This window comes from Geobacillus thermocatenulatus, assembly GCF_002217655.1.
Lineage (GTDB): Bacteria > Bacillota > Bacilli > Bacillales > Anoxybacillaceae > Geobacillus > Geobacillus thermocatenulatus.
Genome location: NZ_NEWK01000001.1, coordinates 987794 through 1102621 on the forward strand (window position 1 = coordinate 987794; position 114828 = coordinate 1102621).

Consider the following 114828-nt stretch of genomic DNA (forward strand, 5'->3'; position numbering starts at 1 on the left):
GCTTGCGAAGCAGTTTGCCGGCGAAGCGAAGCCGCTCGGCGAATTATCATGCGCTTTGCTGGAAGCGGATATCGTCATCAGCTCGACGGGAGCCAAAGGCTATATTTTGACGAAGGAAATGGTGGCGCCGCTTGAGAAAATGCGCAAAGGCCGCCCGCTCTTGATGGTTGACATCGCGGTGCCGCGCGATTTGGATCCGGCGTTGGCTGATTTGGAAACGGTGTTTTTGTACGACATTGACGATTTGCAAGATGTGGTGGCGGCCAACTTGGCGGAACGGCAAAAGGCAGCAGCTCGCATTGAAATGATGATCGAAGCGGAATTGATGGCGTTCAGCCAATGGATGCAGACGCTCGGCGTCGTGCCAGTCATTGCTGCATTGCGCGAAAAAGCGCTGGCCATCCAAGCGGAAACGATGAAAAGTTTGGAGCGGAAACTGCCGCATTTGTCGGAGCGCGATTGGAAAGTGTTGAATAAGCATACGAAAAGCATTATTAACCAGCTGCTCCGCGATCCGATTTTGCAGGCGAAGGAACTCGCTGCCGGCCCGAATGCCGAGGAGGCGCTTTTGCTGTTTATGAAAATTTTCAATATCGAAGATGCGGTGAAATCCGAGCGGCATATAGAGCAGGCGAAATCCGTGCAATGCGATGAACAAGACGCGGAAGCGGTCCGTGCCGCCCGCCCATCATGGCAGCTGTAAGGTGGGATGGATGGTGGCGCTGTTGTATGAGTTGTCCATTTTGCTTTACATCGCTTCGATCCTATTTTATTTCATCGATTTTTTGCAACAAAACCGGAAGGCGAACGACATCGCCTTCTGGTTGCTTTCTATTGTGTGGCTTTTGCAGACCGTGACGTTTGTTTCCCGCATCATGGAGACGAAGCGCTTTCCGATTTTAACGATGTCGGAAGGGCTTTATTTTTACGCTTGGCTGCTCATTACGCTGTCGCTTGTCATCAATCGGCTGCTGCGCGTCGATTTCATCGTCTTTTTTACGAACGTGCTTGCTTTTTTTATTTTGGCCATTCATACGTTCGCACCGTCTTCGCAGTCGCCGGCTGTTGCGGAGCGGCTCGTTTCGGAGCTGCTTATCATCCACATTACCCTTTCGCTCGGAGCGTATGCGGCGTTTACGCTGTCGTTTCTGTTTTCGGTGCTTTACATGTTGCAGTACAGTTTGCTGAAAAAGAAAAAGTGGGGGGCGCGCCTTTGGCGCATGGCGGATTTGTCGCGGCTTGATTTTTTGTCGTATGTTTTAAATGCGCTCGGCTTGCCTATGTTGTTATTAGGGCTCATTCTTGGCGTGATTTGGGCGTATATTCAAATCGACCATTTCCATTGGTATGATGCGAAAGTGCTCGGGTCGTTTGTCGTTCTTCTCGTCTATGGCGTCTATTTTTACAAGCGAGCCGTCCGGCAGATGCAAGGGAAGGCGATCGCGCTATGGAATATCGGTTCGTTTTTATTTTTGCTTGTCAACTTTTTCTTGTTTGGCAGTTTGTCAAAATTTCATTTTTGGTATTCGTAATTGAGGTGGAACGAGATGCGGAACATTGTCGTTGGCTCGCGGCGCAGCAAGCTTGCCTTGACTCAGACGAAGTGGGTGATCAACGAATTGAAACAGCTTGGGGCGCCGTTTACGTTTGAAGTGAAAGAAATCATCACGAAAGGAGATCGGGTGCTTGATGTTACGCTCTCGAAAGTCGGAGGCAAAGGGTTGTTTGTGAAAGAGATTGAGCATGAATTGCTCGCCGGCGGCATCGATATGGCGGTCCATAGCATGAAAGATATGCCGGCTGTGCTGCCCGAAGGTTTAGTGATCGGTGCGGTTCCGCGCCGCGAAGATGCACGCGATGTGCTTGTCAGCAAAGGAAACCGGATGCTCTCCGACTTGCCGCCTGGGTCGGTCATTGGCACGAGCAGCTTGCGCCGTTCGGCGCAGCTGCTTGCCTATCGCCCGGATTTGACGATCAAATGGATTCGCGGCAATATTGACACAAGGTTGGCGAAGCTCGAAAGCGAAGAGTACGATGCGATCGTGCTGGCGGCGGCGGGTCTTGCACGCATGGGTTGGGGCGATGACGTCATCAGCGACTACCTTCCTTTTGATGTCTGTGTTCCGGCGGTCGGCCAAGGGGCGCTGGCGGTCGAATGCCGGGAGGATGATGACGAATTGCGCCAATGGCTCAGCCGCTTAAACGACGAGCAAACCGAGCGGGCTGTTCGGGCGGAGCGCGCCTTTTTGCAGCAAATGGAAGGCGGCTGTCAAGTGCCGATTGCCGGTTATGCGGAAGTCGAGGGGGGGGCGGTGCGCCTTACTGCGCTTGTGGCCTCCCCGGATGGCAAAGAAAAGTATAAAGAAATGGTCACGGGCGCCGACCCGGAGGCTGTCGGCCGGCAGGCGGCCGCTGTCTTGATCGAACAAGGGGCGAAAGCGCTCATCGAGCGGGTGAAGCGGGAGTTGAGCCAATCATGATACACAACGCGCTCGCTGGCAAAACGGTGCTCGTGACGCGCGGCAAAGAGCAGGCGGCATCGTTTTCTGCCAAGCTGCGCGCTGTCGGCGCCGTTCCGGTCGAGATCCCGCTCATTGCCATCCGACCGGCGGCTGCGCCGGAAGCTGTCGCCGCATTCGTCGAGCGGCTTGGCGAATACCGTTGGCTCATTTTCACAAGCGCGAACGCCGTCCGCTTCTTTTTTCCACATGTTTCGTTGCCGCGTCCGCTTCCGGAAATCGCTGTCGTCGGCCGGAAAACAGCGGCGGCGCTCGCCGAGCATGGTCTTTCCCCGGCGCTCGTGCCGGATGATTACACCGCTAGGCGGCTGGCTGACTTGCTCATGCCGCGCGTCAAACAAGGCGATCGGGTGCTGTTTGTCAAAGGCAATTTGGCGCGTCCGACCTTGCCTGAGGCGTTGCGAAACGCCGGCGCCGCGGTCGACGAGTTCACGGTGTATGAGACCGATCTTGATGAAAGCGGCCGGGAGCGGTTGCTGTCGCTGCTGCGGCGGCGGGAGCTTGATGCGGTCACCTTGATGAGCCCGTCGGCGGTTGACAGCCTTGTCCGCCTTCTCGACAAAGAAGCGGATGCCCTTCTTTCCGGTGTTGCGGTCGCCTGCATCGGACCGGTGACGAAAGAAGCGGCCGAGCGGGCGGGCATTCCGGTCCATATTTGTCCGACGGATTACACGACGGATGGTATAATCAAAGCGATGGAACAATATTTTTCCATGGAGGGACGATGAATGGCACTGTCATTTGACCGCCATCGCCGTCTGCGGCAAACGGCTGCGATTCGGGCGATGGTGCGTGAGACGCATCTTCGCGTCGAGGATCTCATTTATCCGCTGTTTGTGGTCGAGGGAAGCGGCATTAAGCGGGAAGTGCCGTCGATGCCAGGGGTTTACCATTTATCGCTTGACCGCTTATCCGAGGAAGTGGACGACATCGCCAAGCTTGGCATTCCCGCCGTCATGGTGTTTGGCGTGCCGAATGAAAAAGATGAAGTCGGTTCGCAGGCGTATTGCGAAACAGGGATTGTTCAGCGGGCGATCCGCCAAATCAAAGCCGAACACAAAGATCTAGTCGTCATTGCGGATACGTGTTTATGTGAATATACGAGCCACGGCCATTGCGGCGTCGTTGAAAACGAGCGTGTGCTGAACGACCCGTCGCTCGAGCTCCTCGCCAAAACGGCGGTGAGCCAAGCGCAAGCCGGCGCCGACATCATCGCGCCGTCGAACATGATGGACGGCTTTGTCGCCGCCATTCGCCGTGGGCTTGATGAAGCAGGGTTTGAGTATGTGCCGATCATGTCGTATGCCATCAAATACGCTTCGGCGTTTTACGGCCCGTTCCGTGATGCCGCCGACAGCGCGCCGCAGTTTGGCGACCGGAAGACGTACCAAATGGATCCGTCCAACCGCCTTGAGGCGTTTCGCGAGGCGGAGTCGGATGTCAAAGAAGGCGCTGATTTCTTGATGGTGAAGCCAGCGCTTGCCTACATGGATATCATCCGCGACGTCAAAAACCGTTTTCCGCTTCCGCTTGTCGCGTATAACGTGAGCGGCGAGTATGCGATGGTCAAAGCGGCGGCGCAAAACGGTTGGATCGATGAGAAGCCGGTCGTCATGGAAATGTTGACAGGGATGAAACGGGCCGGCGCGGATTTGATCATTACGTATTTTGCGAAAGATGTCGCCCGGTGGCTGACTGAATGAGGGGGAGAGCGGAATCATGCGAAGCTATGAAGGATCGAAAGCGGCCTATGAAGAAGCGGTGAAGTTGATGCCGGGCGGGGTGAACAGCCCGGTGCGCGCCTTCAAGTCGGTCGGGATGACACCGATTTTCATGGCGCGCGGCCAAGGATCGAAAATTTACGATATTGACGGAAATGAGTACATTGATTACGTGCTGTCATGGGGTCCGCTCATTTTAGGGCATGCCCATCCCCAAGTCGTGGAAGCATTGAAGCGTGTGGCGGAACAAGGGACAAGCTTTGGCGCTCCGACATTGCTTGAAAATGAGCTCGCTAAGCTCGTCATCGAGCGGGTGCCGTCGGTGGAAATCGTGCGGATGGTCAACTCCGGCACCGAGGCGACGATGAGCGCCCTCCGCTTAGCGCGCGGCTACACGAAGCGCAACAAAATTATCAAATTTGAAGGCAGCTACCATGGCCATGGCGATTCGCTGCTCATTAAAGCCGGCTCTGGCGTGGCGACGCTCGGCCTGCCGGACAGCCCGGGCGTGCCGGAATCGGTCGCCCAACATACCATCACGGTGCCGTACAATGATTTGGACAGCGTCCGCTATGCGTTTGAGCGGTTTGGCGAAGACATCGCCGCGGTGATCGTCGAACCGGTCGCCGGCAACATGGGCGTCGTTCCGCCAGTGCCTGGCTTTTTGGAAGGGCTGCGCGAGGTGACAAAGCAATACGGAGCCTTATTGATTTTCGACGAGGTCATGACCGGGTTCCGCGTCGATTACCGCTGCGCCCAAGGGTATTATGGCATTGAGCCGGATTTGACGTGCCTTGGCAAAGTGATCGGCGGCGGCTTGCCGGTCGGGGCGTACGGGGGCAAAGCCGAGATCATGGAGCTTGTCGCGCCGAGCGGGCCGGTGTACCAAGCCGGCACGCTCTCCGGCAATCCGCTCGCCATGACGGCCGGGTACGAGACGCTCCGCCAGCTGACGCCGGAAACGTACGAAGAGCTTGGCCGCAAAGCGGCGCGCCTTGCGGACGGGCTTCATCAGGCAGCAGAGAAATATGACATCCCGCATACGATCAACCGCGCGGGGTCGATGATCGGCTTTTTCTTCACGAACGAGCCGGTGGTCAACTACGAGACCGCAAAAACGTCCGACTTGGAGCTGTTTGCCGCCTATTATCGGGAAATGGCGAATGAAGGCATTTTCCTGCCGCCGTCGCAATTTGAAGGGCTGTTTTTGTCGACGGCGCACAGTGATGATGATATTGAATATACGATTGCCGCTGCTGAGCGGGTGTTTGCCCGTCTGCGCGGATAAGGAAAGGGGCTGCCGACCGTCGGCAGCCCAATTTTTTTATCATACCGCCTCGTTTCCGTTCATACAATGGATAATGTCATAGAAACCATTTGCCGAAGGGACGGAAGGAGGAGGCCCGGTTGGAGCAATCGTATTTGCGTTTTTCATTGGAAGAATCGGTCTGGTTTAAAAGGGGACAGGAAGTCGCCGAGTTTTTATCCATTTCTCTTGATCCGGTCATTTCCGTCGATGAGTACGACCAATACATTACGATCCGCGGCGCGCTTGAGTTAAGCGGCGAATTCCGCCAAGCGGGCAAAGGGCAGGCTGAAGCGGATGACGACGTGTTTGAGCTGGCTGGTTATCGGTTCATTCAGCACATTTCGGTGCGCGAAGACGGGATCAGCGAACTGTCACACCGTTTTCCAATCGATATTACGATTCCAAAAAACCGCATTCGTTCCCTTGAGGATGTGTACGTGACAGTTGAATCGTTTGATTATGATTTGGATGAAAACGGAAGATTGCTGATCACGGCCGACATTTCGATCAGCGGCATCAGTGAAGCGCCGCTTGGCGATGATTTGCCGGACGATGAGGAGGACGATGAGCCGCTGTTTGCCCCGTTTGAATCAATCGCCCGCAAGGAAGCGGCCGGTGAGGAAGCGTTTGCTTCCGTGGATGATCTCGCCGATGAGGCGGATGAACAGCCGGCTTTTGCCGCCGACGAAACGACGGTTTCCGTCATGGAGCCGGCCGTCATGCGTCATGAAGAAACGGAGGCTGAGGAAGAAGAGGAGGCCAAAGAGCCGTTTTTGCCGCTTGAGACGGAAACGAAGGCGGTCAGCGCACAGACAGAGGAAGACATCGCTTCACTGCTGCCGCCAACGGAGGCGAAGGTATCGATCGGGGCGGCGAAAAAGGCGGTTGAGGAAGAAGAGAAAGAAGAAACGAAAACAAAAAGCGAAAATGCGCTTTACTTGACGAAACTGTTTGCGAAAAGCGAGGCGGAAGAGTTTACGAAACTGAAAATTTGCATCGTCCAGCAAGGAGATTCATTGGACAAGATTGCCGAACGGTATGATGTGACCGTCTCACAGCTTTTGCGCGCCAATGATTTGGAAAGCCCAGATGACGTGCACGAGGGGCAGCTTTTGTATATTCCGGCCATGGCGGGAAGCCGTCCTTTCTCATAAAAGGGACGCTTTCCGTTTCTTTTGCCGATAAGGGGGGCGTAACGATGGCCGCACAGTCTGACCGATACGATGCTGTGCTCGTCCAGTATGGGCTTCGTCCAGTGCGCATGGAGCAGCGAGGCAAAGCCGTCAAGGTATACACGAACCGCGGCGTTTTCGCTTTAAAGCCGCTTGAAAGCGAGCAAGAAGCCGCCGCCGTTTGGCAGTCTCTTCAGCATGGCGGCCCCCGCTGTCTCCCCCTTTGCCTGACGCGGCGGCGGTCGCTGTTTGCCCTAGAAGGCGGCCGTCTTTATTATTTGCAAGCATGGCATGACGGCGAATCAAAGGTGGAGAAGGATGCGGTGGCCGCCTTTTTTCGCGAGCTCGCCCGCCTCCATCGCGCCACCGTCCACACGATCGAGGTGAGTGAAGAAGAGGCGGCGGCGTACCGAAAGCAAAAAAAGGACGAATGGCAACGGGCGAGGACGGTGTGGGAAGAACGAATTGAGCGGTACGAGGCGGCGTGGTACATGTCTCCGTTTCAGCTCCAATGCTGCACCTATTTCTATGAGGTGATGCGCGCATACTCGTTCGCTGAAGAACGGCTCGAGGTGTGGGAAGAGACGCTCAAAGAGACGAAGCAATGGCGCATCGCTTGGGTGCACGGCAAAGCGCGCCTCTCCCACTATATTCCGCCGTATTGGATCAGTTGGGAGCGGGCGCATTGGAATTCGCCGCTCTTTGATGTGATCGCCGCGCTCCGTTTTCACGTACGGACAATGCCGCCGCTTGGGCGCGAGTGGCTTGAAGGGATGGGGGAGTACGAGAAGGAGCTGCCGCTGTCCGACGGGGAGCGGGCGTTTTTATACAGCCATTTGGCGGAGCCGCGTGGGTTTGTCCGCTGTCTGGAGCGGTATGAGGCCGCTTCGCGGAACGAGCGGAACGAACGGGAATATGTGGCCGCGTTGCAGCGTCGTTATTTGGCGTTCAAAAATATGGAGGCGCTCGTGATGCACCTTGTCCAACGCGACGCCGCGCGGCAGCAGGAAGAAGCGGCGGACAACGAACCGCCGGCGGATGAAAGCAACAATGGTTAAATGGATGTTGAATGCAGCCCAAACAAAATGGCGTCCCACTAAATCCATTCCAAATGGAGCGCCACGGCAATGAAAACGAAGATGGCCAATAAAATGACATCAAACGTCGTTGGCAGAAAAATGGTGCGGATCGCTTGAAAAATGGTGAGCGGGATAATCACTTGGGCGCAGACGGCCCGCACTTGCCTCAGCCACGGGGGCCACGAATACGGGTTGAATCGCCGCATCGGCATTCCCTCCTTCCCCGGTTTACTATACAATATGAAACGTGCGATCGTTTGTCACCAAATGCACACGGATGGAATAAATAAATAAAAACTTGGCAAAGATGATGGACAATGGTAGTATAATAATCGAACCATGATGACAAAAGCGAAGACGGGGAGGAGTACAGCGGCCCGCGCCTGCAGAGAGGGAAATCAGAAGCTGCGAGATTTCCTAGGATGGCGGCTGCTGGAAGGTCGCCCTTGAGCTGCTTCGTTGAAAGGCGCTGCTGCCGAGTAGGGGAAGCCGGCGTGATGCCGTTATGCCAATGAAGCGCTTAAGCCTTTGGGCTTAAGAAAAAAGGTGGTACCGCGAAAGCAGCTCCTTTCGTCCTTTTTGGATGAAAGGGGCTTTTTTGCTTGCCGGCTGCGCGGCATTGCTCAGTGGGAAGCCGCCGTCGGCCGCATTGTCCATCATGTCGAGGGAGGGAAATGAAACATGGCACAGCATGAAGTATCGATGCCGCCGAAATACGACCATCGCGCCGTCGAAGCGGGGCGCTACGAGTGGTGGCTGAAAGGAAAATTTTTTGAAGCGACCGGCGACCCGAACAAACAACCGTTTACGATCGTCATTCCGCCGCCCAACGTCACTGGCAAGCTGCATTTAGGACATGCATGGGATACGACGTTGCAAGACATCATTACGCGCATGAAACGGATGCAAGGGTATGACGTTTTGTGGCTTCCGGGAATGGATCACGCCGGCATCGCCACCCAGGCGAAAGTGGAAGAGAAGCTGCGCCAGCAAGGGCTGTCGCGCTACGACCTAGGCCGTGAAAAGTTTTTAGAAGAAACGTGGAAGTGGAAGGAAGAATACGCCGGCCATATTCGCAGCCAATGGGCGAAGTTAGGGCTTGGGCTTGATTACACGCGCGAGCGATTCACGCTCGATGAGGGACTGTCCAAAGCGGTGCGCGAAGTGTTCGTCTCACTCTACCGAAAAGGGCTTATTTACCGCGGCGAGTACATCATCAACTGGGACCCGGTGACGAAAACCGCGTTGTCGGACATTGAGGTCGTATATAAAGAAGTGAAAGGCGCGCTCTACCATATGCGCTATCCGCTCGCCGACGGCTCCGGCTTCATCGAGGTGGCGACGACCCGTCCGGAGACGATGCTCGGCGATACGGCCGTTGCGGTGCATCCGGATGACGAGCGGTACAAGCACTTGATCGGCAAAATGGTGAAATTGCCGATCATTGGCCGCGAAATACCGATCATTGCCGACGAATATGTCGATATGGAGTTCGGCTCCGGGGCGGTCAAAATTACGCCGGCGCACGACCCGAACGACTTTGAAATTGGCAACCGCCACAACTTGCCGCGCATTCTCGTCATGAACGAAGACGGCACGATGAATGAAAACGCCATGCAATACCAGGGGCTTGACCGGTTTGAATGCCGGAAGCAGATCGTCCGCGATTTGCAAGAACAAGGCATCCTTTTCAAAATCGAGGAGCACGTGCACTCCGTCGGCCATAGCGAACGAAGTGGCGCAGTGGTGGAACCGTATTTGTCGACGCAATGGTTCGTGAAAATGAAGCCGCTCGCCGAAGCCGCCATCAAGCTGCAGCAAACCGACGGCAAAGTGGAGTTCGTGCCGGAACGGTTTGAAAAAACGTATTTGCATTGGCTTGAAAACATCCGTGACTGGTGCATTTCGCGCCAGCTTTGGTGGGGGCATCGCATCCCGGCATGGTACCATAAAGAAACGGGTGAAATTTACGTCGACCATGAGCCGCCGAAAGACATCGAAAACTGGGAACAAGACCCCGATGTGCTCGACACATGGTTCAGCTCGGCGCTTTGGCCGTTCTCGACAATGGGATGGCCGGATGTGGAATCGCCGGATTACAAGCGCTACTACCCGACCGATGTGCTGGTCACCGGCTATGACATCATTTTCTTCTGGGTGTCGCGCATGATTTTTCAAGGGCTCGAATTCACCGGGAAGCGCCCGTTCAAAGACGTGCTGATCCACGGCCTCGTCCGCGACGCCCAAGGGCGGAAAATGAGCAAGTCGCTCGGCAACGGCGTCGATCCGATGGATGTGATCGACCAGTACGGCGCCGATGCGCTCCGTTACTTCTTGGCGACCGGAAGCTCGCCAGGGCAAGACTTGCGCTTCAGCACCGAAAAAGTCGAAGCGACGTGGAATTTTGCCAACAAAATTTGGAACGCCTCGCGCTTTGCCTTGATGAACATGGGAGGCATGACGTACGAAGAGCTTGATTTGAGCGGCGAAAAAACGGTCGCCGACCATTGGATTTTAACGCGTCTCAACGAGACGATCGATACGGTGACGAAGCTCGCGGAGAAATACGAATTCGGCGAAGCGGGGCGTACGCTGTACAACTTTATTTGGGACGACTTGTGCGACTGGTACATTGAAATGGCGAAATTGCCGCTTTACGGTGACGACGAAGAGGCGAAAAAGACGACGCGCTCCGTGTTGGCGTACGTGCTCGACAATACGATGCGCCTGCTTCACCCGTTCATGCCGTTCATTACCGAGGAAATTTGGCAAAACTTGCCGCATGAAGGCGAATCGATCACCGTCGCTCCGTGGCCGCAAGTGCGCCCTGAGCTGTCGAACGAAGAAGCCGCGGAAGAAATGCGGCTGTTGGTTGACATCATCCGCACCGTCCGCACCGTCCGCGCCGAAGTGAACACGCCGCCGAGCAAGCCGATTGCGCTCTATATTAAGGTGAAAGATGAACAAGTGCGGGCGGCGCTCATGAAAAGCCGCGCCTATTTGGAGCGGTTCTGCAACCCGAGCGAGCTCTTGATCGATCCGAACGTTCCCGCGCCGGACAAAGCGATGACGGCGGTCGTCACCGGTGCCGAGCTCATCATGCCGCTTGAAGGGTTGATCAACATCGAAGAAGAAATCAAGCGGCTCGAAAAAGAGCTTGACAAATGGAACAAAGAAGTCGAGCGCGTCGAAAAGAAACTGGCGAACGAAGGATTTTTGGCGAAAGCGCCGGCCCATGTCGTCGAAGAAGAGCGGCGCAAACGGCAAGATTACATCGAAAAACGCGAAGCCGTCAAGGCGCGCCTCGCCGAGCTCAAACGGTAGACAAACGATCTGGCGGTTGATTATGATGAAGACGAATCCGCTTTCCTGTGGATTCGTCTTTTTCGATGAATTATGATGGAAGGTTGGCATATTCTGAGAAGAGGTTTGTTGTCAACATATACTCCCTTTCGCCATGCTTCTCGATGTGTGGCGCAGCTGCCGCATGAAGCCGGCAGGGGGCGGCAAGACACCAATGGAAAAAGGAGGACGATGGACATGGTTCGAACGTATGAAGAAGCGGTCGCTTGGATTCACGGGCGGCTGCGGCTCGGCATGAAACCGGGATTGAAACGGATGGAATGGATGATGGAACAACTCGGCCACCCGGAACGCCGCGTCCGCGCCGTCCATATCGGGGGGACGAACGGCAAAGGGTCAACGGTCGCCTATTTGCGCTCCATTTTGCAGGCGGCGGGCTATTCGGTCGGCACGTTCACCTCGCCGTATGTCGAGCAGTTTAACGAGCGGATCAGCATCAACGGCGAACCGATTTCCGATCAAGAGATCGTCGAGCTCGTGCGAGTCATTCAGCCGCTCGCGGATGAATTGGAACAAACAGAGCTTGGCGGGCCGACCGAATTTGAAGTGATCACGGCCATGATGCTGTATTATTTCGGCAAACAAAACATTCAAGACATCGTGCTCGTCGAAGTCGGGCTCGGCGGCCGCCTGGACTCAACCAACATCATTTATCCGCTCCTTTCCGTCATTACGAACGTCAGCTACGATCATATGAACATCTTAGGCGATACGCTCGATCAGATCGCCGTGGAAAAAGCGGGGATCATTAAATCAGGGGTTCCGCTTGTGACAGCGGTCAACGAGCCCGAAGCGTGGGAGGTGATCGCCAAGACGGCGGTGGAGCGGAAGGCGAAAACATATCGTCTCGGCGTCGATTTCACCGTTTCCGAGCGGCAGGCGACGGTGGAAGGGGAGCAGTTTTCGCTTGTCACACCGTTTGCCGAATATCGTGATTTGCGCATTCAAATGCCCGGCGCCCATCAAGTCGAAAACGCGGCGGTAGCGGTGATGGCGGCAGAATTGTTGCGCCTTGGCTATTCGTTTTTGATCGATCCGGAGCATATCGCCGATGGGCTGGCCACAGCCGCTTGGCCCGGCCGGTTTGAGCGGGTGAGCGGCAAACCGCTCATCATCCTCGACGGCGCCCATAACGAAGCCGGCATTCGCGCCCTTGTCGAGACGGTGCGCGCTCATTATCCCGACAAGCGCGTTCATGTCTTGTTCGCCGCGCTGACAGACAAGCCGCTGGAGCGGATGATTCGGCACCTGGACGAGCTGGCGACAACGATGACGTTTACAACGTTCGATTTTCCGCGCGCGGCGGCGGCGGAACAGCTGGCGGCGCTTTCAACTCATCAACAAAAGGCAGCTGTTCATCAGTGGGAAGAGTGGATTGGCGAACAGGCATCGCGGTTGACTGATCAAGACATGCTGTTGATTACTGGATCTTTGTACTTTATTTCTGACGTAAAAAAAAGAATCGGATAAGAAAATTTTGCTATCAACTGCAATAGTAGAATGATATAATAAAGAAAATAGGAATTTTGTCTTGAAATGGGGAGAGGGCCATGAAAAAAAAGGGGCTTTTTCAAACGCTTATAGCTGCGATATGGGCATTTGTGCTTATGTTTGGCTTAGTAGGGAAAGGGGAGACGGTGCAAGCAGCCTCTTCCTCTCTGCCGTCGCTCCAATTTCAATTGTCTTCCTCGCAGCCAGAGTATGTTAAACCTCCGAATGCCGATGCACAAGGGAGGCTTGATGTGACGCTCAATCCGCAAGGAGCGGTGTCCACCATCATCCGCCCTCCGATCGATGTTGTGTTTGTCATGGATGTGTCGGGATCGATGACGATGCCGATGACGAAGCTGCAAAGCGCGAAATCGGCTTTGGAGACGGCTGTTAATTACTTTAAGTCGAATTACAATGGAAATGACCGTTTCGCGCTCATCCCGTTTTCCGACGGAATCCGGCAGGCAAGCGTCGTTCCGTTCGGAAAATATTCGGATGTAGCAAGCCAGCTCGACGCCATTCTCAATACAGGGAACAGCTTGACCGCCAGCGGCGGGACGAATTACTCGGCGGCATTGTCTCTTGCCCGGTCCTATTTCACTGATCCGACGCGCAAAAAATACATTATTTTCTTAACCGATGGCATGCCGACTGTGTTGAATACAACCGATTCCATTACGTATCGGGAAGTCAAGCCAAAATTTGTGGGCGGATACCAGTATACAGGAACTAAAATCACCGCTTCTCTTCCCGTAACGTATGAATTGTACAGCGATGGACGGACGGCGGGCGCCCGCTTTACAGACAACAAAGGATACACCCGCCAATTTTACAGTGATGGCCGTGACTATGTGAATGGCTCTTTCGTATCTTGGGATAATGGCTATCCATTCACGTACAGCAACTTGGAAGAGAAAATCCGAAGCGATGCCACAGCGGTGGCGAAAACGCTCGGGATGAACAACATCACTCTTCTCTCAATCGGCTTTGGTGAAAGCGACGATGTGGACATGGACTATTTGGGCGCGTTGTCCACGACAGCGGGAGGCGAGGCGCGGCAAGGAACGGCGCAAAATCTGGCCGCTCTGTTCCAACGCTTCTCCCAGCTCGCCACAACGCCGGCGCTTACAGGCACGGTGCGCATCCCGCTTTCGTCGTTCGGCGGCAATGTCACCATTGCGGAAAACGGCCAAGTATGGCTCGATGAAAACAAGCAAAACGCCTATATTTCCTTTTCCATTCCGTATCAAGTCGGACAAAGCGCTCCTCCGCCCGTCACGTTTTCCATTCCGGTTTCGTTTAAGGCGAAAGGGACGTATACGTTCAACGCTGAATTGACCTATCGGGATGTATACGGCCAGCTGCAGCCGTCGGTGACGAAATCGGTGACGGTCACGGTCAAGGATGAAGCGCCGCCGTCCTTTACAGGCACAGTGAAATTGCAAGGATTGGTCAATAAGGTTGATAGCTTGATCAAGCGGGGAGCGGCTGATGGGGAAGACAATCGTTTCCGGGCCACGTATTCGTTGTCGCTTGTCGGGTATGTCGGCAATGCGACCGGGACGATCAGCAACGTAAAAATCGTTCAGGAGCTTCCTGACGGGATCTCTGTCGTCCCCGATGGCAAAGTGGTGATGTACGAGGAAAATGGGAAGCGTTATGCACAATGGTCGTTTGCCAACCAGACGTTCGACTACAGCCAATTGAATAAGTTGACGCTCTCAGCGCAGTGGGTGATGCAGGCTGATTTTGCCATGAGCAATGTCCAATTGCCCCCTGCGGTCGTGACGTTCACCGACAGCCGCTATGGGGCGAGGACGTCGCCGCTTTCGCCGTCGTCGGAGCGGATCGGTATGAGGGTTCGTTTAGATGATTTTCCAAACTTTTACTATGAAGGCGATGAAAGCGGGCTAATCAGCAAATGGCAAACGTTCACCGCTTCTTCATCCTTGGTCGGAACGAGCAAACATCCTAACTCGTATGGATTGCTGCAGCTCCCTGTCAAGGCGCTTCAATATGACCGAACTGATGACGGCGTGCTGCTTGTCACCTACAGCAATGGCCAAACGGTGCCCGTGTATATTAAGCCTCATCTCTCGGTGACAACATCAAAAGGCACAGTGGCGAATGGAGCAATGACGTACGAGGCGCCTACCGTCAAATTGATGGGACCTGTGGCCGGTGAAGGCGTGTCTTATCAGTATCAAATTGTGCGCAATGGCGTGGCGTCCGCTTGGATGGCGCTCAGTTCTCCGTATGAAATTCCGATCTCAAACGATGGATCGTACGCCGTGAACGTGCAGTCATCCGGGGGATTGACGAGAGGAACAGGATTGGCGAGTGCAGCGTTTACGTATACAAAGTTGATCACCGAGTTGAAGCTCGGCGCGTATCAGGCGGCGATGAACGTCGGGGATGTGCAGACGATCCCGGTGACGATTGTCCCGAACGATGCGACGAACAAAACACTAGTATGGTCGTCAAGCGATAATGCCGTGGCTGTTGTGCAAAACGGAGTTGTCACAGCGCTGAAACCAGGGACGGTTGCCATTACAGTGCGTTCTACAGACGGCGGGAATGCCTCTGCGACGGCGTCTATCCGTGTGATTGATCCGTACGTAGCGCTCACAGGCATAGCTTTCCGCAACCCGGTGATCTATATGAATCCGGGCGATCGGCTCGAAGTGGCGGAACAGCTCCGCTTTATCCCGGAAAATGCGACGGATAAAACGCTCCGCTCAGTGACGTCATCCGATTCGAGATTTGTCAACATTGTTCAGCAAAATGGCAGGTGGTATTTGCAGGCTGTGGATGTCGGATACGCGACCGTTGCGGCGACAGCAAACGTGAAGGCTCCAGATGGGCGTGACATTCAAGCAGAGGCGATGGTCATCGTGCGCCCGCCGTCCACGAACAATAATGGCGGTGGAAACAGCGGAGGTAGATGGTAAAGAAAAAGCGGCTCCAAACGGGAGCCGCTTTTTCATTTCACTTCTAGACGATCGACGACAAGCGAAAGGCGGTTGACAAACGGGAGCCCTGTTCCTTGTTCAATGAGCACTTCAGGGCGATAACGGACAATCAGGCGTGAGGCGAGCGGATCGGTGACCGGCGTAAATTGTTTTGGCTCCTCATTGTCTCCGTTCACTTGGCCGCGGAACGCGTTGATAACCAGCCCTTCGACATCGGCATCCGGCGCTGCCGTCCCGTTTCCGCGCGCGAACAGCCCCCCTTCGATATATAAGTAAGATCCGACGGCGTAAATGGTGGCGCTGCTGTCCGTATAGAAGTAGCCTTTTAAGTTCGGCGTTCGAATGGACGGATTATCAAACTCATTGATGCGGGAAAGATCGAGCGTTCCTTTCGACAACAACACAACTCCCTTGCCGCTTTCAGCACGCTCAATTCGGCTTTGGTAAATTTTCGTTTTGCCCATGACGTAAATGCTGGCATCGAGTTTCACATTTCCGGTGATCGTCATATTGCCGAAAACGATGAAATTTCCGTACACATTGATAAAATGGTTCGAGTTTGTCGGGCCATTGAGCGTTAGATCGCCGTTGACGATGAGCCACTGGTTGATCTTGTTGGCAGCGTCCTTTCGAATGTCCACATCCCCCGTAAGCGCGCCGTTTCCATCTAAATAGAGCGGTTTTTCCTTTGAAATTTGCTTGAGCACTTTTTCCAGCGGGGTTGTTTGGTCGGCAGTGATCCGCGTCCACTGGTTGGATAATGCCACCGCTAAACGCTGCAACGCCCCTGTTTTGTCGGCTGCTTCTTGAACACGTTGTATGTTGGCAAGATACGAATCGCTAGTTTGTGAAATCGCTGTTGCCAGCAACAGCTTATCGGCAACCGTCAAATCGAAATCCACATCGATGAAGTCTTCGTTTTCCTGTTTGGCAGAAGGCGCCGGTTCGACAACATCTGTCGGCCAAACAGGCGTCCAATTGCCTGACATGGAAAAACGGGTTTGATTCGCTGTCCAACAACTGGTTGTTTGACCGCATGCCATCAGCTGGCCATCGCTTGTATACCAGACGGACGAAGGAGAAAGGCGAGGCATGCCGGCGTTGGGCGAAGCGACGGTTAATTGGCCGTTCTGTTTGACATAGTTGGTCGCGTTGCTGGCATAAGCGTGTCCCCCGGCGTAGACGTTCCCTTTCTCGACATAGACGCCTCCGTTTAACACGACATCGTTGTTCGACCCGAGCGCATACTTGAGAAAACTTGGCGTATTGGTGACAAATACAAGGCGTTCAACAGTCCGCTCCCGGTGGCCATCGGTGAATCGCTTTGATAAACGGAGGGCGCGGAGGAACACTTCGTTCTTCGGAATAGCATACTGCCCGCTTTCGTCCACTATGTTTACGCCGTAGCGGGCAGTCAAACGGCCAGCGATCGTGTTTTCCGCAGGTGATGAGCTGTCTGTCCCGAGAAACTGATCCCACTGATTAGGGGTGAAAATGCGATGATCGACAAAAAAATTGGGGGCGGATAACTGCGCTTTGAAATCCGCCAATGCCTCGTTAAGCTCTGTTTTTGCTTCATGCAGCGACTGCACGTCATCGACGCGCGCTGTTGTAAATTGAGCGTGTTGAACAGCGGCGGTGACAATGGTCAACCCGAGCAATAAAAAGATGGTGACGACAAGCAAAGTGGTGATTAAGCTGTATCCTTGCTCTTTTTGAAGCATATTGCTTCCCCCTAAAAACCAAATTCCGTTCGCAATGTGAACGGTTGGATCGAGATGACTCCATGGTTTTCCCCGTCTTTGATCGTTAAGGTCATTGTGAGGACACCGCTTCGGCAAATCGTTCCTTCCCTGCGCGCACAGCGGAAGGAAAGTGATGAAGAATCATCAAGCAAAAGGCGGGTGGACGTGATCGTCTCTCCATCAACCATCAACTTTCCGTTTCCAATGGAAATGGTCCGAACGCTCGGTTCCGCCGCTTGTTCACGGGAAACGAGGCCGACTTGACCGTTTGTCTGAAACTGCTCATTTTTAATGAATGACAGTTGCCGCAACGGCTTATTTTCTTGATTTTGCCCCGCGTCAAGGCCATCCGGAGAGAATGAATACAGCGTGTTCATCAGGCGGGCCGCTGCATAATCCGCTTCGCTGCGCAGCTCATTTTCAATGCCGATTCGCTCATACACGCGAATGCCGGCGACAAACACAGTGTAGATGATTCCAATGATCAGCATCGAAATCGTGATAGCGGCCAACAGTTCTACAAGCGACATGCCTGCTTGATTGTCAACGGATCGTTTCATCGGTGATCACTCCTTCGACCCATGTCATCTCACGAGTTTTTTCCCCATAGCGGACGATGGCGTATATTTTCATCATGTAGCGTCCAGCATCTGAAGACACGACGCGGGTTCGTTCTGTTCGAATGGCGTCTTTCAGTTGATCCGGAAAGGATTGGAATTCGCTCGAACGAAGAAATGAGTCCCACCCTTGTTGGTCAGAGCGGATGACATAGATCGTTGTTGCATATGGAACGTCGTTTACTTTTGGAGAGAGCTGGGCGGCGCATGCCTCCTGTACAGAGATCGTTCCGCTTTCATTTCCCCGCGAAAACAGGAGGTTCAGCAGTTCCGTTTGACTGCAACTCGTTTCGTCCACCTTTAGAAAAGAAGTGCCGCTGTTCGCCATGTAATTGGCCAATGAAGCAAAGCGCACATTTTTCTCAAAATATGACGCCGTCCCTCTTGCGAGATGAATGGCCACTGTCCTCTGTTCGTTGTCGGCCGTGTAGTTCATGGCGTTCGTAAAGAAGGAAAACAAGCCGATTGCCACTGCGGACAGCAATGCGACGGACAGCAAGGTTTCGATGAGCGTAAATCCTCCTTTAGGATGGGAAGAAGCAAAATTCTTTTCCGCCATTTGCCACAACCTTCTTTCAAAATATGTAACTTTATTATACAATATGTAAGAGTCGAATGTTGCAGATTTTTATCATAAAAGAGGTCTTTTGTCATAGAAATGGGGGGGCGTGATGAAAGAAGCTCTCATCTATGCTGGAGCTTTTGTCGTGGCGTTGTTTCTCGTTTGGCTGTTGCCGCTTGGCCTCAGCCGAATCGGGGGGATGGCGGCTGTTGCCATGGCGCTTGCGGCCGCGCTGTTAACGGAAATTTCTGAACCGCTTCTTCCGCTCTGGCAAACAGGGCTTGCTGTACTCCTGCTGTTGGCGGCCGCATCGTATTTGCTTGACCGCCGATTCGGCGCTGCTCTTTATCGCCGGACTGACTCACAGTCTACTGGGTTCATGGACGACGCGAAAGAGGGGTTCACAGGGAGAGAGCTGTCTTCCGCAGCTATCGTCCCGCCCCAGCATCCACCGCTCGTTGAGGCTGTTCCGTCGCTTCCTCTTTCCGAATCGTTTGAAACGCTTGAAGAAGGACGAGAGGCAGCCGAACAATCGACGGAAGCGGACCATCATGGCCGCACCGATCTTCTGGTTGAGGAGGCAGAAGAGATGCTGCGATGGGAGCAGGCGGAGGAGGCGGCTGGGGTTTCAGAACCGCTCCGCCGCGATTCCGATTGGCTTGATCAATGGCCGGGCGCCGTGACGCCCGATCTTGAAGCCGTGGTGCATCGCGATGAAGCGGGCGGCGAAGGGGAAACAGAACCACTTCTAGATGCTGCACAACCGGAGCATGCTCCAACATTGTCCGTGGCTGTTGATGACATGGACGACGAATGGCGGCGGTGGATGAACGAAGATGAGTACTTCCGCGTCCAAGCGGAGCAGGATGGTCTCCTGTCCATGAAAGGTCTTGATGAAGAACGAGACGAATCATGGTCCGAAACAGCCGTTTCCGAAGAAAGAGCGTTGGCTGAGATGTCGGAACTTGGGCATAATCAAGATGAACAGCAGATGGAGAGCGGGTCGCGCTCAGCGCTGGCTGACGAGTTGGCGGCATGGTCCGATGAAGAAGGGGATGCCCTCGGTTCAGACGGGGAGTCTGCTGATGTTGAGCGGTCAGAGTGGTTGAGGGACGATGCTGCAGAGCAGCCTGTTTCCATGCAAGAGGAAACGGCTCCCCTTGGTTGGGCGATCGCGGCGGGAGAAAGAGGGCATGCGCCTGCTTCGGCAAAAGTGCAAATGGCGGCGGCGGAGCTCGTGCTAAACCGCGACCGTTTCACCGCGGAGGCGTATGAACAATGTTTACGGCAATGTTTGCAGGCTCCGCTTTCCGACCGCGACTATTATGTATTTTCCCGGCTGCTGCTGGAACACTACGCACGAGAAAGAAAGGTGCAGCAGCTCATCGCGTGGATCGATGAGCTTGAGCCGCGTTTTTCCTCATATCCTGCCATCATTGCCGAACTGGCGCTTTGGCGGGATGCAGCTGCTACATTAGCAAATGATCGAGGTGAAGAACGATGAAAACGAGCGCACAAATTATGGGATTGCCGATCATCAGCATTGCCGATGGGGCGCAGATCGGCGCGGTGAAAAGTTTTGTTATCAATCCTGATAAAGGCTCCATCGATTTTTTCACGATTGAGCAAGAAGACGTGCAGCTGAGTTTAAAAGCGATTCCGTTTAAAAAAGTCATCGGTATCGGCGAGTTTGCGGTGACGGTAGCCAATGTCCATGACGTCATCGATTTGGCGGAAATCCCGATTGCCAACCAGCTTGTCAACAAGCAAATCCGCATTAAAAACACAAAAGCGATCACCCGCAAAGGCCAACTCCTTGGGGAAGTCTATGAGTTTTTCTTAAACGAGGAGACGGGCGACATTGTCGGCATTGCCCTCCGTCTTGAAAACGGTGAAGCGGTGTTGCCGGCTGATCAGGTGCTGACATATGGGAAGGATATAGTGATCGTCAGCGATGACGCGAAAGATGCGCTTGTTGCCGACGCATCGATGTTGACTCAACAGCAAAAAATCGAAACAGAAAGCGACGGCATTTCCGATCACATCCACCATGCGGCAGAGACGGCTGAAAACATCGAAGCGCTTGAATCGCTCCGCGAAAAACAAGTGGCTCTTCTTGCGGGAAAACGGGTGGTAAAGGACATTTATGATTTGAAGGGTGAACTTCTCTTTCCAGCGGGCACAACGCTTCGCGAAGAAGATGTAAGAAGAGCGCAGGAAGCGGGTCCTAGTGTGATTGTCGACGTATCGATGAACGTTGAGGCTGAGTGAAAAGGGGGCGCTTGGGGTGAGAGCGGCTTCCGCAGGCAAATTATTTGTTGTCATGGTCGTCTGCACGGTTTATTTCCTTTCCTTTGTTCGCTTGGGCGTTTTGGCGTATGAATCGTTTGGACCTGATCAAGGGCGCTATCGCTCTGGGACGTATGTCGGACCGGTGTCACTTTCTGGGATGACGAGAGGGGAAGCGGGACAAGCGGTGGCCGATCAGGTGAACGACTGGCGCGCAACGGCTTCGCTTGCCGTCCGCTATCAAGAAAAAAAAGCGGAACTGCCCATTGACATCTTTACGTTTCGTTTGTCGGAAAGCATGAAACATATCGTCAATGGCCGCTCTTCGCCGCTTCTTGTCTTGGTTGACATGAGCGCCTGCATGGAAACGGTGGAACGCCTTCTTCCGCGGACGGCCGCTGATGCGCTCGATCTCAAAGCATTGGAAGCGGATTTGGAAGCAGCGGCATCCCAGCTTTCCGTCCCTGATCAGCCATTCGATTTGGCCCGCTACTTGCCTTCTTCCGGAAGAGGGCAGACGGTTGTGAGCGAAGCGGCTGTCTCTGTTCGCGATGAAAGTCTTGCCCGTTTTCTTGCTTCCGAGCGCCGCCTTGCCTTGCCTGCCAATCAACTTGTTTCGCTGCGGACTGTCACTCAGAAGGCAGGGGACGGCTTGTCGGATCGAGCAATTTCCGCATTGGCATCAGCCGTGTACCGCGCCGTGCTGTCGACGAATTTTTTGGTGATGGAAAGGTATGCGGGGAGCAAACTGCCTGAAGGCATTCCGCCTGGATTCGAGGCCAAGGTCGATGACAAGCGTGATTTGCAGTGGCTGAACCCCAACTCGACCGACTATACGCTGATTCTTCGCTATGATGGCCGTCAACTAAAGGCGTTGGTGTACGGGTGGCCGTTTGCCTATCAATATATCGTTCGTGCGAGCAAAGCGGAGCCGATTGAACCGCGCAAAATCATTCAATATAACCCCCGTCTGGCGCCGGATGAAACGGTGACGAAGCAGACGGGGCGCCCAGGGTTGCTTGTGAAAGTGGAACGTGACGTGCGCGATGGATCTCGCTTGATCCGCAAAGAGACCGTGAGTGAGGACTTTTATCCGCCGACCTACACCATTGTGGTGAAAGGCCTCGAAGTTCCTGAATCTTCGCTGCCCAATTCGTCGCAAGAAAGCGGAGCGCAATCGCCGTCGTCTGACACAGCCAATGGCGGTCAGACGGGAGAAAGCAACGGACAGTCAGAGGCTCAAAACAGCGAGGGGCAAAACAGCAGCGCCTCAACGAACATGGCTCCTCCAACGGAAACGAAGGAAAACGGGGAAAGCGGGGGAAGTCAATGAACCAAAAACGCGAGCGGAAACGCCTCGGCGATTTGTTGGTTGAAGCGGGGCTGATTACAGAGGAGCAACTGGCGGAAGCGCTGCGCGAGAAAACGCCTGGCCAGAAGCTTGGCGATGCGTTGCTGCAGCGCGGCTATATCACAGAACAGCAGCTCATTGAGGCGCTCGAGTTTCAGCTTGGCATTCCGCATGTGAGCTTGTATCGCTATCCGATTGATCCGAAAGCGACAAGCCTTGTGCCCAAAGAGTTTGCCCGTCGCCATTTGATCATGCCTCTAAAGGTGGAGGACGATCGATTGCTCGTGGCGATGGCTGATCCGATGGATTTTTTTGCGATTGATGATTTGCGCTTGTCGACAGGGTTTCAGATCGAAACGGCCATTGCATCGAAAGACGATATTTTGCGGGCGATCAACAAGTATTACGACATAGATGAATCGTTTGATGATTTGCTTCCCACGCCGCCTGCGGAAATGCGCGATGACGGACGGACGAGTGAAGACGATTCCCCCATTGTTCGCTTAGTAAACCAAATTTTGCAGTTTGCTGTGGAGCAACGGGCAAGCGACATTCATATCGATCCGCAAGAGACGAAAGTGCTCATCCGCTACCGAATTGACGGGTTATTGCGGACCGAGCGGGCGCTGCCGAAACATATGCAAAGCATGTTGACGGCCAGAATCAAAATTTTGGCCAACATGGACATCACCGAGCACCGTGTGCCGCAGGACGGGCGGATCAAGATGAATATCGACTTCCACCCAGTTGATTTGCGTGTATCAACGCTTCCGACGGTGTACGGGGAGAAAATCGTCATGCGCGTGCTTGATTTGGGGGCGGCGTTGAATGACATCCACAAGCTCGGTTTCAATCCGGTCAATTTGGATCGGTTCATTCGCTTGATTGAGCGCCCAAACGGCATTATTTTGATCACCGGACCGACCGGATCGGGGAAATCGTCGACACTATACGCCGCGCTCAATCATTTAAACAGCGAGCAAGTCAACATCATTACGATTGAGGACCCGGTTGAATACCAAATTGAAGGGGTCAACCAAATCCAAGTCAACCCGAACGTCGGACTTACGTTCGCGCAAGGGTTGCGTTCAATTTTGCGACAAGACCCGAACATTATCATGGTCGGGGAGATTCGCGACCGCGAAACGGCGGAAGTGGCGATTCGCGCTTCGCTCACGGGGCATTTAGTGTTGAGCACGCTGCATACGAACGATGCGTTAAGCACGATCACCCGACTGATTGATATGGGCATTGAGCCGTTTTTAGTGGCGACGTCGCTCGCGGGTGTTGTCGCCCAGCGGCTTGTGCGCCGCGTCTGCCGCGACTGCCAAGAGCGGTACGAGCCGACGAAGCGGGAGCGGGACATTTTTGCGCGCCGCGGCCTTGAGGTTTCCCAACTCGTCCGCGGCCGCGGATGCCCGACATGCAACATGACTGGCTACCGGGGGCGCCTCGCGATTCATGAGCTGCTCGTCATGACGGACGAAATGCGCCGCGTCATTTTAAACAATGAATCTTTCTCAAGATTACGGGAGCTGGCTGTTCAAAACAAAATGATTTTTTTGCTCGATGATGGGCTGTTGAAAGTGAAGCAAGGGTTGACGACGCTTGAAGAAGTGCTGAAAGTGGCGATTTTGCATTGATGGGTGAGATGGATGAAGGAAAAGCTGGATGGGTTGCTGCGAGCGGCATTTGAATATCGGGCGTCTGACGTCCATTTGACGGTCGGAGCGCCGCCCATCTTTCGGATTCATGGAGAACTGAAGGCGTATGGGCAAGAACGGCTCAGGCCGGCGGATACGGAGCAAATGGCGAACGCTGTCATTCCCGCTCCGCTTTGGGAGCAGTTTCAAGAAACGGGGGAGCTCGACTTCTCATACGGATTGGCCGGCGTCTCGCGCTTCCGGATCAACGTATTTAAGCAGCGGTCTTGCGTGTCTCTTGCCGTCCGCCTCATCCCGCCGCGCGTTCCGACATTGGAAGAGCTTGGCCTTCCGAATGTGTTGAAACGCATCGCGGAAAAACCTCACGGTCTTGTGCTTGTCACGGGACCGACGGGCAGCGGCAAATCGACGACGCTGGCGGCGATGATCGACTACATAAACAAAACGATGTCGAGGCATATCATCACGCTCGAAGACCCAATTGAATATTTGCATCAACATGGGAAATCGATCATTGACCAGCGTGAAGTCGGATTTGATACGAACAGCTTCGCCGCTGGGTTGCGGGCGGCGCTCCGCCAAGATCCAGACGTCATTTTAGTCGGGGAAATGCGCGATTTGGAAACGATCCAAACGGCTATCACGGCAGCCGAGACGGGCCATTTAGTGCTCGGCACGCTTCATACCGCGAGCGCGCCGGCGGCGATTGAGCGGATGATTGATGTTTTTCCGTCTGCCCAGCAGGCGCAAATTCGGCTTCAGCTCGCTTCCGTTCTTGTCGCGGTCATGGCCCAGCGCTTGTTTCCGAATGCTCAAAAGAAAGGGAGGACGGCGGCGATCGAAATTTTGCTTAACAACGCCGCGGTGGCGAATTTGATCCGCAATGAAAAAGAGCATCAAATCGTCAACATCATGCAGACGAGCAAAAGCATGGGCATGCAGACGATGGAGATGAGCGTCAAAGAGCTTGTCGCCGCCGGGCGCATTGATCCAGCGGCGGCGGAAGCGTATATGGCAAGGGAGCGTGGGACGGATGACGCAATTTAAGTATGAGGGGCGCAATCAAAGCGGACGGAAGCAAACCGGCGTCATCGCGGCCAATTCCCGGCGCGAAGCGGTCATGAAATTGCGGGATAAAGGCATTCGTCCTGTTGTCATCACAGAGGTGCCTCCGTCTGTTTGGAACAAAGAGATTACCATCGGGCGGGCCGTCAAGCTGCAACACTTCGTCGTCTTTTTGCGCCAGTTCGCGACTCTTGTGCGCGCCGGAGTGACGATCGTCGATTCGATTCGCATTTTGGCCGAGCAGACGGAAAGCAAAGCGTTGGCCCGCTCGCTCGCGGATATGGAGCTGCTTCTCCGCGAAGGAAATGCGCTCTCTGTTGCAGCAGCCAAGCATCCGCGCGTGTTTCCGCCGCTGTTTGTCAATATGGTGCGGGCGGGGGAAGCGAGCGGCACGCTGGATGAAACGCTTGATCGCCTCGCTGACCATTTTGAAAAGGTGCACCGCACGAGGCAAAAAATCGTCTCTGCTCTCGCCTATCCCGTGGCGGTCGCCGTCATCGCCGTGGCGGTTGTCATTTTTCTTCTCGTCTCCGTTGTTCCAACGTTTGTAGACATGTTCGCGGATTTTCACGCCGAACTGCCGGGAATCACGAAGTTTGTCCTAAAGGCGAGCGCGTTTATGCAACATTACTGGTGGCTGGTCGTTCTTTTAATGATGGGGGCGTTCGTGCTGTTTAGCGCGCTCCGGAGGCAGAAGCGCACGAAGTATTACTTGGATTATGCGGCGATGCGGCTCCCCATTTTCGGAACGCTCGTGCAAAAAGCGGCGCTCGCGCGCGCCACAAGAACATTGAGTTCGCTTGTGTCGAGCTCAGTCCCGATTTTAGAGGCGCTCGCAATTTCACGGCGCGTCGTGGAAAACGAAGTGATCGCGACTGTCTTGGATGAAGCGCGGACCGCCCTTGAGCGCGGCCAGCCGCTCGCTGAACCGCTCCGCCGCCATTGGGCGTTTCCGCCGCTTGTTGCACAAATGATCGCGATCGGCGAGCAAACCGGTTCGCTTGATGCCATGCTCGGCAAAGTCGCCGATTTTTATGAGGCGGAAGTCGACGCCGGCACCGACCGGCTGAAGTCGCTCATCGAACCGCTCATGATCGTGCTGCTCGCCGGCGTCGTCGGGACGATCGTCACTTCGATCATCGTGCCGATGTATGATATCTTTAATCACATTCAACAATAATTTGCATAAGAAGATCTTCCTATTTTTTCGACTATGTTGTAGAATAATAGGGAAATGATGCTAAAAAAATCCCAAGAAAAGGAGAGGAAAGTCATGTTCAAGCGCATCTTGAAAAACGAGCGCGGTTTGACGCTCATCGAACTGCTTGCCGTCATCGTCATTTTAGGGATTATCGCAGCCATTGCCATCCCGGCGATCGGTGCCATCATGGACAATTCGAAAAAAGACGCCCACATCGCCAATGCGAAGCAGGCTGCGAGCGCGGCGCGGCTAGCCATTGCGGCGGATAAGAACACAAAGACGCAATACACACTGAAAGAACTGTATGAAGGCGGTTATTTGGAAAATATTCCAAAATCGCCTGGGAAAGTGTCCACCGATAAATACGATGCTGAAAAAAGCATTGTGAAAATTATCAAGGACAATAACGGGATCACGTATAAAGTGACGCTTGTGGATGGGAACGGTACCTTCAAATATATCGATGATAAAGATGTCAGTGAACTCAAGAGAGATGACGTGAAACTAGAATAGGATGCAGATATAAATGGTATTGATGGCCTATTGGCTAGTATTGCTTTGCTCTTTCATTTTGGCATCATTTTTCAACGTCGTTGGGTTGCGGGTCCCTGCCGGGGAGTCGATCATCAGGCCACGGTCGCATTGTCCGGCGTGCGGACGCACGCTGTCGGCGAGGGAGTTGATCCCAGTCGTGTCGTATGTCGTGCAGCGTGGGAGGTGCAAAGGGTGCGGGGAGCGCATCCCCCCCCTTTACCCGGCGATGGAATTGGCCACCGCTGCCTTCCTTACGGCCGCGCCGATATGGGTCGGCTGGAGCGGGCGGCTCGTTGTGGCGTGGACGTTGATCAGCTTGTTGGCGATCATCGTCGTCTCCGATCTTCGCTATATGCTCATCCCGGACCAGGTGCTTTTCGTGTTTGCCGCTTTGTTTTTGGTTGAGCGGCTGTGGATCCCGTTTTTGCCGTGGACCGATATGGTGATCGGTTCGGCGGTCGGATTCGGTTTGCTTCTTTTGATCGCTGTGCTGTCCAAAGGCGGGATGGGCGGCGGCGATGTGAAGCTGTTTGCCGTGCTTGGGATGGTGCTCGGATGGAAATTGGTGTTGCTCGCGTTTTTCTTGGCGACGTTGTACGGAACGGTGATCGGGCTTGTCGGCATGGCGTTGGGCTACGTGCGGCGCGGCAAGCCGATGCCGTTTGCGCCGGCGATCGCGCTTGGAGCGCTGACGGCGCTGTTTTTCGGCGATCGGATGATGGAATGGTACATCGCGTTGTGTCTGCGATGATGGGAAGGAAGGGAGCGAACAGCGATGGCGTTATGGCGGAGGAATCCCAAATATGTCAATATTGTGCTCAAAGACCATGCCATTCGTTATGTGGAAGCAAAAATTGGGAATTCGCCTGAAGTGAAGCGATGGGGTGAGCGTCCGTTGCCGGCCGGGATTGTGCGAGATGGTCGGATCATCGATCGGGAGACGTTGGCGTTCGTTTTAGAGGAATGTGTGGAGGAATGGAAAATCGGTGGGCAGTGCGTGCGCTTTGTCGTCCCTGATCCATTCGTCATGATCCGCAGTTTGCCCCTTCCTTCCCATTTATCGGATGAAGAGATTCGCGGTTACTTGTTTATGGAGCTTGGCGAATCGATTCCACTTCCCTTTGCCGATCCGGTGTTTGACTATGTTGTAATGGAGAGGACGAACGAGTCGCTTTCTATTTTGCTGTTTGCGGCGCCGGAAGAAGCGGTGTCGGAATACGCAGTGTTGTTGGAGGAAGCGGACTTGCGCCCGGTCGCCGCGGATGTATCGCCGATTTGCGCCTATCGGCCGTTTTATGTCGCTGGACAAGCAGGCCCGGATGACCATGTTTTGCTTGTGCAGTTTGATGAATCAGCTGTAAATTTGAGCGCATTTCACCGCCATTTGCCTTTGTTTATGCGCCATTTGCCGCTTGAGGAGCGGGAACGGGCGACAGCGCTCGTCGATCCGTTCATCGATGTGTACAAAGAAATCGAACGGATGATGAGTTTTTATTCATTTTCTCTCCAGCAAGGCAAACAATCGATTACACGCCTGTTTGTTTCGGGCGACCATCCGGAGCTGGAACATGTATTCACCGCTTTGAACGAGCGGCTCGATGTGTCTGTCGAACGGCTCAGCGCACCCTTTGATCCGTTGCCGGACCGCTTTCATCTTGCTTGGGGATTGGCGCTGAAAGAAGGAAGGGCTGACGATGATCGCTGAAATCAACTTGTTGCCGAAAAAAGAAACGAGGCAGCCAATCCGTCTCATCCTGTTGCTCGGTGCGGCGCTTCTTCTTCTCGTTGCCTTCGGGCTGTATTGGATGATAGAACGAGCGGACCACCGCCAAGCTGTGTTGGAGGCGGAGTTAAAGAAGGTGCGTGCGGAACAAAGCATGCTCGCGGCGAAAGCGAAGCAGGCGGACGAGGGGAAAGAATGGGAAGAGTTGGCGAAAGCAGTGGAATGGGCGCAACGCTACCCGCTGAAATCGGTTCCGTTGCTGCGTGCGCTGACGAAGCAGCTGCCTGAACGCGGATTCGTGATGAATGTCGAGTACTCGAGCCAAACGAAAATGACACTTATGGTGCAATTTGATGCGCCGGAAGAGGCGGCTTATTATTTGGACCGATTAGGCAGAGTGAAAGCAGTCAAAAGCGCAAAGCTCGTCAATGTGACAGCCAATGTGAAAGCAGAAGACGGGCAGACGGGCGATCAAGTCGTGCCTAGGTACATCGCTCAGTATGAGTTAGAAATGCGTCAAACTGGCGGGGAGGAGAAACCATCATGAGCCGCTTTGGCAAATGGCCGCTTCTTGCGGCGGTGCTGGCCCTGATCATCATCCTTTTGTTTGCGGCCGCCTATGCATGGCTCGTCATGCCTCGCTACAGTGCGCTTAAACAGATGGAACAAACCGTGCAGAGTGAGAAAAAGGTGTTGGCTGCTTTGAAGCAAAAACAGGCTCTTTCCACAGAAAAGACGGCGGAAACAGTTGCGGCTTTGCAGAAGAAAGTTCCTGTCTACCCGCTTACGGATCAGTTGCTGCTTTTGTTTCAGAAGGCGGAATACGTTGCCGACAGCCAATTGGTGAGCGTCCAATTTTCCAATGAAGGGGTTGAGTCTTCGCCACAGAACGGCAATGGCGCGAGCAGCGGAGGAGAAGGAGCGCAAGCCGCATCGCCTCCGAGCAGCATTCAGTCCGTCACCGCCCAATTGACTGTGCAGTCGCCCTCCTACTATCAGCTTGAACGGTTTTTAGAGGTGCTGGAGCAGTCGGAACGCGTTGTAGCCATTGAGGGGCTGACGGTGACGGGCCCTCCCGAGCTGACATCAACGAACGATGATGTTCAGCCATTGACATATTCGGTGACGGTGCGGGCGTTTTACGCGCCAAAGCTTGAAAAATGGAAACAACTCGCACCAACGCTCGATGTTCCTCCGCCAAGCGGCAAGGACAACCCCTTTGCTGCGACAGCACCGGCGTCCTAGTTGGCAGAGGGGGGCGATGAGATGATCATTCGCATGAAGCGGGGGATGACCCTCATTGAGCTTTTGGCTGTGTTGGTGATCATCGGCATTGTGGCGATGATCGTCGGTCTTGCCATGTGGACGGTGATCGACCGGGCGCGCGAGCGGGCGTTTGTTTCCGATGCGTATGGACTATATGAAGCGGCGCGGCTGTATGTCGGCGCCGAGAAAGTGGAATTTTTGCCAGCCCGTTCTTCTGCCATATTGTCGTATGGAGAATTGGTGGGCAACGGTTTGCTGGATCCAATCGAAGATCCGTTTACCGGAAATGTATTGCCGCCGGAAACGAATCCATCGTACGTGCTTGCCACGAAGCGGGAAGATGGCGGGATCGATTACGCCGTTTGCTTGAAAGGGGAGACAAAGCAGCTTTGCACCTATGAGGGGCGCGAGCAGCCGATTCCTGTCGAAGCGCTGGGGACCGAGGCGATTCGCAACCGTTGATGTCGGAAAATGAAGAACAGAAGCAGGGACAAGACGACAAATGTCTTGTTCTTTTTTTTTTCGTTTGTGGTAAGATAGGCGAAAGAAATCGAAGCATGAAGAAGGACGGTGGCCAAATGGACAAGCAGCGCATGCGCATTATGGTGAATATCAATGGCAAGCCCCGCCCATTCACCGTGGAGCGTTCGTCGGAAGGACGGCCGTCCGAGGAGTCGGGTGGATATCCGGTGGACAGCCATCTAGGGAAAGGACAGCGAGCCAAAAACGAGGCGGATGACAGCCGCCAAGTGAGCGCGTTTCAAGAAGGCGGGATCTCAACAGGTCTGTGGGTTGCGGAGGATGAGCAAGTTCGAGAAGATATTGAAACGACGGGTTGGGAAGAGGCGGCCGCCCTTGAGGCGGATGAAAGGGTCATTTCCGTTTCCGAGGCGATGCAACAAAAGAAAAGCGCCAGACGTCGGACATGGCGGCTGCCGGCTCAAGCCAAGCCGCTTTTCGCCGCCGCGTTGGTTGCTGCGTTGGTCGGCATGGCGTTTGGCATGACGGTGCTGCGCATCATTCCGAAGGAAAAATTAGCTTCGTCGCCGGCATCTGAAGCGATGACGGAATGGACAAAGCCTGAAACAGCGGCGGGCGAAGAAGGAAGAGAAAGCGTCATACGAGCGCCGTTTTCCATTGCGGTCATTCAAGCTGGCGTCTATTCGAATGCGGCGGCGGCCAAGCAGGCGTTCGAGTCGATCAAAACAGCAGGCGTGCCGGTCGTCGTCGCGGGGCAAAAACCGGCAGCGCTCTATATCGCCGTCGGCGCGGATAAGGAAACGCTGCGTGCGGTCAACGACAAATATCGCGAAGCAGTGTCGAGCACGTACGTCAAAGAACTGCTGTTTTCTGCGGATGCAAACGCGCGCCGTTTAGAGGTTGTCCGAAAGGGAGAAGCTCTGTACAAACAGATGGCGTCAGTCTCCGCTGCCTTGCTTAGCGGCCGGAATGTTGGCGAAGATGACTGGCGGACGCTGCAAACCGCGTATCATGCATTGGAAAAAAGCAAAATGGACGACGGCAAAACAGCGGGAGGCTATATCGAGGCGCTGAAGCAGGCGTATGTCGCCCTTGCCGCATACAAAGAGCAACGGGATGAAGCGCTGTTGGCCAAAGCCCAGCAACAGCTGCTCGAGGCGCTCGCCGCTTATATCAAATTGGTGCCGTTAGGGAGCTAGAAGCCCCGTTTTTTTTTCTATTGCATATAAGTTGCAATAAAGAATTTCCGATTTTTTCGTTTCTACATTTATCTCCATACAAGTCGACTATGATATAACGTGGCGAGTGACCGGCTGGATGTAAAACAAATTATTATAGATGGCAACGAAAACGTTTCACATATCCTTGACGGAAAAGCGTTTGCCATTTTTCGGCTGTCAAAGGCAAGCCTGTGGCTTGGACGACCGAACAACCTCCCGCTTCACAGACCCATACATGAACCTGAAAGCGGCGTTGTTCGGCCGCCCCACAGTCGCTCAAATGACTTGGAAAAGCTGCAACGGTTCATGCTTCAAATGGCATCTATACAGAAAATTGCCTTTCACCGCAAAATTTGCTACGATACAAATGAATCTTCCGAGCCGAAACGAGTGAAAGGAGAAGGAATGATGCCTCCACGGTTCGTGCTTGCTTCCCGCTCCCCGCGCCGCAGGCAGATCCTCGAGCTGGCCGGTTGGCCGTTTGACGTTCAAGAAAGTCAAGCCGATGAGACGATCGCCCCCGGAACGCCCCCTGATGAAGCGGTCCAACTGCTTGCCCGCCGGAAAGTTGAGGCAGTGCTTCCCTCTTTCCCTGATGCGTACGTTCTTGGCGCTGATACGATCGTGGTGTGCGACGGCCGCTTGTTAGGGAAGCCGCGCACGGAAGAAGAAGCTTTCGCCATGTTGCGGCTCTTGTCCGGGCGAACGCATGACGTATGGACCGGCGTCGCCATCGCACTCCCTCATGGTGTCATCACATCGTTTGCGGAAAAAACAGCCGTTACGTTTTGGGAGCTCGATGACGAGGAAATCGCCGCCTATATTGCGACCGGGGAGCCGATGGACAAGGCGGGGGCGTATGGCATCCAAGGCCGCGCCGCCCTGTTTGTCAAACGGATCGAAGGCGACTATTTGACGGTCGTCGGCCTGCCGCTGTCGCGGACGGTAAGGGAATTGCGCCGGCTCGGGTGGCCGCCGGCATAGATGAAAGCACAGGCGGCCGCCGTCTGGCGCTTTTTGGCAAAAGAACGCCCCCGCAAACGGATTCTGCTGTCGTACCGAGGGGCGGTTCAAGCCTCTCCATCTTTCGATGAAGCAAAACAAAAAAGGGGGAGTATGATGGCGTGGATGATCCGCGATGTTCCGAAAGACAGCCGGCCGCGTGAACGGCTGCTGTCATCAGGGCCGGAAAGTTTATCCGACCATGAACTGATCGCCATTTTGTTGCGCACGGGCACGAAGGAGGAGTCGGTCGTGCAGCTCGCCCAGCGTCTCCTTCGTCATTTTGAGGGGCTGAGGTCGCTCAAAGACGCAACGGTCGAAGAAATGACGAACATCAAAGGGATCGGGCCGACGAAAGCCGTGCAAATTTTGGCGGCGCTCGAGCTCGGCCGACGCATCCACCAGTCCGGCTGCGCCGACCGCTATGTGATTCGTTGCCCGGAAGACGGAGCGAAATACGTCATGGAAGATATGCGCTTTTTATCGCAAGAACATTTTGTCGCCATTTATTTAAATACGAAAAATCAAGTCATCTACCGCAAAACGGTGTTCATCGGCAGTTTAAACGCCTCGATTGTCCATCCGCGCGAAGTGTTTAAAGAGGCGATCAAACGTTCCGCCGCCTCAGTCATTTGTGTGCATAACCACCCTTCTGGCGATCCGACGCCAAGCCGCGAAGACATCGATGTGACGAAACGGCTCGCGGAATGCGGCCGCATCATTGGCATCGAGCTCTTGGATCACCTCATCATCGGCGATCAAAAATTCGTCAGTTTGAAAGAAAAAGGCTATGTCTGACGGTTCTCATTTTTTGTCGAATCAGTTATAATATCAACTATGGGTTTTTCCGAATCCGTTCGGGCGGTGTTGTACAATTTATAAATGACTTGACATCCGATCCATGTTGTCAATAGAAAATCATATGCATTTCGTTTCGGAAAGGAAGATCAATCATATGTTTGGAATTGGGACGAAAGATCTCGGGATTGATTTAGGAACAGCGAATACGCTCGTTTATGTGAAGGGAAAAGGGATCGTTTTGCGCGAGCCGTCGGTTGTCGCCATTCAGCGCGACACGAAGCAAATCGTCGCCGTCGGCAATGAAGCGAAAAACATGATCGGGCGCACGCCGGGCAACATCGTGGCGCTTCGTCCGATGAAAGACGGCGTCATCGCCGATTATGAAACGACGGCGACGATGATGAAATATTTCATTCGCAAGGCTGTCAAAACGAAAGGGTTGTTTGCCAGCAAGCCGTATGTGATGGTATGCGTGCCGTACGGCATCACGGCCGTGGAGGAGCGCGCGGTCATCGATGCGACGCGCCAGGCTGGAGCACGCGATGCCTATACGATTGAAGAACCATTTGCGGCCGCGATCGGCGCCAATTTGCCGGTGTGGGAGCCGACCGGGAGCATGGTCGTCGACATCGGCGGCGGTACGACTGAAGTGGCCGTGATTTCGCTCGGCGGCATCGTGACGAGCCAGTCGATTCGCATCGCCGGCGATGAAATGGATGAGGCGATCATTCAATACATCCGAAAAACGTACAATTTGATGATCGGAGAACGGACGGCGGAGGCGATTAAAGTCGAGATCGGCTTAGCCGGAAATCCGGAAGGAATCGGAAACATGGAAATTCGCGGCCGCGACTTGCTCACTGGGCTGCCAAAAACGATCGAAATCAGCGCCGAAGAAGTGGCTGAGGCGCTGCACGATACGGTCTATGCGATCGTCGAGTCGGTGAAAAACACGCTCGAAAAAACACCGCCGGAGCTGGCGGCTGACATTATGGACCGCGGCATCGTGCTGACAGGCGGCGGCGCTTTGTTGCGCAATTTGGACAAGGTCATCAGCAAAGAGACGGACATGCCGGTCATCGTCGCGGAAAATCCGCTTGATTGCGTGGCCATTGGCACCGGGAAAGCGCTCGACCACATCGACTTGTTTAAAAACAAGGCGAGAGACCATCGCTGACGGTAAGAAGGTGTGAGGCATGCCACAGCTTTTTGGGAATAAGCGTCTCATTTTTTTGCTCGTCAGCATCGTCATCCTTGTCATGTTGATCGGCTTTTCCCTGCGCAGCCGCGAAGAGTTGACGTGGCCGGAGCAGTTTGTCAAAGATACGGTCGGCTTTGTTCAGCTTTTGTTTGGGAAGCCCGCCCAGCAAGTCGCGGGCTTCTTTGAAAATGTGAGCGATCTTCGCCGCACCTATAAGGAAAACGAACTGCTGAAGGCAAGACTTGAGGAATATGCGGCGCTTGAGACCGAGGTCGAGGCGCTGCGGCAAGAAAACGAACGGCTGCGCGCGTTGCTCGATAAAAAAGAGAGCTTGCGTGATTTTGTTTCGATTCAGGCGACGGTGATCGGGCGGAACCCGGATCGTTGGCGGGAAACGATCATCATCAACAAAGGCGAGCAACACGGCGTGAAAAAAGATATGGCCGTCATCACCCCAGCGGGGCTTGTCGGCAAGGTGCAGCACGCTTCCCAATTTACGTCCACTGTGCAGCTGTTAAGCGCGCTTGACCAAAACAACCGCATTTCCGCTTATATCCAAGGAAAGGAAAACGTGTTTGGGTTGATCGAAGGCTACGATGAGAAGCGGCGCGAGTTGCTGCTCGGAGAAATTCCGATTGACGCCAAAGTGGAAAAAAGGCAAAAAGTGTTGACTTCCGGCCTTGGCGGCGTGTTTCCGAAAGGGCTGCCGATCGGTGAGGTGACCGAGATCAAGCCGGACCAATACGGATTGACGAAAGTCGTCTATGTCAAGCCGTTTGCCAACTTGTATGATATTGACGACGTCATGATTGTGAAACGAACCATCGATGCAGCACTGCAGGAAAAGGAGGAGGCAAAGTGAACAAGTGGCGTCTCCCTTTCCTTGCGGTGTTATGTTTTGTGAGTGAGAGCCTTTTTGTTGATGTATGGCCAAAAGGCGACTTGTATGTCCACTATTTTTTTGTTCCCCGGTTTTTTCTTGTTTTTCTCGTGTTCACAGCGATGCATTTCGGCGGGACGCGGGCGATGGGGTACGGGTTCATCTTCGGGTTTCTGTATGACTGCGTCTACACAGAGCTGCTCGGTGTTTATGCGTTTGCCTATACGCTTATCGCCTACTTAGCGGGCAAAGCGATGAAATGGTTCCACCAAAACTGGTTCGTTGCATCGCTCTTGTCGCTGCTTTCCATTGTGCTGCTTGACAGTTATATCTACGGCATCCAGCTGTTGATCGGGCGGACTGATTGGCCGTTTTCTGTTTTTTGGGACCGCCGTCTATGGCCGACGCTGCTTCTGAACGTCGCGTTTTTGCTCGTCTTTTCGTACCCGCTCGAACGGCGATTGGCCAAAATTCACCGGTTTGAGCAGGAAGAATAAAAGAGGAAAAACGGCCCGTTTTGTAGAATTATTCGTTGGGGTGAACGTTGTGGCGAAACAAAAGCAGCAGTACGTGACGATTAAAGGGACGAAAGATGGGCTGACGCTGCATCTCGACGACCGCTGCTCGTATGACGATTTATTGAAAGAAATCGAGGAGCGGCTTGTCAAACAAGCTGGCGTCGCGCCAGACAGCCCCCTTGTCTCTGTTCATCTGAAAATGGGAAACCGCTATTTGACGCCTGCCCAAGAGGAAGAGGTGCGTGCGCTCATCCGCCGTTCAAAAAATTTGGTCGTCGATTCGATCGAAAGCAATGTCATGTCGAAAGCAGAAGCGATAGAATGGATGAGAAAAACGGAAATTGTGCCCGTTTCGCGCATTGTCCGTTCGGGACAAGTGCTTCATGTCGAAGGGGATTTGCTGCTGATCGGCGACGTGAACCCTGGCGGAACGGTCATTGCCGGAGGCAACATTTTCATTCTCGGCGCCTTGCGCGGCATCGCCCATGCCGGGTATGCCGGCAATAAACAGGCGATCATCGCTGCATCGGTCATGAAACCGATGCAGCTGCGCATCGGCGACATTATGAGCCGAGCGCCCGATTCGAAAACGGATGAAGGAAATGAAATGGAATGCGCCTATATTGATGAGCATAACCAAATTGTTGTCGACCGCCTTCAGCTGCTGATGCATTTGCGGCCGAATTTGACGCGCTTAGAAAGGAGAATGTGACCGTGGGAGAAGCGATCGTCATCACTTCCGGAAAAGGCGGCGTCGGCAAAACGACGACGACCGCGAACCTTGGGACGGCCCTCGCCATTCTAGGGAAGCGGGTGTGCCTTGTCGACACCGACATCGGGCTGCGCAACCTCGATGTCGTGCTTGGGCTTGAGAACCGAATTATTTATGATTTGGTCGATGTCGTGGAAGGGCGTTGCACAGTGCAAAAAGCGCTTGTGAAAGACAAGCGGTTCGATCACTATTTGTATTTGTTGCCGGCCGCGCAAACGAGCGATAAGTCGGCGGTCAACCCCGCGCAAATGAAACAGCTCATTGAGGAGCTGAAACAGGAATACGATTATGTGCTCATCGACTGTCCGGCCGGAATCGAACAAGGCTATCGCAACGCTGTCGCCGGCGCGGACGAAGCGATCGTCGTCACGACGCCGGAAGTGTCGGCGGTCCGCGACGCCGACCGCATCATCGGCTTGCTTGAAGCGGAGGAGCACGTCAAGCCGCCGCGCCTCATCATCAACCGCATTCGCAGCCATATGGTGAAAAACGGCGATATGTTGGATGTCGACGAAATCATCTCGCATTTATCGATCGAGTTGCTCGGCATTATCGCCGACGATGAAAACGTGATCAAAGCGTCGAATCGCGGCGAGCCGATTGTGCTGGACCCAAACAGCAAAGCGTCGATCGCCTTCCGCAACATTGCCCGCCGCATCCTCGGCGAGTCGGTGCCGCTCCCGCCGCTTGAGGAAGAGGAGAAGGGGCTGTTTTCAAAGATTCGGAAAATCTTTAGTTTGAAATAATGGAATGGGCGCAAGAAGGCCGCAGAATGGGCCTTCTTTTTTTATTCCTATTGTTGTGCTGTTTGCAACCCCTGACCTGCAACAATGGAAGCAGGATGGTATCGATCGGTTGCGGACACGTTTGGTGTGAAACTGTTTGAGGGGGGGCGCAGACACGTTCGGCGAATGGCACTGAAAAACGCTCGTTCATATTCCATGAGGTTGTCTCATAAATTAGTACAAACGTTGTTGGAAAGGTGGAGGGGGGACGTATGGATCGACGCGTCCGTGAGATGAAAAAACGCATTGAAAAACGAAGAAGGGAACGTCAATATAAGGGGCAGGATCCAAAAGAATCTAGATGGAGCGCTGCTGATGAGGAGCGGTACGGGCTGCCGGTCGTCACGTATGACCGCTATTCGTTTGAATCCGCTCCCCATCCGTTGTTCCGCAAAGAATGGTTTTTATTCAAAACACTCATCGCTGCCTGTCTCGTGCTCGTGACGGCTATTTTGTTCCAGCATCCGTCCGCTTCCCTCGAGCCGGCGCGGCAGTTTATTGCCCGGACGATGGAAACCGAGTTTCAGTTTGCGGCCGTCTCAGCCTGGTATGAAAAAACGTTCGGTGAGCCGCTCGCTTTTTTTGCCCCGAAAAAGGAAGAAAAGGTGAAAACGGCTTCATCCTACGCAGTGCCGGCTTCTGGACGGATTCTCGAAAGTTTTGAAAAAAACGGGGAGGGCGTGACGATCGAAACCGAGAATGGAGCCAAAGTGGAAGCGATGAAAGAAGGGATTGTCACCTTTGCCGGTACGAAAGACCGTCTCGGCAAAACGGTCATCATCCAACATGCGGACGGCACGGAGACGTGGTATGGACGTTTGGGGGCCATTTCGGTGAAATTGTATGATTTTGTCGAAATGGGGCAGGAAGTTGGCACGGCCGAGGCGAGCGAGGAAAATAAACAGAAAGGGCTGTTTTATTTTGCGATTAAACAAGGAGATGAATTTATCGATCCGATTCAGGTGATTTCCTTTGAATAAGTATATGGCGCTGCTCGGGAAGCTGCACGTCCACCCGCTGTTATGGCTGATCGGCGGCATCGCGGTGCTTACCGCCCATTTCAAGCAGCTTTGCCTGCTGTTTTTCATCGTCCTCGTTCATGAGCTCGGCCATGCGGCGGCAGCCGCGTTTTTCTCTTGGCGGGTGAAGCGGATTTTGCTGTTGCCGTTCGGCGGAGTGGCGGAAGTCGAAGAGCACGGCAACCGGCCGTTTGGCGAGGAGTGGATCGTGACGCTCGCCGGGCCGGCCCAGCATCTGTGGCTCACAGCGGCGGCGTTTTTTTTGTGGAAGGCCGGCATGATGGATGGCGGGAGCTGGGAGCTCTTTTTTCGCTACAATGCGGCCATTTTCGCTTTGAACTTGCTGCCGATCTGGCCGCTGGATGGAGGCAAGCTATTGTTTTTGCTGCTGTCCTACCGCCGCCCGTTCAGCGAAGCGCACCGGAACACGGTCGCCATATCGGCCGCCATGCTTGCTGTCGGCGTCGTTCTTTTGTTTGTGTTGGCGCCGCGCCAGCTTGATTTATGGGCGATCGCCGCCTTTTTGGCGCATGCTCTTTGGCAGGAGCAAAAGCAGCATCCGTATGTCGTTATGCGCTTTTTGCTTGAGCGGTATTATGGAAACAAAGGCGGCTATACAAAGCTGCGGACGATTACGGCGCCGGCGGACGAACGCATCTCGGCCGTGCTGCAGCGATTTTACCGCGGACAAAAGCATGCGATCATCGTCGTTCGCGGCGGGCGCGAACGGGCGACGCTCGATGAAAACGAGCTGCTGCATGCGTTTTTTGCCGAAAAGCAAGCCGATGCGCCGCTTGGCGCTCTCATCTATTGATCGTGGCTATATATAGATGCAACGAAAACGTTTCACATATCCTTCACGGAAAAGTTGCTTATCTATTTTTTGACTGTCGGAGGCAAGCCTGTGGCTTGCCCCCGTCACGCCAAGGCGTGACGGGAGGCCGAACAACTGCTCACTTCACAGACCCATACATGGGTCTGAAAGCGGCGTTGTTCGGTCGCTCGACAGTCGATCCAATGCTCGGTAAAAGCGACAAATGTGAAAGCTTCAAATGGCATCTATATAGTCGTTTGCACCGTTTCATCATCGCTCGCCGGGGGGACGAAGATCACGGTTGACGGCCGGCCGTTTCTATGTTACGATAGATGACGTTGTAGACTTTTTGTCCTGCCAACAAGGGCAAAAGAGGGCGGCTGTCGCAAAAAGACGCACCCGCACTACAACCGCTCAGCGCGGGCGATGAAGCGCTCTGTCTTGGGCCGCCTTGGCGCTGGCGAGTCTGAGTCCATGAAGGAGGTGCGATGCATGTACGCAATTATCGAAACTGGCGGCAAACAATTGAAAGTCGAAGAAGGCCAAGAAATTTACATCGAAAAATTGGATGCGAATGAAGGCGATACGGTCACGTTTGACAAAGTGCTGTTCGTCGGCGGGGAAACGGTGAAAATCGGCAACCCGACGGTCGAAGGCGCAACCGTGACGGCGAGAGTGCAAAAACACGGCCGACAAAAGAAAATTATCGTCTTCAAATATAAAGCGAAAAAGAACTATCGCCGCAAACAAGGCCACCGTCAGCCGTACACGAAAGTCGTCATCGAAAAAATCAACGCGTAACGATGATCCGCGTCACGATTGAACGGGAAGCGGACGGCCGCATCCGCGCGTTTACGATGGAAGGGCACGCCCATTTTGCGAAACGCGGGCAGGACATTGTATGCGCCGGCGCTTCGGCGGTCTCGTTCGGCACGATCAACGCCATCGAGACACTGATTGGCGTAAGCCCGCATGTTTCGCTCGGCAAAGACGGCGGCTACCTCCGCTGCGAGCTTCCGAAGCTGGAAGAAGCGGCGGCAGAGAAAGTACAGTTGTTGTTGGAAGCGATGGTCGTTTCGCTAAAGACGATCGAACGCGATTACGGAACATTTATCCGCGTGACATCCATCTAGCGGGAGGTGACTGCCATGCTGAGACTTGACCTGCAATTTTTTGCTTCGAAAAAAGGGGTCGGTTCGACGAAAAACGGCCGCGACTCGATCGCGAAACGTCTTGGCGCAAAACGGGCTGACGGCCAATTCGTCACCAGCGGTTCGATTTTGTACCGTCAACGCGGAACGAAAGTCCATCCGGGCTTGAACGTCGGCCGCGGCGGCGACGATACGCTGTATGCGAAAATCGACGGCATCGTCCGCTTCGAGCGGCTCGGCCGCGACCGCAAACGCGTCAGCGTCTACCCGGTCAGCCAAGAAGCGTAATCGATGTGGAAAAAACTCTAACCCGTTCGGTTAGAGTTTTTTCTTTTTGGCGTCGAAAAATCGTTCCCGTTCAATGTCAAAAAATGTTATAGTAAAAGTACATGCCTCCCCCATGGAGGCGGAAGTTCAAGCGAGGCAGGGAGCCTGCGCTTATGTGGATAGGGGAGCGTCGGATGGAGAAACGATGGACTGTCGTTGAGGTGATGCGCCATGCCCGTCATGACTGGCTGAACAAAATCCAGCTCATCAAAGGGCACTTGGCGCTCAATAAAATCGAACGGGTGCAGGAAATCATTGAAGACATGATCGCCGAGATGCATCAGGAAACACGGTTGACGAACTTGAAAGCCGAGCAGTTCGCTGAGCTTATCATGACCTATAACTGGGAGCCGCGCCCGTTTGTTCTTGAGTATGACATCACGGACGGCGAAGCCGATTGGTCACGGTGCGATGAGCAGCTGACTGAATGGTGCCGCCAATTTTTTCGCCTGCTTGAAGCGCAATCCGATGAGCGGACAGAAAACCATTTATGTTTATCCATTGAGCTGTCCGATCGACGGGCGGCGCTGTTTTTGGATTACCGCGGCGCGTTTCGGGACGGCGAAGCCATTCGTACTTGGCTTGAGCGCTGCGAACCATCGCCGCCGCTTCGGCTCGTGTCGTTTGCCGTTGGCGAGGGCGAATTGACGGTGGAGCTTGAGCTTTTGGCCGGGGAATCTTGATGGTTGATTGGGAGACGGAGAATAGGGCGTGGACCGATCGCTCCAATCAGACCGAAAAGCGGCGGCTGGGCTTGAACCGCCCGCCAGCCTGCAGACGGCCGGTGCTTGCGTACATATTGACATCATGGAATCGACTCTGTATACAATAATAAGTATTAGTCATACTCATTTTACCATGATGGAAGCGAATCGGAGGAACAGCCATGTTTGTTGATCAGGTGAAAATTTATGTGAAAGGCGGGGACGGCGGCAACGGCATGGTCGCATTCCGCCGGGAAAAATACGTCCCAAAAGGCGGGCCGGCCGGCGGAGACGGGGGCAAAGGCGGTGATGTCGTCTTTGTCGTTGATGAAGGGCTGCGCACGTTGATGGATTTCCGCTACCAGCGCCATTTTAAAGCGCCGCGCGGCGAAAACGGCATGTCGAAAAACCAGCACGGGAAAAATGCGGAAGACTTGGTTGTCAAAGTGCCGCCTGGGACGGTCGTTATCGATGCCGATACAAATGAGGTGCTCGCCGATTTGACGGAAGCCGGACAGCGGTTTGTCGTCGCCAGAGGCGGGCGCGGCGGGCGCGGTAACACTCGATTTGCGACGGCGTCCAACCCAGCGCCGGAAATCGCGGAAAACGGCGAGCCGGGCGAAGAGCGCAACATCATTTTAGAGCTGAAGCTTCTCGCTGACGTCGGGCTGGTTGGGTTTCCAAGCGTCGGCAAATCGACGCTGCTGTCGGTCGTCTCCGCAGCCCGTCCGAAAATCGCCGAGTACCATTTTACGACGCTCGTTCCGAACTTGGGCGTTGTCGAAACAGAAGACGGCCGCAGCTTTGTCATGGCCGACTTGCCGGGGCTGATTGAAGGCGCCCATCAAGGGGTGGGGCTTGGGCATCAGTTTTTGCGCCATATTGAACGGACACGCGTCATCGTCCATGTCATCGACATGGCGGCGGTGGAAGGACGCGACCCGTATGACGATTACGTCGTCATCAACGAGGAGCTGAAGCAATACAACTTGCGTTTGACGGAACGGCCGCAAATTGTCGCCGCCAATAAAATGGACATGCCAGGTGCCGAAGAAAACTTGCGCCGCTTTAAAGAGAAAGTCGGCGAGGCGGTGCCGGTCTTTCCAATTTCAGCCGCGACAAGGCAAGGAGTGCGCGAGCTGTTGTTTGCCATCGCCGACCTGTTGGAGACGACGCCGGAATTCCCGCTTCATGAACGGGAAGATCCGGCCGTGCAGCGCGTCGTGTACAAATATGAAAAAGAGGAGCCGCCGTTTACGATCACCCGCGCCAGCGACGGAGCATTCATTTTGGCGGGCGACAAAATTGAAAAGTTGTTTAAGATGACGGATTTCTCGCGCGAAGAATCGGTGCGCCGCTTCGCCCGCCAGCTGAAGGCGATGGGGGTGGATGATGCGCTGCGCGAGCGCGGTGCGAAAGACGGAGACACGATCCGGTTGCTTGATTACGAGTTCGAGTTTGTCGACGACTGGGATGAATAGAGCGGGGGAAGGTGCGGTGGAGAAAAAATTTTATTTGGTGCGCGAAGACGTCCTGCCGGAAGCGATGAAGAAAGTCGTGCTCGCGAAACAGCTGCTTGAACGGAAAAAAGCCGCCTCGGTCGCTGAGGCGGCGCAGCTCGCCAACATCAGCCGCGGCGTTTTTTACAAATACCGCGATGCCATTTTTCCGTTCCAAGCGGTGACGAAAGAAAACATCGTCACGCTCTTTTTCCATTTAGAGGACCGCTCCGGAACGTTGTCACAGCTGCTTGGCGTTGTAGCGGCGGCCGGCTGCAACGTGCTGACCATCCATCAAACGATTCCGCTTCAAGGGAGGGCGAACGTGACGCTGTCGGTCAGCACAAACGATATGAACGAGGAGATTGATGAGCTCCTCGCGAAGCTCAAACAGCTCGAATTTGTCGAAAAAGTGGAAATTGTCGGTTCGGGAGTGTATTAAAGCAAGGGAGAGGCAAACGAGATGAAAATCGGTTATTTAGGACCGAAGGCGACGTTCACCGAAGCGGCAGCTGCTCTTCTTTTTCCGTCGCAGCCGCGGGAGCCGTATGACACGATTCCCGATTGCATCGACGCCGCAGCGGCCGGAGAGATTGAAGCGGCCGTGGTGCCGCTCGAGAACGCCTTGGAAGGATCGGTCAATTTGACACTCGACTATTTAATTCACGAACAGCCGTTGCCGATCATCGGCGAAATTGTTGTGCCGATCGAGCAACATTTGATGGTGCACCCCTATTTCACCCCGCATTGGCGCGAAGTGAAAGAAGTGTATTCCCACTCGCACGCCATTGCCCAATGCCGGAAGTTTTTGCATACGGTGCTGAAAGGGGCGAAGCAAGTGCCGATGACGTCCACGAGCGCCGCCGCGAAATTTGTGAGCGAGCATCCGCACTTGCCGGCGGCGGCGATCGCCAACCGGCTGGCGGCGAAACAATACGGACTGGTGATCGTGCAGGAAAACGTCCACGATTACGATTACAACCATACGCGCTTTATTGTCGTCAGCCGGCGCAAAGAGCCGCTTTCGCCTGTTTCGCCTCTTTATGCCGGTGACAAGACGACTGTGGTCGTCATGTTGCCGCAAGATCGTCCGGGCGCACTCCATCAAGTGTTATCAGCGTTTGCCTGGCGGCGGCTCAATTTAACGAAAATCGAATCGCGCCCAGCGAAAACGGGACTTGGAAATTATTTCTTTATTATTGACATTGACGCGCCGATGGATGACGTCCTCATCCCAGGGGCAATCGCGGAAATTGAGGCGCTTGGCTGCACCGTGCTGCTGTTGGGCAGCTATCCATATTATTTTGCTTGACGAAGACAAAAAATGCGGATGGGGCATAGCCGTCCGCATTTTCTCTTTTCCAGCGTCCTGGCGCACGGGATTCGCGAAGAGGGAATGACGGACGAGCGCAAGGCGATCCGTTCACGATTCGATCAGAAATCCGGCCTGTTTCAAGGCGCGGCAGGCGGCGTCAAGCTTCACTGGTGAATCGGCTTCCAGCGTATGCAAATGGGTTCCGTCCGTCAGTTGCAACAAATACGACGATTTTGTCGCCTCGATTTTGGCGATGAATTGGTCGACTTCTAGGCGGTTGCTCACCATGATCGAGGCGGTTAAATCGCCGTAGACCGGATGCTCGATTTTGACGTCCTTGACCGTCACGCCGCGATCCACGAGCAAATACAACTCTTCTTTCGTCTGTTCTGGCGTATGGAAGCAGGCGACCGTCCTCGTGTACGTTTTGGCCGGCTCAGCCGGCTTTAAATACAAATACCCTTGGCTTGTGGCGATGATCGGTTCGTTGCGCGCCTTTAACAGTGAAATGTCTTGGACGATCACTTGGCGGCTGACGTTCGTTTTCGCTGCCAGCTCAGCCCCCGTGAGCGGCGCTTCGCTTTCTTTCAACCATTGCAAAATGAGCTGGCGCCGCCTTTCTCCGAAAATTTTCTTTTCCTCTTTCACCTGCCATTCCTCCTTTCATGCTGATGTTAGTCGCGCCAATGTGGAAACGAACTGGTCAATCTCTGCTTCGGTCGTGGCCGCGCCCAATGAGACGCGGATGAATTGCTTCGCTTCTTCAGGCGTTTTCCCGACGGCGAGCATCGTCTGCGATGGCGCCTGCAGCCCGACTTGGCAGGCGCTGCCGGTGGAAATGGCGATGCCGGCGCGGTTGCATTCAAGCATGATAAGCTGCCCTTCGTATCCAGCGACGGACAAACCGATAATATGAGCAAGACGGAAATCGGGATGGCCTTCCACCGCCACCGGCAGCTGTTTGGCGGCGATGGCGTGAAGCAATCGATTCCGCAGTCGTTCCAAACGCGACTGTTCGTCCGCCATTCGTCGATGGAGCTGCTGCGCGGCCGTAATGAAGGCGGCAATACCCGGTACGTTGACCGTTCCCGGCCGAAAACCAGATTCGTGCGTCGCTCCCGGGAATACCGGCTTCCAATGCCGGCGCGGGTTGATGTACACAGCGCCGACCCCTTTTGGACCGTACACTTTATGGGCGGAAACGGATAGGCTGTCCAGTCCTATCTTTTGAACATCTAGCTGTATTTTAGCAAAAGTTTGCACGCAGTCGCTATGAAAAAGGACGCGGTGCGCCCGCAGGAGGCGGCTGATATCGGCAAGCGGCTGAATCGTGCCGATTTCCGAGTTGGCGTGCTGGATGGAAGCAAGGATCGTCTTCGGCGTGATCGCCCGCTCCAAATCGGCAAGCCGAATGCGCCCGAAACGGTCGACGGGTAAATACGTGACCGTATATCCTTCTGTTTCCAGCTGTTTGAACAGGTGATGGAGCGAGGCATGCTCAATTTCGGTCGTGATCAAGTGGTTTCCCTTATGCCGGTAGGCGGCAGCGAGCGAACGGATTGCAAGCACGTTCGCTTCCGTTCCGCCGCTTGTGAAATAGATCCCTTCCGCTTCTCCGTTGATCATGGCGGCAAGTTCGCGCCGGCATAAGGCAAGCAGTTGTTTCGCTTTCGTTCCGATGTCATGCAAGCTGCTTTCGTTGCCAAAGTAAACGGACGCCGCTTCAGCGTAAGCGGCAATCGCCTCTTGGCACATTGGCGTCGTTGCCGCGTAATCCAAATAAATCATATTCCCCCGCCTTTGCATCATTTTTTCACCAAACCTCTTGCCATTAGTTTAAATATGTGTAAATATAGATGTCAAGACAGGTGGAAAGAAAGGGGTGTCCGCGAGTGAAGGAAGGTGGCGTGATTATCGTCGGAAGCGGGCTGGCGGCGTTAACGGTCGCGTATCATTTATCTGAGCTCGACCATGTGATGATATTCACGAAAAAGCGTTGCACCGACAGCAATTCATGGCGGGCGCAAGGAGGGGTGGCCGCGGCGCTGGCAGAGAGCGATGATTGGCGCGCTCATTTCCACGATACGATGGTCGCCGGCTGCTTTCATAACGATGAACGAATGGTCGAACGGCTCGTACGCGAAGGGCCGAGGCGGCTGCAAGAATGGATCAACGCCGGCTTGGCGTTTGATCGGGATGAACGCGGCCGGTTTTGTTTCGGCCTTGAAGGCGGGCATAGCCATCGCCGAGTTTTGCACGCCGGCGGCGATCAAACGGGCAAAGCACTCGTTTCATTTTTGCTTGAGCGGCTCGAGGGGCGCGTATGGATGGAAGAAGGCGAGCAGGTGATGGAGTTGCTTGTGGAAGAAGGGCGTTGCGTCGGGGTGAAAACGAAGCGGGAAGACGGTTCGGTGTCCATTTGGCCGGCGTCGGCCGTCGTGTTGGCGACCGGTGGATGCGCCGGATTGTATACGTTCACTTCCAATGCGCCGACGGCGACTGGCGACGGCATTGCCATGGCGTACCGCGCCGGTGCGGCGGTGGCGGATATGGAGTTTATCCAATTTCATCCGACGATGCTCATTGCCGGCGGAAAAGCGGTCGGACTCGTCTCGGAGGCAGTGCGCGGCGAAGGGGCGGTGCTTGAGGCGGAAGATGGAAGAGCGCTGATGGACGGCGTCCATCCGCTTCGCGATCTCGCCCCGCGCGACATCGTCGCCCGAGCGATCGCGGCGGAACTCGATCGCGGCGGCCGCGTCTATTTGAATATTTCCCGCGTGTCCCACTTCCGCCGCCGCTTTCCGACGATCGCCGCGCTATGTGAGGCCTATGGCGTTGACCTTGAAGCCGGCCGCCTTCCTGTCGCGCCGGGCGCCCATTTTTTAATGGGCGGCGTTGTTGTCAACGAGTGGGGGCAGACGACGGTGCCGGGCTTGTATGCCGTCGGGGAAGCAGCGTGCACCGGGGTGCACGGCGCCAACCGGCTTGCGAGCAACTCGTTGCTTGAAGCGATCGTCTTTGGGTTTCGTGCGGCCTGCGCCATCCGCCGTCAAGCGGCGTGGCCGGAAACGGCGCACCGGGCGGAGTCATCCAGCCCGCGTCGTTTGATTGCACCACGGCTGCCAGAGCGGGCGCTCATTCGCGAACAGCTGTCAACGTTTGTCGGCATCGTCCGCGACGGCGATCGGCTTCGCAAAGCGGTCGACTGGCTGGAACAGTTTTCGTTGCCGGATTGGCTGGATGGCGACCTTGAACGATTGTCGGCAGAGGAGATTGAAACAGGGTATATGCTGCTAGTGGGCTGGCTTGTCGCTTCATCAGCGCTTGGGCGTACGGAAAGCCGCGGCGGCCATTACCGGATCGATTTTCCGTGTGAACGCCCAAAGTGGCGAGGGCGGCGCCTCGTGCGGACGAAAGAAGAGTGGGCCCGCCTTGGGGCTGGGAGGTAAAGCGGCAAAGAAAACGGAGGGATGAAAGATGAACCGGTTGAAGCTCGAACAACTGTTGCGACAGTTTTTTCTTGAAGATATTGGCGATGGCGATGTGACGAGCGAGACGATTTTTTCGGCTCATGAACGGGCATCAGGCATGTTTATGGCCAAAGCGGACGGGGTGGTGGCCGGCGTCGGCATCATTGCGGCGGGCTATCAGCTGCTGGATCCGCGCATCGAGGTCACCATCATGAAACAGGACGGCGAACGGGTCCAAGCCGGCGAAACGATCGCCGTTGCATCCGGACCGGTCGGGCCGCTGTTGTCCGGTGAGCGCGTGATTTTAAACTTGCTGCAGCGGTTAAGCGGCATTGCCACCGTGACGCGAAAGGCCGTTGACTTGCTTGGCCATAGCTCCACACGCATTTGCGACACGCGGAAAACGACGCCGGGGCTGCGCATGCTTGAAAAATATGCCGTCACATGCGGCGGCGGCTACAATCATCGCTTCGGCCTGTACGACGGCGTCATGATTAAAGACAACCATATCGCCTTTTGCGGATCGATCGCCCGCGCTGTCAAAACGGTGCGAGAGCGGCTTGGGCATATGGTGAAAATCGAAGTGGAGACCGAGACGGAAGACGAAGTGCTCGAGGCGGTCGAGGCCGGGGCGGATGTCATTATGTTTGACAACCGGACGCCGGATGAGGTGCGGGCGTTCGTCCGGCTTGTGCCAAAGCCGATCATCACGGAAGCGTCGGGGGGAATTACGCTCGCCAATGTGGCGGCGTACGGCGCGACCGGAGTCGATTACATTTCGCTCGGATGTTTAACCCATTCCGCCCCGGCGCTCGATATCAGTTTCAATTTGCGATAATGGAGGGGAGAACCGTGAACGTCCTTGAACAGTTGAAACGGCTGGATGAGATGCCGGAATGGTATAAAACGATGGAACGAAGCGAGCTCGAAGCACGCGCCCGCGCGGTGAAAGAACGGTTCGGACGGCGCCTTTTCATCCCGGGCCATCACTACCAAAAGGATGAGGTCATTCAGTTCGCCGATGCGACCGGCGATTCGCTTCAGCTTGCCCAGCTCGCGGCAAAAAACAACGAAGCCGAATATATTGTGTTTTGCGGCGTCCATTTTATGGCGGAAACCGCCGATATTTTAACGAGCGACGACCAAACGGTCATGTTGCCGGACTTGCGCGCTGGCTGTTCAATGGCCGATATGGCCGATATTTTTCAAGTCGAGCGGGCATGGGCGGCGCTTATGGAGCGGTTTGGCGAGACGATCGTGCCGCTTGTGTACGTCAATTCGACCGCGGCGATTAAAGCGTTTGTCGGCCGCCATGGCGGAGCGACCGTCACCTCGTCGAATGCGAAAAAGATGATGGCTTGGGCGTTTTCACAGAAGGAACGGATTTTCTTTTTGCCGGACCAGCATTTAGGGAGAAATACAGCCTATGCGCTCGGCATCCGTCTTGACGAGATGGCGGTGTGGGATCCGCATGAGGAGGCGCTCCAAGGGGCGGACGATCTCGACAAGGTGAAAGTCATTCTTTGGAAAGGACATTGCTCCGTGCATGAAAACTTCACCGTGCGACAAATCGAGCATATTCGACGGATGAAGCCGGGAATCCATGTCATCGTCCATCCGGAATGCAGCTGGGAGGTCGTCCAGCAAGCCGACTACGCCGGTTCGACAAAATACATTATTGAAACGATCCGCAATGCTCCACCCGGCACCCAGTGGGCGATTGGAACGGAAATGAATTTGGTGAACCGGCTGAAGCATGAACATCCAGACAAAGAAATTGTTTCTCTCAATCCATATATGTGCCCGTGTTTAACAATGAATCGAATTGATTTGCCGCATTTCGTCTGGGCGCTCGAATCGCTTGAGCGAGGAGCGATCGTCAATCGCATCACCGTTCCGAAAGACATCGCCGCAGAGGCAAAAGAGGCGCTCGATCGCATGCTTTCGCTTGCCTAGCTTGTTCCCTGGCTTGACGAGGAGGGATCCTCGTTCGGTCAGGGATTTTTTTATCATAAATCAACGATCATCGTCATACATTGTGTTGAAAGACGATAACGGGAAACAAGCATCGGTTCGATCGAGCGTAAACAGTCTCGGTTTAGGAGGGGAACGGAGTGAAAATCCATATTGTCCAAAAGGGCGACACTCTTTGGAAAATCGCCCAAAAATATGGAGTGGATTTTGAACAATTGAAAAAAATAAATGGGCATTTGAGCGACCCCAATATGATTATGCCTGGAATGAAAATCAAAGTGCCGACAGCAGGGGTGCCGGTCAAAAAAGAGACGAAGGCGCCTGCGCCACCCAAAAAAATGCACGTAAAAGAGCACCCATACGCGGAGGCGAAACCGTTCGTCTCATTCCACATTGATGCCGAGCTTGACAATGCCCCGGAGGGAGAGGCAGCGGTAAACGAACTGGCGGGTAAGGCGCCGAAAGCAGTGGTAAAGAAAACACCCAAAGCAGTCGTAAAGGAAACACCGAAAGCGCCGGAGAAGAAGGCGGAGAGTGTGACAGTGAATGAAGCGCCGAACGTGTCGGTGAACGAAACGCCAAATGTACCCGTGAATGAAACGCCGAATGTGCCCATCAATGAAGCGCCAAAGGCACCGGCGGGTGAGGCGCCGAAAGCGGCGATGAACGAAGCGCCAAAGGCTGTCGAGAAAAAAGCACCAAAAGCACCGGCACAAGAAGCACCAAAAACGCCGAAAGCGGAGGCAAAAGAAGGGGCAAACGCGAAAGGCGCCTCTGTGCCACCGCTTGTGCATACGATTCCGCCGGTGGTCCCGCCTCCTCAGCTTTCGTTCGCTCAATCGCTGGCCTCTGTGCCGCCGATTCCGCCGAAGCCGAGCAATATTTTGCCCAACATGATGAAAGAGGAGGATCATGAAAGCCCAGCTGAATGGAAAGGGGAATCAGCGGCTGAGAGCGAAGACGCGCCGCCGCTGCCGAACATTCCATATGTTCCTGTCGCTCCGCCGACGGCCCCAACATTTGGAACTGACCAAGGATGTACGCCAGTGCCGCCAGTTTGGTCGGGATTTTACGCGCCGCCGCTTCCGGTCATGCCGCCGTCTTATCCGCCATCGGCTGCGCCGCCGGCCATTGAAAAAAGCGGCGAAAGTCCGGAAAACGGTTCAGCGCCGTTTTCCGGCATTCACGAAAGCAGCAGCGAATCATTAGAACCGCCGTTTTCTGGGCCCGGGGATGCCGCTCCGTTTGTCCCGCCGGCGGGGGGCGTTTTCCCACCGCCTGGCGCTGCAACGCCAGTTTATGCGCCGCCTGCGGCGTACACTTCGCCTGCCGGCTATCCGCCTTTTGGGTATGCGCCGGCCTATGCACCGCCCCCGTACTATGGAGGGTACGCCCTGCCGGCTCCATACGGATATGCGCCGCAGTCAGCGCCGCCGCTTCCGTGGCCAGGCGTCGTGTATCCGACAAGTCCAGCGGGATATTCGCCGCCATCCTACCCGCCGGTTGCCGGCCCCCGTTGGTTTAGCGAACCGCCGGATGAGGAGAGCGGGCATGGCGAGGAACAATAACCAAGTGAAAAGAGACGCCGCCGGCCGTCTCTTTTTTCTTCTTGACCGCCAATATCGGTTTGTGATTCAACAAGTTGTGGCATTGAAACCGCATGTCTTCGCCATTGCCGCCCGGCAAGGAATGTTTGTCGCCAAAGCGTATCGCGTTCCTGTTGCGGCCGCGCGGCACGCCTGGCTTCTTGCCGCATTAAGGAAGAACGGTTTTTCCGCCGCGCCGGCCCCGATGCCGATCGGGCGCGGAGGAGTGGTGGAAGCTGGCGGATGCTATTGGCTGCTGACGGAATATGTGGCCGGAGCGCGTCCAATCTCGTTTGCCGCTTGGGCTGACGCCGTTGACGGACTTCATTTGCTCGAACGTTACCATACCATAACGGCAAACATCGCCAGCAGCAAGCAGGAGGCGATGGGGCTGCCGCGTGCGCAGCTGTATGACAAATGGCGGCGCCGCTATGAGGAGTTTTGCCGACATTTGCCTGTTGTTGAAACGATCATGGACAAAGAAGACATTTTCTTTACGCTGAGCTGGGCGGATTACTGTCTATCAACGTGTCGCGAGCATGCTCCAGAGCTGGGGGCGGATTCTGCTGCCATCATTCATGGTGATGTCGCCTCCCATAATTTTTTGCGCACCGCAACCGGCCAGATGTATCTCATCGACTATGACGCGGCCGCTCTTGCCTCGCCCGGGCTTGACTATTGCCAATACGCCAATCGCCTCTTGCCGTATATCGGTTGGTCCTATTCAGCACTCGCCCGTTTCGCTCCGCTTCGCCGTTGGTTGGAAAAACGCTGGTTTTTGCATGCGCTCTTATTTCCGGCTGATGTGTTTCGCGAATGGCGGTCAGCCGCCGCGCGCCGCCGCCCCCTTGTGTTTGACCGCAAGCGGAGAGAACGGTTTGTCCGCCGCCTTTATGCTATGCTACAATGAAAAATGGAATCTTTGGAAAAGGAGTCGAGGACGGATGCAAGAAAAAATTGACAAACTCGTGCAATGGCTGCGTGACCAAGTCTCATCAGCCGGTTTAAACGGGGCGGTCGTCGGCATCAGCGGAGGCATCGACTCGGCGGTTGTCGCCCATTTGATTAAGCGTGCCTTTCCGGACGATTCGCTGGGGCTGATCATGCCTTGCAAAAGCAATCCGAAAGATATGGAAGATGCGCTGAAAGTGGTGAAAAGCTGCGGCATCCGGCATTTGGTCATCGATTTGACCGAGGCGCACCGGACGTTGTTTGGCGCGGTCGAGGCCGAGCTGAAAGCCATCGGGGAATGGAGCGAAGAGCGCGCGCGCCTCGGCGATGCGAATACAAGAGCGCGTTTGCGCATGACGACGTTGTATGCGGTCGCCAACAATTACGGCTATCTCGTCGTCGGTACGGACAACGCCGCCGAATGGCATACGGGCTACTTTACGAAATACGGTGACGGCGGAGTCGATGTAGTGCCGCTCCTTCACTTTACAAAAGGTGAAGTGCGCGAAATGGGCCGTCTGCTCGGCGTCCCGGAAGAAATTATCAAGAAAGCGCCAAGCGCCGGACTGTGGGAAGGGCAGACGGATGAAAGCGAAATGGGCACGACGTATGAAATGATCGATAAATATTTAAAAGGGGAAGAGATTCCAGAACGCGATCGAAACATTATTGAACGGCTTCATGAACGTTCGCATCATAAACGGCAGTTGGCGATTGCGCCGCCGAAGTTTTAGCTGTCACCTCGTTGGGTTGAACTGACAGCGATAAACCCCCCGCGTTTGCCGCAAGCTAAACGTAAGGCTGGCTTCATGCCAGCCTTGGGCGAAGGAAACCAAGGGGGGTTTTCCATTGAGATACGCGGTCAGATGGATCGGCGTGTTGTCGGTCGCCGGATTGCTTGCCTCATGCACCAACTACCGTGCGAATGAGGAAGGGGCGCAGCGTTATCATGATGCGGCGAGACCGATCGGTTTTTACTCGACGGAGCGAGGCGACGATTTCCGCTATGGCCGATACGGGACGAATGCGCTTAATTATGACAACCGTTATATATGGGAGCGCCGCGGTCCGGTCACCGATTATTTGACGGACGGCGGCCGCCTCGGAGGACCAGCAGCGACCCGGTTTGACACGGACGTTCCGGCTCTTCCGCCCGACGTCGATTTCGGTGACAGCGATTACAACTACCATGGGCATTTGCACTCGTTAAACGTCGATCCGCACCCGTCGTACTACCGAAGCTATGCCGGCGGTTTGGCTGAGAAGCTCTCCCGCCGCGCCGCAGCGGTGAACGGAGTCGACGATGCCCGCGCGGTTGTGTATGGCGATCAGGCGCTCATCGCGATTGCCACAGACGACCGTCATCCCAAGCTGCTTGAGAAGCGTGTCGAGCAAGCGGTCGCTCCGCACGCGGACGGCAAGCGGGTGCGCGTCACCTCGAATCCGAGCATGTACCACCGTATCCGCACGATTGACAACGCGCTTCGACGCGGGACTCCCATCAATATGGAAGAAATCCGCCGTGATTTGCGCACCATTTTTATCGATGGCACGATTCAAGAACGGCCGGAAAACACTCGGTGACAAACGAAAAAGGCGTCCCAAAAAAGCGGGGCGCCTTTTTTCATGGCTGCTCCTTCGCTGGAGTTTGGCTGACAATTTCCGCGTTTTTTGCTATAGTAATAGTCGGAACATTCCGTTGCGATGAGAGGAGAACTATCGATGGCTGGACATTCGAAGTGGAAAAATATCCAACGGCGGAAAAATGCTCAAGATGCCAAACGCGGCAAACTGTTCATGAAACTGGCGAAGGAAATTTATGTGGCCGCCAAAAGCGGCGGAGGCGATCCAGCGTCCAATCCGAGCCTGCGCCTTGTCATTGAGAAGGCGAAAGCGGCCAACATGCCGAGCGAAAACATTGAACGGGCGATTAAAAAAGCAACTGGAACCCAAGAACATACCAACTATGAGGAAATTCGCTACGAAGGGTATGGACCAGGCGGCGTTGCCGTCATGGTCGTTTGCCTGACGGATAATAAAAACCGCACCGCCGCCAACGTGCGTGCAGCGTTTTCGAAAAACGGCGGCAATTTAGGGGAAACGGGCTGCGTCTCCTATTTGTTCGAGCGCAAAGGGCTGCTTGTGATTGACCGCGAACAGCACAACGTTGATGAGGATGAATTGCTGCTGTTGGCCATTGAAGCGGGCGCCGAGGAGATGGAAACAACGGACGAATCGTTCGAAATTTATACAGCGCCCGAATCGTTTGAAATGGTGAAAGACGAGCTGGAACAGCAAGGATTCACGTTTGCGAGCGCGGAAATTACGATGATTCCCCAAACGTATACGACGCTTGAGGGCGACGATTTGAAAAAAATGCTGAAGTTGATCGATACGCTTGAAGATGATGATGACGTCCAAGAAGTGTACTACAATTTAGACGAATCGGTGCTTGAGGAGTAGCGACGTCCGCCGGCGGATTTTTTTGTACAAACGTTCGAAGGTCGTGGAACATAATGGAATATGATGATCGAGCGCCGTTGGCTCGAATCCCCGCCCCACTTTTTGGATCGGCGGCAGCTTGCTTGGCAAAAAAGCTGATGGATCAAGGAATAAAATGGCGTCCGCTGGTGAAACTAGTGGCGTAAAGGAACCATCATCCAAGAAGAGAGGAACAAACGATGCGAATTCTTTCCCTCATACTGTGGATCGCCGCCATCGTGTTGCCGGTTCATTCGGCCTCCGCCGCACCGGTCAAAATGACGATTGTGCTCGAGCGGCAATACTTGGACGGAGAGATGAGCGAAGAGAAAGTCACCGAAACCGTCGATTCGATGACAGAAATATGGAAAAAATATCGCGGTTGGCAACTCGTGACGCTCGATGATCAGACGATCGTGTTTCGCAAAACCATCAACGACATTTCGCCGTTGTTAAAAACAAACGGCTACTTCGGAATGACGGACGATGGCACGTTGTCTATCTTCAACGGCAAACCGGGCCGGTCGAGCGAAATCATTCAGTCGTTTTTTCAAATCGACGTGCAAAAGCTCGAAAGCCGTCAGCAAGAAAAGTTGAAGAAAGGAATTCGCGTCCTCTCGAAAGAGCGGTATGAACAAGTGATCGAAATGTACCGCCATTTTGCGGTCGTCCAATAAACGAAGAGAAAGCCCGTGGTGCAAAGCGCATCGCGGGATTTCTTTTTGCTATAATGAAATCATATGATACAATGAAAGGACGAAAAAAAGGAGAGGAGCATCCATTGATCGAGTTTATCCGTGGGTATGTCGATTACGTCTGCCCGGAATATATCGTCATCGACCATAACGGCATCGGCTACGAGATCTTTACGCCGAACCCGTTTGCGTTTCAGGAAAGCCGCGAGGCGGCGGTGACCGTCTATACATACGAATATGTGCGCGAAGATGTGCACGCCTTGTACGGGTTCCCAACACGCGAGGAGCGCAACTTGTTCGCCAAGCTGCTGCAAGTGTCGGGCATCGGGCCGAAAGGCGGCCTCGCCATTTTGGCGGCCGGGCGTCCTGATGAACTGGCGCGGGCCATCGAGGAAGAAAACGAGGCGTTTTTATGCAAGTTTCCAGGCGTAGGCAAAAAGACGGCTCGGCAAATGATTTTGGATTTAAAAGGGAAGCTCGGAGCGCTTGCGGCGCCGGCCGCTGCACGTTCGGCCGCACCGCTTTCCGGTGCGCTCGCCGAGGCGGTGGCGGCGCTCAAGGCGCTCGGCTACGCTGAACGGGAGATCGAGAAAATCATTCCGGCGCTCCGCGAAGAAGCGATGTCGACGGAACAGTATGTGAAGCGGGCGCTGGCGCTGCTTTTGGGATAAACAGCGGCCAAAGGGAGGGATGACGGTGGAGGAACGGCTTGTATCCGGGGAGGTCTTAAGGGAAGAGACTGCGCTTGAACCGAGTTTGCGCCCGCAATATTTGCATGAATATATCGGGCAAGATAAGATCAAAGAAAACTTAAAAGTGTTCATTGAAGCGGCCAAGCTCCGCGAAGAGACGCTCGACCATGTGCTGCTGTACGGACCGCCGGGGCTTGGGAAAACGACGCTCGCCGTGATCATCGCCAATGAAATGGGCGTCAAGCTGCGAGCGACATCTGGACCGGCGCTCGAGCGGCCGGGAGATTTGGCGGCGCTTCTCACTTCGCTTGAGCCCGGGGATGTGCTCTTTATTGATGAGATCCACCGGCTGCCGCGGGCGGTGGAAGAGGTGCTCTATCCGGCGATGGAAGATTATTGCTTAGATATCGCGATCGGCAAAGGGCCGGATGCGCGCACGCTTCGCCTCGACTTGCCGCCATTTACGCTCGTTGGGGCGACGACGAGAGCCGGGGCGCTGTCGGCGCCGCTTCGCGACCGGTTTGGTGTCATCAGCCGGCTCGAATACTATCACGTTGACCAACTCGCCCAAATCATTGAGCGGGCGGCGGCCATCTTGCAAATCGGCATCGAGCGCGAAGCGGCGCTTGAGCTTGCCCGTCGGGCGCGCGGCACGCCGCGCATCGCCAACCGTTTGCTGCGGCGCGTCCGCGATTTTGCGCAAGTGCGCGGAGAGGGGGAAATTACGTTGCCGCTTGCTGTCGAGGCGCTCGAACGGCTGCAAGTCGACCGGCTCGGGCTCGACCAAATCGACCATAAGCTGCTTTCAGCGATGATTGAAAAATTCGCCGGCGGCCCGGTCGGGCTCGAAACGCTGGCGGCCGTCATCGGCGAAGAAGCACAAACGATTGAAGAAGTGTATGAGCCGTACTTGATGCAGATCGGTCTCTTGCAGCGTACGCCGCGCGGGCGCGTCGTCACGCCGGCTGCGTACACCCATTTCGAAATGGAGGTTCCGAAGCGGTGAACAGCTTGCCAAAGTTGATCATGACGATCGGCGTTGTGCTCATCATGGTCGGGTTTGTCATGCAGTTTGTCAAACTCGGCCGCTTGCCGGGGGATATCGTCATCCGCAAAGGGAATATGACGTTTTATTTTCCCGTTGTGACATCCATCTTGCTGAGCGTTGTGTTATCGCTGATTTTTTACGTGCTCGGACGATTTCGCTGAAGGAAGGAGAACTGCATGAAAGTCGATTTGTTTGATTTTCATTTGCCGGAAGAGTTGATTGCGCAAACGCCGCTTCCAGACCGGGCGGCATCAAGGCTCATGGTGCTCGATAAACGAACGGGCGCCATTCGCCATGAAACGTTTCGCAACATTATTTCGTACTTGAATCCGGGCGACTGCCTCGTGTTAAACGATACGCGCGTCATGCCGGCGCGGCTTTACGGCGAAAAAGAGGAAACGGGCGGAACGGCCGAAGTGCTGCTGTTAAAGCAATTGGACGGCGACCGTTGGGAGACGCTCGTCAAGCCGGGAAAACGAGTCAAGCCAGGAACGAAACTCACCTTTGGCGAGGGGAAGCTTGAAGCCGTCTGCCTTGACACGCTCGAACACGGCGGGCGAGTGCTTGAGTTTTCGTATGACGGCCTGTTTTATGAAGTATTGGCCGAACTTGGGGAGATGCCGCTGCCCCCGTACATTAAAGAAAAGCTCGACGACCCGGAACGGTATCAGACGGTGTACGCCCGTGAAATTGGTTCGGCAGCGGCGCCAACCGCCGGTTTGCATTTCACCGAAGAGCTGCTTGACGCCATTCGCGAAAAAGGGGTGCATATCGTCTTCATCACCCTTCATGTCGGGCTTGGCACGTTTCGGCCGGTGCAAGTGGACGACGTCGAGAAGCACGATATGCACGCCGAATTTTATCAAATGAGCGAGGAAACGGCCGAGACGTTAAACCGCGTCCGGGAGCAGGGCGGCCGCATCATCGCCGTCGGCACGACGTCGACACGGACGCTCGAGACGATCGCCGGCAAACATAACGGCCGATTTGTTGCAGAAAGCGGCTGGACCGACATTTTCATCTATCCGGGCTATGAGTTCAAAGGGATTGATGGGCTGGTGACGAACTTCCACCTGCCGAAATCGACGCTCATCATGCTCGTGAGTGCGCTCGCCGGGCGCGAAAATATTTTGCACGCGTATCAAGTAGCGGTCAAAGAGCGATACCGCTTTTTCAGCTTCGGCGATGCGATGCTCATTATTTAAGAAAGGAGACGAGCACGTTGACGACACCGATTCGCTTTGAACTGATCAAAACGTGCCGGCAGACGGGCGCTCGCCTTGGCATCCTCCATACGCCGCACGGCTCGTTTGAAACGCCGATGTTTATGCCGGTCGGGACGCTCGCCACGGTCAAGACGCTGTCGCCGGAAGAGCTGAAGGAAATGGGGGCCGGCATCATTTTAAGCAACACCTATCATCTTTGGCTGCGCCCGGGGCATGACATTGTCGCGGAAGCGGGCGGGCTGCATGCGTTTATGAATTGGGACCGCGGCATTTTGACCGACTCCGGCGGCTTTCAAGTGTTTAGCTTAAGCGAATTCCGCCGCATCGAGGAAGAAGGCGTCCATTTTCGCAACCATTTAAACGGCGATCAGTTGTTTTTATCGCCGGAAAAAGCGATGGAAATTCAAAATGCGCTTGGCGCCGACATCATCATGGCGTTTGATGAGTGCCCGCCGTATCCGGCGACGTATGAATACATGAAACAGTCCATCGAGCGGACGAGCCGTTGGGCGGAGCGCTGCTTGAAGGCGCACCGCCGCCCGAATGAGCAAGGGCTGTTTGGCATCGTCCAAGGCGGCGAGTATGAGGAGTTGCGCCGGCAGAGCGCCCGCGATTTAGTGTCGCTCGACTTTCCTGGCTATGCGGTCGGCGGGTTGTCGGTCGGCGAGCCGAAAGAGGTCATGAATCGGGTGCTCGAGTTTACGACGCCGCTTCTTCCGGCGGACAAGCCCCGCTATTTAATGGGCGTCGGTTCGCCGGATTCGCTCATCGACGGGGCGATCCGCGGCATCGACATGTTCGATTGCGTGTTGCCGACGCGCATCGGCCGCAACGGGACGGTGATGACGAGCGAAGGACGGGTGGTGATCAAAAATGCCCAGTACGCTCGCGACTTCTCGCCGCTCGATCCGAACTGCGACTGCTACACGTGCCGGAACTATACGCGCGCGTACATCCGCCATCTCATCAAATGTGATGAAACATTTGGCATCCGCCTCACGTCTTACCATAATGTCTATTTTTTGATAAAATTGATGAAGCAGGTGAGACAAGCGATCCGCGAAGATCGACTCGCCGATTTCCGTGAGGAATTTTTCGAACGCTACGGCTTCAATAAGCCGAATGCCAAAAACTTTTGACGGCCGGAAAGGAGGGGGATTGCATGAACGCAACGATCGCCAATTTGCTGCCGATTGTGCTGTTTTTTGTGATTTTCTACTTTTTGCTCATTCGCCCGCAGCAAAAACGGCAACGCGCCATCCAGCAAATGCAGGCGAATTTGAAAAAAGGCGATAAAATCATCACGATCGGTGGATTGCATGGCATCATCGACTCGGTCGATGAGGACAAAATCATCGTTCGCGCCGGCGACGGCACGCGACTGACGTTCGACCGCTCCGCAGTGAGAGAAGTGGTGGCGGAAAGCAAGGCGTAGCGAAAGCGCGGCCATCGGCGTCTAAGCTTGAGCGCCGATTTGAACGGCGGTGCGAAAAGCGCGAGCGAGACGCCATCTCGTTTTGTGCCATCGCGCTCTTCAACACAAAAGGTGTCCCGTTTGCTTGGAGGACACCTTTTGCTTTTGCGCTCGTTTGTCGCCGACTTGAACGGGGCGACTAACATCGCCAACGCGATTTCGGGCTTGAGCGCCTAGCGCACGGGTCATAGGTGCGCCGCCCATTGAGGTACAGGCTAACCCGGTGGGACGGGGTGATGACACTCTCCTAAACTTGGGCGTTGTCTGAACTAGAAATGGATGAGGGCGCAGACGCCCCAAGAATCCCACGCCTTTAAGCGTGTGGAGTGTCAAGTCCGTTCATGGCGCGACGATGACAAATTGACCCCGACGATGCCGCCTAAGGAAGCAGCAGCGAAAAAGGCAAGGTGGTATAGCCATTGTTCAACGGTAAACGATTTTTCCATGCCAAGAAATTGAAACAAAAAGATGATCGCTGTAAATGAGAGGCCGGTCAGCCCGCCGGCGAGCCATCCTTTTTCTTGGCTTTTTCCGCCGGCGACAACGCCGCCGATAAACAGCGAGACAACCGAGGCGGCAAACACGATCCAGGTGAGCGACGATTCGTGAATGTCCGTCCATTTGAGCAACAACGAAAACATGAAGCTGACAAGCGCCGCCAACACAAAAATGGTGGCGATTCCATACACCAGTGCGCTGCCAAGCCTTGACACCGCGATCCCTCCTTGGTCCAAACGCTTTTTACCACAATATATTCACCGCTGGACAGGTTTAGACGTTTATTTTCGCTTGTTTTTGCCGGCCAGCCAGTGCAGCCCCGGAAGGTAGACGAGCTCTTCGCGCCGGATGAGCCGGAACAGAACGAGGCAGGCGGCATATAGGGCGGCTGTCGCGGCCATGGCAAGCAGCGTCCAAAACGGTGTGGGCACGGCCAAAAGCGGATGGCGGGAGAGCGCATAGCCGATTGCGCCCGCAGCGATGATGGCGCCAAGCGCTTTGATGTACTCGCGCGCATCGATGGAAAAAGACACCGCCTTGATGACTGTGGCAAAGTGAAGCAACGTCACAAGAACGGTGCTGACGGCAGTCGCCAGTGCCGCGCCCATAATGCCCAAACTTGGACGGGAAGCAAGGACGAAGATGCACACGAGCTTCACCATCGCTCCGATCAAGCTGTTCATCATGGCGGCGTTCGCCAAATCCAGCCCTTGCAAGACCGCCTGCAACGGGCCTTGGAAATAATACAATAAGAAAAACGGAGCCATCACCTGAATAAAAATCGCGGCTTCACTTGTGCCGTACATCCAGCGCATGAGCGGCTCGGCGAACAAGTAAAGAACGACGGTGGAAAGGCCGCCGGTGACAAGCGACAGGCGCATCGCCTGGGCGATGCGATATTCGACGAGCAACGGCTTGCGCTGCGCCATCGCTTCACTGATGGCCGGCACAAGCGCGGTCGAAAGCGCGTACGTAATAAACGACGGCAACGTCAACAATGGCAGCGCGTAGCCGACAAGCTGTCCGTATTGCCTCGTGGCAGTGGAGGCGGCGATGCCGGCCAATGCCAAGCTGTTGGCGACAACGATCGGTTCGAAAAACCAAGAAAGCGAGCCGATCAAACGGCCGCCGGTCGTCGGCAAGGCAATGCGCATGAGGCGGACGAACGTCTCTTTGCCGGCTTGGACGTAGTGAAAAAACTTTGTCCGCAGGCGAATCGATTTTTTAACCTTAAATAAAAACAGCAAATACAATAACGCTGCCAGCTCGCCGAGAACGGAAGACGCCATGGCGCCGGCGGCGGCATACTCGACGCCGTACGGCAAAAGCGGCTGTGTGCATAAGGCGATCAGGCTGATGCGGACGATTTGTTCCAACAAGAGCGAATAGGCGTACGGTTTCATTTGCTGCCGCCCTTGAAAGTAGCCGCGCAGCACCGAAGAGATGGCGACGATCGGCACAATTGGAGCGATGGCAAGAAGTGGATAGTACGTGCGCGGGTCGGTGAACATCGTTCGGGAGAGCCATGGCGCAGCAGCGATCAACGCCGGCAGAAGCACGATGCTTAGCACGCCGGTGGTGGCCAGCGACACGACGAGAATTTGTTTCACCCGCTGCCGGTCGCCGGCCGCCTCTGCTTCGGCGACGAGTTTGGAAATGGCGACCGGCAGCCCGATTTGCGTCGCGGTAATCGCTAAAACGAGCGTCGGCACGGCCATCATGTACAGCCCGACTCCTTCATCGCCGATCATGCGGGCGACGACAATTCGGTTGATAAAGCCGAGGATTTTCGTAACAAAACCGGCAACGATTAAAATGACCGTACCTTGTAAAAATTTAGACATTGTCTTCCCCCGCCTTCTCAAATGCCTCCATCTTTTATACAATATATGCAAGGCTCATGGCCAAGCATGACAAGATTGGCAGGCGGCAATGGATACAAGGGGGGATGGGGGATGGATGAAAACCGGAAGCTGCGCGAACAGCTCATGCCGGCGCTCGAGTCGAAGCGCGACGAGTTTCGTCTTCTCGGCTATACGCAAGTGACGATCGATGGGCTGTGGGAATGTTTATGTTCCCGCAAGTGGAAGCATCGGCCGGCGGAAAAAAAACTGCATGAGTTGGTCAGCGACATTTTCTCTCTTTCGCCGAGCGAGTATATGATGTTTTTGACGATGCGTTCGTATAAGCAGCAGACGGCCGGCGATGATGAGTTGGAGCGGGTTTTAAAGGAATTGTTATAGTGGAAAATTGACACTTGCCGGCTGCTGTTTCATAATGGAAGGCGAGGCCAATGTTTTGCTTGGCGCGACACCGGACGGCGCTTGGGCAAGTTGAAGGAGGAATCTTAAGGAGAATGGTAAAACGAAACCGCATCGTCGCCTTTTTTCTGCTCCTGCTTTTGTTCGCCGGAGTGATGGGGCCGACGATTCAAGGAATTGTACATAACATCAAACTGGGCCTTGACTTGCAAGGCGGTTTTGAAGTGCTGTATGAAGTGAAGCCGGCCAAAAAAGGCGATAAGATTGATCAAGAGACGCTGCAAAGCACCGTCAGCGCGCTGAATAAACGGATCAACGTCCTTGGTGTCAGCGAGCCGCGCGTTGACATCGAGGGAGGAAACCGCATCCGCGTCCAGCTCGCCGGGGTGAAAGACCAAAATGAGGCGCGCGAAATTTTGTCCACGCAGGCGAAATTGACGTTCCGCGATGTCAATGACAACGTGCTGATGGACGGAAGCGACCTCGTCCAAGGCGGAGCGAAGCTGTCGTTTGATGAAAACGGCCGGCCGAGCGTCGCTCTGAAATTGAAAGACGCCGACAAGTTCCGCCAGGTGACGGAAAAAGTATATAAAATGGGGCCGCCAAACAACATTTTAGTCATTTGGCTCGATTTTCAAGAAGGGGTGGACTCCTACCGGAAAGAAGCAGGCAAAGCGGATCCGAAATTTATTTCCGCCGCTTCAGTCAACCAAGTGTTCAATCAGACGGATGTGTCGATCGTCGGCAATTTTACGGTCAAAGAAGCGCAACAGCTGGCCGATTTGCTCAATGCCGGCGCGCTGCCGGTCGAGCTGCATGAAATTTACTCCACGTCCGTCGGCGCTCAGTTTGGGAAAAACGCCCTGCAAAAAACGGTGTTGGCCGGCATCATCGGTGTGGCGGCGATCTTCTTGTTCATGATTTGGTTTTACCGGCTTCCCGGGATCATCGCCGTCATTACGCTGTCGGTATACATTTATTTGATTTTGCTTTTGTTTGATTGGATGAACGTCGTGATGACGCTGCCGGGCATTGCCGCCCTTATTTTAGGGGTTGGGATGGCGGTCGATGCCAACATTATTACGTACGAACGGATCAAAGAGGAGCTGAAGCTCGGCAAGTCGATGCTGTCGGCGTTCCGTGCTGGCAACCGCGGGTCGTTTGCGACGATTTTTGACGCCAATCTTACGACGATCATCGCCGGCGCTGTCCTTTTTATTTACGGGACAAGCTCGGTGAAAGGGTTTGCGACGACGCTCATCATCAGCATCGTCGTCAGCTTTCTCACCGCCGTTTACGGCACGCGGCTGTTGCTCGGACTGCTTGTGTCAAGCCGCTGGTTCGATAAAAAGCCGGAGTGGTTTGGCGTCAAAAAGTCGGAAATCTTAAACATTGCCGAAACGACCGAGGAAACGGAAGTGCCGACGAAGTTTGACCGCTGGGATTTTGTCAAACATAGCAAAACGTTTTTCATTTTCTCTGGCGCATTGACGATCGCCGGCGTCATCTCGTTGTTTGCCCTGGGGCTGAATCTTGGCATTGACTTCACGAGCGGAACGCGCGTTGAGGTGACGAGCAGCCAGCCGATCGATGCGAAAGAGTTGAGCGGCTATTTCGAGCGGCTTGGCTACAAGCCGGAAGATGTCGTCCTGTCCGGCACGGATGGGAAAACAGGCGTCGTCCGCTTGATTGGCGTGCTCGATAAGCAAGAAATTGCCAAGCTGAAAAATGAATTGAAGCAAGCGTATGGCAACGAACCAAATATCAGCACCGTCTCGCCGGTCGTCGGCAAGCAGCTGGCCCGCAATGCGCTCATTGCTGTGCTGATTTCCTCGATCGGCATCATTCTTTACGTGACGATCCGCTTTGAGTGGCGGATGGCGTTGGCGGCGATCGTCGCCCTGTTGCATGACGCCTTTTTCATTATCACGGTGTTCAGCTTGACGCGTCTTGAAGTCGATTTGACATTCATCGCCGCGGTGCTGACGATCATCGGGTACTCGATCAACGATACGATCGTCACGTTTGATCGCATCCGAGATTTGATGAAAAAGCGGAAAGTGAAAACGGTCGACGACTTGAAGCATATCGTCAACCGGGCGTTGCAGCAAACCTTTACGCGCTCGGTCAACACCGTATTGACCGTCTTGTTTACGGTCATCGCATTGCTCATCTTTGGCAGCGAAGCGATCCGCAATTTCAACCTCGCCTTGCTCGTTGGACTTGTGTGCGGCGTCTATTCGTCGCTTTGCATCGCTTCTCAGCTTTGGGTCGTTTGGAAAGGACAGGAGCTCAAAAAAGGGAAAGGAGCCAAAAAAGCGGCGGCCGAGGCCGAACCGAACTTATAATGAGCGCACCGGAAAAGGCGCTTGCTTTTTTCCGGTGCTTTTTCTTTCGCAACGATGAGGGAAAAATGGGTTACACTAATGGCCAGATGCAAAGCAGGCGAAACGCAAAAGGTGGGGGACAAAGGATATGGAAAACGAACAGCGATTCAAGCAGGCGAAAACAGCAGCGGTCGTCGGCATCGCCGGCAACATGGCGCTCGCCGTCGTCAAGGCGGCCGTCGGCATATGGAGCCAAAGCCAGGCGTTAATTGCTGACGCCGCTCATTCGGCGTCCGATGTTGCCGGCTCGTTTGCTGTTTGGGTCGGGCTGCGCGCCGCGGCGCGCCCGCCGGATGAAGACCATCCGTACGGGCACGGAAAGGCGGAATCCATTGCCGCCATTATTGTGGCGGTTCTTCTGTTTCTCGTCGGGCTCGAGATCGGGCGTTCCGCGCTTGAATCCATTTTTGCCCCGCTGTCGCCGCCGGGGGTCGCGGCCATTTATGTCCTGGTGTTGTCGATCGTTGTCAAAGAAGCGATGTTTCGCTACAAATACCGGCTCGGAAAAAAACTGCAAAGCGAGGCTTTGATCGCCAACGCTTACGAGCACCGCTCCGACGTCTTCTCTTCACTCGCCGCGCTCATCGGCGTCGGCGCCGCTATTGTCGGTGGAAAATGGGAGATTGACTGGCTTGTATACGCCGACCCGCTCGCCGGATTGTTCGTCTCGCTGCTTGTTCTGAAAATGGCATGGGAGCTTGGACGCCATTCGATCCATACGGCGATTGACCATGTGCTGCACGAGGAAGAAACCGGCTATTTGCGCGAGGTTGTCCTTTCATTCCCCGATGTGCGGCAAATCAATGAGCTGCATGCGCGCGAGCACGGCCATTACGTCATCGTCGATTTGAAAATCGCCGTCGATCCGCGATTGACGGTCGAAGAGGGGCACCGGATCGGAAAGAAAGTGAAAGAAAAACTGCTGACGCTGCCGCGCGTCCGCAATGTCATGGTTCACATCAACCCATACAACCCGGAAAAAAAACCGTAATGTCGTTGCCTGCCCTTTTCTCCTTTTTGTATAATAAGGAGAGTTGAGGTGGGAGACATGTTGAAAGCGAAAACGCGTTGGGAGGTGGAGCGCCTCGATGAGCAGGCGGTGAGGCGGCTGGCCGAGGAAGCCGGCGTCACGCCCTTATTGGCGAGGCTTCTCGTCCGCCGCGGGGTGCAGACGGCCTCGGAGGCGGCGGCGTTTCTCAATCCGCTTGAGCAATCGTTTCATGATCCGTTTTTGCTTGACGGGATGGAGCGAGCGATTCAGCGTCTAAAGGGGGCGATCGACGCGGGTGAACGCGTGTTGGTATACGGCGATTACGATGCCGATGGCGTTTGCAGCACGTCGGTGATGGTGAGTGCTCTCAAGGAGGCGGGGGCGTCGGTTGAGTTCTACATTCCGAACCGATTTACGGAAGGATACGGGCCGAACATGGCGGCGTTTCGTTCCGCAAAAGAGCGCGGCGTTTCCGTCATTGTGACCGTCGACAATGGGATTGCGGCGGTCAAAGAAATTGCGGCTGCCAACGAGTGGGGAATGGATGTCATCGTAACGGATCACCACGAGCCAGGTCCGGTGTTGCCGGAGGCGCATGCGATCATTCATCCAAAGCAGCCGGGAAGTACATATCCGTTTCGCGATTTAGCCGGCGTCGGCGTTGCGTTTAAGGTAGCCCATGCCTTGCTTGGGCGGGTGCCGCGCCATTTGCTTGATTTGGTCGCGATCGGCACGATCGCTGATTTGGTTCCGCTTGTTGGGGAAAACCGCCTCTTTGTTGCACACGGGCTTGAAGCGTTGCGAGCGACGGAGCGCATCGGGCTGCGCGCTCTTTTTCGGCAATGCCGCATTGATGCGGGGGCCATCAACGAACAGACGGTCGGATTTGTCATCGCTCCGCGCTTGAACGCGGCGGGGCGCCTCGGCGGCGCCGATCCGGCAGTGGCGCTCTTAATGACGGACGATGAGAACGAAGCGGTGCAGCTGGCGGCGGAGATGGACGAGTTAAACCGCGAACGTCAGCAGCTTGTGGCACAAATCGCTGAAGAAGCGGCGGACATGGTGCGCCGCCAATTTCCTCCTGAGGAACATCGCGTCTTGGTTGTGGCAGGCGAAGGATGGAACGCCGGAGTGGTGGGCATTGTCGCTTCTAAGCTTGTTGAGCAGTTTTACCGCCCGGCGGTCGTGCTTTCCATCGACCGGGAAAAAGGGATCGCCAAAGGGTCAGCCCGCAGCATTCATGGGTTTGACTTGTTCGCCAGCCTGTCGCAATGCCGCGACCTGTTGCCGCACTTTGGCGGCCACCCGATGGCGGCTGGGATGACATTGGCGCTTGATGATGTCGAAGAATTGCGGCAACGGCTGAACGCCATCGCCGCCGAAACGTTGTCTGAGGACGATTTTACGCCGCCGACGTTCATTGATGCTTCCTGTTCGGTCGCTGAGCTGACGCTCGAAGCCGCCCGCGGCCTTGAGCGGTTCGCTCCGTTTGGCGTCGGCAATCCGCGGCCGCTTGTTCTCATTGAAGGGGCGTCCGTTGAAACGATGCGGCGCGTCGGGGCGAACGGAGCCCATATGAAAGCCGTCTTTTCCCAAGACGGGGCCGCGATCGATGCCATCGGCTTCGGCCTCGGGCCGTTATGTGAAGAAATCGCTCCGGATGCGCGCATTTCGGCGGTCGGGGAGCTGTCAGTGAACGAATGGAACGGGTTCGCCAAGCCGCAGCTGTCGTTGTGTGATCTGGCGGTCAGCGACTGCCAGCTGTTTGACGTCCGCGGCTGCCGCGACGTCCGTCCACTTCTTGAGCGGCTGCCAAAAGAGAAGCGGCTAGTCGTCTCCTTTCGCTGCGAAACTGGTCAGCGCCCGGACGTGGCGCCATTTCGCGGGGAGCTTCATTGCGTGCCGACTGAAGAAGAGGCGGGCGCCTTATCGATTGACGACCGCTATGTCGTGCTGCTTGACGTGCCGCCGCGGCTGGCCTTGCTGTCGGCGCTTCTTGGCAGCGGGCGGCCGGCGCGCATTTACGCGGTGTTCGCCCAGCCCGAGGCGCAATTTTTCCGTACGTTTCCGACGCGCGAACATTTTAAATGGTTTTACGCCTTTTTGCATCAACACCGTTCGTTTCCGCTCGCCAAGCGCGGCGGTGAGCTGGCCCGCGCCCGCGGTTGGACGGAAGAGACCGTTCATTTCATGGCGAAAGTATTTTTAGAGCTTGACTTTATCCGCGAACAAAACGGCGTCATTTCGCTCGTTCATCAGCCGGCGAAGCGCGATTTGCACGAATCGCCGACGTACCGCCGGCGGCGGGACGAGCTCGAGGCGGAGCATCAGTTAGTCTATTCCACTTACGAGCAATTGAAACGCTGTTTGGCGGAAATGACACGTTCGCAAACGCACGAGGAGGCAAACGTATCATGGACTTAAAACAATACATTACGATTGTGCCCGATTTCCCGAAGCCGGGCATCATGTTTAAAGATATTACCACGCTGATGGACAACGGTCCGGCGTACAAATACGCGACCGACCAAATTGTTCAATATGCGCGCGAAAAACAAATCGATATCGTCGTTGGTCCGGAAGCGCGCGGCTTTATCATCGGATGCCCAGTCGCCTATGCGCTTGGCGTCGGATTTGCGCCGGTGCGCAAGGAAGGGAAGCTGCCGCGCGAAGTCGTCCGTGTGGAGTATGGCCTGGAATATGGAACAGATGTCTTGACGATGCATAAAGATGCTATTAAGCCAGGGCAGCGCGTGTTGATCACCGACGACTTGCTGGCGACAGGCGGCACCATGCGGGCGACGATCGATTTAGTGGAACAGCTCGGCGGAGTGGTGGCCGGATTGGCGTTTTTGATTGAGCTTACCGAGCTTGGCGGCCGCAAAAAATTGGAAGGCTACGACATTTTGACGCTCATGCAGTTTTAAACAGTCGACATTGTTCGCATCTTCGGATACAATAAAGAAAAAAGGGGCACTCACACATGAGTGCTCTTTCTTATTAACCGTATGAACGCAACGGATCTCTGTGCTTTGCAGCTTCAATTTTAATCGATTAAAAAGGTGATTCAACCCTATGGCCAATGAACAAGTGCTGACAGCGGAGCAAGTGTTTGAACGAGCGAGCTGTTATTTGTCGGAACAAGACGTCGCCTTTTTGAAAAAGGCGTATGAGTTTGCCAAGCACGCCCACCGCGACCAATTTCGGAAATCGGGCGAACCGTACATCATCCATCCGATTCAAGTCGCCGGCATTTTGGCTGACTTAAAGATGGACGCGACGACGATCGCCGCCGGGTTTTTGCATGATGTCATCGAAGATACTGAGGCGACAAAAGAAGACCTCGAGCGCGAGTTCGGCGCGGAAGTGGCGATGCTTGTCGACGGGGTGACGAAGCTTGGGAAAATTAAATATAAATCACAGGAAGAACAGCAGGCGGAAAACCACCGGAAAATGTTTTTGGCCATGGCGCAAGATATCCGGGTCATTTTGATCAAGCTCGCCGACCGGCTGCACAATATGCGGACGTTAAAACATTTGCCGGTGGAAAAGCAACGGCGCATCGCCAATGAGACGCTCGAAATTTTCGCTCCGCTCGCGCATCGGCTCGGCATTTCGAAAATCAAATGGGAGCTTGAGGATACGGCGCTTCGCTATTTAAACCCGCAGCAATATTACCGCATCGTCAATTTAATGAAGAAAAAGCGGGCTGAGCGCGAGCAATATTTGGAGGAAGTCATTCAAGAAGTGCGCGAACGGCTCAACGAAGTGCATATTCCTTGCGAAATTTCCGGGCGTCCGAAACATATTTACAGCATTTATCGAAAAATGGTGATGCAAAATAAACAGTTCAACGAAATTTACGATTTGCTCGCTGTCCGCATTATCGTCAACAGCATCAAAGACTGCTATGCTGTGCTCGGCATTATTCATACGTGCTGGAAGCCAATGCCAGGTCGATTCAAAGACTACATCGCCATGCCGAAGCCGAACATGTATCAATCGCTTCATACGACAGTGATCGGCCCAAAAGGCGAGCCGCTTGAGGTGCAAATCCGCACGTTTGAAATGCACCAAATCGCCGAATTCGGGATTGCTGCCCACTGGGCGTACAAAGAAGGAAAGACGATCAAGCCGAACTCGTTTGAAGAAAAGCTGTCTTGGTTTCGGGAAATTTTGGAATGGCAAAACGACGCGAGCAATGCCGAAGAGTTCATGGAATCGCTCAAGATGGATTTGTTTTCCGACATGGTGTTCGTCTTCACACCAAAGGGCGATGTCATCGAGCTGCCGGCCGGATCGGTGCCAATCGATTTCGCTTACCGCATCCATTCGGAAATCGGCAACAAGACGATCGGGGCGAAAGTGAACGGCAAAATGGTGCCGCTTGATTACAAGCTGCAAACGGGCGACATCGTCGAAATTTTAACTTCCAATCATTCGTACGGTCCGAGCCAAGACTGGCTGAAACTGGCGAAAACGTCGCAGGCGCGCAACAAAATCCGCCAGTTTTTCAAAAAGCAACGGCGCGAAGAAAACATCGAAAAAGGCAAAGAGATGGTGGAAAAAGAGGTGCGCAGCCTCGGCTTTGAGCCGAAAGAAGTGATGACGGCGGACAACGTCAAGCGCGTCGCCGAAAAGTTCAACTTCTCGAACGAAGACGATATGTATGCGGCAGTCGGCTATCATGGCATCACAGCGGCGCAAATCGCCCATCGGTTGACGGAAAAATGGCGGAAGCAGCGCGATCTCGAGGAACAGCAGCGCAAACTGGCCGAAGCGGTCTTCGAAGCCAAGCTGCCAGCTGGCAAAAAGCGCGACTGCGGCATTCGCGTCCAAGGAATGGACAACTTGCTCATCCGTTTGTCGCGTTGCTGCAACCCGGTGCCGGGCGATGAAATTATCGGCTTCATTACCCGCGGCCGCGGCATTTCCGTCCACCGCGCCGATTGCCCGAACGTCAAGACCGAAGAAGCGGCCGATCGGTTGATTGCCGTAGAATGGGAAAGCGGGGCAAACGGCGAGCGCGAATATAACGTGGACATTGAGATCACCGGATTTGACCGCCGCGGGTTGCTGAATGAGGTGCTGCAGGCGGTCAATGAAACGCGAACAGACATTTCCGCCGTCTCGGGACGCTCAGACCACCGACATAAAATTGCGACGATCCATATGACGATCGCCATTCATAATTTGAGCCACTTGCAAAAAGTCGTCGAACGAATCAAACAAATTCCCGACATTTATTCCGTCCAGCGCTTGATGAACAACTAAGGGCGGCGAAAGGAGGAAGGCGAGTGAGAGCGGTCATCCAGCGGGCGAAAGAGGCAAAAGTCACCGTCGGCGGCGAAGTCGTTGGTGCCATTGATGCGGGTTTTGTCGTCCTTCTTGGCATCACGCATGAAGATACAGAAGACGATGCTGCCTATTTGGCTGAAAAAATTGCTCATTTGCGCGTTTTTGAAGATGAAAACGGAAAAATGAACCGCTCCTTGCTCGACGTCGGAGGGGCGGTGCTGTCGGTGTCGCAGTTCACCCTTTACGGCGACTGCCGAAAAGGTCGGCGCCCGAACTTTATGGCGGCGGCCAAGCCCGACCATGCCTTGCCGCTGTATGAGGCGTTCAACGCCGCTTTGCGCGAAAGAGGCGTTCATGTAGAAACCGGCGTATTCGGTGCGATGATGGACGTATCGCTCACAAACGACGGGCCAGTCACCTTGATCATCGACAGCAGCGAGAAACCGGGAAACAGATGAAGTTTCCCGGTTTCTTTTTTATTTTCGGCGAAAAATGGGAAAGATGAAAACAAGTGCGGCAATAAGAAAGGAGGAGCGCGATGCGGCAAACCAAAAGAGGTGAGCTGGCGCACCGGACAAACGATGTGCTGTCCGTCGACTTTCACGAATGGGTGCGGCTCGAGGCTCAATATAGAGCGTTTGAGTTGGCATCCGAATTCGGTGTGGCGCCGAAAGACGTACAAATGTTGAAAAAACAGCAGCCCCGTCCGTAAACATGGCGAGTTGGAAGGAGCGCACGCGGCGTGTGGATGTTTCATGGGCCGAGGCGGTGTGGCCGTTCAGACGAAACAGCTGCGAATAAAAATGTCCATCCCTGCGAGCGCTGCGCATCCGCTCAACACGGATCCGGATCGGTAGAGGAAAAAATCCATTGCATATGTATTGACAAACATATGCCCCTATATGATAATAAGTATTGGTTTAAAATTATTATAAACTAACAGTCGCAGGAGGTAGATGAAGCAATGTCTTTGGTTGGGAAAAAAGTACAACCATTCCGTGCCCAAGCGTATCACAACGGCGAATTCATCGAAGTAACAGAGCAAGACTTCATGGGGAAATGGAGCATCGTTTGCTTCTATCCAGCGGACTTTACGTTCGTCTGCCCGACGGAGCTCGAAGACTTGCAAGACCACTACGCGGCGTTTAAAGAACTTGGCGTGGAAGTGTACTCGGTTTCGACCGACACCCACTTTACGCATAAAGCATGGCACGATACATCGCCAGCCATCGGCAAAATCGAATACGTGATGATCGGCGACCCGTCGCATCAACTGTCGCGCATGTTTGATGTGCTCGATGAAGAACAAGGATTGGCGCAACGCGGCACGTTCATCATTGACCCAGACGGCGTCATTCAAGCGGTGGAAATCAATGCGGACGGCATCGGCCGCAACGCCAGCACGCTGATTGATAAAATTAAAGCGGCCCAATACGTGCGCAACCATCCGGGTGAAGTTTGCCCGGCGAAATGGAAAGAAGGAGCGGAAACGCTGAAGCCAAGCTTGGATCTCGTCGGCAAAATTTAAGGGGGCTTAGGCGATGCTGTTGGATGCTGACATCAAGGCGCAACTAGCTCAGTATTTGCAATTGCTTGAAAATGATATTGTCTTGACGGTAAGCGCGGGAGACGACAACGTTTCCCGCGATATGCTTGCTTTAATCGATGAATTAACGGCGATGTCGCCGAAAATCAAAGTGGAAAAAGCGAAGCTGGAACGAACACCAAGCTTCAGCGTCAATCGGGTCGGCGAAAACACCGGCATCACCTTCGCCGGCGTGCCGCTCGGCCATGAATTTACGTCCCTCGTTTTGGCGCTGCTTCAAGTGAGCGGACGGCCGCCGAAAGTCAGCCAAGACGTCGTGGACCGCATTCAACAAATCAGGGGCAAACATCATTTTGAAACGTACGTCAGCTTGAGTTGCCACAACTGCCCGGACGTCGTGCAAGCGCTCAACATCATGAGCGTCTTAAACCCGAACATTTCGCATACGATGATCGACGGAGCGGCGTTTAAGGAAGAAGTCGAGCAAAAAGGGATCATGGCCGTGCCGACGGTCTTTTTAAATGGCAAACTGTTCGCGAGCGGCCGCATGTCGATTGAAGATATTCTTGCCAAATTAGGAAGCGAACCAGATGCTTCCGATTTTGCCAATAAGGAGCCGTTTGATGTACTCGTTGTCGGCGGTGGACCGGCTGGAGCGGCAGCGGCGATTTATGCAGCGCGCAAAGGCATCCGCACCGGCATTGTCGCGGAGCGTTTCGGCGGGCAAATTTTGGACACGCTCGCTATCGAGAACTTTATTAGCGTCAAATATACGGAAGGGCCGAAACTGGCGGCCAGCCTAGAAGAGCATGTAAAGCAGTACGACGTCGACGTCATGAGTTCACAGCGCGCAAAACGGCTCGAGAAAAAAGACTTGATTGAAGTCGAGCTGGAAAATGGCGCTGTGCTGAAAAGCAAGACGGTCATTATCGCCACCGGCGCTCGCTGGCGCAACCTCGGTGTGCCGGGCGAGGACGAGTTCAAAAACAAAGGCGTCGCCTACTGCCCGCACTGCGACGGCCCGCTGTTTGAAGGCAAGCATGTGGCGGTCATCGGCGGCGGCAACTCCGGCGTCGAAGCGGCGATCGACCTCGCCGGCATTGCCAGCCATGTGACGCTGCTGGAGTTCGCCCCTGAACTCAAGGCGGATGCTGTTTTGCAAGATCGTTTGTACAGCCTGCCGAACGTAACGGTGATAAAAAACGCGCAAACGACGGAAATCACCGGCATGGACAAAGTCAACGGCTTGACGTACATTGACCGGGAAACAGGAGAAGAACATCATATCGAATTGCAAGGCGTGTTCGTGCAAATCGGCCTTGTGCCGAACACCGAATGGTTGGAAGGAACGGTGGAACGGAATCGCTTCGGTGAAATCATCGTCGACAAACGCGGCGCGACGAGCCTTGAAGGTGTCTTTGCCGCCGGCGACTGCACGGACAGCGCCTATAAGCAAATCATTATCTCGATGGGCTCGGGTGCAACCGCGGCGTTAAGCGCGTTTGATTATTTGATTCGCCATTAAAGAGGGCCGAAGGTGGACCGCCTCTTCGATCCCATGGAGGGGCGGTTCAACGAATTGGCTCTCTTTTTTTAAATTAAGATGAAAAATACGATGAGACATCAAGGTTTTTCTCTTTGCGAAAAACCATGGATCACAGCCGCTAGGACAACTTGACAAACGGCCGAGATTGTCCGTAATATAAAATTACATCTTTCTCATACGGAACAACCGATGATGGAGAAAAGTAGTTAAGGCCCACATGGCCAGAGAGGAAGCGCCCAAGGCTGCGAGCGTTTCTCCATGATGGCTTAACGAAAGACACTCCGTAGGTTTCTCTTTGAACGCGCTTTGCGCCAGTAAAGGGGAACGTGTGCCATGCGTTAATGGCGACAAGCGGAAGCCGATCGGCTTCAATTAGGGTGGCACCGCGGGAATGACGCTCTCGTCCCTATGGTCATGGGGACAAGGGCGTTTTTATTTTGGGCAAAGGAGGATTGAACATGCCGTTTCAAATTCCAAGAGGGACGCAGGATGTGCTGCCGGGTGAAACGGAAAAATGGCAGCATGTCGAGCAAGTCGTCCGCAGCCTTTGCGGACGGTATGGCTATGAGGAAATCCGCACCCCGATTTTTGAACATACGGAGCTGTTTTTGCGCGGGGTCGGCGATACGACCGACATCGTGCAAAAAGAAATGTACACGTTTGAAGACAAAGGCGGCCGCGCGTTGACGCTCCGCCCGGAAGGAACAGCGCCGGTTGCCAGAGCGTTTGTCGAGCATAAGCTGTACGGCAGCCCGAACCAACCGGTCAAGCTCTATTACACTGGACCGATGTTCCGCTATGAGCGGCCTGAATCGGGGCGGTTCCGCCAGTTTGTGCAGTTTGGCGTCGAAGTGCTTGGCAGCAGCGATCCGGCTGTCGATGCGGAAGTGATCGCACTGGCGATGCACATTTATAACGAACTCGGACTGCAGCATATCCGGCTGGTGATCAACAGCCTAGGCGACCTTGACAGCCGCCGGGCGCACCGCGAGGCGCTTGTTCGCCATTTTGAAAGCCGCATTCATGAGCTGTGCGAGGATTGCCAAGCGCGTCTTCAGACGAATCCGCTTCGCATTCTCGACTGCAAAAAGGACCGCGGCCATGAACTGATGGCGACGGCGCCGTCGATTTTGGACTATTTGAACGATGAATCGCGCGCTTACTTTGAAAAAGTGAAGCACTATTTGGCGGTGCTCGACATTCCGTTTGTCGTCGACTCCCGGCTCGTGCGCGGGCTCGACTACTACAACCATACGACATTTGAAATTATGAGCGATCTCGAAGGATTCGGGGCGGGGGCGACGCTGTGCGGCGGCGGTCGTTACAACGGGCTCGTCCAAGAAATCGGCGGCCCGGAAACGCCGGGCATCGGCTTTGCGCTCAGCATTGAGCGCCTCCTGGCGGCTCTCGAGGCGGAAGGGGGCGAGCTGCCGGTCCGCCGCGGGCTCGATTGCTACGTCGTCGCCGTCGGCGAGCAGGCGAAAACGGAAGCGGTCCGCCTCGTCTATGAATTGCGCCGCGCCGGACTGCGCGTTGATCAGGACTATTTGGGGCGGAAAATGAAAGCCCAGCTGAAAGCGGCCGACCGGCTTGGTGCGTCGTTTGTCGTCATGATCGGCGACGAAGAGCTGGAAAGCGGGGCGGCAACCGTTAAAGACATGGCCAGCGGCGAGCAGATGAAAGTGCCGTTTGGCGAACTGGCGCATGTTTTGGCAAAACGGACAGGACGGGAGGAGTAACACGATGCAGCGGACGTATTATTGTGGGGAAGTGCCGGAAACAGCGGTTGGCGAGCGCGTCATATTGAAAGGGTGGGTGCAAAAACGCCGCGACTTAGGCGGGCTCATTTTCATTGACTTGCGCGACCGGACCGGCATTGTCCAAGTCGTCGCCAGCCCCGACGTCTCGGCCGAGGCGTTGGCGGCAGCGGAACGCGTGCGGAGCGAATATGTGGTGAGCGTCGAAGGAACGGTCGTCGCCCGCGCACCGGAGACGGTCAATCCGAACATTGCGACTGGCCGCATTGAAATCCAAGCCGAGCGAATTGACATTATCAATGAAGCGAAAACGCCGCCGTTTGCCATTTCCGACGATACGGACGCGGCGGAAGATGTGCGCTTAAAGTATCGGTATTTGGATTTGCGCCGCCCGGTCATGTTTCAGACGCTTGCGCTTCGCCATAAAGTGACGAAAGCGGTGCGCGACTTTTTGGATGGCGAGCGCTTTTTGGAAATCGAGACGCCGATGTTGACGAAAAGCACGCCGGAGGGGGCGCGCGACTATTTAGTGCCAAGCCGCGTCCACCCTGGCGAGTTTTACGCTTTGCCGCAGTCGCCGCAAATTTTTAAGCAACTGCTCATGGTCGGCGGCTTTGAGCGCTATTACCAGATCGCCCGCTGCTTCCGCGATGAAGACTTGCGCGCCGACCGCCAGCCGGAGTTTACGCAAATCGATATTGAAATGTCGTTTATCAGCCAGGAAGATATTATCGATTTAACGGAGCGGATGATGGCGGCGGTCGTCAAAGCGGCCAAAGGCATCGATATCCCGCGCCCGTTCCCGCGCATGACGTATGCCGAAGCGATGAACCGCTACGGTTCCGATAAACCGGATGTGCGCTTTGGCCTTGAGCTCGTCGATGTATCCGAAGCCGTCCGGGATTCGGCGTTTCAAGTGTTCGCCCGCACAGTCAAGGAAGGCGGGCAAGTGAAGGCGATCAACGTCAAAGGCGCTGCAAGCCGCTATTCGCGCAAAGACATCGACGCGTTAGGCGAATTTGCGGCCCGCTACGGGGCGAAAGGGCTCGCCTGGCTGAAAGCGGAAGGGGATGAGCTGAAAGGGCCGATCGCCAAATTTTTCACCGCCGACGAACAGACGGCATTGCGGCAGCTGCTCGCTGTCGACGACGGAGACTTGCTTCTGTTTGTCGCTGACCGGCCTGCGGTCGTCGCCGCTGCGCTTGGGGCGCTCCGGCTGAAGCTTGGCAAAGAGCTCGGTTTGATCGATGAAACGAGACTGGCGTTTTTATGGGTCACCGACTGGCCGCTGTTGGAGTACGACGAAGAAGAAGGACGCTACTACGCCGCCCACCATCCGTTTACGATGCCGGTGCGCGACGACATTCCGCTACTTGAGACAAACCCGGGCGCCGTCCGCGCACAGGCGTACGATTTAGTGTTAAACGGGTACGAGCTCGGCGGCGGTTCGCTCCGCATTTTCGAGCGCGACGTGCAAGAAAAAATGTTCCAGGCTTTAGGGTTCAGCAAAGAAGAAGCGCGCCGCCAGTTCGGCTTCCTGCTTGAGGCGTTTGAATACGGCACCCCGCCGCATGGCGGCATCGCCCTCGGCCTCGACCGGCTCGTCATGCTGCTTGCGGGGCGCACGAACTTGCGCGACACGATCGCGTTTCCGAAAACGGCGAGCGCGAGCTGCTTGCTTACCGAAGCACCGGGGCCGGTCAGCGAAAAACAGCTCGAGGAACTGCATTTGGCTGTTGTGCTTCCAGAAAACGAGTAACAGCGGCATCTGAAAAAGAAACGTTGGCAATCGGTGTTCACAAAGGCTGAAAAATGTGTTACAATAAAACTAACAATCGTCCTAATGTGTTCGTCGAATCACCGATCGTTTTGACCGAACAGTAGATGATTCGGGAGCCCGGGGTTTCCAAGCGGCGTGCATGCCTCTTCGTCACAGGGGAAGCATAAACCTTGGAACAGGGCACCCACCTATGTGGGAGCGGGTTCAAAACGAAGGCATCGACGGCACGATTGGGACTGGCGACATCAAGGAGCCAACAACCATTTCCCCTATGCGGGTGGCCGCGTAGGGGTTTTTGTTTTGCCAGCAAAATGCCGTTGCCTCTTTGGCTGTCTTGATGGTAGGATAAAAAGCGGCATAAACACCAATTTAGGAGCAAACGGAGAGGAGAACGATGCTGCACCAATTTTCCCGCAATGAACTCGCCATTGGCAAAGAAGGGCTGGAACGCTTAAAAAACGCCACCGTCGCCGTTCTTGGCGTTGGCGGCGTGGGGTCGTTCGCCGTCGAGGCGCTCGCCCGTTCCGGCATTGGCCGCTTGGTGCTTGTGGATCGTGATAACGTCGATATCACCAACATCAACCGGCAAATCCATGCGCTGCTCTCGACCATCGGGCGTCCGAAAGTGGAGCTCATGAAAGAGCGCATCGCCGACATCAACCCGGAGTGCGAGGTGATCGCGCTGCAAATGTTTTATACGGAAGAGACGTATGAGCAGTTTTTCGCCTATGATCTCGATTTTGTCATCGATGCGTCCGACACGATTGTGTACAAAGTGCATTTGATGAAACAATGCCTCGAGCGCGGCATTCCGATCATCTCGAGCATGGGGGCAGCGAACAAAATGGATCCGACCCGGTTCCGCATTGCCGATATTTCGGAAACACACACCGATCCGATCGCAAAAGTCATCCGCGCCAAGTTGCGCAAAGAAGGGATCCGCCGCGGCATTCCGGTCGTCTTTTCCGACGAGAAGCCGGTGAAAATCCGCGAAGATGTCCGCCAAGTCGTCGGCAATGACGCTTCGCCGATCCGCAAGGCGAAAATGCCGCCGTCTTCGAATGCTTTCGTTCCATCAGTTGCCGGGCTCATTATGGCTTCCTACGTGATGAATCGTCTATTAGAGGGAATTCCCATCAGGCGCGTTGGCGACGATTGAACGCTCCACCCTCATTTCGAACAAAATGGGAAGGTGGAGATTCCTGTGAACATCGGTGCCATTTACCGGTTTGTTAGCGGGCGCTGTTCGTTGTTCCAGCGGTGAAAACGTGTCCCGATGCTTTGTTGGGGCACCTTCTTTTTTTATGAATGGGCGAGCGATTCGTTCGATCCGTTCCCCTCGGCGGCAAACAGCTCGGCAAGAGAGAAGCGGTCGCCTTCTTCGGAAGCGAGCTGGCGGGCGCGAGCCATGATTTTCACGAGCGCCTCATAATCTTCTTGCACGGTGGTCTGCCTCGTTTCAAGGCGTTCGAGTTTTTGAGCAAGCTGTTCGTTCCGTGCCTGCCATTCCGCCCGCTCGCGTTTCAGGCGCTCGTTGTCTTGGCGGATCGCTTCCATCTCCTCGATGCCGCGCCGCAATGTTTGCAAAAATGAAATGCACTGCTCCAGTGTCAATGGGGCCGCCGGGAGAAAAGGCGATGACCCTTCGGCGCCGTCCCGTTCTTCAGAAGGACTCCAAGCAACAACCGTATTGTCTTTTTGCCACTTTTTCATCATTTCGAGCGCCCGTTTCCGTTCTTTCCGCTGCTTTTTTGCCTGTTCGATCGCCTCAAGGTGCCGTTTGCGCACCTCGGCGTTCCAACGGAATCCACATGCTGCCGCTGTGCGGTGCAGTTGTCTCCCAACGACTTCAAAAGCGGCAAGTTGCGTTTTTCCTTCGCGTATATATTGCAGCACCGTTTCAGCCAACAGTACATCTTCTTCATGTGACCAAGCATCCTGTCTAGTTTTCATGTTGTCCACCCCATCAAATGGTAATGTTGATATGGTCATAGTTTTTCCGTTTGATTTCCACTTTAAACTTCGCCCTTTTCATTTTTCCCATTTTCATGTATCATAGAAATAGTTTTGTATGACCGGTCAGTTCAAAATCATTAGACTGATTGGTCAAAATCGTGGGATGAGAGGTGGCATGATGACGTTTTTGACCAGGTTCAGTTTGAAAAATGCGGCCGCTGTGTTTGTATGTTCGTTTTTGCTCATGTTTCTAGGACTGTATTCCTTCTCCTCCTTGAAGGTCGATTTGCTGCCGAACATTGAGTTTCCCCAGTTGTCGATTGAAGCGGTCTATCCTGGGGCTTCTCCGCAAGACGTGAATGAGGAGGTCACGGCCAAGCTCGAGGAAAAGCTGAAGTCCCTTAACGGGCTTAAGCAAATGCAGAGTTCGTCCTATGAAGGAATGGCTGTTATCAATCTTGAATTCCCGTTTCGGACAGATATGGAGAAAGTGGAGCGGCAGGTCGAATCGCTCATTGATCAAGCAGGATTGCCTGATCATGTCCAAACGGAAGTCAATCGGTTTTCATTCGGTTCCATCCCGGTTTTCAACATTTCCTTGTTCGCCAAAAACGGAACCGATCTGCAAACGTTGCTGGAAACCGAAGTGATTCCAGAATTGAATAAAATCGACGGAGTGAATTCCGTTTCGATCGGCGGAGACAGCGAGCGCCTCATCCGGATCACAGTCGATCGGAAAAAGGCTGCTCAGGCGGGATTGACCTTGTCAGAGATTAAAAACCAAATCAATGAAAAGGTGTTGGCGTTCCCGGCTGGAACGTTGCAAACCGATACATGGCAAATTCCGGTTCGCGTCGAGGAAAAATTGAACACCATCCATGAGTTGAAAAATCTGAAACTCGCGCCGACAGCTGTTCCGATGGCGGCGAATGGATGGCAGCGCGTCTCTCCCGTGAAGCTTGGGGATATTGCGGCGATTGAGGAAGTCAACGAGCAAAGCGAATTCACCCGCTATAATTTGAAGCCATCGCTGTCGATGGCTGTGACGAAAAAACAAGATGCCAATACGATTGAAGTGGCGGACCAAGTGATCAACGTGCTGAATTCCTACAAACATCAGTTTGATTATTCCATCGGGTTTGATTCGTCAGCTGGCATCAAACAATCCGTCGAATCGCTTGTCCGTGAAGGGCTGCTCGGGGCGCTGTTCGCGTCGTTGGCTGTCTTGCTCTTTTTGCGCAACGTTCGGGCGACCGTGATTGCCATCGTCTCGATTCCGCTCTCGCTGCTTGTATCGGCCATTTTTCTCAATCGTATGGATATTACCCTCAATGTTATGACGCTTGGCGGCATGGCCGTCGCCGTCGGCCGAGTCGTGGATGACAGCATCGTCGTGATCGAAAATATTTTCCGCCGCGTCCGCCGGGAGAAAACAGGCATGAGCGATGAGTTGGTCGAGCAATCAACGAAAGAAATTGTCAAAGCGATTGTGTCCTCGACCATCACAACGGTTGTCGTCTTTTTGCCTCTCGGGCTTGTTGGGGGCATTACAGGGGAATTTTTCCTGCCTTTTGCCTTGACGATTACGTTTGCCCTGTTGGCCTCTTTGTTGGTGGCCGTGACGGTTGTGCCGATTTTAGCGAAATTTTCGTTCCGCCGTGTGCCGCCAGAGGAAAAAGAAGGAGCGCTTCAGCGCCTGTATGGCCGAATCATTGAATGGGCGCTCAACCATAAAGCGATTGTCTTTCTGTTGTCGGTTGTGCTATTGGTTGGTTCATTGGCGCTCGTGCCGAAACTTGGATTTACGTTTTTGCCGAACGAAGAGCAGAAAACGCTGGTGGCGAGCATGGAACTGCCGGCTTCCACATCGGCGGCCAAAACGAATGATGTGTCGTTGGAGATGGAAAAGATGTTTTTAAAACGAAGCGATGTCAAGAGCGTCACCGCCGCAGTGGGAAGCCGCGATTTCCGCACAGGATTGAAACGGCCCAATCAAGCCAGCTATTATATTCGATTAAAGGACAGCGCTGACACTGCGAAAACCGTGGCCGTTCTCGAAAAAGAAATGCGCCGCATCGCCAATCAGCTCGCGCCCGGGGCCAAAGTGGGCGTGCAAGAGATGTCGAGCGGAGGGCCGCCAACGAATAATAACGTGAATATTGACATGTACTCCAATGATTTGGAGGCGCTCCAAACAGCAGCCAAACAGGTCGAGACGTATCTAAAACAACGCGATGATGTCAAAGATGTGACAAATAACTTGACGGAAAAGCAAAAACAAGTGATTGTCGCCATTGATCCGGAAAAGGCGGCCGCTTATGGCGTTTCGGGCATGCAATTGCTCGGGGCGGTGGCCGATGCCACCAAACCGGTCGATGTCGGGACGCTGAAACTCGGCGGCAAGGATGAGCAAGTCGAACTTTCGTATGATGAAACGTTGGGATCGATCGATGAGTTGAAAGAGCTTCCGATCGTGACGAGAAACGGAGTGATTCCCCTTTCCGCTGTCGCCGAAGTGAAAGAGGCGGACGTGTATACGTCCATTCAAAAGCTGGACGGAAAAGTGTTTGCCCGCGTATCCGCCCAAATTGTCGGCGACAACATTCAGAAAGTCACGAATGATATTTCGAAACATGTAAAGGATTTGAAGATCCCATCCGATGTCACAGTGAAAACGGGCGGCGGAAGCGATGAAACGGTACAGACGTTCCGGGAGCTCAGTGTGGCCATGGCGGCGGCCATCGGGCTTGTGTATTTGACGATGCTGATTACATTTGGCAAAGTGCGGGTGCCGCTGATCATTTTATCTTCCCTTTTGTTTGTTCCCATCGGTTCGCTGTTTGCGTTGTATGTGGCCGATGAGCCGCTTTCCATCAGCGTCATGATCGGCTTGTTGATGCTCATTGGCATCGTGACGACCAATGCGATCGTGCTGGTCGATCGAATCGGGCAAAACCGCGAACAAAAACGGATGACGGTGCGAAGCGCCATCATTGAAGCTGGCAAAACGCGGCTGCGGCCGATTTTAATGACAGCCTTTGCGACGGTGACGGCGCTCATCCCGCTTGCGCTGACGAATGAGGCCGGCACATTGATTTCGAAAGGGCTGGCCATCACGGTCATCGGCGGCCTGACGTCGTCGACGTTATTGACGCTTCTGTTCATTCCTGCGATGTATGAGGCGTTTTTCTTCCGGACGGCAAAACGCGAAACGATGGCAAAATGACAGGGCTGGATGGCCGGATAACGGGCCGTCCGGCATTTTTTTTCATGGCAAGATCGACTATAATGGACATGAAGAAGGAGCAAGGAAGGCGAAAACATTGGGACGGAAAGAGGACATCATGGAAACGGCGATGAAATTATTCGCCGAAAAAGGCTATCACGCTGCCTCCATGCAGGAAATCGCCGAACGGAGCGGAGTAGCCAAAGGTTCGATTTACAATTATTTCAAATCAAAAGAAGAGTTGGCTGTATCGATTTTCCGCTACCATTATGAAGTCTTGTTTCGCCAGCTTAAACAAATCGAGGCTGATCCCGCCTTAACTGCGCGCGAGCGGTTAAGGCGTCAGTTGACTGTACAAATCCAGCTGTTTGACGAACATAAAGAGCTGGTGCAAATGCAGTTGGGCGAACAAGCCGCGAAGGTGAGCGATGAAGTGCGGCATCTCGTGTTTCGCATCCGCGCCCATACGCTCCACTGGTATCGCCGGGCGATTGAAGACATATACGGCGAACAAGTGCGTCCCGTTTCGTTTGATTGCGCGACGATGCTCAACGGAATGCTGAAAGAATATCTGATTTACCTGGCGGTAGACCGAAAGCCGCTGCTTCCTGAGAAGCTTGCCGCCTTCTTGCTCGATCGGCTTGATGCCATCGTTGCCAGCCTGCTTGACGGCAAGACGGGGTTGCTCGATGAAACGATGATGGCGGATTACATGGCTGCGGCGACCCAAGAGCGGAATCAATGGAAAGAACGGGCCATCAGCTGTTTAGAGCGCATGGCGGCGATGCATCCGGTTGAAGACGATATTCTTCGCTCACTGCGCTTATTGAAGGAAGAACTTGAGAAAGGGGAGACAGCTAGGCGGTTTATGGTGGAGGCGCTTTTGCTCTATTTGGCGAAATACTCGCTTCCGCTGTACAATGAGTTGAAGGAGGCCATTGAACGCTATTTCGATTAACCCCCATTGGTCTTCCTCCAGGGAGACGGTTCATTCGCCGACGGCACTGAAGGATGTCTGTGAACATCGCGTCATCAATCTCAAGGAGGGGGTCGGCATGCCCAAAACGACGGAGCCGCTTGCTTGGCGGATGCGGCCGCGGACGATCGATGAGATCGTGGGGCAGCAGCACATCATTGGCCCTAGTACGCCGCTTTATAAAATGGTCAAAAAAGGTCATGTTCCATCGCTTTTGCTTTATGGAGAGCCGGGGACAGGGAAGACGTCACTCGCTTGCGCCATTGCCCGCACCGCCGGGCGTGAATGGGTCGCCATCAATGCGACGACCGCCGGCAAAAAGGAAATCGAAGAGGCAGTCGAAGCGGCGCGTTGGTCGGGCAATGTCCTCTTATTTATCGACGAAATCCATCGGCTGAATAAAGCGCAGCAAGACGTGTTGCTCCCGCATCTTGAATCCGGGCTCGTGACCTTGATTGGCGCCACAACGGAAAACCCATTTCACGAGGTCAATCCCGCCATTCGCAGCCGTTGCGGGCAAATCCAACAACTGAAACCGCTCAAGCCGGATGACCTCTTGATTATTCTGAAACGGGCGCTCGCTGATCCGGAACGAGGGGTCGGCGAGCCGCCGGTTGTCATTGACGAGTCGTTGTTATGGCGCATCGCCGAGGCAGCCGGCGGGGATGCGCGCGTCGCGCTTTCGCTTCTGGAGGCGGCGGTTGCGGCTGCCGATGAGCGCCACGGCCGCTTGTATATTGATGAGGATATCGTGGCTTCATGCACCGCAAACCGCGGTTTTACCCATGACAAATATGGCGATCATTATTATTCGCTGCTGTCCGCGTTTCAAAAAAGCGTGCGTGGCAGTGATGCCGATGCCGCTCTTTATTATTTGGCCCGTCTGCTTGAAGGCGGAGACTTGGCGGCCGTTTGCCGGAGATTGCTTGTGATGGCTTATGAGGACATCGGACTTGCCAATCCGATGATGGGAGTGAAAGTACAGGCAGCGGTCGAAGCGGCGGAACGCCTCGGGCTGCCGGAAGCGCGCATTCCGCTCGCGGTGGTGACGATTGAACTCTGTTTAAGCCCGAAATCCAACAGTGCTTACAAGGCGCTGGATGCTGCCATTGCCGATGTCCGTTCCGGCAAGCTTGGCGATATTCCGGATCATTTAAAAGACGCTCATTACAAAGGGGCGGCTGCACTCGGGCGTGGACAAGGCTACTTGTATCCGCACGATTATCCGAACGGCTGGGTGGCGCAAGCGTATTTGCCCTCCGCTCTGGAAGGCGTCCGCTATTACGAACCGAAAGAGCATGGCGAGGAAAAACATTACGCCAAAGTGTACCGGCGGCTTGAGCAGTTGAAACAAGAGGTCAAGGTTCAGCCGTGAAGGGAAAGGGATTTTTATGGTATAATAACATAGGCGTTTCATGCTCGCTTTGACCGAGCTGACCGGATGGAACGTGGCGTACATTCGCATCGGGATCGAAGCGTTCGTGTTGTCGGCCGGCTGGTTGCTCGGCGGCCCGGTGTCGTTTGGCACGTTCCTTTTTTGTGTCACGATCGGTTCGATTGCCGGCTTGGCGCTGCCGCAATGCCAGAAGGACGCAAGCAGGCGGCTTGGATCGGCCGCCCGCACTCGGACGCAAGGGTGAAGCCGTTAGGAGGGATATGAATGAAGATTTCGACGAAAGGCCGATATGGCTTGACGATTATGATTGAATTGGCCAAAAAATATGGCGATCGTCCGATCTCGCTTCGTTCGATCGCCAGGGCGAACAATTTATCTGAACATTATTTAGAGCAGCTCGTCACGCCGCTGCGCAACGCCGGGCTCGTCAAAAGCATCCGCGGAGCGTATGGCGGCTATGTTCTCGCTGAACATCCGGCGAAAATCACCGCCGGCGACATTTTGCGCGTGTTGGAAGGGCCCATGACCCCGGTCGAGGAGCTCGAGGAGGAAGAGCCGGCGAAGCGCGAGCTATGGATTCGCATCCGCGATGCGGTCGAGGAAGTGCTCGACAGCACAACGCTCGAAGATTTGGCGAAGTATAGCGACAGGGATGAGGGGGCATATATGTTTTATATTTAAGCAACAGAAAGGAAAGGAGAATGACCGTTGGAACGGATTTATTTGGACCATGCGGCAACTTCCCCCGTCCATCCAGACGTGGCTGCCGGTATGGTCCAGTGGATGACGGAACAGTTCGGCAACCCGTCAAGCATCCATCATTTTGGACGGCAGAGCCGCCGCGCGGTCGATGAAGCGAGGGCTGTCATCGCCCGCTCGATTGGGGCGAAAGAGACGGAGATTGTGTTTACAAGCGGCGGCACGGAAGCGGATAACTTTGCGGTCATCGGAACGGCCATAGCGAACCGCGGCCGCGGCAATCATATCATTACAACCGCCATCGAGCATCATGCGGTGCTGCGCGCTTGTCAATATTTAGAGACGCAAGGGTTTGAGGTCACGTATTTGCCCGTTGACGAACAAGGGACGGTATCGGTCGAGGATGTCAAGGCCGCGCTGCGCGATGAGACCGTTTTGGTGTCGGTCATGTTTGCCAACAACGAAGTCGGCACGATCCAGCCGATTCGCGAAATCGGGGCGCTGCTTCGCGATCATCCGGCTTATTTCCATACGGACGCCGTCCAGGCTTACGGGCTTCTTCCGATCGATGTGAATGAATACGGGATCGATTTGCTGTCGATTTCCGCTCATAAAATCAACGGCCCGAAAGGAAGCGGCGCGCTTTATGTCCGGGAAACGGTCCGCATCACTCCGCTCCTTTTCGGCGGCGAACAGGAGCGGAAGCGGCGCGCCGGCACGGAAAACGTCCCTGGCATCATCGGCTTGGCGCAGGCGGCGGAAATCGCTGAGCGAACAAGGGAAGAGAAACGTCGACAATATGCGGCGTGGCGCGAGGCGATGCTTGCGATTTTCCGCTCCTCAGGGATCGACTATGCGGTCAACGGCCGCCCGGATGGCCTGCCGCATATTTTGAATGTCGCCTTCCCGGGAACGAATGTCGAATCGCTGCTCGTGAACTTGGATTTAGCCGGCATCGCCGCCTCGAGCGGGTCAGCATGCACCGCCGGGTCAATCGACCCGTCGCACGTGCTTGTCGCGATGTGCGGAAAAGAGTCAGAGCGCATCCGTTCGTCTGTGCGCTTCAGCTTCGGGTTCGGCAATACGATGGAACAAATCGAGCGGGCGGCCGAGGAAACCGTGAAGATCATAAAGCGGCTCACAAACCGCTAAAGGGGGGTAACAGCATGAACAAAGCGCCGCATGAAACGCGCGTGGTCGTCGGCATGTCCGGCGGGGTCGACTCGTCGGTCGCTGCGCTGCTATTGAAAGAACAAGGATATGATGTGATCGGCATTTTTATGAAAAACTGGGATGACACCGATGAAAACGGCGTTTGCACGGCGACGGAGGACTACGAAGATGTCGTGCGCGTCTGCAACCAAATCGGCATCCCGTATTATGCGGTCAATTTTGAAAAACAGTATTGGGACAAAGTGTTTACGTACTTTTTGGACGAGTACAAAGCCGGGCGCACGCCGAACCCGGACGTGATGTGCAATAAGGAAATTAAGTTCAAGGCGTTTTTAGAGCACGCCATGTCGATCGGCGCCGATTACATCGCAACCGGCCATTACGCCCGCGTCGAGTTTCGCGATGGCGAATATAAAATGCTGCGCGGAGCCGACCCGAACAAAGATCAAACGTACTTTTTAAACCAGCTCGGCCAAGCTCAGCTGTCGAACGTGATGTTCCCAATCGGCCATTTGCACAAGGCGGACGTCCGCCGCCTTGCGAAAGAAGCAGGGCTCGCCACCGCTGGAAAAAAAGACAGCACGGGCATTTGTTTTATCGGTGAACGCGATTTCAAAGAATTTTTGAGCCATTATTTGCCGGCCCAGCCAGGAGTGATGAAAACGCTCGATGGCGAAGTGAAAGGGCGGCATGACGGCGTCATGTATTACACGATCGGCCAGCGCCACGGCCTTGGCATCGGCGGCAGCGGCGAACCGTGGTTTGTCGTCGGCAAAGATGTGCGCGAAAATGTGCTGTATGTCGCCCAAGGGTTTGAAAACGAATATTTGTATTCCACCTCGCTAAAGGCGGTCGATGTCAACTGGGTGTCTGACCGCAAGCCGGAAGCGCCGTTCCGTTGCACGGCGAAATTTCGCTATCGTCAGCCTGATGTCGGCGTGACGGTCCACCCGCTTGCGGACGGCCGGGTGGAAGTCGTGTTTGATGCGCCGGCGCGGGCGGTGACGCCGGGGCAGGCGGTTGTTTTTTACAACGGTGAGGAATGCCTCGGCGGCGGTACGATCGATGAAGTGTTCCGCAACGGCGAAAAGCTTTGGTATGTTGGTTGATGGATGCGCCGGTGCGCACGATCTTCAATCAGGCTATTCGGCTGGGGGCCGTTGCTTGAAAATCACGTTGAATCAGGGGGGATGGGCGGTGGCCAATTTCAACGAACAAGGCTTGGCGTATATGCGCGAGGGGAAGTATGAGGAAGCCATCCGCTGTTTTTCCGCTGCGGTCGAACGGCATCCGGACGATCCGGCCGGGTACATTAACATCGGCACGGTTCTCGTTGCTGCCGGTGAAGAAGAGAAGGCGCTGGACTGTTTCCGACAGGCGCTGGCGCTCGATGAACGGGCGGCGGCCGCGTATTATGGCATGGGTACCGTGCATTATAAGCGTGAACAGTTCGCGAAAGCGAAAGACATGTTTGAGCGGGCGCTTCAGCTCGGGCTGAATGATGCGGATACGCATTTTATGCTCGGCATGTCCTTATGGCGGCTCGAGATGCCGCGAATGGCGCTGCCGTATTTGCAGCGTGCGGCTGAGCTGAACAAGACGGATGTCGAAGCGCTGTTTCAGCTTGGCCTTTGCCTTGCCGTGCTCGATTATGTCGATGAGGCGAAGCGTTATTTTGAGAAAACGTTGGAACTCGATTCGCGCCACGCTGATGCGTATTACAATTTAGGCGTCATTTATGCGTACAAAGATGAGCTCGATGCCGCCCGCCATATGTTTGCCGCTGCTTTGGAAGCCAAGCCCGATCACGTGCTTGCCGGATACGGAAAGAAACTGATGGAAAAGCGGCTTGCGCCGTAAAAAGGCAGGGGGATGGCTGTTGCAAGAGCAACAAATTCTCGCCCTTGATGGACGCACGTTCATTAAAGGAGTGTGCTTGGCGGTCATTTTTCATCATGAGGAAACCTTGTACACGGTCGTCCGCGTGCGCGTTGAGGAAACGAACGAAGCGCCCATTGAGGAGGAAGTCGTCGTCACCGGCTATTTTCCGCGTTTAAACGAAGGGGACGTCTACCTCTTTTACGGACAATTCCGCCAACATCCGCGTTTTGGCCGCCAATATGCGGCTAGTCAGTTCCGCAAACAGCTTCCGAACACGAAAGAAGGAGTCATTCATTATTTATCGAGCGGTTTGTTTAAAGGAATCGGCAAAAAAACGGCTGCAGCGATTGTCGAGACGCTCGGTGAAAACGCGATCGCCGTGATTTTGCGCGACCCCGAGGCGCTAGAGCGTGTGCCAAAGCTGACGAAAAAAAAGGCGAAGCAGCTGTACGATGCGCTTCGCGCCCACGAAGGGCTTGAGCAAACGATGATCGCCCTCGCCCAGCTCGGTTTTGGCCCGCAGCTGGCCATGAAGATTTACCAAGCGTATGGCGAAGAAGCGATTGACATCATTCACGAGAACCCGTACCAGCTCGTTGAGGATATCGAAGGGATCGGCTTTGGCCGCGCTGATGAAATCGGGCGCCAGCTCGGCATTTCCGGCAGCCATCCGGCCCGGCTGCGCGCCGCCTCGTTGTTTGTTCTTGAACAGGCGTGCTTGCAGGAAGGGCACGTGTATTTGCGCGAGGAAGAGCTGATGGAGCGCATCGGGGAGCTGCTTGACGGAAGGCAGAGCGGTGCGGTGGATGGACAAGCGATCGGCCAAACGCTTCTGATGTTAAGCGAGGAAGGGAAGCTGATCGCCGAGCAAGGGCGTTATTATCTCCCCTCCCTTTACTTCGCCGAGAAAGGGATCGTCTCCAACATTAAGCGGCTGCTTGGGCAGACGCCGCCGTCGGCGTTTGCCGAGTCGGAGTTTTTGCTGGCTCTTGGGGCGCTTGAGGAACAGCTTGGCATGCAATATGCCCCCCAGCAAAGGGAAGCGATCCAACAAGCCCTTTCTTCGCCGCTGTTTATTTTGACCGGCGGTCCGGGAACGGGGAAAACGACGGTCATCAAAGGAATCGTCGAGCTGTTTGCCGCCCTAAACGGCCTGTCTCTTGATCCGGCTGACTACAAACAAGGCGAGCCGTTTCCGGTGCTGCTGGCCGCACCGACCGGCCGGGCGGCAAAGCGGATGAGCGAGGCGACCGGGCTGCCGGCGGCGACGATTCACCGTTTGCTCGGCTGGAATGGAGCCGAAGGGTTCAGCCGCGACGAGAACGAACCGATTTCCGGCAAGCTGCTTGTCATCGATGAGATGTCGATGGTTGACGCGTGGCTCGCCAACCAGCTGTTAAAAGCCGTACCAAACGGCATGCAAGTCATTTTCGTCGGCGATGAGGATCAATTGCCATCCGTCGGGCCAGGGCAAGTGCTGAAAGATTTGCTCTCTTCAGGCGTCATTCCGTTTGCTCGGTTGACTGAGGTGTATCGCCAAGCGGAAGGATCATCGATCATCGAGCTTGCTCATAAGATGAAGCGCGGCGTCGTGCCGGACGATTTGACCGCTCCGAAGGCAGACCGTTCCTTCATCCGCTGCCGTGCGGGCCAGGTCGTCGATGTCGTGCGGCAAATCGCGGACAATGCGCGCAAAAAAGGGTTTTCCATCAAAGATATTCAAGTGCTCGCCCCGATGTACCGTGGTCCAGCGGGCATTGACCAATTGAACAAAGCGCTGCAAGAGCTGTTCAACCCGCCGGCTGAGGGGAAGCGGGAGCTGGCGGTCGGTGAGGTCGTCTACCGCGTCGGCGATAAAGTGCTTCAGCTCGTCAATCAACCGGAAGACAATGTGTTTAACGGCGACATCGGCGAAATCGTTGCCATTTTTTACGCCAAAGAAAATACGGAAAAGCAAGACTTGCTCATCGTCTCGTTTGATGGCATTGAAGTGACGTACACACGGCAAGATTTAGGACAAATTACTCATGCGTACTGCTGTTCCATTCATAAGGCGCAAGGGAGCGAGTTTCCCATTGTCATTTTGCCCGTCGTCAAAAACTATTACCGGATGTTGAAACGGAATTTGTTGTATACGGCGGTGACAAGAAGCAAGCAGTTTCTCGTTTTATGCGGAGAAGAGGAAGCGTTTCGATTTGGCGTCGCAAAGCAAAGCGACGGAGCGCGTCAGACGGCGCTCGCTGAGAAGCTGGCGGGGGCGGCGGCGCCGTTTGTCGAGGTCGAACTCCCGTTTGAAGAGGCGAACGTGGGGATGGAAAACGTTACGCCGTATGACTTTATGGGCGATGAGCCAAGCTAAAGGTGGCTGGAAAGGTGGGAGAACGATGCGGACGTTTTCCGACATCAAGGGCCTTCCCATTTATGAGCAAACGACGGGAAAAATGGTCGGAACGATCGCAGACATTTGGTTTACCAGCCACGGCGCGGTCAAAGGGCTTGTCGCGGAACAGGGCGGTTTGTTCGGCCGCCGCCGCTATTTGCCGCTTTCAGCCGTGCAGTCGTTCGAAAACGACCGAGTCATCATCTGTGATGCAGATAGCTTCCAGCCGTTTCCTTCTCCTGACAGCGGCCACTCTCTTTACGGCGAACGCGGCCTCGCCGGCAGCATGGTTGTCGCCGCGGACGGAACAACGATCGGTTTGCTGGATGACGTATATTTTGACGGGCAATTGGGCAAAATTGATGGATACGAGATCAGCGAGGGATTTTTTTCCGATTTGACCGAAGGAAAGAAACGAATGGAGCTCGCTCCGTTCACTGCCAAAGAAGGTGTTGTCACCGTGGAAACAACGATGTAAGGAGAGTGGCTGTCCATGCTCATTTGCCCGAATTGCAAGCGAAAAAACTTAGGGAAAATCGGCGTCAACCAGTACTACTGCTGGGATTGCTTTATTGAGCTGTCCGTCTCAAAAGGCATGATTCACGCCCATCAAGTGGAAGAAGATGGGACGCTGAGTTCCCTTGATGACTTGTTTGACGACCATGAGCGCATGATCCAATTTTAGGAGGGACACGCATGAACCGGACGATGACATCGCTGTTGGCAGTCGGATTAGGCATCGCCGCTTATCAGCTCGCCCAACGAAATGATTGGATGAACGGCCGCACGATGCGGAGGATGCGCCGCCGCTTGATGCAAGCGATCCGCTGACGGCGCTGCCGCCCTCGCCTTTGCGCGGGGGCGGCGCCTTGTGGTTGTCAAATAGTGCTAAAAGCGGTGAAGGCATATTTCCCGCCGCATCTCCTACACTAAACGGTAGGAGGTGTGGCGATGGGCGAGCAACAATGGCTGTCGTTCTTTCGTATCGGAAAATGGCTTCTCATGACGGCAATCATCTATTTGATCGTTCGGATGAAAGACGTTTGGTGGCCGGTCATCGATTTTATCGCAACGGTGTTGACGCCGTTTTTGCTGGCGTCGTTTATTACGTATTTGCTTTACCCGCTTGTGGAATCCATCCATCGCAAAGGAATGCCGCGCGCCCTTGCCATTTTGTTGATTTATTTGTTGTTTTTCGGTTTGGTGGGCTACGGCTTGTACCGCGGCGTGCCGCTATTCATCGCCCAGTTGCGTGAACTGGATGAACAGCTGCCGTCTTTGATGAATACATACCGCCAATGGGTGCGCCACATCCACGACGAGACGTCGAATTGGCCGCTTGAGGTGCACACACGCATCGAGGCGATGTTTGCCGAGATCGAGCAAGCAGCGGCGGCCGCCGTCGCGATGGCGATTCATGCCGCCAAATCGTTCATCGGTTCGGCGGCGACGCTGTTGATCATTCCGTTTATCGTCTTCTATATGTTAAAAGACATCGATGTGTTGAAAAAAGCGGTTTGGTACATGACACCGAAGCGGTGGCGTGGGCCGGGGATGACGTTTTTGAAGGATGTCGATGAATCGCTCGGCGGCTACATTCGCGGCCAGCTGTTCGTCTGTGCGGCGATCGGTCTGGCAGCGGCGCTCGGCTTGTGGCTTGCCGGCATGGATTATCCGCTGTTGCTCGGCTTTGTCATTGGCGTGACGAACATCATCCCGTATTTTGGCCCGCTGATCGGCGCCGTTCCAGCGGTCATTTTGGCTGCCACCGTCTCGCTGAAAATGGTCGTGATCGTGCTTGTCATCATTTTTACCTTGCAGTTTTTAGAAGGGAACGTCTTGTCGCCGCTGATCGTCGGCAAAAGCGTACATATGCATCCGCTTGTCATTATGCTTGCCCTCTTTGCCGGCGGTGAGCTCGCCGGCGTGCTCGGCCTCATTCTTGCCGTTCCGACGGCGGCGGTGCTGAAAGTGGCCATCGCCCATTGGAAAGAGCATTATGCTTCGCATTGACAAATACTCTCTGCTTGTCTATAATCTTTCAATGAACAAAGCGAATACATAACGCGATGACGGATCGAGTATGTTGCAGTCCATCTTAACGCGCGAGCTCGCGCACAGAGAGGAATTTCCGTGGCTGAAAGAAATTCCAGATGAAGGGCAACAGAAGGCTAATCCGGAGCGCAGGCAAAACCTGACGCAAGGCTGCGTTACGGCCAAAGAGGTGATGGGCGTTTTGTGCCCATAAACAGGGTGGTACCGCGAGCATAACTCTCGTCCCTGCAGGGGATGGGAGTTTTTTTATATAAAAGGCGAAAGGGGAGGATCATCATGAAAAAGCTGACATCTGCCGAAGTGCGGCGCATGTTTTTAGAGTTTTTCCAAGAAAAAGGCCATGCGGTTGAGCCGAGCGCATCGCTCATTCCGGTCGACGACCCGTCGCTGCTTTGGATCAACAGCGGCGTCGCGACGTTGAAAAAATACTTTGACGGACGCATCGTTCCGGAAAACCCGCGCATTTGCAACGCGCAAAAATCGATCCGCACCAACGACATCGAAAACGTCGGGAAAACGGCGCGCCACCATACGTTTTTTGAAATGCTCGGCAACTTTTCGATCGGCGATTACTTCAAGCGCGAAGCGATCCATTGGGCATGGGAGTTTTTGACGAGCGACAAATGGATCGGTTTTGATCCGGAACGGTTGTCCGTTACTGTCCATCCGGAAGACGAGGAAGCGTACAACATTTGGCATAACGAAATCGGCTTGCCAAAAGAGCGGATCATTCGCCTTGAAGGCAACTTCTGGGACATCGGCGAAGGCCCGAGCGGTCCGAACACGGAAATCTTTTACGACCGCGGCGAAGCGTTTGGCAACGACCCGAACGATCCAGAGCTGTACCCAGGTGGGGAAAATGACCGCTATTTAGAAGTATGGAACCTTGTCTTTTCGCAGTTCAACCATAACCCGGACGGCACGTACACGCCGCTGCCGAAGAAAAACATCGACACCGGCATGGGCTTGGAGCGGATGTGCTCGATTTTGCAAGACGTGCCGACGAACTTTGAAACCGACTTGTTCCTGCCGATCATCCGCGCGACCGAGCAGATCGCCGGCGAGCGGTATGGCGAAGATCCGGACAAAGACGTCGCGTTTAAAGTGATCGCCGACCATATTCGCGCGGTTACGTTTGCGATCGGCGACGGGGCGCTGCCGTCAAATGAGGGCCGCGGTTATGTGTTGCGCCGCCTGCTCCGCCGCGCGGTGCGCTATGCGAAACATATCGGCATTGAACGCCCGTTTATGTACGAACTCGTTCCGGTCGTCGGTGAAATTATGCACGACTATTATCCGGAAGTGAAAGAAAAAGCCGATTTCATCGCCCGCGTCATCCGGACGGAAGAAGAACGGTTCCATGAAACGCTCCATGAAGGGCTCGCCATATTGGCGGAGGTGATCGAAAAGGCGAAAGAGCAAGGAAGCCGCGTCATTCCGGGCGAGGAAGCGTTCCGCCTGTATGATACGTACGGCTTTCCGATTGAGCTGACAGAAGAGTACGCCGCTGAAGCGGACATGACGGTCGACCATGCCGGATTTGAGCGCGAGATGGAGCGGCAGCGCGAACGGGCGCGCGCGGCCCGGCAGGATGTCGATTCGATGCAAGTCCAAGGCGGAGTGCTCGGTGACATTAAAGATGAAAGCCGGTTTGTCGGCTACGATGAGCTTGTCGCTTCTTCCACCGTTCTCGCCATCGTCAAAGACGGACAGCTTGTCGAGGAAGTCCGCGCCGGTGAAGAGGCGCAAATCATCGTCGATGTGACGCCATTTTACGCCGAAAGCGGCGGCCAAATCGCCGACCAAGGAACGTTTGCCGGCCAGACGGGAACGGCGGTCGTCAAAGATGTGCAAAAAGCGCCAAACGGCCAGCATCTTCATGCGATCGTCGTCGAGAGCGGTACGGTGAAAAAGGGTGCGGTGTATACGGCGCGCGTCGATGAGGCGAAGCGGGCGCGCATTATCAAAAACCATACGGCAACCCATTTGCTCCATCAAGCGCTAAAAGACGTGCTCGGCCGCCATGTCAACCAAGCGGGGTCGCTTGTCGCCCCGGACCGGCTTCGTTTTGACTTCACCCATTTTGGGCAAGTGAAGCCAGAGGAGCTCGAGCGCATCGAAGCCATCGTCAACGAACAAATTTGGAAAAGCCTTCCGGTTGACATTTTTTATAAACCGCTCGAGGAAGCGAAAGCGATGGGCGCGATGGCGCTGTTTGGCGAAAAGTACGGCGACATCGTCCGCGTCGTCAAAGTCGGCGACTACAGCCTCGAGCTGTGCGGCGGCTGCCATGTGCCCAACACATCAGCCATCGGGTTGTTTAAAATCGTCTCCGAGTCCGGCATCGGCGCCGGCACGCGCCGGATTGAAGCGGTGACCGGGGAAGCGGCATACCGCTTTATGAGCGAACAGCTTGCTATTTTGCAAGAGGCGGCGCAAAAACTGAAAACAAGCCCGAAAGAATTGAATGCGCGTCTTGACGGACTGTTTGCCGAGCTGAAAGAGCTCGAGCGCGAAAACGAATCGCTGTCAGCCCGCCTCGCCCATATGGAGGCAGAGCACCTCACCCGCCAGGTGAAAGACGTAAACGGCGTGCCGGTGTTGGCCGCGAAAGTGCAGGCGAACGACATGAACCAGCTGCGGGCGATGGCCGATGACTTGAAGCAAAAACTAGGCACTGCAGTCATTGTCTTGGCGGCGGTGCAAGGCGGAAAAGTGCAGCTGATTGCTGCGGTGACCGACGACTTGGTGAAGAAAGGATTCCACGCCGGCAAACTGGTGAAAGAAGTGGCGTCACGCTGCGGCGGAGGAGGCGGCGGACGGCCGGATTTGGCGCAGGCAGGCGGCAAAGACGCTCAGAAAGTCGCCGAGGCGCTCGGTTATGTCGAAACATGGGTGAAATCCGTTTCCTAATTGGCGCGGATCGTGTACAATGGATGTAAAAGGACGGGGTGCCTGAATAAGGAGCGAGGTGGAAACGGTGAGCTCGTTTGATCAAACGATGCAGTTTCATTTTTCCGAAGAGCCGGCGGAAACGAATGTCCGCGAAGTGTTGTTGACGGTGTATGACGCCTTGCAAGAAAAAGGCTACAACCCGATCAACCAAATTGTCGGCTACCTGCTGTCCGGCGACCCGGCTTACATCCCGCGCCATAAAGATGCGCGCGCGCTCATCCGCAAAATCGAACGCGACGAATTAATCGAGGAATTGGTGAAATTCTATTTACAGGAGCAACGAAAGGATTGACCGATGCGGATATTGGGGCTTGATCTCGGAACGAAAACGCTCGGCGTCGCGGTAAGCGATGAGCTTGGCTGGACGGCGCAAGGCCTCGAGACGATCGCCATCGATGAGGAGCGTGGCGATTATGGTTTAGAGCGGCTGCGCGCCCTTATCGATGAGTACGGCGTCGATGTGATCGTCGTTGGATGGCCGAAAAACATGAACGGCACGCTCGGGCCGCGCGCTGAGGCAAGTGAGCGGTTCGCCGCCAAATTGCGCGAGGAGTTTTCTTTGCCCGTTGTGCTTTGGGATGAACGGCTGTCGACGATGGCCGCCGAACGGATGTTGATCGCTGCCGACGTCAGCCGGAAAAAGCGGAGGAAAGTGATCGACAAAATGGCGGCGGCCGTCATTTTGCAGTCATATTTGGACAGTAAACGATAAATTGGAGGAGAAAACATGGAACACGGAGACCGTCATATTACCGTTGTCGACGAACATGGCAACGAGCAGCTGTGCGAAATTTTGTTTACGTTTGAATCAGATGATTTCGGCAAATCGTATGTGTTTTACTATCCGGTCGGCGTCGAGGCGGAAGATGAGGACGGCGAGACGGAAGTGCACGTTTCCGCCTTCATCCCTGGGGATGGGAACAAAGAAGGCGAACTGCTCCCGATCGAGACAGAAGAAGAGTGGGATATGATCGAAGAAGTATGGAATACGTTTTGCGCTGAACAGGAAGAGGAAGACGACGAATAACGGACGGCACAGAGGGGGCCAAAAGGATCGGGGCCCCTTTTCTTATTGACGTATATGCGCTGAGAAACGATAAGTTGTGTTCCATGCAATGGTTCAGATATCTTCTTGTTTGTTCGACAAACGTTGCGAAGGGCTTCGATTGACCGGCGCGTTTCCTCCCCTGGCTTTGCATTTTTTGACCGTCAAGGGCGAAAAATGCGGAACTTTGTAGTATAATATGGCCGGGTGAAAGGAGGACAAAGATGAAACAGAACGATTTGAGGGCGAAAAAGTCGCAGCTTGTGCGGAAAATCGTCTTGATTGTCTGTGCTGTTCTGCTGGCGGCGTTTGTCATTGCCGGCGTCAGCAGTTTCTTATACATCCGTTCAGCGCTTAAGCCCGTCGACCCGGATGACCGCACCCCGGTCCATGTCTCGATTCCGATCGGTTCATCAGCGGCGGCGATTGCCGAGCAGCTCGAACAAAAGCGGCTCATTAAAAGCGCGGCCGTGTTTCGTTTATATGTTCGCTGGAAACATGAATCTGGCTTCCAGGCTGGGGAGTATGAGCTGACAAGGGCGATGCCAATGGCGCGCATCGTCGAGCTGTTAAAAACGGGGAAATCGCAAAAAATCGGATTGAAGCTGACCGTTCCGGAAGGGTCGCAATTGGTGCAAATCGCTGACCTCATTGCCGCAAAAACAGGGTACAAACAAGAACAGATTATGAAATTGCTTAACGATCGCGCGTATATCGAACGGCTGATGAATAGGCACCCGGATTTGTTGACGGATGATATTTTTCACAAAGGCATCCGCTATCCGCTGGAAGGTTACTTGTTCCCGGCGACGTATGTGTTTGCTGACGAAAAGCCGCCGCTCTCAGAGATCATTGAGGCGATGGTGGCGAAAACAGCAGCTGTGCTTGACACATATAAGGCAGCGATGAAAGAAAAGAACATGTCGCCGCATCAGCTGTTGACGATGTCGTCGCTCATTGAGGAAGAGGCGACGGAAAAAGCTGACCGCCAAAAAATCGCCAGCGTGTTTTACAATCGGTTGCACCGCGGCATGCCGCTTCAAACCGACCCGACCGTTTTGTACGCACTTGGCGAACATAAAGAGCGTGTGTTGTATAAAGATTTGCAGGTCCATTCGCCGTACAACACGTACATGCATAAAGGACTGCCTCCAGGGCCGATCGCCAACGCCGGCGTCATGTCGATCGAAGCGGCGCTTGAACCGGCGGCGACCGACTATTTATACTTTTTGGCGACACCGGGCGGCGAGGTCATTTTTACGAAAACGTTGGCTGAGCATAACCGGGAAAAGGCGAAATATATTGGAAAACAATAGGTCAAAATGGAAGGCAATGGCCGGTGGGGTGAAACGGCTTCGCTTTTCCGCTGTTTTATGGTAGTATAGTTGAACAGACCAACGATAAGAGTCCTTTGCGGCTCTTATTTTTCATGACGACAAAGAGCAAATGTCGGGTTGTATATAGATGCAATTGGAAGCTTTGCTATTTGTCGTTTTTCCCGAGTATTTGATCGACTGTCGGGCGACCGAACAACGCCGCTTAAAGACCCATATATGGATCTGTGAAGCAGGCCGGTTGTTCGGTCTTCCGTCACGCCAAGACGTGACGAAGAAGCCTTTGGCTTGCCTCCGACAGTCGAAAATGGGCAAGCCGCTTTTCCGTCAAGGATATGGTAAACTTTTTCGTTGCATCTATATAGTTCAACTTTGGCAAGCGCTTTTCAGTTTGCTGACGGCAGGGAGGAATTCCTCTTGCTTTCCCATGACATGGTTTTGTACTTGAAAAAGCTGCGTCCGACGCCGGATGAGGACATTGAGGAGATGGAGCAGTACGCCTATCGGCACCGCATACCGATCATCGATCCGGTGAGCGTCGAAGTGCTGTTGTTCATCTTGAAGCTGATCAGGCCGCGCTGCATTTTGGAAATCGGCACAGCGATCGGCTATTCGGCGATCCGGATGGCAAAGGCGCTGCCGGATGCGCGCATTGTGACGATCGAAAAAGACCGGGAGCGGTATGAGCGCGCCCGTTTTTACATCGAAAAGACGAACACCAAGCGGCAAATCGAGGCGGTGTTGGGCGATGCGCTCGCGGTCGAGGCCGATGTGGCGGCCGCCGCGCCGTTTGATGTGCTGTTTATTGATGCCGCCAAAGGGCAATATGAGCGCTTTTTTACGCTCTATGAGCCGTTTGTGGCTACAGGCGGCCTCATCATCAGCGACAACGTCTTGTTTAAGGGGCTCGTCGCCGCCGAAGCGCCGGCGGACAATCGACGGCTCTGGAACATCGCTCGAAAAATTCGCCGCTACAATGAGTGGCTCATGAGTCGAAGCGGTTATGATACGGTCATCATTCCGGTCGGCGATGGGCTCGCCATATCGAAAAAACGAGGTGAAGAACAGTGAAAAAACCCGAATTGCTCGTGACGCCGACGAGCGTTGCCCATATCGACGAGCTGGCTGAAGCCGGAGCGGACGCGGTCATCATTGGGGAGCAGCGCTACGGTTTGCGGCTTGCCGGCGAATTTTCCCGCGCCGATGTTGCTGCCGCCGTCAAAGCCGCCCACCGGCGCGGCATGAACGTGTATGTGGCGATGAACGCCATTTTCCATAACGATAAAGTGGACGAGCTTGGCGACTACGTCGCGTTTTTGGCTGATGTCGGCGCCGATGCCATCGTCTTCGGCGATCCCGCGGTGCTCTTGACTGTCCGAGAAACGGCGCCGCACATGAAGCTCCACTGGAGCACGGAGACGACAGCGACGAACTGGTACGCGTGCAACTACTGGGGGAGGAAAGGGGCAAAGCGCGCCGTCTTGGCCCGCGAGTTGAACATGGACGCCATTTTGGAAATCAAAGCCCATGCCGAAGTGGAAATCGAGGTGCAAGTGCATGGGGCGACGTGCATGTACCAATCGAAGCGTTCGCTCATCGGTAGCTATTTTGAATATCAAGGGAAAGTGATGGAAGTTGAACGGAAGAAGTACGAAAAAGGGATGTTTCTTTACGACAAAGAGCGTGACAACAAATATCCGATTTTTGAAGACGAAAACGGCACGCATATTATGAGCCCGAACGATGTTTGCATCATCGACGAGCTTGGCGACATGATCGAAGCCGGCATTGACAGCTTTAAAATTGACGGGATTTTGCACGAGCCGCGCTACATTACCGACGTGACGAAGCTGTACCGCCGCGCCATCGATTTATGCGCCGATGACCGCGAGCGGTACGAACGGGAAAAAGAGGAGCTGCTTGCGGCCGTTGAAGCGCTTCAGCCGCCGCACCGCCGCATCGACACCGGATTTTTCTTCAAGGAGACCGTTTATTGAGAAAAGGAGGGAAGCAGCATGCTTGTAAAAAATGATCGCATCTCCGAGATCATTGACGGCAAGCGCGTCATTGTGAAAAAGCCAGAGCTGCTCGCCCCGGCCGGCAACTTGGAAAAACTGAAAATCGCCGTCCATTACGGCGCAGACGCTGTCTTTATCGGAGGTCAGGAGTACAGCTTGCGCGCCAACGCCGACAACTTTACGATCGAGGAAATTCGCGAAGGGGTCGAATTTGCCAATCGATACGGAGCCAAAGTATACGTAACGGCCAATATTTACGCCCATAATGAAAACATCCCTGGCCTTGATGACTATTTGCGGGCGCTTGAAGATGCCGGTGTTTGCGGCATCATCGTCGCCGACCCGCTCATCATCGAAACGGCGCGCCGGGTGGCGCCGAAGCTTGAAGTGCATTTAAGCACGCAGCAATCGCTTGCCAACTGGAAAGCGGTCCAATTTTGGAAAGAGGAAGGGCTCGAGCGGGTTGTGCTCGCTCGTGAAGTGGGCGCAGAAGAAATCCGGCAGATCAAAGAGAAAGTCGATATTGAAATCGAGGCGTTCATCCATGGGGCGATGTGTTCGGCCTACTCCGGCCGCTGTGTATTGAGCAACCATATGACGGCGCGCGACTCCAACCGCGGCGGATGCTGCCAGTCGTGCCGCTGGGATTACGATTTGTATCAGCTCTCGGACGGCCGGGAAATTCCGTTGTTTGAAAAAGGGGACGCCCCGTTTGCGATGAGCGCGAAAGATTTGAACTTAATCCGCGCCATTCCGGTGATGATCGAATTGGGTGTGGATAGCTTGAAAATTGAAGGGCGGATGAAATCGATCCATTACGTGGCGACGGTTGTCAGTGTCTACCGGAAAGTCATTGATGCCTACTGCGCTGACCCAGACCATTTCATGATCCGCGAAGAGTGGGTGCGGGAGCTGGAGAAATGCGCCAACCGCGAGACGGCGCCGTCGTTCTTTGACGGCTTCCCGGATTATACGAACCATATGTACGGCACGCACAGCCGGAAAACGACGCATGAATTCGCCGGTTTGGTGCTTGGCTATGACCCGAAGACGGGCATCGCCACCGTCCAGCAGCGCAATCATTTCCGCCCGGGCGATGAAGTCGAATTTTTCGGTCCGGAAATTGAAAACTTCACCCAAGTGATTGAAAAAATTTGGGACGAAGACGGCAACGAGCTTGATGCGGCGCGCCATCCGCTGCAAATCGTGAAGTTTAAGGTCAAGCGCCCTCTCTTCCCGTACAACATGATGAGAAAGGAGAATTAAGATGGGGAAGAAGCCCGTTGTCATCGGCGTCGCCGGCGGCTCCGGCTCGGGGAAGACGAGCGTCGCCCGCGCGATTTACGACCATTTCGGCGACCGCTCGATCCTTGTTTTGGAGCAAGATTTTTACTATAAAGACCAAAGCCATCTTTCGTTTGAAGAGCGGCTGAAGACGAACTATGACCATCCGCTGGCGTTTGACAACGATTTGTTGATTGAGCATATTCATAAGCTGCTTCGCTATGAGCCGATTGACAAGCCGGTGTACGATTATACGCTGCACACTCGCTCAAGCGACGTCATTCGCGTGGAGCCAAAGGATGTCATCATCGTGGAGGGCATTCTTGTCTTGGAGGATGAGCGGCTCCGCAATTTAATGGACATTAAAGTATATGTCGACACCGACCCGGACATCCGCATCATCCGCCGTCTCATCCGCGATATGAAAGAGCGCGGCCGCACGTTCGATTCAGTCATCGAGCAATATTTGTCCGTCGTCCGGCCGATGCACAACCAGTTTGTCGAACCGACGAAGCGCTACGCGGATGTGATCATTCCGGAAGGCGGACAGAACGTCGTCGCCATCGATTTAATGGTGGCAAAAATTCGCACAGTTCTTGAACAAAAAGCGGTTTTGTAATAACATAACAGAGACAAAACAATATATTATATAACAAGTAAGCGTACGAACAGCCGTTTTTGCTGTTCGTACGTTTTACATAATGCAGAATATATAGAGGAGTGAGATGAATGGCGAACGAAAAGCAGTATCCGATGACGAAAGAGGGAAAAGAGAAACTGGAACAAGAGCTTGAGTACTTAAAAACGGTCAAGCGGAAAGAAGTGGTGGAGCGCATTAAGATTGCGCGCGGGTTCGGGGATTTGTCGGAAAACTCGGAGTACGATGCTGCCAAAGATGAGCAGGCGTTTGTCGAATCGCGCATCCAAATGCTTGAAAACATGATCCGCAACGCCGTCATCATTGAAGAAGACAAAGAAAACCCGGACGTCGTCTCGCTCGGCAAGTCGGTCACGTTCATTGAACTGCCGGACGGCGAGGAAGAGACGTATACGATCGTCGGCAGCGCTGAAGCCGATCCGTTTGAAGGGAAAATTTCCAACGACTCGCCGATTGCGAAATCGCTTCTCGGCCGCCGCGTCGGCGATGAGGTGACGGTGCAAACGCCGGGCGGGGAAATGCTTGTGAAAATCGTGGCTGTGAACTAAAGGCGGCCGACCTGAACAAGCGGCGGTGTGCGAAGCGAAGAAAATTGCCGCCGCTTGACGTTTCAAACGGAAACACCTCGTCAACACTGATGATGAGGTGTTTTCTTTATGTGGAAAAAGCGAACGCTTGTCATGCTTGCTCTCATTCAATTGGGCTTGTTGTTGCTTGTCGGGCGGCTCGCGCAAATTCAGCTCATTGACACCGAGTCGTTTGCCAATCATAATTTAATTGCCGAAAGCGTCGCCCAGCGGACACAAGAACTGATCATTGACGACGGGCGCGGCTCGTTCATCGACCGAAATGGCGCGCCGCTCACGAAGCGATACGTGCCGTCGCTTGTCTTATTCCCGTTTTTAACGGCAATGAAATGGCCGATGGAACAAGTCGCCCGCATCGCCGGCGTCTCTGAAGAAGAGATTCGCCGCCAACTTGAGCAGGCGGACGGTCCATTCGTCTTAGAGAAGGATGGAGAGCCGCTCGTCTTGAGCGCCCAGCAAATGAAGCAAATTAACGATTTGCGCATTCCGGGGGTATTTGCCGTCAACAAGCAATATCCGCTGGAAACGGTGTACGCCCCGCATTTGCTTGGCTTCACCCGTCCAGATCAGGAGCTCATCAAGAAGCGTTATCCAAAACGGCCGTTGCCGCCAAAGACCGAAGTGGGCATTCAAGGACTTGAGAAGGCGTTTGATGAATTTTTGCTCGCCGACGGCGAAACGAAGCTGCTTTATCACGTTGACGCCGAAGGGCGGCCGCTGTTTGGGCTTGATGTCAAATACAGCGACACGGGCAACCCGTTTTATCCCGTCACCGTCCAAACGACGCTTGACCGTGACTTGCAGCAAGAGATGGAGCAGATCGTTGACCGATACGGGTTGAAAAAAGGCGGTCTCGTTTTGCTGGATATTGACACAAACAGTGTGCTCGCCATGGTCAGCCGTCCAAACATGGACCCGCGTGATCCGTACAAAAACCGCGGGGCAGAAAACCAAATCGTGTTGCCGCAAATCCCCGGCTCGATTTTGAAAACCGTCATTGCGGCTGCGGCGCTTGATGAGGGGCTCGCCTCGCTTGAGACAACGTTTGACTGCAGCCGAAAAATTGACGGCAAAACCCGCGATGAGGAGCATGATTACGGCATGCTTGATTTAGCGGACAGCTTTGCCGTCAGTTGCAACAATGCGTTCGCCACGCTTGGCAAGCAGTTGATCGAGCACGATCCGGATGCGTTTGAAACGTATGCGAGAAAGCTCGGGCTGTATCCGACGGCCGGCTGGGAAGGGGCGGTGTACCATGAAGAGCATTTCCGTCAGTTCCCGGAGGAGCAGAAGGGGACGATTTGGCATGATCCGCGCGACAAGCGGGTGCCACTTGCGGTGGCGCAAACGGCGATCGGGCAAAAAAATGTACGCGTCTCGCCGCTTGGCGTCGCCAACATGATGGCGACCATCGCCCGCGGCGGCGAAGCGCTTCAGGTGCGGGCCGTTGACAAAGTGCTGTATAAAAACGGTGCGATCCTCTTTTCGTTTCCGCCTCAACCGGCTTCAGACATGGCGCCGATCGCCCCGCAGACGGCTGAAGAACTGCAGCGGCTTTTGCGCGGCGTTGTCACCAAAGAGGATGGCACCGGCCGCCGCTTCCGTTCGCTGCCGTATCCGGTCGCCGGCAAATCCGGGACGGCGGAGACAGGAAAAATGGACGGCGGCGCTGAATTGATTAATAAATGGTTTGCTGGCTATTTTCCAGCCGACCGTCCGAAATACGCCCTTGCTGTCGTTGAGCTCGACTGCCCGAGCGGGCGGGCTTCGACGAATGATGTGTTCGCCGCTGCAGTCGAGGTGCTTTATGCTTATGACCGCGCCAAAAATGAAGTGAAGTGACGAACCAAATGTAAGGGGAATCCATGTTTCCAGCACGAACATCATCCAAAGAAGGGAGAGGAGACGGTGGGGCAAATCGAGACGCGCTTTGCCGCCCGCGCCAAGCGGCGGAGGATCAACCGTTGGCTCAATGGAGCCATTGCCGTTGTCGTGCTGCTCATTTTGATTGTCGGCGGGAACTTGCTGTTTGGCGGCGAACCGAGCAAGAAGGAGATGGATCGCGAAGCCAAAACAGAAGCGGCCAATGCGAAGCGGGTGGAAGTGGAAACAGGCAAAGCGGCGGCGCCGACGGAAGCTGAAACGCCGGCCGAGGAAGAAGACGCTGCTTCCACCGATGAAACGAGTAAAGCCGGTGCGACAGAAACGCCGGGGCCGCCGGGATCCAACGTTGAAAAAGAAATCGTCAATCCGGCATGGCAGCCGATCGGTACGACGCAATCGGAGCCGCATGAAACGGTGTTTAAGAAAGATTCCGTCGACTGGAAGGAAATGCTCGATGCCGTCAGCTATGCGACCGGCATCGCTCCGGAGGAGATGATCGTTTGGTTCATCGGCAACAACGGACCGAACAAAGCAGTCGCGACGATTTCGACGAAAGATCAAGCCGCCCATTACAAAGTGTACATTGAATGGGTGACGAACGAAGGCTGGAAGCCGACGAAGGTGCAAAAGTTGAAACAAAAGCCATAAGCGGTATGATGAGGGGAAGCGGAGTTATTCGAAACGTTGGCGGCATCAGTGAAGCAATGGCGGTTCACCAGCGGCGGAAACATACACAGGCGCCCCAAAACGAAGGGCGCCTGTTATTTTTTCGCTTTGAAATGAACGACTGCGCTGTAGAACCGCTTTCCGTTTTCCATGACGTGCATTTGATGGGATACATGATGGACGGAAAGCAAGAGCGCCTTGTTATGTTCAATTTGTTCGTTGATTTTTTTCTCGAGCGTCCGCAAGTCGTCCGCTTCAAAAAATTCGATTTTGTCCTCGATCAAATCAAGAGAAATGTTCGGCATCGTTCTTCCTCCTTTCCATTGTCAGTGTAGCAAATTTTCCCGCCCTCATCCACCGATGTACAAGGGGGAACAATACGAACGAAACATGATCGTTGAACAAGGGAAAAACATATGCTACAGTAAGAGCAGGCAATACGAAAAAACATACTATATTTATAGGAATTATAAACTTTTTTGGGGTGTGACCATATGGGCAGAGAGTTTCTGGACTTGTTTGAGCAATGGGCGGAATCGTATGACCGATCGGTCGAAGGATACGATGAGCAATATCGAGACGTGTTTGCCGGTTATGACCGCATTTTAAGCACGGTCGCCGACAAAGCCGGCCAAGTTGTGCTCGAGTTTGGCGTCGGCACAGGCAACTTGACGAAAAAGCTGCTTGAGCGCGGCAAGCAGGTGTACGGGATCGAGCCATCGGCGCCGATGAGGAAAAAAGCAGCGGAAAAGCTCAGCGGGCGAGCGGTCATTCTGGACGGCGATTTTTTGCAATTTCCGACACCGCCGGGGCCGATCGACACGATCGCCAGCACGTATGCGTTTCATCATTTGACGGATGCGGAAAAAGACGAAGCGCTGGCCAAATATAGTCAATTGCTCCATCCGGGTGGTAAAATAGTGTTTGCCGATACGGCGTTTCGCGACAAAGAAGCGTTCCGCCAAGCGATTGAGGAAGCCCGGGCGCGCGGCTTTCACGATTTGGCCGACGATTTGGAACGCGAATATTATACGACGCTTGACGTATTGGCATCACTGTTTTCCAAGCATGGCTTTTCCGTCTCCTTTGCGCAGCAAAACGCGTTCGTCTGGGTGATGGAGGCGGTGAAACAAACGACATAGAAAGAGGGAGAACGATGAAAGCAGCCATTATTGGAGCCATGGAAGAGGAAGTGGCGATTTTGCGTTCGCGCATGGAAGGGCGCGAGGAAACGGTCATCGCCGGGTGCGAATTTTCCAAAGGGAGCCTTGACGGCGTGGAGGCGGTGTTGTTGAAATCTGGGATCGGTAAAGTGAACGCCGCCATGGGAACGACGCTTCTGCTTGACCGCTTTCGCCCTGACTTCGTGATTAACACGGGGTCAGCTGGCGGATTTTTGCCTTCGCTTCGTGTCGGAGATCTTGTCATTTCCGAGGAAGTCGTCCATCATGACGTCGATGTGACCGCATTCGGCTACGCTTACGGGCAAGTGCCCGGCCTGCCGGAGCGCTACCGGGCGGATGAGGCGCTTGTTGAGGCGGCCAAGCAGGCGGCGGCGCGGCTTGATGGCCTGCAGGCAGTGACCGGCTTGATCGCCACCGGCGATTCGTTTATGAACGATCCAACGCGAGTCGAATTTGTGCGCGGCCAGTTTCCGGAATTGTGCGCCGTCGAAATGGAAGCGGCGGCGATCGCTCAAGTGTGCGTGCAATTTGGGACGCCGTTTGTCATCATCCGGGCGTTGTCTGATATTGCGGATGAGGAATCGAACGTGTCGTTTGAACAGTTTTTGGAGACGGCCGCGAAACATTCGGCTGAACTGGTCTTGTCGATGCTTTCTGTTATGAAACAGAAGCGCGATTAAGATGCAGCGAAAAAGTTTACCGTATCCTTGACGAAAAAGCAGCTTGTCTATGTTCTCGACTGTCGGAGGCAAGCCGCAGGCTCCTTTGTCACGCCTTGGCGTGACGGAAGACCGAACAACCGTCTGCTTCACAGACCCATATATGGGTCTTTAAGCGGTGTTGTTCGGTCGCCCGACAGTCGATCGAATACTCGGTAAAGTTGCAAATGGTGATGCTTCAAATTGCATCTATATAGACAACAAAACACCGCCGTTTTGCTGCTAAACTGAGCGTGAAGAAACGGAGTGACTGGTATGCGCGTAGCAAAAAGCATCCATGAGTTGATCGGCCATACGCCGGTTGTCGAAATTACGCGCTTCCCCCTCCCGGAAGGTGTTCGGCTGTTCGCCAAGCTGGAATACTTCAATCCTGGCGGAAGCATTAAAGACCGGCTCGGACAAGAGCTGCTCGAGGAGGCGTTTGCATCAGGAAAACTGAAAGAGGGGGGCACGATCATCGAACCGACGGCCGGCAACACCGGCATCGGTCTGGCGCTGGCGGCGATCGGCCAAAACGTCAACGTCATTTTTTGTGTGCCGGAAAAATTCAGCATGGAAAAACAGCAGCTGATGAAGGCGCTCGGGGCGCAAATCGTTCATACACCGACTGAAGAGGGAATGGAAGGGGCCATCCGAAAAGCGGAGGAGCTCGCCCGCACGATTCCGGGCGCCTATTGCCCCCAGCAGTTCCAAAACCCGGCCAACCCAAGGACGTATTACAAGACGCTCGGTCCGGAACTGTGGGACGATTTGGACGGACAGATCGACATTTTTGTCGCCGGCGCCGGCTCCGGCGGCACGTTTATGGGGACAGCGACGTTTTTAAAAGAAAAAAACCCGGCCATTAAAACGGTCATCGTTGAACCGGAAGGCTCGATTTTAGGCGGCGGCAAGCCGGGGCCGCATCGGACGGAAGGGATCGGCATGGAGTTTTTGCCGCCGTTTATGGATCCGGATTATTTTGATGCCATCTACACGATCGCGGATGATGACGCGTTCCGGCGCGTCAGCGAACTCGCGAGACAGGAGGGGCTTTTGGTCGGCAGTTCGTCCGGCGCCGCGTTTCATGCCGCCTTGATGGAAGCAGAGAAGGCAAAGCCAGGGACGAATATCGTCGTCATTTTTCCGGACGGGAGCGAACGCTATTTAAGCAAGCACATTTATGAAGGTGGGAGGTAACGATGAGGCGGAAAACAATGCTCATTCATGGCGGCATTCCGGGGGATCCGCATACGGGAGCGGTGTCGGTCCCGATTTATCAAGTGAGTACGTATAAGCAAGAAGAAGTTGGAAAGCATAAAGGGTTTGAATACTCGCGTACCGGCAACCCGACGCGCGCGGCGCTTGAGAAGCTGATCGCCGATCTCGAGGGCGGCGAAGCCGGCTTTGCGTTCGCTTCTGGTATGGCGGCCATTACGGCTGTCATGATGTTGTTTCAAAGCGGCGACCATCTGGTGCTCACTGACGATGTCTACGGCGGCACGTATCGCGTCATGACGAACGTGCTGAATCGGTTCGGGCTTGAGGCGACGTTCGTCGATACGAGCGATGTCGCCAACATCGAGGCGCACATCCGGCCGAATACGAAAGCCATCTATATCGAAACGCCGACGAATCCGCTGCTGAAAATCACGGACTTGCAAGCCGCCGCCGCCATTGCCCGTGCGCATGGGCTGCTCTTGATCGTCGATAATACGTTTTCCACTCCGTACTTTCAGACGCCGCTTGAGCTTGGTGCCGATATCGTCATTCATAGCGCAACGAAATATTTAGGCGGCCATAGCGACGTCGTCGCTGGGCTGGCGGTTGTCCGCACGCCGGAGTTTGCCCAACGGCTCCATTACGTGCAAAATTCAACCGGCGGCGTGCTCGGGCCGCAAGATTCATGGCTATTGATGCGCGGGATGAAAACGCTCGCCGTGCGGATGGAGGAACATGAAGAAAATGCGCGCCAAATCGCTGCTTTTTTGGCTGAACACAAGGCGGTCAAGCGCGTCCATTATCCAGGTCTTCCGGATCATCCGAACCACGAGTTGGCCAAACAACAAATGCGCGGATTTGGCGGCATGATTTCGTTTGATGTCGGCAGCTTGGAGCGCGCCGAGAACGTGCTGTCGCGCGTGCGCTACTTTACGCTTGCCGAAAGCTTAGGGGCGGTCGAAAGTTTAATTTCGTTGCCAGGGAAAATGACGCACGCCTCGATCCCGAAGGAACGGCGCGAACAGCTCGGCATTACCGATGGCCTGATCCGTTTGTCGGTCGGGCTTGAAGATGTCAACGATCTGCTTGACGATTTGGCGCAGGCGCTTGGCTGAAATTGCCGCTCCCCCCTTCCGTCCATGTATGATACAGTGAAAGGGGAGAGGAGGGATCGGGCTTGAACGAACAGCAACGAAACGAGCTGCGAGCCAAGGCGGGCGATTTCAAGATGTACAGCCTTGTCTTGTTCTCGCTCGGGGCGTTCTTCTATTTTGGCACGATGATTCCTGGGGCGCTCGAGGCGGCGAAAAAACCGTTCGCCTTGCTGGCGGTTGGAGGCTGTTTCATGGCGGCTTTGTATTGTTCACGGCGCTCCGCCGTTTGCGCCCGCCGCTTGGAGGAAGAGGAAGACCGGTTTGAATGATAAATGGGGCTCGACGAAAAGGGTCATTGCGCTTATGATTGGCGATAATGAAGAAAGGAGGGTGTCCCAAAAAGATTGGAACACCCTCTTTCTTATATATGTGCTTGCTATATCTTGAAGATGGGGCGACGCCCCCCTCATGTTGGTTTCGTCATGCTGCCGTCAAAGGGGAGCTTGGTTTTTATAAAAAATGGTTGACAATGGAAATGTTTTTGGATACAATTACCTTCGTAACGTCATTTCTGAGGGGAGGTCGAAGATCATGACAATGGTGATGTGGGCAACATTCACGTATGCATTCCATAAAATGGCTATTCGACCTTCCGCCGACCAGGAATGAACGTGCACCGATGATGAAAAAACAGCGATTGGGCCGCAGAAGGGGAGTAGTCTCGCTTTCTGCGGCCTTTTTGCACACTGAGCCGCAGAAGTGCTTTCCTTCTGCGGTTTTTTTGCATGGAAAGGAGGTGGGGAGGCATGACGATCCATTTGTTTTTTCTCACGATCACGATTGAGCGGAGAAAGCCGCGGCAGCGGAACCGTGAAGAAGAGCGGTTCGCCCGTGCAGCCGAGGAGGAGCTTGTTGACCGCAAATGCTTTTTCCATCAACGATTGTTTTAAACATGTTCAGCAATGAAGGATGAAAGGGGAGAAGCTGGATGTCCATTGTACTCGTATGGCTTGTGATGTGGATGAAGCAAAGGGGAGATTCCACTTGACTCAGTTGAAAGGGATGCGATCGGTGCTCCGCGCGCTGTTGTTGACGGTCGAATTTCACGAATTGTTCAAAATAAGGCGCCAGCGTTCCTTGTCTTCTTTGGTAAAATAACACTAGAAGAAAAGGTCAAGGAGGGAACGGGGATGTTCGCCATTGTCATGTCGATCATCATTACCGCGTCGATTGCGCTTGTTGTCGCCGCGGAAGTCAGCGTTGAGGCCAAAGCGTAACGGCGGTTCTTCTGCATCGGGGGGATAAGCAGGCGGACCGCATGAGCAGAATGTTGGCGACAATCGTTGCGTCATGGCCGGCTCATTTCGGGCCGGTCTATTTTTGTCATAAAGACACGGACAACATCGCCTCTGCATATACATAACGATAGGCGGTTTCCGCCAACGACAGCAGGCGGGGGTGAGAGCATGTCCGGCATTTTCACGGCGTTTACGTTTCTGTTGAAAGAGCTGACGTTTCTTGTCTCGTATATTAAAAACAATGCGTTTCCCCAGCCGTTAAGCCCTCAAGAAGAGGAAAAGTATTTGGCGCTGATGGCAAAAGGCGACGAGCAAGCCCGCAACCGGCTTATCGAACACAACTTGCGCCTTGTTGCCCACATTGTGAAAAAGTTTGAAAATACAGGAGAAGAGGTCGAGGATTTAATCTCCATTGGCACGATCGGTTTGATCAAGGCGATTGAAAGCTATTCGCCGGGCAAAGGAACGAAGCTGGCGACGTATGCGGCTCGATGTATTGAGAACGAAATCCTGATGCATTTGCGTTCATTAAAAAAAACGCGCAAAGACGTCTCGTTGCACGAGCCAATCGGCCAGGACAAAGAAGGAAACGAAATCAGCCTGCTTGATATTTTAAAAGCCGAAGGCGAAGACATCGTCGATGAACTCCACTTGAACATGGAGCTCGAACAAGTCAAACAATATATCAGCGTGCTGGATGAGCGGGAAAAAGAGGTAATCATCAATCGCTTTGGCCTCGGTCGGCAGCGGGAGAAAACACAACGTGAAATCGCCAAAGAGCTCGGCATCTCGAGAAGCTATGTGTCGCGCATTGAAAAACGGGCATTAATGAAAATGTTTCACGAATTTTATCGGCAGGAAAAAGAAAAACGGCGGTCATAACAAAAGCGGGTTGCGGATGCAGCGACCCGCTTTTGTTATAGTGGAAGAATAGAAATTATTTTAAAAAACTGAATTCTTTCGTTTATATCCTTTGATGAAGCGATTTCAATCAAAAATATTGACAGATTTTATTTTTAAAAGTAAAATAATTTTGTCGTCTTTTGTCTAAATTTGTCTAAAGGAGGCGAAAAAGCATCATGCGCAAGATCGGCTTGGCATGGCAAATTTTCATCGGCCTTATTCTGGGGATTATCGTTGGGGCCATTTTTTACGGAAATCCTGAAGTAGCGACGTATTTGCAGCCGATCGGAGATGTTTTTCTCCGTTTAATTAAGATGATCGTCATCCCGATTGTCGTCTCGAGCTTGATTGTCGGCGTCGCCAACGTCGGTGATGTGAAAAAGCTCGGAAAGTTGGGCGGCAAAACGATCCTTTATTTTGAGATCATTACGACGATTGCCATTATCGTTGGCCTCTTGGCAGCGAACATTTTCCAACCGGGCGTCGGCGTCAATATGAAGTCGCTTGAGAAAACGGATATCCAGTCGTATGTCGATACGACGAACGAAGTGCAACACCATTCGATGGTTGAAACATTTGTCAACATCGTGCCGAAAAACGTGTTTGAAGCGCTGTCGACCGGAAATATGCTGCCGATCATCTTCTTCTCGGTGATGTTCGGGTTGGGCGTAGCCGCGATCGGTGAAAAAGGGAAGCCGGTGCTTCGCTTTTTCCAAGGTACGGCGGAAGCGATGTTTTATGTGACGAACCAAGTGATGAAGTTTGCGCCGTTTGGCGTTTTCGCCCTAATCGGCGTGACGGTGTCGAAATTCGGCGTCGCTTCGCTCCTTCCGCTCAGCAAACTTGTTGTGCTCGTTTATGCGGTCATGGCGTTCTTCGTGTTGGTGGTGCTTGGCGCTGTGGCCAAATTGGCGGGTATCAATATTTTTCACATTATCAAAATTTTAAAGGATGAATTAGTGCTTGCCTATAGCACGTCAAGTTCAGAAACCGTGTTGCCTAAGATTATGGAAAAAATGGAGAAGTTCGGGTGTTCGAAGGCGGTAACATCCTTTGTCGTTCCGACCGGCTATTCATTCAACTTGGATGGATCGACGCTCTATCAGGCGCTGGCGGCTGTTTTTATCGCTCAACTGTACGGCATCGACATGCCGATTTCGCAGCAAATCTCGCTTGTGCTCGTTTTAATGGTGACGTCCAAGGGGATTGCCGGTGTCCCAGGCGTATCGTTTGTCGTCTTATTGGCAACGCTTGGCACGGTTGGCATTCCAGTTGAAGGATTGGCGTTTATCGCTGGCATCGACCGTCTTTTGGACATGGCGCGCACCGTGGTCAACGTCATCGGCAACTCGCTGGCGGCGGTTGTGATGTCGAAATGGGAAGGGCAATATAACGAAGAACAAGGAAAACAATACATCGCTGAGCTGCAGCAGCAAAGCGCCTAAGAGAAAAGTGGCTCAAATGTGTTGATTAACCATTAAAAACCAGTTGACATCGTCCTATTCCTAGCTTTTCTGCCGTAGTCGGCAAGCGAACCGCTTGCCGACTGGGCATATGACGGCATGCTCTCCTCGAACAATGAACGCTTTGCGGGCAAATGCATTTGCCCGCCGGCGTTCTTGTTCGAGGGAAGAGGCAGAAAAGCTTGTGTTCAGTCATATGATTCTGTGCTTTTTAGTAAAATAATGGATAATCAACATTCGTGACTATAGTATATAGTATTGCAACAAAGAAGTGTAACATATCCTTGACAGAAAAGTGGTTTGCCCATTTTCGACTGTCGAAGGCAAGTGTGTGGCTTGCCTCCGTCACTCCTTAGCGTGACGGAAGACCGAACAACGACTCGCTTCACAGACCCATTCAAGGGTCTTTAAGCGGCGTTGTTCGGTCACTCGACAGTCGGATGTCATGACCGGTAAAGACGAAAAATGGTAAAGCGTTAAATGGCGTCTATCCTGAAAATACCCGAACTCCAAAATGCGCAAGGTTGTAGAATTCAACATAGAGGCATTTTCATCCCTCCGATGGTGACGAAATTTTTTTGTCATGGGAGTCTATATCGATGACTATCGACACTCGTGAAAGTGGCTGAATGATCAGCCGCTTTTTCGTTTTGTTTGTCAAAGGCGTGTAGTATAATGAAACAATGGACAAGGAAGCGAAAGACAAGGAGGAAAAACGGTGCACGAAATCATTCAATCGATGTTTTCCTTTTTGACCAGCTTAGGCTATGTCGGCATTGCTCTCGCTTTGATGGTGGAAGTGATTCCTAGCGAGATCGTGTTGGCTTATGCTGGTTATTTGGTAGCGCGGGGGGACGTCTCATTTGTTGGGGCCGTGGCAGCGGGGACAGTAGGCGGCACGGTGGCGCAACTGTTTTTGTATTGGATGGGCTACTATGGCGGACGGCCATTTCTAGATCAGTATGGGAAATATGTATTGATCCAGAAAAAACATTTGGATGT

112 protein-coding genes, 1 other RNA gene and 4 other annotated features (2 of these 117 only partly in view) are annotated in these 114828 nt (G+C 54.4%); of the genes, 103 read left to right on the forward strand and 10 right to left on the reverse strand.

The genetic code is table 11. From position 1 onward, the window contains the following. The 8 genes from hemA to ysxE all read left to right on the forward strand — a co-directional run. Positions 1-703, forward strand: partial view of a glutamyl-tRNA reductase gene (gene hemA, locus B9L19_RS04990; protein WP_025949392.1) — the 3' portion only. It extends 662 nt beyond the left edge of the window; 703 of the gene's 1365 nt are visible here — the last part of the coding sequence; its start codon lies beyond the left edge, outside the window; its stop codon occupies positions 701-703. 10 nt (positions 704-713) lie between these two features. Next, positions 714-1532: a cytochrome c biogenesis protein gene (gene ccsA, locus B9L19_RS04995; RefSeq protein WP_013144585.1), complete on the forward strand. Its 819-nt coding sequence runs from the start codon at positions 714-716 to the stop codon at positions 1530-1532. Between the two features lie 15 nt (positions 1533-1547). Further along, positions 1548-2480 carry a hydroxymethylbilane synthase gene (gene hemC / locus B9L19_RS05000; protein WP_025949390.1) on the forward strand — a complete coding sequence of 311 codons (933 nt, stop codon included), beginning with the start codon at positions 1548-1550 and terminating at the stop codon, positions 2478-2480. Further along, a complete protein-coding gene (locus B9L19_RS05005; RefSeq protein ID WP_047752712.1) occupies positions 2477-3247 on the forward strand; it encodes a uroporphyrinogen-III synthase in 771 nt (256 codons plus the stop codon). Before hemC ends, B9L19_RS05005 begins: the two co-directional genes overlap by 4 nt. After that, the gene (hemB, locus tag B9L19_RS05010; RefSeq protein WP_047752713.1) at positions 3248-4222 is read left to right on the forward strand and encodes a porphobilinogen synthase; all 975 of its coding nucleotides are present in this window, start codon (positions 3248-3250) and stop codon (positions 4220-4222) included. A 16-nt stretch (positions 4223-4238) separates the two neighbouring features. Further along, positions 4239-5528, forward strand: coding sequence for a glutamate-1-semialdehyde 2,1-aminomutase (gene hemL, locus B9L19_RS05015; RefSeq protein ID WP_047752714.1), 1290 nt, complete (start codon positions 4239-4241; stop codon positions 5526-5528). Positions 5529-5647: 119 nt separating this feature from the next. Further along, positions 5648-6703, forward strand: coding sequence for a stage VI sporulation protein D (gene spoVID, locus B9L19_RS05020; RefSeq protein WP_047752715.1), 1056 nt, complete (start codon positions 5648-5650; stop codon positions 6701-6703). Positions 6704-6747: 44 nt separating this feature from the next. Next, positions 6748-7779 carry a spore coat protein YsxE gene (gene ysxE / locus B9L19_RS05025; protein WP_047752716.1) on the forward strand — a complete coding sequence of 344 codons (1032 nt, stop codon included), beginning with the start codon at positions 6748-6750 and terminating at the stop codon, positions 7777-7779. A gap of 38 nt (positions 7780-7817) precedes the next feature. Here ysxE and B9L19_RS05030 read toward each other — a convergent pair whose 3' ends face one another. Then, positions 7818-8006, reverse strand: coding sequence for a hypothetical protein (locus tag B9L19_RS05030; RefSeq protein WP_011232115.1), 189 nt, complete (start codon positions 8004-8006; stop codon positions 7818-7820). 139 nt (positions 8007-8145) lie between these two features. Further along, positions 8146-8381, forward strand: a binding site (T-box leader). A gap of 100 nt (positions 8382-8481) precedes the next feature. On the opposite strand from B9L19_RS05030, the gene B9L19_RS05035 reads away from it, so the two are divergent. From B9L19_RS05035 to B9L19_RS05045, 3 genes are all read left to right on the forward strand, one after another. Further along, positions 8482-11124, forward strand: coding sequence for a valine--tRNA ligase (locus B9L19_RS05035; protein ID WP_047752717.1), 2643 nt, complete (start codon positions 8482-8484; stop codon positions 11122-11124). Between the two features lie 216 nt (positions 11125-11340). Continuing rightward, a complete protein-coding gene (locus B9L19_RS05040) occupies positions 11341-12633 on the forward strand; it encodes a bifunctional folylpolyglutamate synthase/dihydrofolate synthase (protein ID WP_089113866.1) in 1293 nt (430 codons plus the stop codon). Positions 12634-12770: 137 nt separating this feature from the next. Then, positions 12771-15605 (forward strand): vWA domain-containing protein, encoded by a 2835-nt coding sequence (locus tag B9L19_RS05045; protein WP_241771958.1) that lies wholly within the window; start codon positions 12771-12773, stop codon positions 15603-15605. A 32-nt stretch (positions 15606-15637) separates the two neighbouring features. Here B9L19_RS05045 and B9L19_RS05050 read toward each other — a convergent pair whose 3' ends face one another. From B9L19_RS05050 to B9L19_RS05060, 3 genes are read right to left on the reverse strand one after another with little or no spacing between them, the layout of a single operon-like run. Next, the gene (locus tag B9L19_RS05050; RefSeq protein ID WP_025949381.1) at positions 15638-17350 is read right to left on the reverse strand and encodes a hypothetical protein; all 1713 of its coding nucleotides are present in this window, start codon (positions 17348-17350) and stop codon (positions 15638-15640) included. 11 nt (positions 17351-17361) lie between these two features. Next, complete coding sequence (locus B9L19_RS05055; protein ID WP_025949380.1) at positions 17362-17931, reverse strand: PulJ/GspJ family protein; 570 nt, start codon at positions 17929-17931, stop codon at positions 17362-17364. Further along, positions 17915-18547 (reverse strand): type IV pilus modification PilV family protein, encoded by a 633-nt coding sequence (locus tag B9L19_RS05060; protein ID WP_025949379.1) that lies wholly within the window; start codon positions 18545-18547, stop codon positions 17915-17917. The genes B9L19_RS05055 and B9L19_RS05060 overlap by 17 nt, the downstream gene beginning before the upstream one ends. A gap of 112 nt (positions 18548-18659) precedes the next feature. On the opposite strand from B9L19_RS05060, the gene B9L19_RS05065 reads away from it, so the two are divergent. The 29 genes from B9L19_RS05065 to pheA all read left to right on the forward strand — a co-directional run bounded on the left by B9L19_RS05065 (position 18660) and on the right by pheA (position 44128). Continuing rightward, positions 18660-20054 (forward strand): hypothetical protein, encoded by a 1395-nt coding sequence (locus tag B9L19_RS05065; RefSeq protein ID WP_047752719.1) that lies wholly within the window; start codon positions 18660-18662, stop codon positions 20052-20054. Then, complete coding sequence (locus B9L19_RS05070) at positions 20051-20821, forward strand: PRC-barrel domain-containing protein (RefSeq protein ID WP_025949377.1); 771 nt, start codon at positions 20051-20053, stop codon at positions 20819-20821. Before B9L19_RS05065 ends, B9L19_RS05070 begins: the two co-directional genes overlap by 4 nt. 16 nt (positions 20822-20837) lie before the next feature. Beyond that, complete coding sequence (locus B9L19_RS05075) at positions 20838-22172, forward strand: G5 domain-containing protein (protein WP_025949376.1); 1335 nt, start codon at positions 20838-20840, stop codon at positions 22170-22172. Next, a complete protein-coding gene (locus B9L19_RS05080) occupies positions 22169-23833 on the forward strand; it encodes a GspE/PulE family protein (protein WP_047752720.1) in 1665 nt (554 codons plus the stop codon). The genes B9L19_RS05075 and B9L19_RS05080 overlap by 4 nt, the downstream gene beginning before the upstream one ends. Positions 23834-23845: 12 nt before the next feature. Further along, the gene (locus tag B9L19_RS05085) at positions 23846-24901 is read left to right on the forward strand and encodes a type IV pilus twitching motility protein PilT (RefSeq protein WP_025949374.1); all 1056 of its coding nucleotides are present in this window, start codon (positions 23846-23848) and stop codon (positions 24899-24901) included. Then, on the forward strand, positions 24888-26099 hold the full coding sequence (locus tag B9L19_RS05090) for a type II secretion system F family protein (RefSeq protein WP_025949373.1): 1212 nt from the start codon (positions 24888-24890) through the stop codon (positions 26097-26099). The genes B9L19_RS05085 and B9L19_RS05090 overlap by 14 nt, the downstream gene beginning before the upstream one ends. A 93-nt stretch (positions 26100-26192) precedes the next feature. After that, positions 26193-26633 carry a prepilin-type N-terminal cleavage/methylation domain-containing protein gene (locus B9L19_RS05095; protein ID WP_047752721.1) on the forward strand — a complete coding sequence of 147 codons (441 nt, stop codon included), beginning with the start codon at positions 26193-26195 and terminating at the stop codon, positions 26631-26633. 22 nt (positions 26634-26655) lie between these two features. Beyond that, on the forward strand, positions 26656-27405 hold the full coding sequence (locus B9L19_RS05100; RefSeq protein ID WP_089113907.1) for a prepilin peptidase: 750 nt from the start codon (positions 26656-26658) through the stop codon (positions 27403-27405). Between the two features lie 24 nt (positions 27406-27429). Continuing rightward, positions 27430-28359, forward strand: a complete 930-nt coding sequence (gene pilM, locus B9L19_RS05105; protein WP_025949370.1) for a type IV pilus biogenesis protein PilM — start codon at positions 27430-27432, stop codon at positions 28357-28359. Further along, positions 28349-28924 carry a hypothetical protein gene (locus B9L19_RS05110; protein WP_025949369.1) on the forward strand — a complete coding sequence of 192 codons (576 nt, stop codon included), beginning with the start codon at positions 28349-28351 and terminating at the stop codon, positions 28922-28924. Before pilM ends, B9L19_RS05110 begins: the two co-directional genes overlap by 11 nt. Continuing rightward, a complete protein-coding gene (locus B9L19_RS05115) occupies positions 28921-29622 on the forward strand; it encodes a hypothetical protein (protein WP_053004381.1) in 702 nt (233 codons plus the stop codon). Before B9L19_RS05110 ends, B9L19_RS05115 begins: the two co-directional genes overlap by 4 nt. Positions 29623-29643: 21 nt before the next feature. Then, positions 29644-30105: a type II secretion system protein gene (locus tag B9L19_RS05120; RefSeq protein ID WP_025949367.1), complete on the forward strand. Its 462-nt coding sequence runs from the start codon at positions 29644-29646 to the stop codon at positions 30103-30105. A gap of 116 nt (positions 30106-30221) precedes the next feature. Then, positions 30222-31322, forward strand: coding sequence for a stage II sporulation protein D (locus B9L19_RS05125; protein WP_089113908.1), 1101 nt, complete (start codon positions 30222-30224; stop codon positions 31320-31322). A 429-nt stretch (positions 31323-31751) separates the two neighbouring features. Then, entirely contained in the window at positions 31752-32327 is a 576-nt protein-coding gene (locus B9L19_RS05130; protein WP_025949365.1) for a Maf family protein, read from the forward strand. Between the two features lie 135 nt (positions 32328-32462). Next, on the forward strand, positions 32463-33143 hold the full coding sequence (gene radC / locus B9L19_RS05135) for a RadC family protein (RefSeq protein WP_013524237.1): 681 nt from the start codon (positions 32463-32465) through the stop codon (positions 33141-33143). Between the two features lie 157 nt (positions 33144-33300). Further along, complete coding sequence (locus tag B9L19_RS05140; RefSeq protein WP_089113867.1) at positions 33301-34323, forward strand: rod shape-determining protein; 1023 nt, start codon at positions 33301-33303, stop codon at positions 34321-34323. 19 nt (positions 34324-34342) lie between these two features. Beyond that, positions 34343-35209, forward strand: a complete 867-nt coding sequence (gene mreC, locus B9L19_RS05145; RefSeq protein WP_015375500.1) for a rod shape-determining protein MreC — start codon at positions 34343-34345, stop codon at positions 35207-35209. Continuing rightward, positions 35206-35724: a rod shape-determining protein MreD gene (mreD, locus tag B9L19_RS05150; protein ID WP_047752726.1), complete on the forward strand. Its 519-nt coding sequence runs from the start codon at positions 35206-35208 to the stop codon at positions 35722-35724. The genes mreC and mreD overlap by 4 nt, the downstream gene beginning before the upstream one ends. A gap of 49 nt (positions 35725-35773) precedes the next feature. Then, positions 35774-36457, forward strand: a complete 684-nt coding sequence (minC, locus tag B9L19_RS05155) for a septum site-determining protein MinC (protein ID WP_025949363.1) — start codon at positions 35774-35776, stop codon at positions 36455-36457. A 2-nt stretch (positions 36458-36459) separates the two neighbouring features. Continuing rightward, positions 36460-37263 carry a septum site-determining protein MinD gene (gene minD / locus B9L19_RS05160; RefSeq protein ID WP_025949362.1) on the forward strand — a complete coding sequence of 268 codons (804 nt, stop codon included), beginning with the start codon at positions 36460-36462 and terminating at the stop codon, positions 37261-37263. A gap of 251 nt (positions 37264-37514) precedes the next feature. After that, complete coding sequence (locus B9L19_RS05170) at positions 37515-38282, forward strand: M23 family metallopeptidase (protein ID WP_025949361.1); 768 nt, start codon at positions 37515-37517, stop codon at positions 38280-38282. Continuing rightward, a complete protein-coding gene (locus tag B9L19_RS05175; RefSeq protein ID WP_025949360.1) occupies positions 38275-39135 on the forward strand; it encodes a M50 family metallopeptidase in 861 nt (286 codons plus the stop codon). Before B9L19_RS05170 ends, B9L19_RS05175 begins: the two co-directional genes overlap by 8 nt. A gap of 398 nt (positions 39136-39533) precedes the next feature. Then, positions 39534-39613: a sequence feature (ribosomal protein L21 leader region), on the forward strand. A 14-nt stretch (positions 39614-39627) separates the two neighbouring features. After that, on the forward strand, positions 39628-39936 hold the full coding sequence (gene rplU / locus B9L19_RS05180) for a 50S ribosomal protein L21 (RefSeq protein WP_011232086.1): 309 nt from the start codon (positions 39628-39630) through the stop codon (positions 39934-39936). 2 nt (positions 39937-39938) lie between these two features. Continuing rightward, positions 39939-40268, forward strand: a complete 330-nt coding sequence (locus tag B9L19_RS05185) for a ribosomal-processing cysteine protease Prp (RefSeq protein ID WP_020756216.1) — start codon at positions 39939-39941, stop codon at positions 40266-40268. A 15-nt stretch (positions 40269-40283) separates the two neighbouring features. Further along, positions 40284-40574 (forward strand): 50S ribosomal protein L27, encoded by a 291-nt coding sequence (rpmA, locus tag B9L19_RS05190; RefSeq protein ID WP_011232084.1) that lies wholly within the window; start codon positions 40284-40286, stop codon positions 40572-40574. A 173-nt stretch (positions 40575-40747) separates the two neighbouring features. Beyond that, the gene (locus B9L19_RS05195; RefSeq protein ID WP_025949359.1) at positions 40748-41296 is read left to right on the forward strand and encodes a sporulation initiation phosphotransferase B; all 549 of its coding nucleotides are present in this window, start codon (positions 40748-40750) and stop codon (positions 41294-41296) included. A gap of 203 nt (positions 41297-41499) precedes the next feature. Further along, positions 41500-42798, forward strand: coding sequence for a GTPase ObgE (gene obgE / locus B9L19_RS05200; RefSeq protein ID WP_025949358.1), 1299 nt, complete (start codon positions 41500-41502; stop codon positions 42796-42798). 16 nt (positions 42799-42814) lie between these two features. Then, positions 42815-43258, forward strand: a complete 444-nt coding sequence (locus B9L19_RS05205) for an ACT domain-containing protein (protein ID WP_011232081.1) — start codon at positions 42815-42817, stop codon at positions 43256-43258. A 21-nt stretch (positions 43259-43279) separates the two neighbouring features. Then, a complete protein-coding gene (pheA, locus tag B9L19_RS05210) occupies positions 43280-44128 on the forward strand; it encodes a prephenate dehydratase (protein WP_047752727.1) in 849 nt (282 codons plus the stop codon). 111 nt (positions 44129-44239) lie between these two features. Here pheA and B9L19_RS05215 read toward each other — a convergent pair whose 3' ends face one another. Both B9L19_RS05215 and B9L19_RS05220 read right to left on the reverse strand, forming a co-directional pair. After that, entirely contained in the window at positions 44240-44779 is a 540-nt protein-coding gene (locus B9L19_RS05215; protein ID WP_025949356.1) for a transcription repressor NadR, read from the reverse strand. A gap of 15 nt (positions 44780-44794) precedes the next feature. Next, positions 44795-45919, reverse strand: coding sequence for an IscS subfamily cysteine desulfurase (locus B9L19_RS05220; protein WP_047752728.1), 1125 nt, complete (start codon positions 45917-45919; stop codon positions 44795-44797). A gap of 68 nt (positions 45920-45987) precedes the next feature. Here B9L19_RS05220 and nadB point away from each other — a divergent pair, with 68 nt between their 5' ends. The 15 genes from nadB to yajC all read left to right on the forward strand — a co-directional run bounded on the left by nadB (position 45988) and on the right by yajC (position 59689). After that, positions 45988-47580 (forward strand): L-aspartate oxidase, encoded by a 1593-nt coding sequence (gene nadB / locus B9L19_RS05225; protein WP_198527154.1) that lies wholly within the window; start codon positions 45988-45990, stop codon positions 47578-47580. Positions 47581-47608: 28 nt separating this feature from the next. After that, positions 47609-48439: a carboxylating nicotinate-nucleotide diphosphorylase gene (nadC, locus tag B9L19_RS05230; RefSeq protein WP_047752730.1), complete on the forward strand. Its 831-nt coding sequence runs from the start codon at positions 47609-47611 to the stop codon at positions 48437-48439. Positions 48440-48453: 14 nt separating this feature from the next. Next, positions 48454-49557 carry a quinolinate synthase NadA gene (gene nadA / locus B9L19_RS05235; protein ID WP_025949352.1) on the forward strand — a complete coding sequence of 368 codons (1104 nt, stop codon included), beginning with the start codon at positions 48454-48456 and terminating at the stop codon, positions 49555-49557. A 158-nt stretch (positions 49558-49715) separates the two neighbouring features. Next, positions 49716-51143 carry a SafA/ExsA family spore coat assembly protein gene (safA, locus tag B9L19_RS05240; RefSeq protein ID WP_047752731.1) on the forward strand — a complete coding sequence of 476 codons (1428 nt, stop codon included), beginning with the start codon at positions 49716-49718 and terminating at the stop codon, positions 51141-51143. Then, on the forward strand, positions 51127-52071 hold the full coding sequence (locus B9L19_RS05245; RefSeq protein WP_047752732.1) for a phosphotransferase: 945 nt from the start codon (positions 51127-51129) through the stop codon (positions 52069-52071). The genes safA and B9L19_RS05245 overlap by 17 nt, the downstream gene beginning before the upstream one ends. Before the next feature lie 34 nt (positions 52072-52105). Continuing rightward, positions 52106-52846 (forward strand): NAD(+) synthase, encoded by a 741-nt coding sequence (gene nadE / locus B9L19_RS05250; RefSeq protein ID WP_047752733.1) that lies wholly within the window; start codon positions 52106-52108, stop codon positions 52844-52846. Between the two features lie 115 nt (positions 52847-52961). After that, positions 52962-53696: a YhcN/YlaJ family sporulation lipoprotein gene (locus B9L19_RS05255; protein ID WP_025949348.1), complete on the forward strand. Its 735-nt coding sequence runs from the start codon at positions 52962-52964 to the stop codon at positions 53694-53696. Positions 53697-53834: 138 nt separating this feature from the next. Beyond that, positions 53835-54575: a YebC/PmpR family DNA-binding transcriptional regulator gene (locus B9L19_RS05260; protein WP_025949347.1), complete on the forward strand. Its 741-nt coding sequence runs from the start codon at positions 53835-53837 to the stop codon at positions 54573-54575. A gap of 218 nt (positions 54576-54793) precedes the next feature. After that, the gene (locus tag B9L19_RS05265; RefSeq protein WP_025949346.1) at positions 54794-55270 is read left to right on the forward strand and encodes an intercompartmental signaling factor BofC; all 477 of its coding nucleotides are present in this window, start codon (positions 54794-54796) and stop codon (positions 55268-55270) included. Between the two features lie 104 nt (positions 55271-55374). Continuing rightward, positions 55375-55959, forward strand: a complete 585-nt coding sequence (gene ruvA / locus B9L19_RS05270) for a Holliday junction branch migration protein RuvA (RefSeq protein ID WP_025949345.1) — start codon at positions 55375-55377, stop codon at positions 55957-55959. A 25-nt stretch (positions 55960-55984) separates the two neighbouring features. Next, positions 55985-56986, forward strand: a complete 1002-nt coding sequence (gene ruvB, locus B9L19_RS05275) for a Holliday junction branch migration DNA helicase RuvB (protein WP_025949344.1) — start codon at positions 55985-55987, stop codon at positions 56984-56986. Continuing rightward, positions 56983-57189 carry a DUF2905 domain-containing protein gene (locus B9L19_RS05280; RefSeq protein ID WP_011232066.1) on the forward strand — a complete coding sequence of 69 codons (207 nt, stop codon included), beginning with the start codon at positions 56983-56985 and terminating at the stop codon, positions 57187-57189. Before ruvB ends, B9L19_RS05280 begins: the two co-directional genes overlap by 4 nt. Before the next feature lie 15 nt (positions 57190-57204). After that, positions 57205-58233 carry a tRNA preQ1(34) S-adenosylmethionine ribosyltransferase-isomerase QueA gene (gene queA, locus B9L19_RS05285; RefSeq protein WP_047752734.1) on the forward strand — a complete coding sequence of 343 codons (1029 nt, stop codon included), beginning with the start codon at positions 57205-57207 and terminating at the stop codon, positions 58231-58233. 17 nt (positions 58234-58250) lie between these two features. After that, positions 58251-59393 (forward strand): tRNA guanosine(34) transglycosylase Tgt, encoded by a 1143-nt coding sequence (gene tgt / locus B9L19_RS05290; protein ID WP_025949343.1) that lies wholly within the window; start codon positions 58251-58253, stop codon positions 59391-59393. A gap of 23 nt (positions 59394-59416) precedes the next feature. Next, complete coding sequence (gene yajC / locus B9L19_RS05295) at positions 59417-59689, forward strand: preprotein translocase subunit YajC (RefSeq protein ID WP_013144634.1); 273 nt, start codon at positions 59417-59419, stop codon at positions 59687-59689. 368 nt (positions 59690-60057) lie between these two features. Here the strand turns inward: yajC and B9L19_RS05305 are convergent, their stop codons facing one another. Then, a complete protein-coding gene (locus tag B9L19_RS05305; RefSeq protein WP_025949341.1) occupies positions 60058-60441 on the reverse strand; it encodes a TIGR04086 family membrane protein in 384 nt (127 codons plus the stop codon). A gap of 66 nt (positions 60442-60507) precedes the next feature. Further along, positions 60508-62070: a stage V sporulation protein B gene (spoVB, locus tag B9L19_RS05310; protein WP_025949340.1), complete on the reverse strand. Its 1563-nt coding sequence runs from the start codon at positions 62068-62070 to the stop codon at positions 60508-60510. A 111-nt stretch (positions 62071-62181) separates the two neighbouring features. Between spoVB and B9L19_RS05315 the strand changes: the two genes are divergently transcribed. From B9L19_RS05315 to B9L19_RS05375, 14 genes are all read left to right on the forward strand, one after another. Then, complete coding sequence (locus B9L19_RS05315) at positions 62182-62469, forward strand: post-transcriptional regulator (RefSeq protein WP_025949339.1); 288 nt, start codon at positions 62182-62184, stop codon at positions 62467-62469. 113 nt (positions 62470-62582) lie between these two features. Next, the gene (gene secDF / locus B9L19_RS05320) at positions 62583-64835 is read left to right on the forward strand and encodes a protein translocase subunit SecDF (RefSeq protein WP_025949338.1); all 2253 of its coding nucleotides are present in this window, start codon (positions 62583-62585) and stop codon (positions 64833-64835) included. Between the two features lie 127 nt (positions 64836-64962). Beyond that, on the forward strand, positions 64963-65865 hold the full coding sequence (locus tag B9L19_RS05325) for a cation diffusion facilitator family transporter (protein ID WP_047752735.1): 903 nt from the start codon (positions 64963-64965) through the stop codon (positions 65863-65865). A 57-nt stretch (positions 65866-65922) separates the two neighbouring features. Next, positions 65923-68289 carry a single-stranded-DNA-specific exonuclease RecJ gene (gene recJ / locus B9L19_RS05330; RefSeq protein WP_025949336.1) on the forward strand — a complete coding sequence of 789 codons (2367 nt, stop codon included), beginning with the start codon at positions 65923-65925 and terminating at the stop codon, positions 68287-68289. Then, positions 68280-68792: an adenine phosphoribosyltransferase gene (locus B9L19_RS05335; protein ID WP_013144641.1), complete on the forward strand. Its 513-nt coding sequence runs from the start codon at positions 68280-68282 to the stop codon at positions 68790-68792. The genes recJ and B9L19_RS05335 overlap by 10 nt, the downstream gene beginning before the upstream one ends. A gap of 148 nt (positions 68793-68940) precedes the next feature. Then, positions 68941-71139, forward strand: a complete 2199-nt coding sequence (locus B9L19_RS05340) for a RelA/SpoT family protein (protein WP_025949335.1) — start codon at positions 68941-68943, stop codon at positions 71137-71139. Positions 71140-71162: 23 nt separating this feature from the next. Then, on the forward strand, positions 71163-71621 hold the full coding sequence (gene dtd, locus B9L19_RS05345) for a D-aminoacyl-tRNA deacylase (RefSeq protein WP_025949334.1): 459 nt from the start codon (positions 71163-71165) through the stop codon (positions 71619-71621). An 80-nt stretch (positions 71622-71701) separates the two neighbouring features. Next, positions 71702-71875, forward strand: coding sequence for a hypothetical protein (locus tag B9L19_RS18965; protein ID WP_033024096.1), 174 nt, complete (start codon positions 71702-71704; stop codon positions 71873-71875). A 252-nt stretch (positions 71876-72127) separates the two neighbouring features. After that, on the forward strand, positions 72128-72691 hold the full coding sequence (gene ahpC / locus B9L19_RS05350) for an alkyl hydroperoxide reductase subunit C (protein ID WP_025949333.1): 564 nt from the start codon (positions 72128-72130) through the stop codon (positions 72689-72691). Between the two features lie 13 nt (positions 72692-72704). Beyond that, entirely contained in the window at positions 72705-74234 is a 1530-nt protein-coding gene (ahpF, locus tag B9L19_RS05355; protein WP_047752736.1) for an alkyl hydroperoxide reductase subunit F, read from the forward strand. A gap of 201 nt (positions 74235-74435) precedes the next feature. Then, positions 74436-74666: a binding site (T-box leader), on the forward strand. A 47-nt stretch (positions 74667-74713) separates the two neighbouring features. Beyond that, on the forward strand, positions 74714-75994 hold the full coding sequence (gene hisS, locus B9L19_RS05360) for a histidine--tRNA ligase (protein ID WP_047752737.1): 1281 nt from the start codon (positions 74714-74716) through the stop codon (positions 75992-75994). Between the two features lie 4 nt (positions 75995-75998). Then, positions 75999-77771 carry an aspartate--tRNA ligase gene (gene aspS / locus B9L19_RS05365; RefSeq protein WP_047752738.1) on the forward strand — a complete coding sequence of 591 codons (1773 nt, stop codon included), beginning with the start codon at positions 75999-76001 and terminating at the stop codon, positions 77769-77771. Positions 77772-77846: 75 nt separating this feature from the next. Beyond that, a non-coding RNA gene (ssrS, locus tag B9L19_RS05370) (6S RNA) lies at positions 77847-78033 on the forward strand. A gap of 153 nt (positions 78034-78186) precedes the next feature. Beyond that, a complete protein-coding gene (locus tag B9L19_RS05375; RefSeq protein ID WP_047752739.1) occupies positions 78187-78951 on the forward strand; it encodes a tRNA threonylcarbamoyladenosine dehydratase in 765 nt (254 codons plus the stop codon). A 143-nt stretch (positions 78952-79094) separates the two neighbouring features. On the opposite strand, the gene B9L19_RS05380 is transcribed toward B9L19_RS05375, so the two are convergent. Further along, positions 79095-79745, reverse strand: a complete 651-nt coding sequence (locus B9L19_RS05380) for an RsfA family transcriptional regulator (protein WP_025949328.1) — start codon at positions 79743-79745, stop codon at positions 79095-79097. 181 nt (positions 79746-79926) lie between these two features. Here B9L19_RS05380 and B9L19_RS05385 point away from each other — a divergent pair, with 181 nt between their 5' ends. The 25 genes from B9L19_RS05385 (at position 79927) to B9L19_RS05505 (ending at position 105947) form a co-directional block, all read left to right on the forward strand. Beyond that, the gene (locus B9L19_RS05385) at positions 79927-82974 is read left to right on the forward strand and encodes an efflux RND transporter permease subunit (protein ID WP_047752740.1); all 3048 of its coding nucleotides are present in this window, start codon (positions 79927-79929) and stop codon (positions 82972-82974) included. A gap of 97 nt (positions 82975-83071) precedes the next feature. Further along, positions 83072-83932: a TetR/AcrR family transcriptional regulator gene (locus B9L19_RS05390; RefSeq protein WP_047752741.1), complete on the forward strand. Its 861-nt coding sequence runs from the start codon at positions 83072-83074 to the stop codon at positions 83930-83932. Positions 83933-84029: 97 nt separating this feature from the next. Then, on the forward strand, positions 84030-85325 hold the full coding sequence (locus tag B9L19_RS05395) for a replication-associated recombination protein A (protein WP_025949325.1): 1296 nt from the start codon (positions 84030-84032) through the stop codon (positions 85323-85325). 40 nt (positions 85326-85365) lie between these two features. Next, positions 85366-85590: a hypothetical protein gene (locus tag B9L19_RS05400; RefSeq protein WP_033024094.1), complete on the forward strand. Its 225-nt coding sequence runs from the start codon at positions 85366-85368 to the stop codon at positions 85588-85590. A gap of 20 nt (positions 85591-85610) precedes the next feature. Further along, positions 85611-86027, forward strand: a complete 417-nt coding sequence (gene cymR, locus B9L19_RS05405; RefSeq protein ID WP_025949324.1) for a cysteine metabolism transcriptional regulator CymR — start codon at positions 85611-85613, stop codon at positions 86025-86027. Between the two features lie 27 nt (positions 86028-86054). Further along, positions 86055-87197, forward strand: a complete 1143-nt coding sequence (locus tag B9L19_RS05410; protein WP_047752742.1) for a cysteine desulfurase family protein — start codon at positions 86055-86057, stop codon at positions 87195-87197. Between the two features lie 14 nt (positions 87198-87211). Next, positions 87212-88327: a tRNA 2-thiouridine(34) synthase MnmA gene (gene mnmA / locus B9L19_RS05415; protein WP_047752743.1), complete on the forward strand. Its 1116-nt coding sequence runs from the start codon at positions 87212-87214 to the stop codon at positions 88325-88327. A gap of 88 nt (positions 88328-88415) precedes the next feature. Next, a complete protein-coding gene (locus tag B9L19_RS05420) occupies positions 88416-89078 on the forward strand; it encodes a tetratricopeptide repeat protein (RefSeq protein WP_025949321.1) in 663 nt (220 codons plus the stop codon). A gap of 19 nt (positions 89079-89097) precedes the next feature. Further along, positions 89098-91458, forward strand: coding sequence for an SF1B family DNA helicase RecD2 (gene recD2, locus B9L19_RS05425; protein WP_047752747.1), 2361 nt, complete (start codon positions 89098-89100; stop codon positions 91456-91458). A gap of 25 nt (positions 91459-91483) precedes the next feature. Then, entirely contained in the window at positions 91484-91957 is a 474-nt protein-coding gene (locus B9L19_RS05430) for a PRC-barrel domain-containing protein (protein ID WP_025949319.1), read from the forward strand. A gap of 15 nt (positions 91958-91972) precedes the next feature. After that, positions 91973-92164, forward strand: a complete 192-nt coding sequence (locus B9L19_RS05435; RefSeq protein WP_025949318.1) for a hypothetical protein — start codon at positions 91973-91975, stop codon at positions 92162-92164. An 11-nt stretch (positions 92165-92175) separates the two neighbouring features. After that, complete coding sequence (locus B9L19_RS05440; protein WP_075261365.1) at positions 92176-92310, forward strand: YrzQ family protein; 135 nt, start codon at positions 92176-92178, stop codon at positions 92308-92310. A 120-nt stretch (positions 92311-92430) separates the two neighbouring features. After that, positions 92431-93492 (forward strand): AI-2E family transporter, encoded by a 1062-nt coding sequence (locus B9L19_RS05445; RefSeq protein WP_025949317.1) that lies wholly within the window; start codon positions 92431-92433, stop codon positions 93490-93492. 47 nt (positions 93493-93539) lie between these two features. Continuing rightward, positions 93540-93764: a binding site (T-box leader), on the forward strand. Between the two features lie 46 nt (positions 93765-93810). Continuing rightward, on the forward strand, positions 93811-96447 hold the full coding sequence (gene alaS, locus B9L19_RS05450; protein WP_047752744.1) for an alanine--tRNA ligase: 2637 nt from the start codon (positions 93811-93813) through the stop codon (positions 96445-96447). 67 nt (positions 96448-96514) lie between these two features. Next, positions 96515-96781, forward strand: a complete 267-nt coding sequence (locus tag B9L19_RS05455; protein ID WP_025949315.1) for an IreB family regulatory phosphoprotein — start codon at positions 96515-96517, stop codon at positions 96779-96781. A 3-nt stretch (positions 96782-96784) separates the two neighbouring features. After that, entirely contained in the window at positions 96785-97201 is a 417-nt protein-coding gene (gene ruvX, locus B9L19_RS05460; protein WP_025949314.1) for a Holliday junction resolvase RuvX, read from the forward strand. A gap of 15 nt (positions 97202-97216) precedes the next feature. Further along, on the forward strand, positions 97217-97516 hold the full coding sequence (locus B9L19_RS05465; protein ID WP_025949313.1) for a DUF1292 domain-containing protein: 300 nt from the start codon (positions 97217-97219) through the stop codon (positions 97514-97516). Positions 97517-97758: 242 nt separating this feature from the next. Beyond that, complete coding sequence (mltG, locus tag B9L19_RS05470; protein ID WP_025949312.1) at positions 97759-98850, forward strand: endolytic transglycosylase MltG; 1092 nt, start codon at positions 97759-97761, stop codon at positions 98848-98850. A gap of 435 nt (positions 98851-99285) precedes the next feature. Next, on the forward strand, positions 99286-99939 hold the full coding sequence (locus B9L19_RS05475) for an O-methyltransferase (RefSeq protein ID WP_025949311.1): 654 nt from the start codon (positions 99286-99288) through the stop codon (positions 99937-99939). Beyond that, positions 99936-100865 (forward strand): peptidase U32 family protein, encoded by a 930-nt coding sequence (locus tag B9L19_RS05480; RefSeq protein WP_025949310.1) that lies wholly within the window; start codon positions 99936-99938, stop codon positions 100863-100865. Before B9L19_RS05475 ends, B9L19_RS05480 begins: the two co-directional genes overlap by 4 nt. Before the next feature lie 18 nt (positions 100866-100883). After that, positions 100884-102152: a peptidase U32 family protein gene (locus B9L19_RS05485; RefSeq protein ID WP_025949309.1), complete on the forward strand. Its 1269-nt coding sequence runs from the start codon at positions 100884-100886 to the stop codon at positions 102150-102152. Between the two features lies 1 nt (position 102153). After that, positions 102154-102789 (forward strand): uridine kinase, encoded by a 636-nt coding sequence (gene udk / locus B9L19_RS05490; protein WP_020754577.1) that lies wholly within the window; start codon positions 102154-102156, stop codon positions 102787-102789. Between the two features lie 110 nt (positions 102790-102899). Next, entirely contained in the window at positions 102900-103376 is a 477-nt protein-coding gene (gene greA, locus B9L19_RS05495; protein WP_025949308.1) for a transcription elongation factor GreA, read from the forward strand. A gap of 108 nt (positions 103377-103484) precedes the next feature. Beyond that, on the forward strand, positions 103485-105257 hold the full coding sequence (locus B9L19_RS05500; RefSeq protein ID WP_025949307.1) for a peptidoglycan D,D-transpeptidase FtsI family protein: 1773 nt from the start codon (positions 103485-103487) through the stop codon (positions 105255-105257). 66 nt (positions 105258-105323) lie between these two features. Beyond that, complete coding sequence (locus B9L19_RS05505; protein ID WP_025949306.1) at positions 105324-105947, forward strand: YrrS family protein; 624 nt, start codon at positions 105324-105326, stop codon at positions 105945-105947. A gap of 113 nt (positions 105948-106060) precedes the next feature. On the opposite strand, the gene B9L19_RS05510 is transcribed toward B9L19_RS05505, so the two are convergent. Next, positions 106061-106270 (reverse strand): YrzA family protein, encoded by a 210-nt coding sequence (locus B9L19_RS05510; RefSeq protein ID WP_025949305.1) that lies wholly within the window; start codon positions 106268-106270, stop codon positions 106061-106063. Positions 106271-106459: 189 nt separating this feature from the next. Here B9L19_RS05510 and B9L19_RS05515 point away from each other — a divergent pair, with 189 nt between their 5' ends. The 9 genes from B9L19_RS05515 to uptA form a co-directional block, all read left to right on the forward strand. Then, the gene (locus B9L19_RS05515) at positions 106460-107107 is read left to right on the forward strand and encodes a class I SAM-dependent methyltransferase (protein ID WP_025949304.1); all 648 of its coding nucleotides are present in this window, start codon (positions 106460-106462) and stop codon (positions 107105-107107) included. 14 nt (positions 107108-107121) lie between these two features. Further along, positions 107122-107829 carry a 5'-methylthioadenosine/S-adenosylhomocysteine nucleosidase gene (gene mtnN / locus B9L19_RS05520; protein ID WP_047752745.1) on the forward strand — a complete coding sequence of 236 codons (708 nt, stop codon included), beginning with the start codon at positions 107122-107124 and terminating at the stop codon, positions 107827-107829. Positions 107830-108123: 294 nt separating this feature from the next. Next, entirely contained in the window at positions 108124-109047 is a 924-nt protein-coding gene (locus tag B9L19_RS05525) for a PLP-dependent cysteine synthase family protein (protein WP_025949302.1), read from the forward strand. A gap of 2 nt (positions 109048-109049) precedes the next feature. Continuing rightward, positions 109050-110183 (forward strand): bifunctional cystathionine gamma-lyase/homocysteine desulfhydrase, encoded by a 1134-nt coding sequence (locus tag B9L19_RS05530; protein WP_025949301.1) that lies wholly within the window; start codon positions 109050-109052, stop codon positions 110181-110183. A gap of 62 nt (positions 110184-110245) precedes the next feature. Next, entirely contained in the window at positions 110246-110491 is a 246-nt protein-coding gene (locus B9L19_RS05535) for a YrhC family protein (protein WP_013524193.1), read from the forward strand. Between the two features lie 477 nt (positions 110492-110968). Continuing rightward, the gene (locus B9L19_RS05540) at positions 110969-111112 is read left to right on the forward strand and encodes a YrzI family small protein (RefSeq protein ID WP_075261364.1); all 144 of its coding nucleotides are present in this window, start codon (positions 110969-110971) and stop codon (positions 111110-111112) included. A gap of 516 nt (positions 111113-111628) precedes the next feature. Then, entirely contained in the window at positions 111629-112342 is a 714-nt protein-coding gene (sigK, locus tag B9L19_RS05550; protein WP_053914869.1) for an RNA polymerase sporulation sigma factor SigK, read from the forward strand. Positions 112343-112539: 197 nt separating this feature from the next. Then, positions 112540-113808, forward strand: a complete 1269-nt coding sequence (locus tag B9L19_RS05555; protein WP_025949277.1) for a cation:dicarboxylate symporter family transporter — start codon at positions 112540-112542, stop codon at positions 113806-113808. A gap of 736 nt (positions 113809-114544) precedes the next feature. Next, positions 114545-114828, forward strand: partial view of an undecaprenyl phosphate transporter UptA gene (gene uptA / locus B9L19_RS05560; RefSeq protein ID WP_089113868.1) — the start only. Its footprint extends 328 nt past the window's final position; 284 of the gene's 612 nt are visible here — the first part of the coding sequence; it begins with the start codon at positions 114545-114547; the stop codon falls past the right edge of the window.

What these genes read in the sequence shown, in the direction of transcription:
- mtnN (WP_047752745.1), top strand. Translation starts at nt 107,122, where the DNA reads ATGAAAGCAGCCATTATTGGAGCCATGGAAGAGGAAGTGGCGATTTTG.
- recJ (WP_025949336.1), top strand. Translation starts at nt 65,923, where the DNA reads ATGTTGAAAGCGAAAACGCGTTGGGAGGTGGAGCGCCTCGATGAGCAG.
- B9L19_RS05335 (WP_013144641.1), top strand. Translation starts at nt 68,280, where the DNA reads ATGGACTTAAAACAATACATTACGATTGTGCCCGATTTCCCGAAGCCG.
- B9L19_RS05065 (WP_047752719.1), top strand. Translation starts at nt 18,660, where the DNA reads ATGAAAGAAGCTCTCATCTATGCTGGAGCTTTTGTCGTGGCGTTGTTT.
- B9L19_RS05485 (WP_025949309.1), top strand. Translation starts at nt 100,884, where the DNA reads ATGCTTGTAAAAAATGATCGCATCTCCGAGATCATTGACGGCAAGCGC.
- B9L19_RS05245 (WP_047752732.1), top strand. Translation starts at nt 51,127, where the DNA reads ATGGCGAGGAACAATAACCAAGTGAAAAGAGACGCCGCCGGCCGTCTC.
- B9L19_RS05085 (WP_025949374.1), top strand. Translation starts at nt 23,846, where the DNA reads ATGAAGGAAAAGCTGGATGGGTTGCTGCGAGCGGCATTTGAATATCGG.
- B9L19_RS05080 (WP_047752720.1), top strand. Translation starts at nt 22,169, where the DNA reads ATGAACCAAAAACGCGAGCGGAAACGCCTCGGCGATTTGTTGGTTGAA.
- greA (WP_025949308.1), top strand. Translation starts at nt 102,900, where the DNA reads ATGGCGAACGAAAAGCAGTATCCGATGACGAAAGAGGGAAAAGAGAAA.
- B9L19_RS05430 (WP_025949319.1), top strand. Translation starts at nt 91,484, where the DNA reads ATGCGGACGTTTTCCGACATCAAGGGCCTTCCCATTTATGAGCAAACG.
- B9L19_RS05315 (WP_025949339.1), top strand. Translation starts at nt 62,182, where the DNA reads ATGGATGAAAACCGGAAGCTGCGCGAACAGCTCATGCCGGCGCTCGAG.
- B9L19_RS05260 (WP_025949347.1), top strand. Translation starts at nt 53,835, where the DNA reads ATGGCTGGACATTCGAAGTGGAAAAATATCCAACGGCGGAAAAATGCT.
- ahpF (WP_047752736.1), top strand. Translation starts at nt 72,705, where the DNA reads ATGCTGTTGGATGCTGACATCAAGGCGCAACTAGCTCAGTATTTGCAA.
- B9L19_RS05100 (WP_089113907.1), top strand. Translation starts at nt 26,656, where the DNA reads ATGGCCTATTGGCTAGTATTGCTTTGCTCTTTCATTTTGGCATCATTT.
- hisS (WP_047752737.1), top strand. Translation starts at nt 74,714, where the DNA reads ATGCCGTTTCAAATTCCAAGAGGGACGCAGGATGTGCTGCCGGGTGAA.
- B9L19_RS05195 (WP_025949359.1), top strand. Translation starts at nt 40,748, where the DNA reads ATGGAGAAACGATGGACTGTCGTTGAGGTGATGCGCCATGCCCGTCAT.
- B9L19_RS05380 (WP_025949328.1), bottom strand. Translation starts at nt 79,745, where the DNA reads ATGAAAACTAGACAGGATGCTTGGTCACATGAAGAAGATGTACTGTTG.
- B9L19_RS05435 (WP_025949318.1), top strand. Translation starts at nt 91,973, where the DNA reads ATGCTCATTTGCCCGAATTGCAAGCGAAAAAACTTAGGGAAAATCGGC.
- sigK (WP_053914869.1), top strand. Translation starts at nt 111,629, where the DNA reads ATGTCCGGCATTTTCACGGCGTTTACGTTTCTGTTGAAAGAGCTGACG.
- queA (WP_047752734.1), top strand. Translation starts at nt 57,205, where the DNA reads ATGAAAGTCGATTTGTTTGATTTTCATTTGCCGGAAGAGTTGATTGCG.
- ruvX (WP_025949314.1), top strand. Translation starts at nt 96,785, where the DNA reads ATGCGGATATTGGGGCTTGATCTCGGAACGAAAACGCTCGGCGTCGCG.
- B9L19_RS05040 (WP_089113866.1), top strand. Translation starts at nt 11,341, where the DNA reads ATGGTTCGAACGTATGAAGAAGCGGTCGCTTGGATTCACGGGCGGCTG.
- B9L19_RS05130 (WP_025949365.1), top strand. Translation starts at nt 31,752, where the DNA reads ATGCCTCCACGGTTCGTGCTTGCTTCCCGCTCCCCGCGCCGCAGGCAG.
- nadE (WP_047752733.1), top strand. Translation starts at nt 52,106, where the DNA reads ATGCAAGAAAAAATTGACAAACTCGTGCAATGGCTGCGTGACCAAGTC.
- B9L19_RS05110 (WP_025949369.1), top strand. Translation starts at nt 28,349, where the DNA reads ATGATCGCTGAAATCAACTTGTTGCCGAAAAAAGAAACGAGGCAGCCA.
- hemB (WP_047752713.1), top strand. Translation starts at nt 3,248, where the DNA reads ATGGCACTGTCATTTGACCGCCATCGCCGTCTGCGGCAAACGGCTGCG.
- B9L19_RS05510 (WP_025949305.1), bottom strand. Translation starts at nt 106,270, where the DNA reads ATGCCGAACATTTCTCTTGATTTGATCGAGGACAAAATCGAATTTTTT.
- mnmA (WP_047752743.1), top strand. Translation starts at nt 87,212, where the DNA reads ATGAACAAAGCGCCGCATGAAACGCGCGTGGTCGTCGGCATGTCCGGC.
- B9L19_RS05185 (WP_020756216.1), top strand. Translation starts at nt 39,939, where the DNA reads ATGATCCGCGTCACGATTGAACGGGAAGCGGACGGCCGCATCCGCGCG.
- B9L19_RS05340 (WP_025949335.1), top strand. Translation starts at nt 68,941, where the DNA reads ATGGCCAATGAACAAGTGCTGACAGCGGAGCAAGTGTTTGAACGAGCG.
- pilM (WP_025949370.1), top strand. Translation starts at nt 27,430, where the DNA reads ATGGCGTTATGGCGGAGGAATCCCAAATATGTCAATATTGTGCTCAAA.
- ahpC (WP_025949333.1), top strand. Translation starts at nt 72,128, where the DNA reads ATGTCTTTGGTTGGGAAAAAAGTACAACCATTCCGTGCCCAAGCGTAT.
- B9L19_RS05030 (WP_011232115.1), bottom strand. Translation starts at nt 8,006, where the DNA reads ATGCGGCGATTCAACCCGTATTCGTGGCCCCCGTGGCTGAGGCAAGTG.
- B9L19_RS05045 (WP_241771958.1), top strand. Translation starts at nt 12,771, where the DNA reads ATGTTTGGCTTAGTAGGGAAAGGGGAGACGGTGCAAGCAGCCTCTTCC.
- secDF (WP_025949338.1), top strand. Translation starts at nt 62,583, where the DNA reads ATGGTAAAACGAAACCGCATCGTCGCCTTTTTTCTGCTCCTGCTTTTG.
- B9L19_RS05500 (WP_025949307.1), top strand. Translation starts at nt 103,485, where the DNA reads ATGTGGAAAAAGCGAACGCTTGTCATGCTTGCTCTCATTCAATTGGGC.
- rpmA (WP_011232084.1), top strand. Translation starts at nt 40,284, where the DNA reads ATGCTGAGACTTGACCTGCAATTTTTTGCTTCGAAAAAAGGGGTCGGT.
- B9L19_RS05375 (WP_047752739.1), top strand. Translation starts at nt 78,187, where the DNA reads ATGCTGCACCAATTTTCCCGCAATGAACTCGCCATTGGCAAAGAAGGG.
- B9L19_RS05115 (WP_053004381.1), top strand. Translation starts at nt 28,921, where the DNA reads ATGAGCCGCTTTGGCAAATGGCCGCTTCTTGCGGCGGTGCTGGCCCTG.
- pheA (WP_047752727.1), top strand. Translation starts at nt 43,280, where the DNA reads ATGAAAATCGGTTATTTAGGACCGAAGGCGACGTTCACCGAAGCGGCA.
- B9L19_RS05140 (WP_089113867.1), top strand. Translation starts at nt 33,301, where the DNA reads ATGTTTGGAATTGGGACGAAAGATCTCGGGATTGATTTAGGAACAGCG.
- B9L19_RS05120 (WP_025949367.1), top strand. Translation starts at nt 29,644, where the DNA reads ATGATCATTCGCATGAAGCGGGGGATGACCCTCATTGAGCTTTTGGCT.
- B9L19_RS05125 (WP_089113908.1), top strand. Translation starts at nt 30,222, where the DNA reads ATGGACAAGCAGCGCATGCGCATTATGGTGAATATCAATGGCAAGCCC.
- ccsA (WP_013144585.1), top strand. Translation starts at nt 714, where the DNA reads ATGGTGGCGCTGTTGTATGAGTTGTCCATTTTGCTTTACATCGCTTCG.
- cymR (WP_025949324.1), top strand. Translation starts at nt 85,611, where the DNA reads ATGAAGATTTCGACGAAAGGCCGATATGGCTTGACGATTATGATTGAA.
- hemC (WP_025949390.1), top strand. Translation starts at nt 1,548, where the DNA reads ATGCGGAACATTGTCGTTGGCTCGCGGCGCAGCAAGCTTGCCTTGACT.
- B9L19_RS05170 (WP_025949361.1), top strand. Translation starts at nt 37,515, where the DNA reads ATGGATCGACGCGTCCGTGAGATGAAAAAACGCATTGAAAAACGAAGA.
- udk (WP_020754577.1), top strand. Translation starts at nt 102,154, where the DNA reads ATGGGGAAGAAGCCCGTTGTCATCGGCGTCGCCGGCGGCTCCGGCTCG.
- B9L19_RS05465 (WP_025949313.1), top strand. Translation starts at nt 97,217, where the DNA reads ATGGAACACGGAGACCGTCATATTACCGTTGTCGACGAACATGGCAAC.
- B9L19_RS05325 (WP_047752735.1), top strand. Translation starts at nt 64,963, where the DNA reads ATGGAAAACGAACAGCGATTCAAGCAGGCGAAAACAGCAGCGGTCGTC.
- mltG (WP_025949312.1), top strand. Translation starts at nt 97,759, where the DNA reads ATGAAACAGAACGATTTGAGGGCGAAAAAGTCGCAGCTTGTGCGGAAA.
- radC (WP_013524237.1), top strand. Translation starts at nt 32,463, where the DNA reads ATGGCGTGGATGATCCGCGATGTTCCGAAAGACAGCCGGCCGCGTGAA.
- ysxE (WP_047752716.1), top strand. Translation starts at nt 6,748, where the DNA reads ATGGCCGCACAGTCTGACCGATACGATGCTGTGCTCGTCCAGTATGGG.
- hemL (WP_047752714.1), top strand. Translation starts at nt 4,239, where the DNA reads ATGCGAAGCTATGAAGGATCGAAAGCGGCCTATGAAGAAGCGGTGAAG.
- mreC (WP_015375500.1), top strand. Translation starts at nt 34,343, where the DNA reads ATGCCACAGCTTTTTGGGAATAAGCGTCTCATTTTTTTGCTCGTCAGC.
- B9L19_RS18965 (WP_033024096.1), top strand. Translation starts at nt 71,702, where the DNA reads ATGCGGCAAACCAAAAGAGGTGAGCTGGCGCACCGGACAAACGATGTG.
- B9L19_RS05005 (WP_047752712.1), top strand. Translation starts at nt 2,477, where the DNA reads ATGATACACAACGCGCTCGCTGGCAAAACGGTGCTCGTGACGCGCGGC.
- B9L19_RS05440 (WP_075261365.1), top strand. Translation starts at nt 92,176, where the DNA reads ATGAACCGGACGATGACATCGCTGTTGGCAGTCGGATTAGGCATCGCC.
- spoVB (WP_025949340.1), bottom strand. Translation starts at nt 62,070, where the DNA reads ATGTCTAAATTTTTACAAGGTACGGTCATTTTAATCGTTGCCGGTTTT.
- B9L19_RS05555 (WP_025949277.1), top strand. Translation starts at nt 112,540, where the DNA reads ATGCGCAAGATCGGCTTGGCATGGCAAATTTTCATCGGCCTTATTCTG.
- B9L19_RS05070 (WP_025949377.1), top strand. Translation starts at nt 20,051, where the DNA reads ATGAAAACGAGCGCACAAATTATGGGATTGCCGATCATCAGCATTGCC.
- nadC (WP_047752730.1), top strand. Translation starts at nt 47,609, where the DNA reads ATGAACCGGTTGAAGCTCGAACAACTGTTGCGACAGTTTTTTCTTGAA.
- B9L19_RS05060 (WP_025949379.1), bottom strand. Translation starts at nt 18,547, where the DNA reads ATGGCGGAAAAGAATTTTGCTTCTTCCCATCCTAAAGGAGGATTTACG.
- B9L19_RS05515 (WP_025949304.1), top strand. Translation starts at nt 106,460, where the DNA reads ATGGGCAGAGAGTTTCTGGACTTGTTTGAGCAATGGGCGGAATCGTAT.
- B9L19_RS05265 (WP_025949346.1), top strand. Translation starts at nt 54,794, where the DNA reads ATGCGAATTCTTTCCCTCATACTGTGGATCGCCGCCATCGTGTTGCCG.
- B9L19_RS05050 (WP_025949381.1), bottom strand. Translation starts at nt 17,350, where the DNA reads ATGCTTCAAAAAGAGCAAGGATACAGCTTAATCACCACTTTGCTTGTC.
- rplU (WP_011232086.1), top strand. Translation starts at nt 39,628, where the DNA reads ATGTACGCAATTATCGAAACTGGCGGCAAACAATTGAAAGTCGAAGAA.
- B9L19_RS05525 (WP_025949302.1), top strand. Translation starts at nt 108,124, where the DNA reads ATGCGCGTAGCAAAAAGCATCCATGAGTTGATCGGCCATACGCCGGTT.
- B9L19_RS05035 (WP_047752717.1), top strand. Translation starts at nt 8,482, where the DNA reads ATGGCACAGCATGAAGTATCGATGCCGCCGAAATACGACCATCGCGCC.
- B9L19_RS05395 (WP_025949325.1), top strand. Translation starts at nt 84,030, where the DNA reads ATGCCCAAAACGACGGAGCCGCTTGCTTGGCGGATGCGGCCGCGGACG.
- B9L19_RS05095 (WP_047752721.1), top strand. Translation starts at nt 26,193, where the DNA reads ATGTTCAAGCGCATCTTGAAAAACGAGCGCGGTTTGACGCTCATCGAA.
- yajC (WP_013144634.1), top strand. Translation starts at nt 59,417, where the DNA reads ATGAACGCAACGATCGCCAATTTGCTGCCGATTGTGCTGTTTTTTGTG.
- aspS (WP_047752738.1), top strand. Translation starts at nt 75,999, where the DNA reads ATGCAGCGGACGTATTATTGTGGGGAAGTGCCGGAAACAGCGGTTGGC.
- B9L19_RS05090 (WP_025949373.1), top strand. Translation starts at nt 24,888, where the DNA reads ATGACGCAATTTAAGTATGAGGGGCGCAATCAAAGCGGACGGAAGCAA.
- B9L19_RS05385 (WP_047752740.1), top strand. Translation starts at nt 79,927, where the DNA reads ATGACGTTTTTGACCAGGTTCAGTTTGAAAAATGCGGCCGCTGTGTTT.
- nadB (WP_198527154.1), top strand. Translation starts at nt 45,988, where the DNA reads ATGTCAAGACAGGTGGAAAGAAAGGGGTGTCCGCGAGTGAAGGAAGGT.
- B9L19_RS05530 (WP_025949301.1), top strand. Translation starts at nt 109,050, where the DNA reads ATGAGGCGGAAAACAATGCTCATTCATGGCGGCATTCCGGGGGATCCG.
- B9L19_RS05055 (WP_025949380.1), bottom strand. Translation starts at nt 17,931, where the DNA reads ATGAAACGATCCGTTGACAATCAAGCAGGCATGTCGCTTGTAGAACTG.
- B9L19_RS05540 (WP_075261364.1), top strand. Translation starts at nt 110,969, where the DNA reads ATGACGATCCATTTGTTTTTTCTCACGATCACGATTGAGCGGAGAAAG.
- B9L19_RS05400 (WP_033024094.1), top strand. Translation starts at nt 85,366, where the DNA reads ATGCTCGCTTTGACCGAGCTGACCGGATGGAACGTGGCGTACATTCGC.
- obgE (WP_025949358.1), top strand. Translation starts at nt 41,500, where the DNA reads ATGTTTGTTGATCAGGTGAAAATTTATGTGAAAGGCGGGGACGGCGGC.
- B9L19_RS05220 (WP_047752728.1), bottom strand. Translation starts at nt 45,919, where the DNA reads ATGATTTATTTGGATTACGCGGCAACGACGCCAATGTGCCAAGAGGCG.
- B9L19_RS05445 (WP_025949317.1), top strand. Translation starts at nt 92,431, where the DNA reads ATGGGCGAGCAACAATGGCTGTCGTTCTTTCGTATCGGAAAATGGCTT.
- alaS (WP_047752744.1), top strand. Translation starts at nt 93,811, where the DNA reads ATGAAAAAGCTGACATCTGCCGAAGTGCGGCGCATGTTTTTAGAGTTT.